The organism is Cellulomonas sp. JH27-2, assembly GCF_014837175.1.
Taxonomy (GTDB): domain Bacteria; phylum Actinomycetota; class Actinomycetes; order Actinomycetales; family Cellulomonadaceae; genus Cellulomonas.
Window position 1 is genome coordinate 1 of the sequence record NZ_JACYFR010000006.1, and the last position, 115343, is coordinate 115343.

Genomic DNA, 115343 nt, shown 5'->3' on the forward strand with positions numbered 1-115343 from the left:
CCGGTCCTCCCACCGGGGCGCCGGCAATTCGCATGCAAGCCACGAAGGCAGTCACGCTAGGAGTCAGACGCCCCGGTGACAGGACCCAACCACCGCTAAGCGGCACCGTCACCCTGACACTGACGTCACGCTACCTCCCCGCTGACGGTGCCCGGGGGTCGGTAGGGACGCGTGGGGATCGAGCGACAGTGCGGGATGCGGCCAGGGGTGGCGCTGGCGTGGCTCGTGGCGGAAGGTGGGAGACGTCAGTTCCGGCCGGCCGACGAGGCCCGCATGCGCCCGTGGCCGCCGGTTGCTCCCGATCCCGGAGGTATCGCCACATGGATCTGCACTGGCTCAAGCCGCTGCTCGGACGTCCGGCCCCGTTCACGACCGTCTTCCTCGACGCGACCCGTGCGGAGTCGGCGGGGGAGGCCGAGGCGGTCGACCGGTGGCGGGCCCTGCGGCGCTCGCTGGAGCGCGACGGGGCGTCGGCGTCGGTGCTCGACGAGATCGCCGAGCTGGTCGCGGTGCCCGCGGGTCGGCGCGGCCCGCAGGGGCGCATCATCGTCGCCGATGCGGACGGCGTCGTCGTCGACCGCGTGCTGTCCGAGCCGCCCACCCACTCGGTGGCCGTGCACGGACCCATCCCGGCCCTGCTCCCGGCGATCCGCTCGGCCGACGAGGAGGTCGACGTGCTCGTCGTCGCCGCGGACCGCACGGGCGCGGACCTCACGCGCAAGACGTGCGGCGCCGGCGCCGGCCAGGCGCAGGTGGAGCACGTCGAGGGTGGGCACGACGACGTGCACAAGTCCCGCGAGGGTGGCCTCGAGCGCCGGAGCCAGACCCGCGCGGAGGACTCGTGGCAGCGCAACGCTGAGCTGGTGGCCGCCGAGGTGGACCGCAAGGTGCGCGACGGCGCGCCCGACCTGGTGCTGCTCACCGGGGACACGCGCGCGGTGGGGTTCGTCCGCGACGCCCTCGGCAAGGATGCGCGCGGGTTGCTCGTCGAGGCGTCCGGGGGAGGCCGCGGGGACGGGGTCAACGTCGCCGCGTTCGAGGAGAAGGTGGCCGACGCCGCCGCGCAGTTCCGGGGCAAGCGCCGTGCCGCGGTGCTGGACCGCTTCGCGACCGCTCAGGGCCGCGGCGACAACGCCGTGACGTCGCTCGACGACGTCATCGAGGTGCTGCGGCGCGGGCAGGTGGCCGAGCTGGTGCTGGACGTCGACGCCCTGTCGGGCAATCTCGCCGAACGTGAGCTCTGGGTGGGGCCCGGGCCGCTCGAGCTGGCGACCAGCTCCGCCGACCTGGCGGCGATCGGCGTCGACGGTGACGGTGACCGGTACACGGCCGACGTCGCGCTGGTCCGCGCGGCGCTGGGGCAGGACGCGGGTGTGACCTTCGCCGACGACGGTGCGGCCGACCTGGTCGACGGCGTCGGTGCTCTGCTGCGCTGGTCGGACGAGTCGACGCCGAGCGAGGCGGTCCCGAGCCAGTCCGCCGACCAGGCCCGCCTGCGCACGGTCGTCTGACCGACGAGTGGGCCCGGTCGTCACCGACGACGCCGACCGATCGTCGGTTGCCTTCGGTGGGTAGTCGACCTCCCGCGAGGTGGTCGGTTGCAACCGACTACCTCGCGGGTAACCCGACTACCGGCTGGCCGATGGTCGTCATATGCAACCAAGGGTTGCGCATCGCGCGAACCGGGCGTAGGTTGATCCGCAACCAAACGTTGCGGAAAGCGAGAGCCTCATGGAGTTCGGCAGCATCGAGCGAGAGATCCACGTCGACGCGTCACCGGAGATCGTCTTCGAGGTCGTCACCTCACCGGAGCACATCCGGGAGTGGTGGAACGGGGCGGAGACCGACGTGTCCGCGACGCCGGGGAACGAGGCCGAGATCGCGTGGGCGCGGGCGACCGCCGACGAGCACGTCCAGCGGCTCACCGTGGTTCGGGCCGACCCGCCGCAGGTCTTCTCCTTCCGGTGGGTGGCTGACGAGTCGGGGTCGCTGCTCGTGACGTTCGAGCTGACCCCGTCCGGGTCGGGCACTCTGCTGCGGATGACCGAGACCGGCTTCCGGGAGAAGGGCTGGGAGGCCGCGGTCCTCGAGGCGGCATACGCGGACCACGTCCGCGGGTGGGACGTCTTCGTGCCGAACATTGCCGAGTACACCCAGCGACTGGTCGCCTCGCGATGAGCGCCGTGCGCGTCGGCGACGCCGACGACGACGACCTGTGGTCGGCGATCGGCGACCCGACCCGCCGACGCATGCTGGACCTGCTCCTGGCCGGCCCGGGCACGGCGACCGCGCTGAGCGAACGCCTGCCGGTCACCCGGCAGGCCGTCGCCAAGCACCTCGCGGTGCTCGACCGGGTCGGTCTCGTGCGCGGCACGCCCGTCGGGCGTGAGCGACGCTACGAGGTGGACCAGGCGCAGCTGGAGCGCGCGGTCGCCCAGCTCGCCGACGTGGGCGCCACGTGGGACGCCCGCCTGCAGCGCATCAAGCGGATCGCCGAGGCGATCGCACGCAAGCACACGACCGACTGACACGAGGGACGAGGGGATCACGATGGTGGACATCCTGCACAGGATCGGCGTCGAGGACGCGACGCCCGACCAGGTCTATGCGGCGCTGACGACGGTCGATGGGCTCGCGGGCTGGTGGACGACCGACACCCGGGAGGTGGACGGCGTGCTGCAGTTCAGGTTCGGCCCTCCGGGCGGCTTCGACATGGCCGTGCTGGAGCAGGTCCCGGGCAAGCTGGTCCGCTGGGAGGTCGTCGACGGGCCGGCCGAGTGGATCGGGACGACGGTGCGGTTCGACCTCACTCAGAGCGACGGATTCACGATCGTGCTGTTCGCGCACGAGGGCTGGGCCGAACCCGTCGAGTTCATGTACCACTGCAGCACCAAGTGGGCGACGTTCCTGGTCAGCCTCAAGCAGCTCGTCGAGACGGGGCGCGGCGCCCCGGCCCCCGACGACCTGCAGATCTCCGACTGGCACTAGGGCCGGGTCGTCACTGCTCCCTCGTGTCCACGTACAGCTCGTCGATGTCGTCGGCGAAGTCCTTGAGCACCAGGGCGCGCTTCACCTTGAGCGACGGGGTCAGGTAGCCGTTGGCTTCGGTGAAGTCGGTGGGCAGCACGCGGATCTTGCGGATGGACTCGGCGCGGGAGACGGCCTCGTTGGCGCGCTCGACGGCTCGATCCAGGGCGGCGAGCACCTCGCGGTCGCGGCCCGCGGCCACGACGTCCATCGCGGGCAGACCGTGGTTGCGCAACCAGCCGGGCAGCATCTCCGCGTCGAGAGTGACGAGCGCGCCGATGAACGGCCGCTGGTCGCCGACCACCACCACCTGGCTGACGATCGGGTGGCCGCGCAGCCGGTCCTCGAGCTCGGCGGGGGCGACGTTCTTGCCGCCGGCCGTGACGATGAGCTCCTTGCTGCGGCCGGTGATGCGCAGGTAGCCGTCGTCGTCGAGCGTCCCGACGTCGCCGGTGTCGAACCACCCGTCGACGAGCGCCTGCGCGGTCGCCTCGGAGTTGTGCCGGTAGCCCCGGAACACGTGCGGGCCCTTGACCCAGATCTCGCCGTCGTCGTCGACTCGCAGCGACGTGCCCGGGAACGCCGGTCCGACGGTGCCGACCTTCGTCAGCCCCGGCCGGTTGACGCTCGTCGGCGCCGTCGTCTCCGTCAGGCCGTAGCCCTCCAGCACCCGCACGCCGATGCCGCGGTAGAAGTGACCCAACCGGTCGCCGAGCGGCGCGCCGCCGGAGACGGCCCAGTCGCACTGGCCGCCCAGCGCGGCGCGTAGCTTGGCGTAGACGAGGCGTGAGGCGAGGGCGTGCTGCGCCTTCAGCGCCGCGCTCGGCCCGGACGGCTCGTCGAGCGCGCGCGAGTACGTGATCGCGACCTTCGCCGCCCACCGGAAGACCCGCAGCTTCGCGCCGGACCCCGCGGTCTGCTCGGCCGAGTTGTAGACCTTCTCGAACACGCGGGGCACCGCGAGCAGGTAGGTGGGCCGGAACGAGCCGAGGTCCGCGACCAGGTGGCGGGCGTCGGGCGCGTGGCCCAGGACGGCGCCGGACGGGACGCACAGGACCTGCAGGAACCGCGCGAACACGTGCGCGAGCGGCATGAACATGAGGGTCCGTGCGCCGGGGACGGCGCACACCTCACCCAGCCCGTCCACGGCGTTGAGGGCGAGCGCGACGAAGTTGCCGTGGGTGAGCTCGACGCCCTTTGGCCGTCCCGTGGTGCCCGACGTGTAGATGACGGTGGCCAGGTCGTCCATGCCGGTCGCCGTGCTGCGGCGGTCTATCTCCGCGTCAGAGACGTCGGTGCCGTCCGCCACGAGCGTGTCGAGCGCGCCGTCGTCGATGAGCAGGACGTCGGCCAGGCCCGGCAGGTCGCCGCGGACGCGGTCGACGACGGCGGCGTGCGCCCCGGTCTCGACGACGAGCAGCCGGAAGCCGGTGTCCGAACCGATCCAGCGCACCTGCTCCGAGGAGTCGGTCTCGTAGATCGGCACGCCCACGGCGCCGGCCGCCCAGATCGCGAAGTCGAGCACGGTCCACTCGAACCGGGTGCGGGACATGATCCCGACCCGGTCGCCGGGGGCGATGCCGCGCGCGACCAGCCCCTTGGCGACGGCCGTCACCTGGTCGACGAACTGCGTCACCGTCACCGGCACCCAGTCGTCCCCGACGTGCCGCTCCGCGAACACCCCGTCGGGGTCGCGGGCCAGCCGCGCGGCCAGGAGACCCGGGATGCTGTCGTCGGGGTCCGTCGTCACGGTGCTCGCCGAGGTGAACTCACGCATGGCTCGACCCTAGCGGCGCGCGCGACACCACCGGGTGAGCCGCGCGTGACGTCAGCCGCGCGTGACGGGTTCGCCCAGCTCGGCGTCGCGCGCGACGACCGCGTCGGTCGGGACCGAGGCGATCTCCAGGAAGCCCGTGGCGCGCCCGGCGGCGCGCACGTCGTCGAGGGCGAGCTCGACGTTCGCGACGAGCGCCGCGGGCACCTCGAGCGTGGCCCGGACGATCTCCGTCTTCATCGAGACCTTGGCCTCCGACTTGACCTTGCGCAGAGCGGCGAGAGCGGCGCCGGCTGCACCCACGATGCCCGCGTCCGTGTCCCCGGCCGCGGCGCGCAGCGGCTCCGCGACGGGCCACGGCGCGCGGTGCACCGAACCCACACGCCACCACGACCAGACCTCCTCGGTCGCGAACGGGATCACGGGCGCGAACAGGCGCAGCAGCGTGTCGAGCGCGATGCCGAGCGCGGCGCGCGCCGAGTCGGCGCCCGCGCCCTCGCCGTACGCGCGGTCCTTGACCAGCTCGAGGTAGTCGTCGCAGAACGTCCAGAAGAACGTCTCGGTGAGCTCGAGAGCACGCGTGTGGTCGTAGGCCTCGAGCGCGGCGGTGGCGCGGTCGACGACGTCGGCCAGGCCGGCCAGCATCGCGCGGTCGAGCGGGACGGACACCAGGGTGGGGTCGAGCTGGACCTCGCCGAACGACAGCGCGAACTTGCTCGCGTTGAGCACCTTGATCGCCAGGCGGCGGCCGATCTTCATCTGTCCGACCTCGAACGCGGCGTCCGTCCCCAGCCGCGCGGAGGCTGCCCAGTACCGGACGGCGTCGGAGCCGTGCTCCTCGAGCAGGCCCATGGGCGTGACGACGTTGCCCTTGGACTTGCTCATCTTCTTGCGGTCGGGGTCCAGGATCCAGCCGCTGATGGCCGCGTCGGACCAGGGCAGGTTCCCGTGCTCGAGGTGCGAGCGGACCACGGTCGAGAAGAGCCAGGTGCGGATGATGTCCTGGCCCTGGGGCCGCAGGTCCATCGGGAACACGCGCTCGAACAGGTCGGGGTCCGTGCGCCAGCCGCCCGCGATCTGCGGCGACAGCGACGACGTGGCCCACGTGTCCATGACGTCCGGGTCGCCGACGAACCCGCCGGGCACGCCGCGCTGGTCGGCGGTGTAGCCGGCCGGGGTCTCCGACGACGGGTCGACGGGGAGCTGGTCCTCCGTCGGCAGGATCGGGTTCTCGTGGTCGGGCTCGCCGTCGGCGTCCAGCGGGTACCAGACCGGGAACGGCACGCCGAAGAACCGCTGCCGGCTGATGAGCCAGTCGCCGTTGAGGCCACCGACCCAGTTCTCGTACCGGACCTGCATGAACTCGGGGTGGAAGCCCAGCTCGGCGCCGCGGGCGAGCAGCGCCTCGCGCAGGGCCTCGTCGCGACCGCCGTTGCGGATGTACCACTGCCGGCTGGTCACGATCTCGAGGGGCTTGTCGCCCTTCTCGTAGAAGTTGGCCTTGCGCTGGGTCTTGGTGGGCTCGCCGTCCAGGTCGCCCGACTCGCGCAGCGCCGCCACGACGAGCTCGCGCGCGGAGAACGTGGTCTTGCCGGCCAGCTCGCCGTACAGCGCGCGCCCGGCGTCGGTGGTCAGCCACTCGGGGACGTCGGACAGCAGGCGGCCGTTGCGTCCGATGACGCCGCGCGTCGGCAGCTGCAGCTCGCGCCACCACTGCACGTCGGTCAGGTCACCGAACGTGCAGCACATGGCGATGCCGGCGCCCTTGTCCATCTCCGCACCGGGGTGGGCCAGGACGGGCAGCTCCACGCCGAACAGCGGCGACGTCACGGTGGTGCCGAACAGGTGCTGGTAGCGCTCGTCGTCCGGGTGCGCGATGAGCGCGACGCAGGCGGGCAGCAGCTCGGGGCGCGTCGTCTCGATGTACACGGGGCCGTCGGCGCCGTGGAAGGCAACCCGGTGGTACGCGCCCGGGTAATCGCGGGCCTCGAGCTCGGCCTGCGCGACGGCCGTCTGGAACGTGACGTCCCACAGCCCGGGCGCCTCGGCCTGGTAGGCCTCGCCGCGCGCGAGGTTGCGCAGGAACGCCTGCTGGGCGACGGCGCGGGAGTCGGCGGAGACGGTCTGGTAGGTCTTCGACCAGTCGACGGACAGGCCCAGGCGTCGCCACAGCGTCTCGAACTGGCGCTCGTCGTCGACCGTCAGGCGCTCGCACAGCTCGACGAAGTTGCGCCGGCTGACCGGCACCTGGTCGCCCGCCTTGGCGCTCTTGCCGTCGCCGCCCTCGAACGGGGGCGTGAAGTCGGGGACGTACGGCAACGAGGGGTCGCAGCGCACACCGAAGTAGTTCTGCACCCGGCGCTCGGTGGGCAGGCCGTTGTCGTCCCAGCCCATCGGGTAGAACACCTCGGCCCCGCGCATGCGGCGGTAGCGCGCCACCACGTCGGTGTGCGTGTAGGAGAAGACGTGCCCGACGTGCAGCGACCCGCTGACCGTGGGCGGCGGGGTGTCGATCGAGTACACCTGCTCGCGGGTCTTGGTGCGGTCGAACCCGTACAGGTCCTGCTCGGTCCACGCGGCGTTCCAGCGCTCCTCGACCCCGTCCAGCGAGACCCGGTCCGGTACCTGGCGCGCGCCGGCGGCGGTCGCGGTGGTCACGGGCTGCGGGTTCTGGTCAGTCATACGCTCATCCTCCCAGATGAGCGCCCGTCCCCGGACATGCGTTCCACGTCCGGCGAACGTTGGTCGACGCATCGGTGAACAGGTGGACCATCGGCGCAGGTGACGTCCCGAGACTGGGAGAGTGGGCCGTGGTGAACACGTCAGACGGATTCCTGCGCTCCTCCCTCGCGCCCGCGCCCCGCACGCTGCTCGACGTCCTGGGCTCCACCGCGGCCGCGCACCCCGACGCGCCCGCGATCGACGACGGCGACACGGTGCTGACCTATGCGGATCTGCTCTCCGCGGTCGCGGCCGGTGCCGCGGGTCTCGCGGCGGCCGGGGTCCGCCGCGGTGACCGGGTGGGCGTGCGCGTCCCGTCGGGCACGGCCGAGCTCTACACCGCGATCCTGTCCGTCCTCGCCGCGGGTGCGGCGTACGTCCCGGTGGACGTCGACGACCCCGACGAGCGTGCGCGCACGGTGTTCCGCGAGGCGCGCGTCACGCGCGTCCTGACCGAGGGGGACCTGGCGACGAAACCTGCCGCCGCTCCGCCGCAGGCGCCGGAGCTGACCGACGACGCGTGGATCATCTTCACGTCGGGCTCGACGGGCACGCCGAAGGGCGTCGCCGTGACGCACCGGTCCGCCGCCGCGTTCGTCGACGCCGAGGCGCGGCTGTTCCTGCAGCACGCTCCGCTGGGCCCGGGGGACCGGGTGCTGGCGGGGCTCTCGGTGGCGTTCGACGCGAGCTGCGAGGAGATGTGGCTCGCGTGGGGCCACGGCGCGTGCCTGGTCCCGGCCCCGCGCGCGCTGGTCCGCACCGGCATGGACCTGGGTCCCTGGCTCGTCGCGCAGGGCATCACCGTCGTCTCGACGGTGCCGACCCTGGCCGGCCTGTGGCGTCCCGACGAGCTGGCCGGGGTCCGGCTGCTCATCTTCGGCGGCGAGGCCTGCCCGCCCGAGCTCGCCGCCCGCCTGACGGGCCCGGACCGCGAGGTCTGGAACACGTACGGGCCCACGGAGGCGACGGTCGTGGCCTGCGCCTCGCTGATGAGCGGCCACGGCCCCGTCCGCATCGGGCACGCGCTCGACGGGTGGGACCTGGCGGTCGTCGGCCCGGACGGCACACCGGTCGCCGAGGGTGAGGCCGGTGAGCTCGTCATCGGGGGCGTGGGGCTGGCGCGCTACCTCGACCCGGCCAAGGACGCCGAGCGCTACGCGGCCGCGCCGGCGCTGGGGTGGGACCGGGCGTACCGCAGCGGGGACATGGTCCGGCTCGAAGCCGCGGGCCTGGTGTTCGTCGGACGCGTCGACGACCAGGTGAAGATCGGCGGACGACGCATCGAGCTGGGCGAGGTCGACGCGGCGCTCGCGTCGCTGCCCGGTGTGTCGGGCGGGGCTGCGGCGGTGCGGCGGACGCCGGCCGGGTCCGCGGTGCTCGTCGGCTACGTCGCCCCGGCCGAGGGGGTCGAGCTCGACCTCGACGCGGCCCGCGCGCAGCTGCGCGAGCGGCTGCCCGCGGCGCTGGTGCCGCTCCTCGCCCAGGTGCCGGCGATGCCGGTGCGGGTGTCCGGCAAGGTGGACCGCGACGCGCTGCCGTGGCCGCTGCCCGGCGTCGAGGCCGCCGGCTCGCAGGCCGCGCTGACCCCGACGCAGGCGTGGGTCGCCCAGCGGTGGACGGCGACGCTCGGCGCGTCCGTCCAGGGGCCCGACGACGACTTCTTCGCCAGCGGAGGCGGCAGCCTGGTCGCCGCCCAGCTGGTCTCGGCGCTGCGCGAGCGGTTCCCCACGGTCACCGTCGCGGACGTCTACGAGAACCCGCGCCTGGCCGACCTGGCCCGACGTGTCGACGAGCTGGACCCGGCCCCGTCGGCCGAGCAGCGCACGGTCCGCCCGACGCCGCGCTCCACCCAGGCGACCCAGGTGCTGCTCGGCATCCCGCTGGCCGCGCTCGTCGGGCTGCGCTGGCTGACGTGGCTCGTCGCGATCGACGCCGTGGTGCGTGCCAGCGGCTGGTTGCCGTGGGTGCCGTCGGTGCCGCACGCGTGGTGGTGGGTGCTGGCCGGCTGGGTGCTGCTCATCAGCCCGCTGGGGCGGATGGGGTCGACGGTCCTCGTCGCGCGGACCGTGCTGCGGCACGTGACGCCGGGACGCTACCTGCGCGGCGGCGCGGTCCACCTCAAGCTGTGGTTCGTGGAGAGCTGGGCCGCGGCGGCCGGTGCCGGCAACCTGTCCTGCTCGCCGTGGAACGCCGTCTACGCGCGGGCGCTCGGCGCCAAGGTCGGCAAGGACGTCGACCTGCACACGCTGCCGCCCGTCACCGGCATGCTCAGCCTGGGCAACGGCTGCTCCGTGGAGCCCGAGGTGGACCTGTCCGGGCACTGGCTGGACGGTGACGTGCTGCGGATCGGGCGGGTGCGCATCGACAAGCGCGCGACGATCGGCACCCGCTCCATCATCGGACCGGGCGTGCGCGTGGGGCAGGGTGCCGAGGTCGCACCCGGTTCCGGCGTGCTGTCGTCGGTGCCTCCCGGCGAGCTGTGGGTCGGGTCTCCGGCCGCGTTCGACGGTCGTGCCCGTGGCCACTGGCCGCACGCCCGGGCACCCCGGGGGCATCGTTGGGTCGCGATCTACGGGTTGAGCGCGGGCGTCCTCGCGGCGCTGCCGGTGCTGGGTGCGCTGTGCGGCCTGTGGGTGGTGGGGCAGGGGACACGCGGTGCCGCGGACCTGTCGGAGGCGGCCGGTCGAGCGCTCGCCTGGGCGCCGCTGGGCGGGGTCGTGATGGTCGTCGTGCTGGCGCTCGCGACCCTGGCCGGCGTGCGCCTGCTGGGCCTGGGGATCCGCGAGGGCTACCACCCGGTGCGCAGCCGCGTCGGCTGGCAGGTGTGGGCGACGCAGCGGCTCATGGACGATGCCCGCACGCTGCTGTTCCCCCTGTACGCCAGCAGCCTGACGCCGGTGTGGCTGCGCGCGCTGGGCGCGGACGTCGGGCGTGACGTCGAGGCGTCGACCGTGCTGCTGCTGCCCGGCATGACGAGCGTCGGCGACGGCGCTTTCCTGGCCGACGACACCCTCATCGGCTCGTACGAGCTGGGGCGCGGCTACCTGCGGATCGAGCGGGCGAGCGTCGGCAAGCGGGCCTTCCTGGGCAACTCCGGGATGATCGCGCCCGGGCGCGCCGTGCCCAAGCGCGGGCTCGTTGCCGTGCTGTCGGCGACGCCGGAGAAGGCGAAGACCGGTACGTCGTGGTTGGGCTCGCCGCCCGTGCGGCTGCGTCGGGACGCGAGCGAGGTCGACGACGAGCGCACGTTCGAGCCGCGGACGCGGCTGCGGGTGGCGCGCTCGCTCGTCGAGGCGTGCCGCATCGTGCCGGTCATGGCCACGTTCGCGCTCGGCATCGGCGTCCTGCTGACCCTCCAGCACGTCGTCGACCGCCACGGCCTGGGCGCCGCGGCCTGGGCGTCGCCGATCGTCGTGCTGGCCGCGGCCGTCGTGGCGTGCGCACTGGCGACGATCATGAAGTGGGTGCTCGTCGGGCGTCTGCGCGCCGGGGAGCACCCGCTGTGGAGCTCGTTCATCTGGCGCAACGAGCTGGCCGACACCTTCCTGGAGTACGTCGCGGTGCCGTGGCTGGGGCCGACGACCGTCGGGTCGCCGGTGCTCAACGCCTGGCTGCGCACGCTCGGCGCGCGGATCGGGCGCGGGGTCTGGTGCGAGACGTACTGGCTCCCGGAGGCCGACCTCGTGCGCCTCGGCGACGGCGCGACCGTCAACCGCGGATGTGTGCTGCAGACCCACCTGTTCCATGATCGGGTGATGAGCATGGACACGGTGACGATCGGGGCGGGTGCCGGCATCGGCCCGCACGGCGTGGTGCTGCCCGCCGCGCAGGTGGGTGACGGTGCGCGCGTGGGGCCGGCGTCGTTGGTGCTGCGTGGCGACCACATCCCGGCCGGCTCGCGCTGGACGGGCAACCCCGTCGCGCCGGTGGCCTCGTGAAGTCGGTCGACGACCCGTACCGCCCCGGACGGGGCCCGGGCGCGCTCGAGATCGCCCGGTACGAGCTGGACCTCGACTACCGCGTGGCGGGCAACCGGCTGGATGCGCGGGCCCGGATCCACGCGACGACCCGTCGTCATGTGGACCGGTTCAGCCTGGACCTGGCCGGCCTGCGGGTGAACCGCGTGCTGCTGGACGGCAAGCGGCCCGAGCGGTGGTCGCACCGGGGCGGTCAGCTGACGGTCAGGCCCGGGGGCGTGCTGCCGGCGGGGACGCCGGTCGTCGTCGAGGTGCAGTACACGGGCAACCCGCGGCCGGTGCGCGGCCCGTTCGGCGAGGTGGGCTGGGAGGAGCTGACCGACGGGGTCATCGTCGCCGGTCAGCCCGACGGGGCGCCGTCGTGGTTCCCGTGCCAGGACGACCCCGCGGACAAGGCCGCGTTCACCATCGCGCTGACCACCGACGCCGGTTACGAGGTGGTCTGCAACGGGACCCTGACGTCGCGCACGGTCCGGTCCAGCCGGGTGCGGTGGGTGTTCGAGCAGCCCGAGCCGACGGCGCCGTACCTCGCGACCGTGCAGATCGGGCGCTACCGGCGCTGGGACGTGGCCGACGAGCCGGTGCGCCAGCAGGCGGCCGTCCCGGACCGGCTGCGCGCGGCCTTCGAGCACGACTTCGCGCGTCAGCCGCAGATGCTCGAGGCGTTCAGCGAGCTGTTCGGGCCGTACCCGTTCGCGCAGTACACGGTGGTGGTGACCGACGACGACCTCGAGATCCCGCTCGAGGCCCAGGGCCTGTCCGTGTTCGGGGCGAACCACGTGGACGGCGAGCGCGTTGCCGAGCGGCTGGTCGCGCACGAGCTGGCGCACCAGTGGTTCGGCAACAGCCTGACCGCCGCGCACTGGCGGGACATCTGGCTGCACGAGGGCTTCGCGTGCTACGCCGAGTGGCTGTGGTCGCAGGCGTCGGGCGGACGGTCGGCGGACAACCAGGCCCGCACAGCGCACACGCGGCTGGCCGGGTTGCGCCAGGACCTGGTGATCGGCGACCCGGGCCGTGAGCACATGTTCGACGACCGCCTCTACAAGCGGGGTGCCCTGACGCTGCACGCGCTGCGTCGGGTGGTGGGGGACGAGACGTTCTTCGACCTCCTGCGCGCCTGGACCGCGGCGCACCGCCACGGCAGCGTGACGACGGCGGGGTTCGTGGCTCTGGCCACGTCAGTCACGGGTCGGGACCTGACGGACCTGTTCGACGCGTGGCTGTTCGCCGCGCCGCTGCCCGAGCTTCCGGGGCCGGTGGGCCTCAGCGCGTGACGCGCTCGACGACCACGGCCGCACCGGTCGGGTAGGCGAGCGCGCCGATCGCGGCCGACTCGAAGGTCAGGTCGCCGACAGCGCGCCGGCCCACCTGCGGCGGTGCGTCGGCGATCCGGCCGTCGGGCGTCAGCACGACGAGGCGCGGGTCGATGCTCAGCCCCCAGCCGCAGGCCTTGAGCACGGCCTCCTTGCGGACCCACGCGCGCAGCCGTCCGGTCGCGTCGTCGGGGGCGAGCGCTGCGGCCTCGTCGCGCGCGAGCGCGACGTCGTCGAAACCCGCGAAGACGGTCTGGGTGAGCGGCTCGGCGTCGACCCCGACGGGTCCCGCCGTGGACGCCGCCGCGACGGCGAGGCCGCGCGTGTGGCTCAGCGACACCGACGCGCCGTCCGTCACGGGCTGCCCGTGCGCGGTGCTGCCGCACGTCAGGCACCGGCGCCCGACGACGACGTCGGCCGGGTCGACGTTCCGCACGCGCGCGACCGCGAGGCGTGCGAGCGCGGCGGCGGACGCACGCTCGTCGTCCTGCGTGGCACGGCGCTGAGCTCGGGTCGGGGCGGCGGGGGCGGGGGTGGTGGGGGACCACAGCACCAGGACGTCAGGGTTCGGCACGGAGCGCATCCTGCCGGTCCCCGGCGGTATCGGGATCTTCGGAACACATGCTGGGCACGGCGGGGTTAGGGTCGCCAGGGGCTGCGCGATCGCGGCCCGACGAGGCGAACGAAGGATGCGTGGCGTGTCTGGTGTGACGGCGAACGGACTGACGGTCGGCTATGCGGCGGCGCTCGAGCAGTTCCACCCCACCGAGGCCGTGGAGCTGTCGGCGTACGCCGAGCAGCACGGCTTCTCGGGCGTGATGGCGGCCGACCACTACCAGCCGTGGGTCCCGGCCCAGGGCCAGGCGTCGTTCGTCTGGAACGTGCTGACCGCGGTGGGCGAGCGGACGGTCGGGGACTTCGGGCCCGGGGTGACCGCACCGACGTTCCGCTGGCACCCCGCCATGGTGGCGCAGGCGTCGGCGACGCTCGCGGCCATGTACCCGGGCCGACACTGGCTGGGGCTCGGCTCGGGGGAGGCGCTCAACGAGCACATCACCGCGCAGTACTGGCCGGAGGCCCCGGAGCGCATCAACCGCATGTTCGAGGCCATCGAGATCATCAAGAAGCTGTTCACGGCGTCGCTCGCGGGCAAGGACGTCAAGCACGCCGGGCAGTTCTACAAGCTGGAGTCCACGCGGCTGTGGACCATGCCGGAGGTCGCCCCGGAGATCCTGGTGGCGACGGCCGGGCCGGTGACCGCCAAGCGAGCGGGTCGGCACGCGGACGGGCTCATCACGGTGGGTGCGCCGCTGGAGAAGATCAGCGGGCTGTTCGCCAAGTTCGACGAGGGTGCACGTGAGGCGGGCAAGGACCCGTCGACCATGCCACGGGCGCTGCAGGTGCACCTGTCCTGGGCACCGACCGACGAAGAGGCGCTGGCCAACGCGATGCACCAGTGGCCCAACGGCGGCATGAAGTTCCCCAAGGGCGACATCCGCACGCCGTTCGAGCTCGAGCAGATGGCCAAGATGGTGCGGCCCGAGGACTTCGAGGGGCGCCTGGTCATCTCGGCGGACCCCGACGTGCACCGCGCCGAGCTGCAGAAGTACGTCGACCTGGGCTTCGACCGCATCTACGTCCACAACGTGGGGCGCAACCAGCGCGAGTGGATCGAGGTCTTCGGCGCCGACGTGCTGCCGAAGCTGGTGCGATGAGTCTCGAGATCTGGGCGCCCGCGGGGCTCGGCGAGGTGCGCGCGGGCGACGACCTCGTCGCGCTCGTCGCGGGGCTCCTGACGTCCGACCCGCGCGGGGTCCGGGACGGTGACGTGCTGGTGCTGACCTCCAAGGTCGTGTCCAAGGCGGAGGGGCGTTCGGTCGCGGCCGACGACCGCGAGCAGGCGATCACGGACGAGACCGTGCGCGTCGTCGCAACGCGTGAGCACCCCGGTGGCGTGACGCGGATCGTCGAGAACCGGCTCGGGCTCGTGATGGCCGCCGCGGGCGTCGACGCGAGCAACACGCCGGTCGGGACCGTGCTGCTGCTGCCGGTGGACCCGGACGCGAGCGCGCGGGCGCTGCGGCGCGGGCTCTTCGACGCGCTCGGCGTCCGGGTCGGCGTGATCGTCTCCGACACCGCGGGGCGGCCGTGGCGGCAGGGGGTCACCGACATCGCGATCGGGGCCGCGGGCGTCGTCGTGCTCGACGACCTGCGCGGTCAGGTTGACTCGTTCGGGCGGCCGCTCGTGATGACCGTGGCCGCCGTGGGCGACGAGGTCGCGGCGGCGGCCGAACTGGTCAAGGGCAAGGCAGCGGGCCTGCCGCTGGCCGTCGTGCGCGGGCTGGACCACCTGGTCTCCGACGAGGACGGGCCGGGAGCGGGCGCGTTGGTGCGGCTCGGTGACGAGGACATGTTCCAGCAGGGCAGCTCGGAGGCGTACGCCCAGGGGTGGAAGGACGCGCTCGAGGGTCGCGCGTGAGCGGGGCGGCTCGGGGGTCCGGGAAGGCGCGCGCCTCGCGCGCGCCGTGGGTCACGCTCGGCGTCGTCGTCACGCTCGCCGCCGCGGTGCTGGCGGTGTGGTTCGCGGGGCCCGGCGGGTCGCCCAGGTCGTCGTCGACCGTGCCGACGAGCCTGACGCCGAGCGCGACGTCAGGCGCCCGGCCCGCTGTGTCGTCGTCGGCCTCCACCGAGCCGACGCCCACGTCGTCGTCCCAGGCCGCCGACCCCTGGGCCGGGTGGACGCTCGCGCAGCAGGTGGGGCAGGTGTTCATGGTCGGCGTGAACGTGAGCGACCCGGCGGCGGTGAGCACGTCGGCGGTGCGCGACGACCACGTCGGCAACGTCTTCCTGCAGGGCCGCACCACGGCCGGTGCGGATGCGGTGCGCTCGCTGGTGCGGTCGTTCACGGATCTCGTCGGACCGCAGACCACGCACGGCACGATCCTGCTGGTCGCGACCGACCAGGAGGGCGGCGAGGTGCAGGTGCTGCGCGGGCCGGGCTTCTCGACGATCCCGTCGGCGCTCGAGCAGTCGAAGCTCGCGCCGTCCGACCTGCAGGCGCGGGCGCTGACCTGGGGCAAGGAGCTGCGCGACGCCGGTGTGAACCTGGACCTGGCGCCGGTGATGGACCTGGTGAACGGCCAGCCGTCCGCCAACCCGCCGATCGGTGCGCTGGACCGGAGCTACGGGTTCACCGCCGGCTCCGTGACGTCGCACGCCGAGGCGTTCTCGGCGGGGCTGAACGCCGCCCGCGTCAGCGTCTCGATCAAGCACTTCCCGGGGTTGGGGCGCGTCACCGCGAACACCGACACGACCGCCGGGGTCACCGACGGCGTCACCACGCGCGACGACGCATCGGTCGACGTGTTCCGCTCCGGCATCGCGGCGGGGGCGCAGTCCGTCATGGTGTCCACGGCCGACTACCGCCGCATCGACCCCGGGGTGCCGGCAGCCTTCTCGTCGACCGTCGTGACGGACATGCTGCGCGGTGACCTGGGCTTCGACGGGCTGGTCGTCACCGACGACCTGTCGGGGGCGAAGCAGGTCGAGGCGTGGTCGCCGGGCGATCGCGCGATCAAGGCGCTGGAGGCGGGCGTCGACCTGGTGCTGGTGTCGAAGGAGCCGACCGTGGCGCACGAGATGGTCTCCGCGGTGGTGGCGAAAGCTCAGGCGGACCCGGCGTTCGCGGCCCGCGTGCGGGACGCGGCGCGGCACGTGCTCGAGGCGAAGGGCTCGTGGCCGCCGTCGTCGTGAGGTCGTCGTGAGGTCGTCGCGCTGAGTGCTGTCAGCCGTACGGCTGCGACGGGTCCTTCCCCTGCGAGGCGAGCTGCGCGGACTGGCCGGTCGCGCCGGGCTGCCCCTGCGGGATGCGCTCGACGATCACGGCGGTGCCGTACGCGCAGACCTCGGAGAAGTTGCCGATGCTTGGCTCGTCGTCAGCCCTTGTTCTTCGCCGCCGCCTTCGCGGCCTTCTTCGTCGCACGCACCTCGGACAGTGACTGCGGGTCGGTGACGTCCGCGATCGACCGGCGCGCACCGTCCTCGCCGTAGGCGCCGGCGGCCTCGCGCCAGCCCGACGGCTCGACGCCGTACTGCTTGCCCAGCAGCGCGACGAAGATGCGCGCCTTCTGCTCGCCGAACCCGGGCAGCGCCTTGAGGCGACGCAGGACGGTGGCACCGTCGGGGTCGTCGTCGGTCCACAGCCGCGTGACGTCGCCGTCGTAGCTATCGACGACCGCCGCGGCCACGGCCTGGATGCGGCCCGCCATCGACCCCGGGAACCGGTGGACGGCCGGCGGCGTCGCGCACAGCGCCGCGAACTCCTGCGGGTTCGCCTCCGCGATGCGGTGCACGTCGAGGCCGCCCATGCGCTCCGCGATCTTCGCCGGGCCGGCGAACGCGGACTCCATCGTCACCTGCTGGTCCAGCAGCATCCCGATCAGCAGAGCGAACGGGTCTTCGGTGAGGAGGGCGTCGGCGGCGTCGTCGCCCGTGAGCCACAGTCGAGGTGCCATGGCCCCATCCTGCCCGACGAACGGGCGGCCGGGCGTGGCCAGGGGCCGACGACGGGTGGTTCGGACCGCTGAACTAGGCTCGTCCCCGTGCTGATCCGGGAACGCGTCGACACCGACCTGCCGCGGCTCGAGGAGATCCTGCACACGACCTACGAGCGGGACGGTTACCCCTTCCGCGCGGAGAGCGTGTCGGCGGGCTGGCTCGTGCGGCACGGCGACCTCGCGTGGGTGCTGGTCGTCGATGGGGTGGTCGTCGGGCACGTCGCCCTCCACCTGTCGGTGGACGGGGGCCCGTCAGGTGAGGGCTCCTCGGGCGACGGCGCCGAGATCGTGCGTTACTTCGTCGCCCCGGAGGCGCGCGGGACGGGCGGCGCGTCGCTCCTCCTGCAGCGTGCGCTCGCCGAGGCCTACGAACGTGCCGGCGACGCGTGGCTCGTGGTCATGCCGCACAACACCCGTGCGGTCGCGGCGTACGCGCGCGCCGGTCTCGTTCCCGACGGTGAGACTTCGTGGACCGACGTCGAGGGCGTCGAGCACCCGCTGCTCCGGTTCAGGGCATCGGGCAGCCGGGCGCCGAGTATCCCAGCGCCAGCCAGACCCCGGCAGGTCGCCGGGGCGACTTCGCGCGACAGCGACTCGGGCGTGTGACGATCGGCGCCGTGAGCGATATGGACCGGTGGGTCGTCGTGGTGCCCGTGAAGGTGGCCTCCGCGGGCAAGACCCGGCTGGCCGGGGCCCTCGACGCGCGGGCGCGGACGGCGCTCGTGCGCGCGATGGCCCTGGACACCGTCGACGCCGCGTCCGCTGCCGGGCGGGTCGCGCGTGTGCTCGTCGTGACCGCGGACCCCGTGCTCGTCGGGGCCGCCGGGCACGGTTTCGGCGTCGTCGCGGAGCCGATGTCGGGAAAGCCGGGGCCAGGTGAGCCGGCTTCGGAAGCCAGCCAGACGCACACGTACAGCTCCGCGCAGCTCAGCCCGCTCAACCGGGCGATCGAGGCGGGGATCGCGGAAGCGCGACGGCTCGTCCCTCGCGCGAGCGTCGCGGTATTGCTCGGAGACGTGCCCGCGTTGCGGCCCTCCGACCTGGATGTGGCGCTGGCGCTTGCCGACGACGTGCCGCGGGGGTTCGTCGCCGACGCCGACGGCTCGGGGACGACGCTGCTGACCGGCGCGCGGGGGGCCGAGCTTTACCCGCGGTTCGGGATGGGGTCTGCCGCAGCCCACGCAGCGAGCGGGCATGGCCGGCTCGACGTGCCGTCGTCGTCGACCCTGCGGCGGGACGTGGACGTGCCCGCCGACCTCGAAGCTGTCGCTGCGCTCGGGCTCGGGCGGCGGACCGCCGCGCTGCTGGACCGGCTGCGAGGCTGACGGCGGCGGTCGGACGGACCTGCGTTCGACCGGGGGTACCGACCTTGGTCTGTGGACAGATCGGACATTTTGTCGGTGGTCGGCCGTACAGTTGTTCGAGTCGAGGTCGTAATTCGAGCACGTCCTGGTTGAGCACGTCCTGATTGAGCAAGGGGGTTGAGGATGTCCGAGCGTCCCGCCGGATTCGTGGAGTCGAGTCGTGTGCCGTCGCGGCCGCGTGAGCGCCCGCACCTGATGTCCGACGTCGCCCCCGGCGAACTTGTGCCTGGCGTCTCCGCCGCTGGTTTGTCCGGCGCCGCTGGTTTGTCCGGCGTCTCCGCCGCTGGTTTGTCCGGCGTCTCCGCCGCGGCGGCCCTGCTTGCCGACTTCGCTCCCGACGACCCGGCTCGGCGTTTGCCCACGTTCCCCGTCGAGGCTCCGACGTCGAGGATCGTCGCGGCGCTGGAGTCCGTCGATCCCGCGTCGCTGTCGCCGATCGACCTGGTGGAATGGGTCGCGGGGTGGCATCAAGTCATGGCGGCGACCACGGCTCAGCAGGCGCGCGGCGTCCACGTCGCCGCCACGCGGCCCGGCCCGATGGGGGACTTCGTCACTGACGAGGTGGCGTGCGCGCTCGTGGTCACGCGGCAGTCGGTGGAGCAGCTCGTCGGACGCGCGGCGGGCCTCGATGCCTCGCCCGAGCTCGCGGAAGCACTCATGCTCGGCCTCGTCGACGCACGCAAGGTGGACGTGATCCTGCTCGGCACTCTCACGCTGCCGGAGTCGTCGCGTCGGTGCGTGATCGCGCAGGCCACGGAGGCAGCGCGGGGTCTGACCGCGCCGCAGCTCCGCCGGCACGTGCGACGGCTCGTCCTGGTCGCGGACCCGGCCAGCGCCGAGCAGCGCGAGAAGGAGGCGCGCAAGGAGCGAGGCGTCGATCTGCGCTGGGGCCACGACTCGATGGCCTGGGTCAGTGCGTACCTTCCTGCAGCAGCCGCGATGAGCGCGATGACGGTGATCGAGGCCCTCGCGGCGGCCGCGGGTGCGCACGACGACCGCACCGTCGACCAGCGCCGCGCGGACGCGTTCGCGGACGTCTTCGGAGCGATCCTCGACGCCGATCAGGCGCCCGACGGCACACCGCTGGCGCGTCGCCACGGACAGCGCGCGAGCATCAACGTGACGGTCGCCGCGACCACGTTGCTCGGGCTCGATGACCTGCCCGGCGACCTCGCGGGCTACGGCCCGATCCCCGCGCACGTCGCGCGGGAGATCGCCCAGGATGCGACGTGGAGCCGGATCCTCACGGAACCTGCGTCCGGCGCGTTCCTCGAGCGGTCCCGCGGCACCTACCGGCCAGGTGCGGACCTGACGCGGACCGTGATCACGCGGGACGTGACGTGCACGTACCCCGGGTGCCGACAGTCAGCGGCTCGCAGCGAGCTCGACCACATCGAACCCTTCAACCACGCAGACCCCCGGGCCGGGGGAGCGACGTCGGAGGACAACCTGCACGCCGTGTGCAAGCACCACCACCAGGCCAAGACCGCCAAGCTCTGGAACGCCCGGCGCGACAAGGCCACGGGGAACACGATCTGGACCAGCCCGCTGGGCATCACCTACGCGCGCTCCCCGATCCCGGTCTACGCCGGTGAGGCGGTCTATGGCCCCCACCGTCCCCAGCGAGCACCGCAGGAACGGCCGCCGTTCTGATCCGCTGAGAGCACTCAGGCAGGCCGCAGACGACCGACGGCGCCCGGCCGCAAGGGGCTTTCTTGATCTGCCGGTTGCTTCCTCGCGCCTCGCTGCCTCCTTTCGGAGCGCTCGCTGGACCGGCCACGTCGCGGCCGACTTCGGTGCGCCCTGGCGCCCTGGCGCCCTGGCGGCTGGCGGCGCAGGGCGCGCGCGTTCGGCTGGGCGTCAGGCCCGGGTGGCGAGGTCCAGCGCGGTCGCCGCGACGTGGGTTGCGGCGGGGACGTCGACCATGAGCGTGTCGGTCGCCGCCGTGCGCCAGCCCTCGTCGCGCAAAGTTGCGGCCGTGGCGGCGTCTGCGTCGTCGACCAGCCAGGCGTCCAGGAGGCCGCCGGAGTCGCGTCGACCGTAGTGGCGGGCGACGGCCTCGGCGCTGGTCTCGACGCCGATCGCGGTCAGGCACGCGTCGGCCATGCCTCGGACGGGGGCGCCGCCGACGATGGGGCTGACGCCCACGACGGACCCGCGGGCCGAGCGGATGGCGTCGCGGACTCCGGGCAGCGTCAGGATCGTGCCGACAGACACGACGGGGTTCGACGGCGGGATGACGACGAGGTCGGCGTCCGTCAGAGCCGCGAGCACGCCGGGTGCGGGGACGGCGTCGTCCAGCCCGACCTGCACGAACCCGAGCGCGGGCAGTGCGGCCCGGTGGCGGACCCACCACTCCTCGAAGTGGATGAGCCCGTCGGCGGTCTGCACGTGGGTCTCGACCTCGTGGTCGGTCGCGGGCAGGAGGCGCACGCCGGGCTTCCATCGCTCGCACAGCCGCTCCGTCACGGCCGACAAGGGCAGGCCCGAGCTCAGCAGCTCCGTGCGGGCCAGGTGGGTGGCCAGGTCCAGGTCGCCGAGCGTGAACCACTCCCAGCCCAGGCCGTAGGCGGCCAGGTCGTCGCTGGTGCGGCGGGTCTCGTCTCGCCGGCCCCAGCCCTGCTCCTCGTGCACGCCGCCGCCGAGGGTGTACATGAGCGTGTCGAGGTCGGGGCACACGCGCACACCGTGCAGCCACATGTCGTCGCCGACGTTCGCGACGACGGTGACGTCGGCCGTCGTCCCGCCCGAGCCGTCCGGCAGGCGAGTGCGCAACGCGGCCTGCAGCCCCCGCGTGAACCGGGCGCCGCCCACGCCGCCGGACAGGACGGTGATCTTCACGGGGTCTCCTTCGAGGTCGGGTCGAGGTCGGGTGCCGGCTCGTGGAACGCGATGACCGGTCGTCCGGTGCGCGGGTGCGTCAGGACCTCGGACTCGACGCCGTACACGTCGCGGACCAGGTCGGCTGTGAGCACGACGCTCGGGTGCCCTGCGGCGACGAGACGCCCCTCGGACAGCACCAGCACGTGCTCGCAGAACGCCGCTGCCAGGTTGAGGTCGTGCAGCGCCGCGACGCTCGTGATGCCCAGGTCGCGGACGAACGCCAGCAACGAGAGCTGCGCGCTGATGTCGAGGTGGTTGGTCGGCTCGTCGAGCAGCAGCAGGCTCGGTTGCTGCGCCAGGGCCCGCGCGACGTGCACGCGCTGGCGCTCGCCGCCGGACAGGGTGGACCACAAGCGGTCGGCGAGGTGCTCGGCGCCAGCCGATCGCAGCGCACGCGCGACGGCGTCCTCGTCGTCGTCGGCGCCCCACAGCGACCGGAACGGGATGCGCCCCAGCGCCACGACCTCGCGGACCGTGAGCGGCACGGTGCTGGAGGACTCCTGCTCGACGAACGCGATGCGACGCGCCCGTTCGCGTCGTGCGAGCGTGTGGACGGGGGAGTCGTCGACGAGAACGGCACCCGCCTCGGGGGTCAGGAGCCCCGCGACCAGCCGCAGGAGCGTCGTCTTGCCCGCCCCGTTGGGTCCGAGCAGGCCCGTGAGCGCCCCGGCCGGCGGGGTCGCGTCGACGCCGTCGACGACCCAGCGGCCACCGAGAGTCGTCCCGGCGCCGACGATGCGGACGTCGACGCCGCCCGCACTGGCCGGGCTCAGCCCCACGACGCCCCCTGACGGCGGCGCAGCAGCACGGCGAACACGGGCACGCCGACGATCGCGGTGACGATGCCGACCGGCAGCTCGCGCGGGTCGAACACCGTGCGCGCGAGCGTGTCCGCCCACACCAGGAAGACGGCGCCGGCCAGCGCCGCGACGGGCAGCAGGCGCCGGTGCGCGGGACCCGTCAGCGCGACGACGGCATGGGGCAGCACCAGCCCGACGAAGCCGATCGCGCCGCTCACGGCGACCATCGCTCCGGTCAGCAGGGCGACGAGCGTCATGAGCACCCACCGTGTCCGGTCGACGTCGATGCCCAGCGCGGCCGCGGCGGTGTCGCCGAACGCGAACGCGTCCAGCCGCACGCCCTGCGTCAGCACGACCGCGCCGACGACGAGCACCGCGACGCCCGCGATCGCGACGGACTGCCACGTCGAGCCGGCCAGCGACCCCAGCAGCCACGACAGGATCTCGCGGTACGAGTCGCCGGTGGCCGTCCAGAAGATCACCAGCGAGGTCAGCGCCGCGCACAGCTGCGAGACCGCCAGCCCTGCGAGCACCGCGCGGCTGGGTGTGAGCGTCCCGCCGGTCCGTGCCAGGGCCAGGGTCGCGACGAGCGCGAGCAGTGCGCCCGCGAAGGCCGCGACCGGCAGCAGCAGCGACACGCCGACGACGAGCACGGCGACCGCACCCAGGGACGCGCCCGACGACAGCCCCAGCAGATAGGGGTCGGCCAGCGGGTTGCGGGTCAGCGACTGCATGACCGCGCCGGCCAGCGCGAGCCCGGCACCGACCGCCGCGGCCGTCAGGACCCGGGGGAGCCGCAGCTCCCACACGATCGCGTCGTGCAGCCGCGGTACTGGCGCGACGTCGAGGCCCAGGTGGCCACCGATGCTCCGCGCGACCTCGCCCGGGCTGAGCCCGGCCGGTCCGATCGCGACCGTGACCAGGATGGTCGCGACCAGCAGGGCCAGGCCGACGACGACGAGGGTGGCCAGCGGGACGCGGCGCGCGGCCCGCGCCGGGTGCGCCACCTCCGCCTGCCGCGCTCCGGTCGTCGTCTGCCGGCTCACTTGTCGAGGTCCGCCAGCTGCTGGTCCAGCGAGACCACGGCCTCGGCGTTGCGCACTCCGGCCTCGGTGGAGGCGAACGGCAGCGTCAGGTACCGCTTCTCCTTGACCGCGGTCAGCTCGCGCGTGGCCGCGTTGGACTCCAGGAGCTTGATCTTGTCGGCCGCCGTGTTCCAGGTCGCGTCGACGAGCACGATGACGTCCGGGTCGTCGGCCACGATCTGCTCCCAGCCCGCGGACGTCCACGTGTCGTGCACCGACGCGAAGATGTTCGTCAGGCCCGCGGCGTCCATGATCATCTGCGGCGACCCGATCCCGGCGCCCACGTACGGGGTGTCGGTGCCGGACGAGTACCAGAGCGCTGTCGTCTTCTGCGCAGGCTTCGTCGCGGTCGCCAGCGACGCCTTCATCCCGTCGACCACCTTCGTCGCGGCGTCCGGCACGCCGAAGATCGAGCCGACCTCGCCGACCTCGCCGTACACGTCGTCGAACGTCAGCGGGTCGGGCTTGTACTCCGGCTCCTTGCACGCGGCCGGCGACACGTACGTGCCGATGCCGAGCTTCGCCAGCCCGGCCCGGTCGCCCGCGCCGTCGGCGGAGAAGTTGGACTCCCAGCCGCCGTAGACGAAGTCGGGGTCGACGGCCAGGAGCGCCTCCTGGCCGGGCACCTGTGGTGAGAGCACGGGGACGTCCTGGGCGGCGTCCGCCCACTCGTCGGGCACCGGACCGTCCGAGAACGCCGTGCCCACCAGGCGGTCCTGCAGGCCGAGCGCCAGCATCATCTCGGTCGCCGTGGACTTGATCGTCACCACCCGCTGCGGCGGGGTCGTGACCTTCACGGTGGTCCCGCAGTTGTCGAGCGTCACGGGTGTGAAGGCGCCCGACGACGAGCCGGCTGACGAGCTCGGCGACGAGCCGCTCGCCGTGCTCGGGCGTCCGGCCGTCGCGTCGGACGAGCACGCGCTCAGTCCGAGCGTGAGCACGACGCTCGTCGCGAGGGCCCAGCGGGCGGTGGCGTCGGTCCTGAAGGAAGGCATGCGGCAGCTCCGGGGGTGAGGGGTGCGGGTCGTTCCGCGTGATCACTCGGCGCACGTCGCGCCGCCGGAGGCCGCCCGAACGTCCGGGCGACGAGCACCGACCACATCCGGCCGGGTTCCGCGTCCCAGGTTAGTCCGCCTACGGTGACGCCATGACCTCCACACCTGACCTGCCCGCGGCACCCGACGCGACCGACGACTCCCGCCCGACCTCTGCTGCCCGTCGCGTCCTGGTCACGGGCGCGTCGTCGGGCATCGGTGCCGCGACCGTCCGGCGGCTGTGCGCGGACGGCTGGGACGTCGTCGCGACGGCCCGCCGCGGGGACCGCCTCGCGGACCTCGCCGGGGAGACGGGCGCCGAGGTCTTCGCGGCCGACGTCACCGACCCGGCCGGTGTCGCCGCGCTCGCGGACCACGTGGAGCAGACCGGTGGCCTCGACGCCCTGGTCAACAACGCCGGTGGAGCGTTCGGCCTCGACCCCGTGGCGACGTCCGACGTCGAGCAGTGGCGGGCGATGTACGAGGTCAACGTGCTGGGGACCTTGCAGGTCACGCAGGCGATGCTCCCGCTGCTGCGGGCGCGCGGGGGCGGCGACGTCGTCGTCGTGACGTCGACCGCGGCCGAGGGGCCCTACGAGGGTGGCGCCGGCTATACCGGCGCCAAGCATGCCGAGCGGATGCTCGCGACGACGCTGCGCTGGGAGATCGTCGACGAGCCCATCCGTGTCATCCAGATCGCGCCCGGGGCGGTGGCGACCGAGGAGTTCTCGCTCGTCCGCTTCGACGGGGACGCCGAGCGTGCGGCCGCGGTCTACGCGGGCTACGAGCCGTTGGTGGCCGACGACATCGCCGACGCGATCTCCTGGACGCTGTCCCGTCCGCCGCACGTGAACGTGGACCTGCTGGTTGTCCGGCCGCGCGCCCAGGCGAGCAACACGAAGACGTCGCGCACGGCCTGAACGGGGCGTCGGCCGGCGCGGCGCTCGACGCTCGGCAAGGTTGCTCGGGTCACCAGTCGGACACGCCGGGTGCGTTGTCGGCGGGCGTGCTTACAGTGACGGACGTGCCACCACCTGCCCCCGCCCCGCGTGCGGGCTCGGGGCGTGCGCCGTCGACGACCGTCGCGTTGCTGCGGCTGCGCGAGTGGGCGCGGCCGGCGCAACGACGGATCGTCGTCGGCGGCCTGACCGCGCTCGGGGCGAGCCTGCTCTCGCTGATGCTGCCGCAGGTGCTGCGGTGGCTCGTGAACGGGCCGCTGCTCACGGACGGGTCGCGCTGGGCGGTCGTCGCGGGCGCCGGGGTCGTCCTCGCGCTCGGGCTGCTCGAGGCGTTCCTCATCTGGTGCCGCCGCGCCCTGATCGCCACGCCCGGCACGGCCGTCGAGCGCGAGATGCGCGTCTCGATGTTCCGCCACCTGCTGGACCTGCCCGTCGAGTTCCACGACCGATGGTCCGGGGGGCAGCTGCTCTCGCGGGCCATGGGCGACCTGGGTGCGATCCGGCGCTGGCTCGTGTTCGGGCTCGTGATGATGCTGGTCAGCGCCGCGACCGTCGTCGCCGGCATCGCCCTGATGCTCGCCACGAGCTGGGAGCTGGGCCTGGTCTACCTCGCCGGCGCGGTGCCGATGGTGTGGCTCAGCTTCCGGTTCCGCGAGGACTACAAGGTGGTCGCCCGCCGCGCCCGCGACCAGGCCGGCGACCTGGCCACCGCGGTCGAGGAGTCCGTGCACGGCATCCGCGTCCTCAAGGCCTTCGGGCGCGGCGACGACGCGCTCGAGGACTTCGCCCGCCAGGCCGAGTCGCTCCGCGTCACCGAGGTGCACAAGGCCCGCACCCTGTCGCGCGTGACGTTCGCGCTCAACGCGATCCCGGAGGCGATCCTGGCCGTCGCGCTCGCGGTCGGGGTCCCGCTCGCGGCGCACGGGCACCTGTCCGTGGGTGCGCTCATCGCGTTCTTCGCCACGGCCACCATCGTCAACCGTCCCGTCGAGCGGCTCGGCCAGTTCCTGGCCATGACGCTCGACGCCCGCGCCGCGACCGACCGCTACGCGCAGGTGCTCGACACGATCGTCGCAGTGCGGGATCCCGAGCAGCCGGTGCCGCTGCCTGCGCCCGGCCCGGCCGGGACGCGCGTGGAGCTGTCCGGTGTCGCCTTCGCGCATCCCGGCGGCGAGCGCGTGCTCGACGGCCTGGACCTGGTGCTCGAGCCCGGGACCACCACGGCCATCGTCGGGCTCACCGGCAGCGGCAAGTCCACGCTCCTGCAGCTGGTGCCGCGCCTGTACGACGTGAGCACGGGTTCGGTCCGCATCGACGGCGTCGACGTGCGCGAGACCACCCGCGCCGAGCTGCGGTCCGCCGTCGCCGTCGCGTTCGAGGACCCGATCCTGTTCTCCTCGACGGTCCGCGACAACGTCCTGATGGGTGTCAGCCGCTCCGACGGCACGCCCGAAGACGAGCTCCTGGCGACCGCCCTCGACGTGGCGAGCGCCGACTTCGTGGCCGACCTCCCGCACGGCGTCGACACGGTGATCGGCGAGGAAGGGCTGAGCCTGTCGGGCGGCCAGCGCCAACGGATCGCGCTGGCGCGCGCCGTCGCCGCACGTCCCCGCGTGCTGCTGCTCGACGACCCGCTGTCCGCGCTCGACGTCAGCACCGAGGCCGCCGTGACCGAGCGGCTGCGGCGGGTGCTGGTCGGCACCACGACGCTCGTCGTCGCGCACCGCCCCTCCACGGTCGCGCTCGCGGACCGCGTCGCCGTGCTCGAAGGTGGCCGCATCACGGGTGTCGGCACGCACACGGACCTGCTCGGGACCCACCCGCACTACCGCTACGTGCTCACCGCGCTGGAGACCGCCGACGAGCGCGAGGACGCCGGGGTGGGCGCATGACAGCGATGCACGATCCGGCTGCGCTCCGGGAACCGACACCGCAGGAGCACGCCGCGGTGCGCCGGCGCTCGCTGGCTCTTCTGCGTTCGCTCGTCGGGCCCGTACGAACGGGTGCCGCGGGCGCGGTGGTCCTGGTGGTGCTCTCCGAGCTCGCGACGGCCGCCGGCCCCGCGCTGGTGGCCTACGGCATCGACCACGCACTGCCCGCCATGGGCGACGGGCGCACGTGGCCGCTCGTCGCGACGGCGGGCGCGTACCTCGTCACCGCGCTGCTGGGCGGTCTGCTGGCCAGCGCCGCCGTGCGTGCGTCGGCCGTGGTCAGCCAGACGATCCTGCTGGACCTGCGGCGCCGGGTGTTCCGCCACACCCAGCGCCTGGACCTGGAGTTCCACGAGCGGTACACCTCGGGCCGGATCATCTCGCGGCAGACCTCTGACCTGGACGCCGTGCGCGAGCTGCTGGACGGCGGCCTGACGACCCTCGGGTCCAGCCTGCTGGCCATGATGTTCACCGTGGTGGGCCTGGCTCTGCTGGACTGGCGCAGCGCCCTGCTGCTTCTCGTGGCGGTGGTCCCGGGCATCGTGCTCACGCGCTGGTTCCAGGTTCGCTCGCAGGCCCAGTACCGCGCCAGCCGCACGTCGGCGGCCCGGCTGGTGGTGAGCTTCGTCGAGGCGATGACGGGGATCCGCGCCGTCCAGGCGTTCCGGCGTGAGCCCGCGACGGCCCGCGCGTACGACGAGCGCGCCGAGGAGTACCGGGCCGTGTCCGCCGAGGCCATCCGCGTCAACGGCGTCTTCGACACCGGGCTCACCGCCATCGCCAACGTCACCGTCGCGGTGGTCCTGCTGGTGGGCGGTCTGCGGGTGCTCGACGGCGGTCTCGAGGTCGGCGTCCTGATCGGCGCCGTCCTCTACGCGCGCCGGTTCCTCAACCCGCTGTCGCAGATCGGCATGTTCTACAACTCGTTCCAGTCGGCCACCGCGGCACTCGAGAAGGTGGCGGGTCTGCTCGCCGAGGAGCCGACGGTGCCCGACCCGGCGCGCCCGGTCCACCTGCCCGCGTCGCGGGGTGACCTGCGGTTCGAGGACGTCTCGTTCGGGTACGGCGGCGGTCCGCTCGTCCTGCCGCACCTGGACCTCCATGTGCCTGCCGGTCAGCAGCTCGCGCTCGTCGGGCGCACCGGCGCCGGCAAGTCCACCGTGGCCAAGCTGCTGGCCCGGTTCTATGACGTACGCGACGGCCGGATCCTCCTGGACGGTGTGGACCTGCGCGACGTCGACCCCACCGACCTGCGCCGCGCCGTGGTGATGGTGACGCAGGAGGCCTACCTCTTCTCCGGCTCCGTGTCCGCGAACATCGCGATCGGGCGGCCCGGTGCGACGCGCGCACAGGTCGAGGAGGCGGCCCGGGCCGTGGGTGTGCACGACCTGATCTCTGCGCTGCCCGACGGGTACGACACGGAGGTGGACAAGCGCGGCGTGCGGCTCAGCGCGGGCCAGCGTCAGCTCGTGTCCTTCGCGCGTGCCGTCCTGGCCGACCCGGCCGTGCTCATCCTCGACGAGGCCACCAGCTCGCTCGACGTGCCCGGCGAGGCGCAGGTCCAGCGGGGCCTCGCGACGCTGCTCGCCGGACGCACCGCCGTCGTCATCGCCCACCGCCTGTCCACCGTGATGAGCTCCGACCGGGTGCTGGTGGTCGAGGGCGGCCGGGTGGTCGAGGACGGCTCACCGGACCAGCTCGTGGCGGCAGGCGGTCGGTTCGCCGCGCTGCACGCCGACTGGCAGGCGTCGCTGGGCGCCGACTGACCGACGCCCGTCAGAGGTGGCGCGCCGCGTACAGGTGGAGCGCGTCGCGGACGAAGGCGGCACCCTGGGAACCGCCGTAGGTGCGTGCGAAGCGGTCGTCGGCCACATAGAGGTCGGCGAGGCCCAGGACGTAGTCCTTGGCGTCGGTCGGGCTGGACGCGCCGTGCGCCGGGGTACCCGGGATCGTGGTCAGCCACGCGACGTGCCGCCGGGCGAGGTCCTGCCCCACCGGGCCCGCGGGATCGCCGCCGCTCGCGCGGGCCCACTCCTCGGCGAGCGCCGCGGTCTGCTGCTTCCAGTCGCGCTGCTCGTCGCGCGACATGGAGCGCCACCACGCGTCGGACGTGTCGTACGCCTGCGCACCCCAGCGCTCCACCACCTCGTCGCGGTGCTGGGTGTGGTCGAACCCGTCGAACATCTGCTCCGTCATGATCGTCCTTCCCTCGGTCCTGCTCTCGATGGTGCGCTCGACCGCGGCGACCTGCCGCGCGAGCCGTCGCTGCTCGGAGCGCAGCCAGTCCAGGTGCCGACGCAGGGCTGCGACATCGTCGTCCTCGGCCGCCAGGGCGTCCCGGATCGCGGTCAGGCCCAGGCCCAGGTCGCGCAGCAGCAGGATGCGCTGCAGGCGGACCAGTGCGTCCTCGTCGTACCAGCGGTAGCCGTTGTCGCCCACGCGGCTGGGGGGCAGCAGGCCGATGGCGTCGTAGTGCCGCAGCGTGCGGCTCGTGACGCCCGAGAGCCGCGCCGTCTCCTGGATCGATGCCTCCATGTCGACCACCGTAGAAGTTGACGCCACGTCAAGGTCAAGAGCAGCGCAATGCCCGCGCAACATCCACGGCCTAGCCTGGCGTCGTGACGGAGACGACGGCCGCGCAGGCTGCGAGCGAGACCACACCTCAGACGCCTGCCCGCGAGGTGCTGACGTACGAGCAGTTCGGCGTCGCGGCGCGCGAGCTGGCGCAGGCGGTGGCCGACTCGGGGTTCGTGCCGGACGTCGTCGTCGCCGTGGCCCGTGGCGGCCTGCCGCTCGGCGGGGCCATCGCCTATGCGCTCGGCACGAAGGCCGTCGGCACGCTCAACGTCGAGTTCTACACGGGCATCGACGAGCGCCTGCCCGACCCCGTGCTGCTCCCGCCGCTGCTGGACACCAACGCCATCACCGGCCTGCGTGCGCTCGTCGTGGACGACGTCGCCGACACGGGGGAGACGCTCGCGCTCGTCGAGAAGCTCATGGGCCGCTACTGCCAGGACGTGCGGACCGTGGTGCTCTATGCCAAGCCGCGCTCGGTCATCGACCCGCACTTCGTGTGGAAGCGGACCGACCGGTGGATCGTCTTCCCGTGGTCGGACCGCGACCCGGTGACGCCGGCGGTCTGACGCGAGGTCACAGGCTCAGCAGGTCGACGACGGCCGGTGCGAGCTGGTCGGTCCGGTCGACGACGCGCACGGCGCCGGCCTCCTCGAGCTCGTCGGGCGCGGCGTAGCCCCAGCGCACGCCCAGGCACGGCACGCCGTGGGCCGCGGCGCCGAGGACGTCGTGCTCCCGGTCGCCGACCATCAGCCGCCGCTCGCCCGGGTCGCGACCAGTCAGCGCGCGCTCGATGACCAGCGCCTTGCTGGACGGGACGTGGTCGAGCGGCGCGCCGAAGATGCCGTCGACGTACGGCGTGATGCCCAGTCGCTCGCAGATGGGCACCGCGTAGATCTCGGGCTTGGACGTCGCGACGACCAGCGCGCAGCCCAGGCGCCGCAGCTCGGCCAGCGCGTCCAGGACGCCGTCGTAGACCGCGTTGTCGTACATGCCGCCGGCGGCGAAGACGGCGCGGTAGCTGGTCACCAGCTCGGCGACCCGGGCCGGCGGGACGCCGTGCGCCAGGAACGACTCCGGCAGCGGCGGCCCGACGAACGAGCGCAGCTCGGTGGGCGTCGGCACCGCGAGGCCGGCCGCGGTGAAGGCGTGCGTCACCGACGCCGAGATGCCGGGGAACGAGTCGGTGAGCGTGCCGTCGAGGTCGAGCAGGACGAGCGCGGCGGGGGAGAAGGTCACGTCCCCATCCTCGCGCGTCCCGCCCGTGCCATCTCCCGTGCATCGTCCCGGGGGAGGCAGGTAGGCTGGCCCGACAGGCGTCGACCCGGCCATCACCGGCGAGCCTCCGGAAGAACGGGCCCGCAGTCCTCGGACCGCGGGCCCCAGTAGAACCGGACGGGGCAGGCCCGTCACAGCCGCAGCAGAGTGGTCGACGCCCCCGGGGGACGCCGGCAAACGAGGTGGTACCGCGGGAGCCCCGATCCGGGGTGATCGTCCTCGTAGCCGCACGCGCACGACGCGAACGACCCAGGAGACCCGCACGGTGACCGAGCCCACCAGGTACCCCCTGCACCACCCCGACGCCCCCGTGGCGCCCTCGCCGGACCTGCCCGCGCTGGAGCGCGACGTCCTGGCGCACTGGGAGGCCGACCAGACGTTCCAGGCGTCGATCGACCAGCGGGACGCGGGGGCCGACGGCGACAACGAGTTCGTGTTCTACGACGGTCCGCCGTTCGCCAACGGCCTGCCGCACTACGGCCACCTGCTCACCGGGTACGCGAAGGACGTCGTCCCGCGCTACCAGACCATGCGTGGTCACCGCGTGGAGCGCCGCTTCGGCTGGGACACGCACGGTCTGCCCGCCGAGCTCGAGGCGCAGCGCACGCTGGGCATCACCGACAAGGCGCAGATCGAGGCGCTCGGCATCGACGCCTTCAACGCCGCGTGCCGCGAGTCGGTGCTGAAGTACACGGGCGAGTGGCGCGAGTACGTCACGCGCCAGGCCCGCTGGGTCGACTTCGACAACGACTACAAGACGCTCGACGTCACCTTCATGGAGTCGGTGATCTGGGCGTTCAAGCAGCTGCACGACAAGGGCCTGGCGTACGAGGGCTACCGCGTGCTGCCCTACTGCTGGGTGGACCAGACGCCGCTGTCCAATCACGAGCTGCGCATGGACGACGACGTGTACGCGTCGCGTCAGGACCCCGCGCTGACGGTCGGCGTGCGCCTCGAGTCCGGGGAGCTGGCGCTGCTCTGGACGACGACGCCGTGGACGCTGCCCAGCAACCTGGCCGTGGCCGTCGGCCCGGACATCGAGTACGTGACCGTCGAGCCCGCGCCGGACTCGCCGTTCGCGCAGGCGCACCCGGGCGAGCGTGTGCTGCTGGCCGGTACGCGACTGGCGGCCTACGCGCGTGAGCTGGGCGAGGCGACGGTGGTCGCGACGACCCGCGGCGCCGACCTGGCCGGACGCCGCTACACGCCGCCGTTCGACTACTTCGTCGGCCGCGAGAACGCGCACCAGATCCTGGTCGCGGACTACGTGACCACCGAGGACGGCTCGGGCCTGGTGCACCTGGCGCCCGCGTTCGGTGAGGACGACATGGCGGCGTGCGACGCGGCCGGCATCGCCCCGCTGGTGCCCGTCGACGCCGAGGCGAAGTTCACGAGCGAGGTGCCCGACTACCAGGGCCTGCAGGTCTTCGAGGCCAACAAGCCGATCATCGCCGACCTCAAGGCGGGCTCCGGCCCGCTCGAGCGCGTCCCGGCCGACCGCCGCGCCGTCGTCGTGCGGCACGAGACGTACGAGCACTCCTACCCGCACTGCTGGCGCTGCCGGAACCCGCTCGTCTACAAGGCCGTGACCAGCTGGTTCGTGCGGGTCACCGAGTTCCGTGACCGGATGGTCGAGCTGAACCAGGAGATCACCTGGGCGCCCGAGCACATCAAGGACGGCCAGTTCGGCAAGTGGCTGTCGGGTGCGCGCGACTGGTCGATCAGCCGCAACCGCTACTGGGGCACGCCCATCCCGGTGTGGGTGTCCGACGACCCGAGCCACCCGCGCGTCGACGTGTACGGGAGCCTGGAGCAGCTCGAGGCCGACTTCGGCCGCCTGCCCGTCAACCACGACGGCGAGACCGACCTGCACCGCCCGTTCATCGACGAGCTGACGCGTCCCAACCCGGACGACCCGTCCGGCGCGAGCACCATGCGCCGCATCCCCGACGTGTTCGACGTCTGGTTCGACTCGGCCTCGATGCCGTTCGCCCAGGTGCACGCGCCGTTCGACAACGGTGACTGGTTCGAGCACCACTTCCCGGGCGACTTCATCGTCGAGTACATCGGCCAGACGCGCGGCTGGTTCTACGTCATGCACGTGCTGGCCACCGCGATCTTCGACCGGCCCGCGTTCCGCAACGTCATGTGCCACGGCATCGTGCTGGGCGACGACGGCCGCAAGGCCAGCAAGTCGCTGCGCAACTTCCCCGACCCCGTGCAGATGTGGGACGTGTACGGCTCCGACGCCGTGCGCTGGTCGCTCATGTCCAGCTCCATCCTGCGCGGCGGCAACCTGGTCGTCACCGAGGAGGGCATCCGCGACGGCGTCCGCCAGGTGCTGCTGCCGCTGTGGTCGACGTACTACTTCTTCACGCTCTACGCGGGAGCGGCGGACGGCGGCAACGGGTACGTCGCGAAGGCGGTCGCGCCCGAGCGGGTAGCCGGCATGGCGCCGATGGACCGCTACGTCCTGGCCCGCACCGACGAGCTCGTCGAGGCCGTCACGGCGCAGATGGACGCCTACGACATCGCCGCGGCGTGCGAGTCCGTGCGCGAGCACCTCGACGTCCTGACCAACTGGTACGTCCGCACGCAGCGCGACCGGTTCTGGGCGGAGGACGACGACGCGTTCGACACGCTGTGGACCGCGCTCGAGAGGCTCACGCGGGTCATGGCGCCGCTCGCGCCGCTCGTGACGGAAGAGGTGTGGCGCGGCCTGACGGGCGGGCGCTCGGTGCACCTGACCGACTGGCCGACGGCCGCGGGAGACGCCGACGCCGACCTGGTGCGCGCGATGGACCAGGTCCGCGCGGTCACGTCGACCGCGCTGGGTCTGCGCAAGGCGCACTCCGTGCGTGTGCGTCAGCCGCTGCCCAGCCTGACGGTCGGGGTCGAGGACCCCGCCTCGCTCGAGCCGTACGCCGCGCTGCTGGCCACCGAGCTCAACGTCAAGCAGGTGCTCCTGGAGTCCGCGGACGCCGCCGAGCGGTTCGGCATCACGCAGCGCCTGGCCGTGAACGCCCGCGCGGCCGGTCCGCGCCTGGGCCGCGGCGTGCAGGCGGTCATCCAGGCCGCGCGCGCCGGGTCGTGGCGCCTGGACGGAGAGACGGTCGTCGCGACGACGGCCGACGGCGAGGTCCCGCTCGAGCCGAGCGAGTACGAGCTGACGACCGTCGTGGCCGGCGGCGAGCAGGGCACCAGCGCGGCGGCCGTGCTTCCCGGTGGGTTCGTCGTCCTGGACCTGACGCTCGACGACGCGCTCCTGGCCGAGGGCTACGCCCGCGACGTGGTCCGGGCCGTGCAGGACGCGCGCAAGGCGGCCGGACTGCAGGTGAGCGACCGCATCCTGCTCTCGCTCGACGTCCCGCGCGAGCAGGTGCCCGCGGTCGAGGAGCACCGCGACTTCATCGCGCGTGAGACGCTCGCGGTGTCGGTCGAGGTGGACGTCTCGCCGACGCCGGAGCTCGCGGTGCGGGTCGAGGCTGTCGAGGCCGGGGGGTACGAGGCGTGAGCGGCGGGGCGGACCACATGCGTGACGAGGCGGCGCGCGAGGCGCGGACGGCGGCCGACGAGGTCTACGCCGCGATCCTGGCGCGTGCGCCCGAGCACGACATCGACCCGACCCTGGAGCGTGTGCGCCAGGTGTGCGAGCTGCTGGGCGACCCGCAGCACGCCTACAAGGTCGTCCACCTGACGGGGACCAACGGCAAGACGTCGACGAGCCGCATGGTCGAGCGCCTGGTCCGTGAGCACGGCCTGCGCACGGGCCGGTTCACGAGCCCGCACCTGACGCGCGTCACGGAGCGGATCGCGATCGACGGTCAGCCGATCAGCGACGAGCGTTTCGTCGAGGTGTGGCAGGACGTCGCGCCCTACGTGCACCTGGTGGACCAGCGCTCGGCCGAGCGCGGCGAGCCGCGGCTGTCGTTCTTCGAGGTGTTCACGGTGATGGCGTTCGCCGCGTTCGCGGACGCCCCGGTGGACGTCGCGATCGTCGAGGTCGGGATGGGCGGCCGGTGGGACTCCACCAACGTCGCCGACGGGGACGTCGCCGTCATCACACCGATCGCGATGGACCACGAGCGCTACCTGGGCGACACGCTGGTCGAGATCGCCTCGGAGAAGTCGGGCATCGTCAAGGACGGCGCGACCCTGGTGCTCGCCGCGCAGACCGAGGACGTCGAGGGCGTCGTGCTGGCGGCGGCGGCCGAGCGCGGCGCGCGCGTGATCCGCGAGGACGTCGAGATCGCGGTGGTCGAGCGCTCGGTCGCGGTGGGCGGCCAGCTGCTGACCCTGCGCGGCACGGGCGGGACGTACACCGACATCTTCCTGCCGCTGCACGGCGAGTTCCAGGCGCACAACGCGCTCCTGGCCCTGACCGCCACGGAGGCGCTGGTGGCCGGGGGAGGCGCGCTGCAGCCCGGCATCGTGGAGGCCGCGTTCGCCGACGTCGACTCGCCCGGGCGGCTCGAGATCGTGCGCACCAGCCCCACGGTGATCGTCGACGGGGCGCACAACCCCGCCGGTGTCGAGGCGATGGTCGCCTCGCTCGACGAGGCGTTCGCGTTCCAGCGCGTCGTCGGCGTGGTCGGCGTGATGGCGGACAAGGACCCCGAGGGCATCCTGTCGATCCTGGAGCCGGTGCTCGACGAGATCGTCGTGACGGCTGCGGGCAACACCCGCGCGATGGCGCCCGACGAGCTCGGCGAGGTCGCGGTCGACGTGTTCGGCGAGGACCGGGTGCACGTCGTCGAGCGCCTCGACGAGGCCGTCGACCTGGCAGCCGGGCTCGCCGAGCGGGACGTCGAGCGCGGGGCAGCCGTGCTGGTCACGGGGTCGATCCTGCTCGTCGCCGAGGCGCGGATCCTGCTGGGGCGCGGCTGACGGACCTCCGTGCACGAATGTGCATGCGTGCCGCACATCTTCGCCTTGACGGCCGTGAGCCGTCGGGCGAAGGTGGGCAGCGGGGGCTGACCGAGTACCACCGGAGCGCGTGACGGAGCCCGACGAGGTGCCCCGTCGAAGGGATGTCGACGTGAAGAAGCTCATCAACGACCCACGTTCCGTCGTCGCCGAGACCCTCGAGGGTTTCGGCGCTGCGCACGCAGACGTCGTCGAGGTCCACAGCGAGCCCGACTTCGTCACCCGCGCGGGAGGAGCGGTGCAGGGCAAGGTCGGGCTCGTCTCCGGCGGCGGCAGCGGGCACGAGCCGCTGCACGCCGGGTTCGTGGGCGTCGGGATGCTCGACGCGGCCGTCCCCGGACCCGTGTTCACGTCGCCGACTCCCGACCAGGTGCTGCCCGCGATCCAGGCGGCCGACGGCGGCAAGGGCGTCCTGCTCATCGTCAAGAACTACACGGGCGACGTGCTGAACTTCGAGACCGCCGCGGAGCTGGCCGACGCCGAGGGCGTCGACGTGCGAACGGTGGTCACGAACGACGACGTCGCCGTCCAGGACTCGCTCTACACGGCGGGCCGCCGCGGTGTGGCGGGCACGGTGTGCGTCGAGAAGATCGCGGGGGCCGCGGCGGAGCGCGGCGACGACCTCGACTCGGTCGCCGCCGTCGCGCAGCGCGTCAACGACAACGTCCGCTCGATGGGCGTCGCGCTCACCGCCTGCACCGTGCCGCACGCGGGCAAGCCGTCGTTCGACCTGCCCGAGGACGAGATCGAGATCGGCATCGGCATCCACGGCGAGCCCGGTCGTCGGCGCATCCCGCTGGCGAGCGCGGACGAGATCACGGAGATGCTCGTGACCCCCGTGGCCGACGATCTGGGCCTCGCGCAGGGGGACCGCGTGCTGCTGTTCGTCAACGGGATGGGTGGCACGCCGTCCTCGGAGCTCTACGTCGTCTATCGTCGGGCGCGCGCACTGCTCGAGGAGCGGGGCGTGGAGGTGACCCGCTCGCTCGTGGGCAATTACGTCACGTCGTTGGAGATGCAGGGCGCGTCGGTGAGCGTGCTGCGACTGGACGACGAGCTCACCGAGCTGTGGGACGCTCCGGTGCACACCACCGCGCTGCGGTGGTGACGTGCGGGCGTGGTTGCTGGTGACGAGACATACGGCCGAGGGAGTGCATGGATGAGCGTGGACGTGGCGTGGGCCGTCGAGTGGGTGCGCCGCAGCGCGCAGACGATCGCGGAGCACCGCGAGGAGCTCATCGAGCTGGACCGTCTGATCGGCGACGGTGACCACGGCGAGAACCTGGACCGCGGCTTCCGGGCCGTGGTCGCCAAGCTCGACGCTCTCGACGAGCCGCCCGCGCAGATCGGCGACGTCCTCAAGCTCGTCGCCACCACGCTGATGTCGACGGTCGGTGGGGCCGCCGGGCCGTTGTACGGGACCGCTTACCTGCGTGCCGCCAAGGCGACCGCGACCGACGAGCTCGACAGCGCCGGCGTCGTCGCGCTCGTCGAGGCCGCGCTCGACGGGATCGTCGCGCGGGGCAAGGCGACGACGGGCGAGAAGACGATGGTCGACGCGTGGTCGCCCGCCGCTGAGGCGGCCGTGCACGCCGCGGACGCGGGCGGGTCCCCGGCGGACGTGCTCGCCGCTGCGGCCCAGGCCGCCGCCGAGGGTGCGCAGGCGACGATCCCGCTCGCGGCCACCAAGGGCCGGGCCAGCTACCTGGGGGAGCGGTCGATGGGCCACCTCGACCCCGGCGCCCGCTCCACCGAGCTGCTGCTCGCCGAGGCCGCCGCGGCGGCGGCGTGAGCGCGCCGGACGCGGACCGGGCGTTCGCCCGGGTCGCGCTCGTGCTCGTCTCGCACTCGAGGGAGCTGGCCGCGGGGACCGTCGAGCTCGCGGGCCAGATGGCGCCCGGCGTGCTGCTGATCGCTGTGGGCGGGACGCCCGACGGTCAGCTCGGCACCGACTTCGACGGCATCGAGCGGGCGTTCGGGCAGGCGACGCAGGACGGTCGCAGTGCCGTGGTCCTGATGGACCTGGGCTCGGCCGTGCTCACGGCGGAGTCGGTGCTGGACCTGGCCGACGAGGACCTCGCCGCCCGGGTCCGGCTCGCGGACGCGCCGTTCGTCGAGGGGGCCGTCGCGGCCGCCGTCACCGCGCACGGCGGCGCGGACCTCGACGCGGTGCTGGCGGCCGCCGAGGGTGCCGGCCGGATGTACGACGGCGACCGGCCGTCGGCCGCGCACGATGCGTCGGCTCCGCCCACGGACGACGGCGTGGTGCGCGAGACCCGCACGCTGCTCAACCCGATGGGGCTGCACGCCCGGCCGGCCGCCGTGATCTCGCGGATGCTGGCCGCCTACGACGCGAAGGTGACCGTGAACGGGGTCAGTGCCGCGAGCGTGCTGGCGCTCATGAAGCTGGGCGCGACGCAGGGCACCGAGCTGCGGATCGAGGGCGAGGGGCCGCAGGCGGCCGAGGCGGTCAGGGTGTTCACGACCGAGGTGGAGCGGGGCTTCGGCGAGATCTGACACGTGACGCTCGCCACGCGAGTTGCAGTCCGTGCAAAGTTGCACCTGATGTAATCTTCAGTGGTGAGTGACGACCTGGGCCTGCGCGAGCGCAAGAAGCGTGCCCGCCGCGAGGCGCTCATCGACGCCACGCACCGGCTCGTCGAGCAGCACGGCCTCGACGCCGTGACGGTCGAGGCCATCTGTGCGGAGGCCGACGTCTCGACCCGGACGTTCTTCAACTACTTCGAGTCGAAGGACGACGCCGTGCTCGGGCACGTGCCGTGGCCCGTGGACTCCCCGGCTGGGACGACGTTCGCCGCCGGCGGCCCGACCGGGCACCTGCTCACCGACCTCCAGCACCTCGTCGGCTCGTTCCTGGACGACCCGCCGGTCGGACGCGAGCGGTTCAACCGCGCGTTCGAGATCGCGACCCGCGAACCGCGGCTGCTCGCCCGCCACCTCGCGTGGTTCGAGCAGCACAAGGGTCAGATCGTCGCGCTCGTCGAGCAGCGCCTCGGTGAGCAGCCCGAGCGAAGCCCCGTCGTGGTCGCGTCCCTGGCCCTCTTCCTCACGCACGCGACGTTCGTGCACTGGGAGGAGTCCGGGGGATCCGGCGAGGGTGACGACCACCTCGCCTTCGTCGTCCACGAGCTCCGCGCGCTCGTCGCGGACTGACCCCCGACCACCCCCGAAGCCCCGCACAGCCCCACAGATCGAGGACAGCATGGCCACCGCAGCACCTGACACCACGGCGAGCGACAAGCCGCTCGTCGTCCTGACTCCCCGCACCGTCTGGCTGATCTTCGGTGCGCTCATGGCGAGCATGTTCCTGTCCTCGCTCGACCAGTCGATCGTCGGCACCGCGATGCCCACGATCGTCGGCGAGCTGAACGGCGTCGCGCACCAGGGCTGGGTGGTGACCGCCTACATCCTGGCGATCGCGATCGTCATGCCGCTGTACGGCAAGTTCGGCGACCTGTGGGGCCGCCGGTACCCGTTCCTCGTGGCCATCGGCCTGTTCACGATCGCCTCGGCCGGAGCCGGCTTCGCGCAGTCGTTCGGTGAGCTCGTGTTCTGGCGCGGCGTCCAGGGCCTCGGCGGCGGTGGCCTGATGATCCTGTCGCAGGCGATCATCGCCGACATCGTGCCGGCCAAGGACCGCGGCAAGTACATGGGCCCGATGGGTGCGCTGTTCGGTATCGCCGCCGTCGTCGGCCCGCTGCTGGGCGGCCTGTTCACGCAGCACGCCGACTGGCGCTGGTGCTTCTGGATCAACATCCCGATCGGCATCGCTGCGTTCGCCACCGCGTGGTTCACCCTCAAGCTGCCCAGCCACCGTTCGGGCAAGAAGATCGACGTCGCGGGCATCTTCTTCATGGTCGTCGGCACGTCCGGCCTGGTGCTGGCCACCTCGTGGGTCTCGTGGTCGGGCAACACCGGCTACGACTGGAGCGACACGGGGCTGCTCGCGCTGGTCGTCGGCACGCTCGTCGCGATCGCCGCGTTCATCGTCGTCGAGCTGCGTGCGAGCGAACCGCTGCTGCCGCTGCGCCTGTTCAAGAACCGCACCTTCACCATCGCGACGGTCATCGGCTTCATCCTCGGCATGGGCATGTTCGCGGCCCTCGCGTTCCTGCCCACGTTCCTGCAGATGTCCACGGGCGCCGGTGTCACCGAGTCCGGCTTCCTCATGCTGCCGATGATGGTCGGCGTCATGGCCACCGCCATCGGTTCCGGCATCGCGATCACCAAGACCGGCCGCTACAAGCTGTACCCCGTCGCGGGTCTGCTCATCACGGCCGCCGGCCTGGCGTGGCTGACCCACATCACCGGCGACATGTCGATGTGGCTGTTCGGCGCCATGATCTTCGTGCTCGGCGCCGGCATGGGCCTGGTCATGCAGACCATCGTCCTGGCCGTGCAGAACGCGGTGGACCCGCACGAGCTCGGCACCGCGACGTCCGCGAACAACTTCTTCCGCGAGATCGGCGCCGCCGTCGGCACGGCCATCTTCAGCACCATCTTCACCACGGCGCTGACCAGCAAGCTCACGGAGGTGTTCGCGGGCGCACCCGCCGGCGCCGCCGACCCGAGTGCCAGCCTGACGCCGGAGTTCGTCCAGACGCTGCCCGAGCCGTACAAGTCCGGCGTCATCGACGCCTTCGCCGACACCCTGGCGCCCTCGTTCTGGTACTTCGTGCCGCTCATCCTGGTCGGCTTCGTCCTGGCGCTGTTCCTGCGCGAGGTCAAGCTGTCCGGCGTCGCCGGCATGGTCGCCCGTGGCGAGGCTGTCGCCGCGGACGGCAGCGCTGTCGACGCCGCGCCGACGACCGACGATCGACTGGTCGTCGACGAGCTGAGCCCGTCGGTCGACGAGGTGCTGCCGCGCCCGCACACGTCGGGCGACGACATCCCCGCGGTTACCCTGGAGCGGTGACCTCCGACGCGCCGGCCGTGCGCCGCAAGCGGCCCGCGAAGCCGCAGTTCGCCCAGACGATGCTCATCCTCGAGGCGTTCTGCGTGTTCTTCGCGACTCTGGTGGCGTACGGCCTGAGCTCGGGCGAGGACCCGTGGATCGACGTCAGCACCGCGGCGGTGTGGTGGATCGGCGGCGGTCTCGCGGTCGCGCTCGTCATCATCTCCGGGATCGTCACCCGGCCGGGCGGTTACACGGCCGGCTGGGTGGCGCAGGCGTGGGTGGCGGGGGCCGCCCTCGTGCTGCCGTCGGTGGCGCGCGGCATGGCCCTCGTCGTGGCGGCGGTGTTCATCGCGCTGTGGGCCGTGTCCCTGCGCCTCGGTGGCCGGATCGACCGGGAGCGGGCGGAGTACGACGCTGCCCACCCCGGCGAGGTCGGGCCCTGATCGCCCTTAGGGTTGGGGCATGAGCGACGCACCCGCCCAGCAGCGCACCCTTGTCCTCGTCAAGCCCGACGGTGTCCGTCGCGGACTGTCCGGCGAGATCCTGCGCCGGATCGAGGCGAAGGGCTACACGCTCGTCGCCGTCGACCTGCGCCAGGCGTCCGACGAGCTCCTGGCCGAGCACTACGCCGAGCACGCCGGCAAGCCGTTCCTGGCGCCGCTGATCGAGTTCATGGGATCCGGCCCCGTGCTGGCCGTCGTCGCCGAGGGGCACCGCGTCATCGAGGGTTTCCGCTCCCTTGCCGGCGCGACAGACCCGACCGTCGCGGCGCCCGGCACCATCCGCGGCGACCTGGGCCGCGACTGGGGGCTCAAGGTCATCCAGAACCTCGTCCACGGCTCGGACTCGCCCGAGTCCGCCGAGCGCGAGATCGCGCTCTGGTTCCCGAACCTCTGACGCGGCGCGCCGAGGTCTCGAGGTGAGCACACCGACGGTCGAGCTACGGCTCATGACCGCACGGGACGTGGACCTGTGGGAGACGGCGCGCGAGTCGCGCGACGGGACCGGGGCGTTCCAGTGGTTCGGCCACACCCCGGTGCACGCCGTGCGGCGCCGCCTCGCCGAGGACGGTCTGCTGACGGCGGACGGCGGGATCCTGTCGGTCTGGCACGACGGTGAGCCCGTCGGGCGTGTCGAGTGGTGGGCGTCGTCGTGGGGTCGCCCCGCGACGTCGTCGTGCTGGACGATCGGCGTCGGGCTGCTCGACGGCCACCGCGGCCGGGGGATCGGCACCGCGGCCCAGACCGCGCTCGTCGCCTACCTGTTCGACCACACGCGCGCCGAGCGGATCCAGGCGTGGACCGACGCGCTCAACGTCGCCGAGCGGCGGGCGCTCGAGCGCAGCGGGTTCGAGCTCGAGGGCATCGTGCGGCGCGGCCAGTGGCGCGAGGGTGCGTGGCACGACCAGGCGCTGTATTCCGTGCTGCGTCCCTAGGTGTCCGTGGGCGTCCGGGTGAACGTCCGCGATCTGCGGCTTCCGGGCGCCTAGGCTGCCCCCGTGCACCTCAAGACGCTCACGCTGCGCGGGTTCAAGTCGTTCGCGTCCGCGACGACCTTGAACTTCGAGCCCGGCGTGACGTGCGTGGTCGGCCCCAACGGCTCGGGCAAGTCCAACGTCGTCGACGCGCTCGCGTGGGTCATGGGGGAACAGGGGGCCAAGTCCCTGCGTGGCGGCAAGATGGAGGACGTCATCTTCGCCGGCACGTCCGGTCGCCCGCCGCTGGGCCGGGCCGAGGTGGCGCTGACCATCGACAACGCCGACGGCGCCCTGCCGATCGAGTACTCCGAGGTCACGATCTCGCGGACGCTGTTCCGCAACGGCGGCTCCGAGTACGCCATCAACGGGCAGGGCTGCCGGCTGCTCGACATCCAGGACCTGCTGTCCGACTCCGGCCTCGGCCGGGAGATGCACGTCATCGTCGGCCAGGGCCAGCTCGACGCCGTGCTGCGGGCGACGCCGGAGGAGCGGCGCGGGTTCATCGAGGAGGCCGCAGGCGTCCTCAAGCACCGCAAGCGCAAGGAGAAGGCGCTGCGCAAGCTCGACGCGATGCAGGCCAACCTCACGCGGCTCGGCGACCTGACCTCGGAGATCCGCCGCCAGCTCGGTCCGCTCGGTCGGCAGGCGGAGGTGGCGCGCAAGGCGGCCGTCGTGCAGACGGACCTGCGCGACGCGCGGGCGCGCCTCCTGGCCGACGACCTGGCCCAGCTGACCGCCGCGCTGGACCAGGAGATCGCCGACGAGACGGCGCTGAACGAGCAGCGCGCGCTGGTCGAGGCGGCGCTGACGCAGACGCGTGCGCGGCTGGTGACGCTCGAGCGCGAGGCGGCGGAGGCGGCGCCGGCGCTCAGCGAGGCCAGCGAGGTCTGGTACCGGCTGTCGTCGCTGCGCGAGCGGCTACGGGGGACGTCGTCGCTGGCCGCGGACCGGGTGCGCCTGCTCGGTGTCGCGGCGCCCGAGCGTTCGGGTGGCTCCGACCCCGACGACCTCGCGGCCCAGGCCGAGCGGGTGCGTGTCGCGGAGGCCGAGCTCGCCGCCGAGGTGGACGTGGCGCGTGCGGGCCTGGAAGGCGCGGTGGGCGCCCGGCAGGAGGCAGAGAGCGCCGCGGCTGCCGCCGAGAAGGAGCTCGCGCTGTCGCTGCGCGGCGCCGCCGACCGGCGCGAGGGCGTGGCGCGGCTGGCGGGGCAGGTCGCGGCACGTCGCAGCCGGGTCGAGGCGACGCAGGCCGAGCTGGGCCGCCTGCGCGAGAGCCTGACCGCGGCGCAGGCCCGCGGCACCGAGGCGACGGCGCAGTTCGCGGCGCTCGAGTCGCAGGTGGCCGGCGTCGAGGAGGGCGAGGAAGGCCTGGACGCGGAGCACGAGGCCGCGATCGAGGCGCTGGAGACCGCGAACGCACGCGTCGTCGAGCTGAACGAGGCGCTGAGCGCCGCCGACCGCGAGCGGGCAGCGCTCGAGTCGCGCGCCGAGACCCTCGAGCTGAGCCTGACCCGCAAGGACGGCGCGGGCGCGCTGCTGTCCGCCGACGGAGTGACCGGCACCATCGGGTCCGTCGCCGCGCTGCTCGCCGTCGACCCGCGCGACGAGGAGGCCATCGTCGCCGCGCTCGGCACGCTGGCCGACGCCGTGGCCGTCGAGTCCGTCGAAGCGGCCGTCGACGCGATCCGGCACCTGCGCACCGAGGATGCCGGGCGGGCGTCGTTGCTGGTCGGAGGTGTGCACGCCTCGTCGGCGACGCGCGAGCGGATCGAGGGCGCCGACTGGGCCGTCGACCTCGTCCACGCGCCCGAACAGATCCGCGGGGCGATCGCGCTCGCGCTGACGGACGTCGTCGTGGTCGACGACCTGGCCCAGGCCCGCGCGATGCTCGCGAACCACCCCGGTCTCGTCGTCGCGACCCGGACCGGCGACGTGCTGTCCCGGCACCGTGCGTCCGGCGGGTCCGCGACCGCGCCCAGCGCGCTGCACCTGCAGTCCGCGCTGGACCAGGCGCGCACCGGTGCTGAGCACGCGGCGGCCACCGCCGAGCGGCTGCGCTTCGAGCTCGTCGGCGCGACCGAGGCGCTGCAGGCGGCCGACGCCGCGCACGAGGCGACCCTCGAACGGCTCAACGAGTCCGACGCCGCGCTCGCGGCCGTCGCCGAGCAGCTGGGGGCTCTGGGCTCGACCGCGCGCTCGGCCCGGGCGGAGGCCGAGCGTGTCGAGGTATCGCTCCAGAACGCGTCGACGACGCTCGAGCAGGACACCGCGGACCTCGCCGAGCTGACGCAGCGACTGGCCGCGGCCGAGGTCGAGCCCGCCGAGAGCGAGGCCGCGATCGCGGAGGGCACCCAGCGCCGCGACCAGCTGGGCGAACAGGCGACCGCCGCGCGCGCGAGAGAGACCGAGGCGCGCCTGACCCTGCGCACGGTGGAGGAGCGGGCCCGGGCGCTGTCCGGCCGCGCCGAGTCGCTCGAGCGGGCGGCCCGGGCCGAGCGTGCGGCTCGCGAGAAGGCGGCCGAGCGTGAGGCGGCGCGTGCGCGTCAGGTCGTCGTGGCACAGGCCGTGCGGTCGGGCGCCGAGCAGGCGCTCGCGCAGCTCGACCGGTCGTTGCGGCGGGCGTCCGACGAGCGCGACGCGGCCGAGGCGGCACGGACCGAGCGTGACCGCGAGGTGGCTGCGACGCGCGCCGACGTCGAGCAGCGGGCCGCGGAGCTGGCGCGGCTCACGGACGCCGCGCACCGCGACGAGGTGGCGCGCACCCAGCAGCGGCTGCGGATCGAGGCGCTGGAGAGCCGGTCCGTCGAGGAGCTCGGGCTGGACCCCGCGGTGCTGGTCGACGAGTTCGGGCCGCACCAGGCCGTGCCGGTCGTCGTCGTCCCCGGGACCGAACCGGACCCCGACGCACCCACGACCATGCCCTACGTGCGCGAGCAGCAGGAGAAGCGCCTGCGCGCCGCCGAGCGCGCGTTGTCCCTGCTGGGACGCGTGAACCCGCTCGCGCTCGAGGAGTTCGCGGCGCTCGAGGAGCGGCACAAGTTCCTCACCGACCAGCTCGCCGACCTCAAGAAGTCCCGCCAGGACCTGCTGGTGATCGTCAAGGAGATCGACGAGCGCGTCGAGCAGGTGTTCGCCGAGGCGTACCGCGACACGGCGGCCGCGTTCGACGTCGTCTTCCCGCGCCTGTTCCCCGGAGGCGAGGGGCGGCTCGTCCTGACGGACCCCGACGACATGCTCACCACGGGCATCGAGGTCGAGGCGCGTCCCGCCGGGAAGAAGGTCAAGCGCCTCTCGCTGCTGTCCGGCGGCGAGCGGTCGCTCACGGCCGTCGCGCTTCTCGTCGCGATCTTCAAGGCCCGGCCCTCGCCGTTCTACGTGATGGACGAGGTCGAGGCGGCGCTCGACGATGCCAACCTCGGCCGGCTGCTGGAGATCTTCCGCGAGCTGCAGGACGACTCTCAGCTCATCGTCGTCACGCACCAGAAGCGCACCATGGAGATCGCCGACGCGCTGTACGGCGTGACCATGCGCGGCGACGGCGTCACCACCGTCATCAGCCAGCGCATGCGCGAGGACGTCGCCGTCTGAGCTGGCTGGCCGGGCCCGTCTGAACTGCGCGTTTCCGGCCTGTGGAGATTGTGTGCTGCCTTCGGGAACGACCTGCACCCCGCGCGCGTCGTCGTCCGACGACCACGCACACTGGACGGGTGGTCGTGACTCTCGGAATCCTCGTCACCCTGGTCCTCGCCGGGGCCGTGCTGCTGGTCGCCAACGCGATGAGCAGCACCGCGAGCGACGGTGAGAGCCCGTGGCGGGCGTTCCGGGCCGGCTGGGCTGCCCGGCGCGAGCCGTCGCCCGCGGTGGACGACGAGCCCGTCGACCTCAAGCTCGTCGAGTTCCTGCGCGTGACGTCCGACGAGGGCGAGGGCTACCTGCACGTCGACGAGCTGAGCGAGGGCCTGCAGCGTGCACGCGACCGCGCCGCCCGCGCGCTGCCGTCGCTGCACCGCTCCTGACGTACGACGACGTCCGGACCCGCTGCGTCGCGGGTCGCCGGATCCGTCCGGCCTGACACACTGTCCCGGTGAACCAGGACACGTGGACCTATCTGCTCGCCGCCGGCATCCCGGCGGCCCTGCTGGTCGCGGTGAGCACCGTGCTGGTGCGTCGCCGGGGCGACAAGGCGGAGGCCGACGAGGCGGCGCCCACGACTGCCGTCGCGGAGGCGCCGAGCGCCGAGGCGGCCGCCGAGCAGGAGTCGGCGCAGGCGCCGGGCTCGGCCACGGCTGTCGACGAGCTGCCTCCGCTTCCGACGGACGAGGAGCTCGACGTCCCGGCCACGCCGGGCGACCTGGACATCCAGCTCGAGAAGCCCGCTCCCGTCGAAGGCCGCTTCGCCCGGCTGCGCGGCCGCCTGGCGCGTTCGGGCTCGCCGCTCGGCACGCGTCTGCTGGCGGTCCTGTCCCGCGACCACCTCACCGAGGACGACTGGGACGAGCTCGAGGAGACGCTGCTGCTCGCCGACGTCGGCGCCGGTCCGACGGGTGACCTCATCGACGCCCTGCGCACGCAGGTCCGCGTCGAGGGCCTCAAGGACCCCGCCGCCGTGCGCGCGGCGCTGCGCGAGCAGCTCATCGCGCTCGTCGACCCGAGCCTGGACCGCTCGCTGAACCTGGCGCCCGGGACCGCGCCGGACGGCACGCCGACGCCGGCCGTGCTGCTCGTCGTGGGCGTCAACGGCACGGGCAAGACGACGACCGTCGGCAAGCTCGCGCGCGTTCTGGTCGCCGAGGACAAGTCGGTGGTGCTCGGCGCCGCCGACACGTTCCGCGCCGCGGCCGCCGACCAGCTCGAGACCTGGGGATCGCGCGTCGGCGTACCGACCGTGCGCTCGGACCGAGACGGCGCCGACCCCGCAGCCGTCGCGTTCGACGCCGTCCGCACGGGCAAGGCCTCGAACGTCGACGTGGTCCTCGTCGACACCGCGGGTCGCCTGCAGAACAAGGCTGGTCTCATGGACGAGCTGGGCAAGATCACGCGCGTCATCACGCGTGAGGCGCCCCTGTCCGAGGTGCTGCTGGTCCTCGACGCGACGACCGGCCAGAACGGCCTCAACCAGGCGCGCGTGTTCGGCGAGGTCGCCGGCGTCACCGGCATCGCGCTGACCAAGCTCGACGGCACTGCCAAGGGCGGCATCGTCGTGGCCGTGCAGCGCGAGCTGGGCGTCCCGGTCAAGCTCGTCGGCCTCGGCGAGGGGCCGGACGACCTGGCACCGTTCGACGCGGCGGACTTCGTCGACGGTCTCCTCGAGTCGTAGGCGGCAGTTCCGCCATCTGGACGTCTGCTCACCTCGAAACGGAACTGTTACGCGCGGGCGCGGCTTGTCACCTCGACGAAACACGTGGCGCGAGCCGACGAAATCCGGATCCTCGACTGTGAGTCCCGACCAGCCACCCCGGGCTGGCGAGGGGAGAGGCACTCTCGATGGACTTCACACTCGACAGCGGCAACACGGCGTTCATGATCCTCGCCGCGTCGCTCGTGCTGCTGATGACGCCTGGGCTGGCGTTCTTCTACGGCGGCATGGTGCGCGGCAAGAGCGTGCTCAACATGATGATGATGAGCTTCGGCGCTCTGGGCCTGGGCGGCGTGCTCTGGGTCCTGTACGGCTACTCCGCGACGTTCTCCGCCGGACACGGCGACGACGTCGCAGGGTTCTTCTCGAACCCGTTCACCTACTTCGGCCTGCAGGGCGCCACGGACGCGGACAGCCTGATGTCCGCGTCGGGTGTGCCGTTCCTCGTGGCCGCCGGCTTCCAGCTGACCTTCGCGGTCATCACGATCGCGCTGATCTCGGGCGCCGTCGCGGACCGCATGAAGTTCAACGCCTGGATGGTCTTCTCCGGGCTCTGGATGACGATCGTCTACGTCCCCATGGCGCACATGGTCTGGGGCGGCGGCAACCTGGGCGCGGACGGCATCACCAAGTCCATCTCGACGCCCATCGACTTCGCCGGTGGCACGGTCGTGCACATCAACGCCGGCACCGCGGGCCTGGTGCTCGCGCTCCTGCTCGGCACGCGCAAGGGCTTCGGCAAGGAGCCGATGCGGCCGCACAACCTGCCGCTCGTCATGCTCGGCGCCGCGCTGCTGTGGTTCGGCTGGTTCGGCTTCAACGCCGGTTCGGAGTTCGCCGCTGACGGCACGGCCGGCCGTGCGTGGCTCAACACGACGGTCGCGACCTGCGTCGCGATGCTCGCCTGGCTCGCGACGGAGAAGCTCCGTGACGGCCACGCGACGTCGCTCGGTGCGGCGTCCGGCGTCGTCGCCGGTCTCGTCGCCATCACGCCCGCCGCCGCAGCCGTGGACAGCTACGGTGCGATCGCCATCGGCGCGGTCGCCGGCATCCTGTGCGCTCTTGCCGTCGGCCTGAAGTACAAGCTCGGCTACGACGACTCGCTCGACGTCGTCGGCGTCCACCTGGTGGGTGGCCTCGCGGGCACGATCCTCATCGGCTTCTTCGCCACGGACAAGAACGGCGGCTGGTACCCCGACGGTGCCAAGAACGGCCTGTTCTACGGGGGTGGCATCGACCAGCTCCTCACGCAGATCATCGTCGCCGCGTGCGCCGTGCTGTTCTCCTTCACGGCCACGTTCGTGATCGGGTGGATCCTGAAGAAGACGATCGGCATCCGGGTGACCGAGGAGGTCGAGGTCGGCGGTATCGACCTCGCCGTGCACGCGGAGTCTGGCTACGAGACGCTGGGCGTCGGTTCCCGCGTCGTGACGGAGGTGAAGTGATGACGAAGCTCGTGACGGCGATCATCCAGCCGCACCGGTTGGACGACGTGAAGTCGGCCCTCGAGGCGGCGGGTGTCCGCGGCCTGACGGTCTCGGAGGCCAGCGGCTACGGCCGGCAGAAGGGCCACACCGAGGTCTACCGCGGTGCCGAGTACACGGTCGACCTGGTGCCGAAGGTCAAGATCGACGTGCTGGTCGGTGACGAGGACACGGCCAGCGTGACGGACGTCCTGGTCAAGGCGGCGCAGACCGGCAAGATCGGTGACGGCAAGGTCTGGGTCACCCCGGTGGAGGACGTGGTTCGCGTCCGCACCGGTGAGCACGGCGACGACGCGCTCTGATCGGATGACGGACGAACGGTCGCCCGTGGGGGGCGCGGCCGGGGAAGCCTCGACGCAGGTCCCGCACCCCTCTCGTGGGGTGCGGGACCTGCGTGTCGAGAGGCTCGACCTGGCCGCTGGGCTCACCGGCACGCAGAGCGACGGAGTGGCGCGACGCGCCGCCATCGTCGAGCTCGTCCACCGCAGGCTCGCGGAGCTGTGGGAGGACGCGACGCAGGGGCAGGACACCACCGGGGTGGCGCTGGGTGCGGTCGGCAGCATCGGCCGCGGCGACGCGAGCCCTGTGAGCGACCTGGACCTGCTGCTGGTGCACGAGGGTCGGGGGCACAGCGCCGACGAGCTCTCGGCGCTGGCGCAGCGCCTGTGGTACCCGATCTGGGACGCCGGCCTGGACCTCGACCACTCGGTGCGCTCGCTCGCGCAGTGCCGCCAGATCGCGTCCAAGGACCTGCCCGCGGCGGTGGGTCTGCTGGACCTGCAGCCGATCGCCGGCGACGCCGTCGTCATCTCGCGCGCCAAGTCCGCGCTGCTGGAGGACTGGCGGGCGGCGGCCCGACGACGACTGCCGGAGCTGCTCGCCTCGACGCGGGAGCGGGCCGAGCGGCACGGCGAGCTGGCCTACCTCATCGAGCCCGAGCTCAAGGAGGCCCGGGGCGGCATCCGCGACGCCGTGGTGCTCTCTGCCCTGAGCGCGTCGTGGCTGACGGACCGGCCGCACGGTGCCGTCGACCGCGCCTATGCGCACCTGCTCGACGTGCGCGACACGACCCAGGTCGTCACGCGTCGGCACACCAACCGGCTGCTGCTGGCGGACCAGGACGAGGTCGCGGCGCTCGTCGGGTTCGACGACCGCGACGACCTGCTGGCCAGCATCGCCGAGGCCGGCCGCGTCATCTCGTACGCCCTCGACACGACAGCTCGCAACGCCCGCCAGGCGCTGCAGCGACCGGCTCGCGGTCCGGTCTTCGTCCGTGGCAGGCGCACACCGCCGCGCCTTCGAGCCATCGCGGAGGGCCTCGTCGAGCACGACGGCGAGATCGTGCTGGCCGTCGACGCCCGGCCGGCCGAGGACCCGCTGCTCGCGCTGCGCGCCGCGGCGACGGCGGCTCGCACGGGCCTCGTCCTCTCGCCCGTGTCCGTCGCCAACCTGACCGCGACGCCACCCCTGCCGGCCCCGTGGCCCAAGGCCGCCCGCTCCTACCTGCTGCAGCTGCTCGGCTCCGGCCACGCGCAGACGCCGATCTGGGAGGCGCTGGACCTCGCGGGCGTCGTGACCACCTGGATCCCCGAGTGGGCGGGCGTGCGCAACCGGCCGCAGCGCTCGCCCGTGCACCGGCACACCGTCGACCGGCACCTGGTCGAGACGGTCGCCAACGCCGCGGGGGAGCGACGTGACCTGGCGCAGGGCGACCTGCTGCTGATCACGGCGCTGCTGCACGACATCGGCAAGCGTGCGGGCGCCGGCGACCACAGCGTCGAGGGCGCGCGGCTCGTCGGGCCCATCGTCGAGCGCATGGGCTTCGGGGAGCAGATGGCGGCCGACGCGTCGCGGCTGGTGCGCGAGCACCTCACGCTCGTCGGGCTCGCGACGTCGTCCGATCCCGACGACCCCGCGACGATCGAGCGCCTGCTCGAGGCCGTGGACCACCGGGCCGACCTGCTGGCGGTGCTGCGCGTGCTGACGGAGGCCGATGCGGTCGCCGCGGGCCCGGCGGCGTGGAGCACGTGGCGGGCGACGTTGTGCGACGAGCTGGTGACGCGAGGCATGGCGGCGCTGGCCGGTCGCTGACGGGCTGACAGGTACGCTGGACCGTCCCTGATCCATCGAGCCGTGAGGACCGTCAGGTGTTCGCCACCCTGTCCGACCGACTGACGTCGACGTTCAAGAACCTGCGCACCAAGGGCAAGCTGTCCGAGGCGGACATCGACGCCACCGTGCGCGAGATCCGCCGCGCCCTGCTGGACGCGGACGTCGCCGTCCCCGTGGTCCGCTCCTTCACCGGCGCCGTGCGCGAGCGCGCGCTGTCGGCCGAGGTCTCGGGTGCGCTGAACCCGGCCCAGCAGGTCGTCAAGATCGTCAACGAGGAGCTCGTCTCCATCCTCGGCGGTCAGACGCGCACGCTGAACATGGCGAAGAACCCGCCCACGGTCATCCTGCTCGCGGGTCTGCAGGGTGCGGGCAAGACGACGCTAGCGGGCAAGCTGGCGCTGCACCTCAAGGGCCAGGGCCACACGCCGCTGCTGGTCGCGGCGGACCTGCAGCGTCCCAACGCCGTCACCCAGCTCCAGGTGGTGGGCGAGCGCGCGGGCGTGCCCGTGTTCGCGCCGCACCCCGGCAACCAGGGCCACGACGACGTCATGCCGGTGGGCGCCGACCCCGTGGGCGTCGCCCGCGCCGGGCTCGAGACCGCTCAGCAGCGCCAGCACGACGTCCTGATCGTCGACACCGCCGGCCGCCTCGGCGTGGACGCCGAGCTCATGCGCCAGGCCGCGGACATCCGCGACGCGGTGAACCCCGACGAGATCCTGTTCGTCATCGACGCGATGATCGGCCAGGACGCCGTCCTCACCGCGCAGGCGTTCGCCGACGGCGTCGGCTTCACCGGTGTCGTGCTCTCGAAGCTCGACGGTGACGCACGCGGTGGTGCCGCGCTGTCCGTCGCGTCGGTCACCGGCCAGCCGATCCTCTACGCGAGCACGGGCGAGAAGCTCACCGACTTCGAGGTCTTCCACCCCGACCGCATGGCATCGCGCATCCTCGACATGGGTGACGTGCTCACGCTCATCGAGCAGGCCGAGAAGAACTTCGACGCCGAGCAGACCGAGCGCATGGCGGGCAAGCTCGCCAAGGGCGAGGACTTCACGTTGTCCGACTTCCTCGAGCAGATGCAGCAGCTCAAGAAGATGGGCTCGATGAAGAAGATGTTCGGGATGCTCCCGGGCATGGGCCAGATGCGCGAGGCTTTGGACAACTTCGACGAGCGTGAGGTCGACCGCATCGAGGCGATCATCCGCTCGATGACCCCGGCCGAGCGCGAGACCCCCAAGCTGATCAACGGCTCGCGCCGCTCGCGCATCGCCGCCGGTTCCGGCACGACGACGACGGACGTCAACCAGCTCCTGCAGCGCTTCGACGGCGCGCAGAAGATGATGAAGCAGATGGCCAAGAGCGGCGGCGTCCCCGGCATGCCCGGCATGGGCAACCTGCCCGGCATGGGCGGCAAGAAGTCGCGCGGCCGTCAGGCGCCGGCCCGCAAGGTCAAGGGCAAGTCGGGCAACCCGGCGCTGCGCGCCCAGCAGGAGCGGGGGCTCGCCACCAAGCCGAGCGCGCCGCAGGGGTCGTCGTTCGGAGCGGCCGCGACCAAGCAGGCGGAGGTCGACCCTTCGACCTTCGAGCTGCCGAAGGGCTTCGACAAGTTCCTCGGCGGACGCTGACGCGATGGCCGTCGGCGGTCCGGCCTTGCACCTGCGCGGCACGGTCGTCCTCGACGACGCCCGCGAGGTCGGCGAGGTCTGGGTCGTGGACGGGCGGTTCACGTTCACGCGCCCGACGATCGAGACGACGACGCTCGAGGGCGTCGTCCTGCCCGGGCTCGTGGACGTCCACTGCCACATCGGGCTGGCGGCGGACGGCAGGGTGCCCGACGACGTCGCGGAGCAGCAGGCGCTCGCCGACCGCGACTCCGGCGTGCTGCTGGTCCGGGACGCGGGGTCGCCCGCGGACACCGGCTGGGTCCACGCGCGCGACGACCTGCCGCGGCTGATCCGTTCGGGCCGTCACCTCGCGCTGCCCAAGCGGTACCTGCGGAACTACGGCCGCGAGCTGGCGTCGCCCGACGACCTGCCGGCGGCCGTCGTCGAAGAGGCGGACCGCGGTGACGGCTGGGTGAAGCTCGTCGCCGACTGGATCGACCGCGACCTGGGCGCCGACGCCGACCTGCGTCCGCTGTGGCCGCGCCAGGTGCTCGCGGACGCCATCACGGCTGCTCACGACGCGGGCGCCCGCGTCACCGCGCACACCTTCGCCACCGAGTCGCTCGACGACCTGCTCGACGCGGGCATCGACTGCCTCGAGCACGCCACGGGCGCCTCCGACGAGCACATCGACCGCATCGCCGCCGCCGGCATCCCGGTCACGGCCACCCTGCTGCAGGTCGCGCAGTTCCCGGCCATCGCTGCACAGGGCGCGCGGTTCGGCCGGTTCGCCGCGCGCATGGCCGCCATGGGGGAGCGGCGCTACGAGCACGTCCGCAACCTGCACGAGGCCGGCGTCCGCGTCCTCGTCGGGACCGACGCGGGCGGCACCATCGGCCACGGCCGCATCGCCGAGGAGGCCGCCGAGATGGCACGGGCCGGGATCCCGGACCGCGACGTGGTCGCCGCCGCGAGCTGGCGCACCCGCGCGTGGCTGGGGGTCCCGTCGATCGAAGAAGGTGCGAGCGCGGACGCCGTCGTCTACGCCGACGACCCCCGCGACGACACCCGGCGACTGCGCAACGCCCGAGCGGTCCTCCTGCGCGGGAGTACGTTCCCTCCGTAGTGCCCCGCGCCGAGGCGTCGCGGCGTGGTACTGATAGGTCCACAGCCACACGCCGTGCGCTGGGCTCCGCGGAGCGCGCACCGACGCCCAGGGGGACGACGATGGCGGACGAACGACGAGCATGGCCCCTGGCACCGCCGATCTCCGCACCGCCCCGACGAGCGCGCAGTCGTGGCGACGTCGCGGCGGCCGCGGTCCTGTGGACCGGCCTCGGCCTCGGGCTCCTGCTGAAGCTGATGTTTGCGGGGTGGGTCATGCTCTGGCTGCTCTGGCTGGCCCCTGTGCTCGTCGGCGTCCCCGTCGCGGGCGCGATCGTGCTGAACGGCGTCCTGCTCCGTGGGTGGCCTCGTGGTCGGTCGTGGTCGGTGGCGCCTGCTCACTACCGGCTGCTGGCCTGGGTACTGGGCGTGGGGTCCTTCCTGGCGGGTGCGGCGATGATCGACGTGGGCGACGGGGACGAGGTTCGTTCCGCATGGGCAGCGGTGCTCGGGCAGGAGCACGCTCCCCAGACGCCCGAGGTGGCGGTCCGCTCGTGGGGGTTCGCCGCACTCGCGGCGGTGGTAGCCGTCGTGTGGTTCGTGATCGACCGTCGCGCCGCGCGCCGCCAGGAGTCGTCCGAGGGGGCGGCGCTCGGCTGACGTCGGGATCGGTGTGGTTGGGAGCGGGCCTCGTCGTCTGGCACAATGGTCGGCTGTACCCGATGCCTGCAGCCCCTCTACCTGCTCGCGTCGTGTCCTTCGCGCCACCGGCGAGCCCAACCCCACGGGCACGCGGCGGCGCAACCACAGCAGACCTCAGGAGAAGACCACACCGTGGCCACCAAGATTCGTCTCAAGCGCCTGGGCAAGATCCGCGCGCCGTACTACCGCATCGTCGTCGCCGACTCGCGCACCAAGCGCGACGGTCGCGTGATCGAGGAGATCGGCAAGTACCACCCCACCGAGGAGCCCTCGTTCATCGAGGTCGACTCCGAGCGTGCGCAGTACTGGCTCGGCGTCGGCGCGCAGCCGACCGAGCAGGTCGCCGTCATCCTCAAGATCACCGGTGACTGGCAGAAGTTCAAGGGCCTGCCGGGCGCCGAGGGCACCCTGCGCACCAAGGCCGACAAGGCCGACCCGAAGGCCGCCATCGAGGCCGCCGCCGCCGACGCCGAGAAGGTCAAGGCCAAGGCGTCGGAGAAGAAGGCTGCCGAGCCCGAGGCCGAGGCGCCCGCCGCCGAGGCCACCGAGGACGAGCAGGCCTGATGCTCGCCGAGGCGCTCGAGCACCTGGTGCGCGGCATCGTCGACCACCCGGACGACGTGCGGGTCAGCTCCTCGTCCCTGCGACGCGGTGAGCTGCTCGAGGTCCGGGTCCACCCCGACGACCTCGGCCGCGTGATCGGCCGGTCCGGTCGGACGGCCAAGGCCCTGCGCACCGTCGTGGGAGCACTGTCCGACGACGGCTCCGTCCGCGTGGACGTCGTCGACACCGACCGTCGCTGACGCACCCGCTGGCACACCCGAGCGCCACACGCACCACACCGACGAAGGCCCGGCCCCTACCCTGGGGTCGGGCCTTCGCCCACGTCACCCGGAGGACACCCCCATGCAGCTCACCGTCGCCGTCGTCGGCCGTGCCCACGGCCTGCGCGGAGAGGTCGCGCTCGACGTGCGCACCGACCAGCCCGAGGACCGCCTCGCGGTCGGCACGGTGCTGCAGACCGAACCGCCCGGCCGCGGGCTGACGGTCGCCGCGAGCCGCATCCAGCAGGGCCGGTGGTACGTGCAGTTCGCCGAGGTCGCCGACCGCACGGCCGCCGAGGCGCTGCGCGGCACGACCATCGTCGCCGAGGCGGACGAGTCCGACGACGAGGACGCCTGGTACCCGCACGAGCTGGCCGGCCTGCGGGCCGAGCACGTCGACGGTCGGGTGCTCGGGGAGATCGTCGGCCTGCAGCACCTGCCCGCCCACGACGTGCTCGTGCTGCGCGAGCCCGGTGGCGCGCGCACGCTCGTACCGTTCGTTCGTGCGATCGTGCCCGTGGTCGACGTCCCGGGCGGCCGCGTGGTGCTCGACCCGCCCGGCGGCCTGCTGGCCTCCGATGCCGAGAACTTGGTGGTCTCCGAGGAGACGCGCGGCGCCGGGGACGACGAGGACTGACGTGCGCATCGACGTCGTCTCGATTTTCCCGGACTACCTGTCGCCCCTGCAGCTGTCGCTGGTCGGCAAGGCTCGCGACGCGGGCCTGCTCGATCTGCGCGTCCACGACCTGCGGGACTGGACGACGGACCGGCACCGCACGGTCGACGACACCCCCGTCGGGGGCGGCGCCGGGATGGTCATGCGGCCCGACGTGTGGGCGAGCGCGCTCGACGACGTCCTGCAGGACGGCGCGCACCTGCTGATCCCGACGCCGTCGGGGGAGCCGCTGACGCAGCGGAACGCGGAGGCGCTCGCGACCGAGTCCCAGCTCGTCGTCGCGTGCGGGCGGTACGAGGGGATCGACGCGCGCGTGGCGGAGCACTACCGCGCTCGTGGTGTGCGCGTCACCGAGTTCTCCATCGGGGACTACGTCCTCAACGGGGGTGAGGTGGCGGCACTCGTCGTCGTCGAGGCCGTCGGACGGCTGCTGCCAGGCGTCGTCGGGAACCCACACTCGCTGGTCGAGGAGTCGCACGGTGCCGCCGGGCTCCTCGAGTACCCCGTCTACACCAAGCCGCCCGCGTGGGCCGGGCTCGAGGTCCCCGAGGTGCTGATGTCGGGCCACCACGCGCGGATCGAGCGCTGGCGGCGCGACCAGGCGCTGGCCCGCACGGCCGCCCGACGTCCCGACATGCTCGCGGCGCTCGACGTCGGCACGCTGGACAAGCACGATCTCGCGACCCTGGCCGACCTCGGCTGGCGCGTCGTGGACGGCGCCCTGACCAGGGACTGATTTCCGTCGCTGCCTGCTGCTGTGGCAGAATTGTCCGCTGGTGCGCGTACGGCCGCGTCTCTGCCACAGGGGAGACGACCACGGCCACCCGGGATCTGCCGGCCCGCACCGGAACCAGACCACCAGGCACCCGTTCCTGCTCGCTCCACGCGAGCGCCGGGCCGCCCATGATGACGCTTCTGACCTGTGGCAGGGCGGGAGAGTGAACACCATGCACACGCTCGACCAGGTCGACGCAGCATCGCTGCGCAACGACATCCCGGACTTCCGCGCCGGCGACACGCTCAAGGTCAACGTCAAGGTCGTCGAGGGCAACCGCTCGCGCGTCCAGGCGTTCCAGGGCGTCGTCATCGCCCGCCAGGGTGAGGGCGTCCGCGAGACCTTCACGGTTCGCAAGGTCAGCTTCCAGGTGGGCGTGGAGCGCACGTTCCCGCTGCACGCTCCGACGCTCGACTCGATCGAGGTCGTCACCCGCGGTGACGTCCGTCGCGCCAAGCTGTACTACCTGCGCAACCTGCGCGGCAAGAAGGCGAAGATCAAGGAGAAGCGCGACTCGGTCCCGGCCAAGAAGGCCTGACCCGCAGCATCTTCAGCACGTCCGACGGGCGGTCACCTCACGGTGGCCGCCCGTCGCCTGTGTCACAGTGTGCCGTCACGGCCAACGACGGCAGCAGCAGGGGGAACACCATGGGCGGGGTCTCGGCGGACGCTGGCGTGCAGCCCGAGCAGGAACGCGCAGGCCGTCAGGCCAAGCACTCGGGCTGGCGTGGCTTCGTGCGGGAGACGGCGATCGTCGTCGTGTGCGCGCTGGTGCTCTCCGTGGTCGTCAAGACGTTCCTGGTGCAGGCGTTCTTCATCCCGAGCGAGTCCATGGAGGACACGCTCGTCTACCAGGACCGGATCCTGGTCAACAAGCTCGCTCCGGGGCCCTTCGACCTGCACCGGGGCGACATCGTCGTCTTCAAGGACCCGGGCGGATGGCTCCTGTCCGAGCAGGAGCAGCCGCAGACCAGGACGACGCGCGCGCTGCACAAGGCGCTGGCGGCCGTCGGGCTGTACCCGAAGGACGCCGGCGAGCACCTGGTCAAGCGGATCATCGGGCTGCCCGGGGACCACGTCGTGTGCGGCGGTGCGGACTCGTCGGTCACGGTGAACGGGACGGCGCTCGACGAGCCGTACCTCGCGCACGACGCCGTCCCGTGCGACGAGCCGTTCGACACGGTCGTGCCCGCCGACCGCCTGTGGGTCATGGGCGACAACCGTGAGCACTCCGCGGACTCTCACGTGCACACGACGGATCCGGGCGGCGGCTCGATCCCGATGGGCGACGTCGTCGGGGTGGCCTTCGTGCTCGTCTGGCCGCTGTCCAACGCGACCGTGCTGCACAACCCGGCGGCGACCTTCGCGGACGTGCCGGACCCGTCCTGAGGAGCACGCCTGGGCGCGGCGTCGCCTGCGTCTCGGACCGCGGTGCGAGTGCGCGGCGAGCCCGTCGGCGTGCGAGAGTGTGCGGGTGACGGACCCGGACAAGCTCGCGCACCATCCCGTCGACGGCGCCGACGGTGCGCCCTCGGTCGACGAGGTCGGTCACGACGGGACGCCGCGGCACGCGGCCGCACCCCGGGGCGAGAAGCAGGGCGGTGCGGGTGCCTTCCTCCGGGAGACCGCGATCATCCTGGTCAGCGCGCTGGTCCTGTCGCTGATCGTCAAGACCTTCCTGGTCCAGGCGTTCTTCATCCCGTCGGGCTCGATGCACGACACGCTCATCGAGAACGACCGCATCCTGGTGAACAAGCTCGCGCCGGGCCCGTTCGACATCCACCGGGGCGACATCGTCGTCTTCAAGGATCCCGACCACTGGCTCGGCGACGAGACGGACGACGAGCCCACGGGCGAGGTCTCCAAGGGTGTCCGCAAGCTGCTGACGTTCGTCGGGCTCTATCCCGAGGACGCCGGGGAGCACCTGGTCAAACGCGTCATCGGGCTGCCGGGGGACCACGTCGCGTGCAAGGGAGCGGGTCAGCCGATCACCGTGAACGGTGTGGCGCTCGACGAGCCGTACCTGGCCGACGGCGCCGAGCCGAGCGAGTTCGCGTTCGACGTCGTCGTGCCCGACGGGAACATGTGGGTGATGGGGGACAACCGCCAGCACTCGGCCGACTCGCGCTGGCACCAGGGCGAGCCGGGCGGCGGCTCGGTGCCGATCGCCGACGTGGTCGGTGTCGCGTTCGTCATCGTCTGGCCCGTCGACCACTGGACGATCCTGCGCAACCCCGGCTCCACGTTCGCGGACGTGCCGGCGGCGTCGTGACCGTGCTGGTCGCCCCGCGTCCCGCACGGGCCGTGCGGAGCGGGCCGCACCTGCGCCACGAGCGCGTGCTGCTGCGGGAGGGCGCCCGCCTCGTCGCCGGGATGGACGAGGTCGGGCGCGGGTCGCTCGCGGGACCCGTGAGCGTGGGGGTGGTCGTCGTCGACGCGTCGACGCGGTCCGCGCCGCGCGGCGTCGCCGACTCGAAGCTGCTCACGCCCGCGGCGCGCGAGGCCCTCCTGCCCGCGCTCGGGCGATGGGGTGTGGCGCGGGCGGTCGGGCACGCGAGCGCGGCCGAGATCGACACCGTCGGCATCATTGCCGCGCTGCGGCTGGCCGGCACGCGCGCGCTGCGGGCCGCCGCGCAGGTGGTCGGACCCGTGGACGTCGTCCTGCTCGACGGCTCCCACAACTGGCTCGCTGCACCCGCGGCCAGCCTGTTCGACGACGACCAGGACGACGACGAGGCTCCGGCGCCGCGCGTGCTGATGCGCGTCAAGGCGGACCGGACGTGCGCGAGCGTCGCCGCCGCGAGCGTGCTCGCCAAGTGCGAGCGGGACGCCCTCATGGTCGACCTCGCGGGCCGGCACGCTGCCTACCGGTGGGAAGAGAACAAGGGGTACGCGTCCCCGGACCATCTCGCGGCGCTCTCCGAGCACGGACCGAGTGTGCTGCACCGCCGGTCGTGGCGCCTGCCGGGGGTGACGCAGACGGGTGGTAGCGAGCAGACCGGCTCGCAGACCGTCCTGCGTGAGGGATGATGAGCGCGTGAGTGCCGAGGACCTGGAGAACTACGAGACCGACATGGAGCTCGCGCTCTACCGCGAGTACCGCGACGTCGTGGGTCTCTTCTCGTACGTGGTGGAGACCGAGCGCCGGTTCTACCTGGCCAACCAGGTGGACCTGCAGGTGCGCTCCGCCGCGGGGGAGGTCTACTTCGAGCTGACGCTCGCCGATGCGTGGGTGTGGGACGTGTACCGCTCCGCGAGGTTCGTGAAGTCCGTGCGCGTCGTGACGTTCAAGGACGTCAACGTCGAGGAGCTCGCGAAGGCGGAGCTGGACCTGGGCAGCGGGGCCGGTTTCTCCCGCTGATCCGGCCTCGGCCCGATCGGGGCCCCGGGGGCGGCGCTGACGTCACGCCGTGACCTGTGGACGCGCGGTCCTCGCCCCGGCCTGTGCATCGCGAGCCCGGCGACCGGCGTCGCCGACGATCCTGGGCGCATGCGAGCCAAGGATGCGGTGGGACGGTACGGCGAGGACGTGGCGGAACGCCACCTCCTGGCCGCGGGATGGCGGGTGCTGGACCGGAACTGGAGGTGCCGGGACGGCGAGCTCGACCTCGTCGGCATGGACGGAGACGAGCTGGTCGTCGTCGAGGTCAAGACCCGACGGTCCGCGGCCTACGGATCTCCCGCGGAGGCCGTGACGCGGCTCAAGCTCGCCCGCGTGCGGCGGCTCGCGGCGCAGTGGCTGGCGGCCCATGACGTCCGCGCCGCATCGGTCCGCGTCGACGTGATCGCCGTCATCCTGCCGCGGAGCGGGGCCGCCGTCGTCGACCACCTCGTGGGGGTGGTCTAGGTGGTGCTCGGCAGGACGCTCGCGGTCTCCCTCGTCGGACTGACCGGGCACCTCGTCGACGTCGAGGCGCACCTGGCGCCCTCGCTGCCGGCGTTCACGCTCGTCGGGCTGCCGGACGCATCGCTCAGCGAGGCGCGCGACCGGGTGCGGGCCGCCGTCACCTCGTCGGGGCTGCCCTGGCCCAACCGGCGCATCACCGTGAACCTCTCGCCCGCGACGCTCCCGAAGTCGGGCTCGTCGTTCGACCTCGCGATCGCCGTCGCGACGCTCGCCGGAGCCGAGCTGCTCACAGCGCCCGCGGGCGTGGTGCACATCGGGGAGCTCGCGCTCGACGGGCGGCTGCGGCCGGTCCGCGGTGTGCTGCCCGCGGTCGCCGCAGCCGTCGCGGCCGGGCGCCCACGCGTCGTCGTGCCCGTCGCCAACCTCGCCGAGGCGCAGCTGGTGCCCGGCGCGCTGGCCGTCGGGGCGTCGTCGCTCGCGCAGGTCGCCGCGCGCTACGGCGCCGAGGTCGACGTGCCCGACACGACCGATCCCGTGGTGGTCGAGCACCAGCGCGCGGTCGCGCCCGTCCTCGACCTCGCCGACGTGGTCGGACAGGCCGAGGCCCGCCAGTGCCTCGAGGTCGCCGCGGCCGGAGGTCACCACCTGCTGATGGTCGGGCCGCCGGGAACCGGCAAGACGATGCTCGCCGCTCGCCTGCCCGGCCTGCTGCCCGACCTCGTGGAGGCGGACGCGGTCGAGGTCACGGCGGTGCACTCGGTGGCCGGCACCTTCGACCCCGGCGACGGGCTGCTCGTGCGACCACCGTTCGAGGACCCCCACCACACTGCGACGCCTGCGAGCGTGGTGGGCGGCGGCTCGGGCATCCCGCGCCCCGGTGCCGCCTCCCGTGCGCACCGCGGGGTCCTCTTCCTGGACGAGGCGCCCGAATTCTCGACCGCCGTCCTGCAGACGTTGCGGCAGCCGCTCGAGCACGGCGAGCTGGTCCTGCACCGCGCCCAGGGTGCGGCCCGCTATCCGGCGCGCTTCCAGCTCGTGCTGGCCGCCAACCCGTGCCCGTGCGGCAAGGCCGTCGGCAAGGGGCTGGACTGCACGTGCCGCAGCGAGCAGCGTCGGCGCTACTTCGGGAAGCTGAGCGGGCCGCTGCTGGACCGCGTCGACCTGCAGGTGGAGCTGGTGCCCGCGCGTGCCGGCGACGAGGCGGGCGACGCGACGTCGGTGGTGGCCGGCCGCGTACGCGTGGCGCGCGGGGCGGCCGCCGACCGGTTGAGGGGCACGCCGTGGCGCACGGGAGCGGAGGTCCCGGGCGGTTGGCTGCGCGAGCGGCTCGGCGCGGACGGCTCGCTGCTGCACGACCTCGACCGCGCCCTCGATCGCGGCACGCTCAGCCTGCGCGGTGTGGACCGTGTCCTGCGCGTCGCGTGGACGTTGGCGGACCTGGACGGTCGAGCGGCGCCTACCCGCGGCGACATCGGCAACGCCCTGCTGCTGCGGACCCGGGGTCAGGGCGCATGAGCGCGTACCTCCCGTCGGCGGCCGAGGTGCCGTGCGCTGTCGACGCCGAGGAGCGGACCGCGCGTGCGGCGTGGAGCGCCCTGGCCGAACCCGGGGATCCGGTCGCCGGCGCTCTGGTCGCCTCGCTCGGTGCGGTCGACGCGTGGCGGTTGGTGACGCTCGCGGTGGACCAGGGCCTGCCGGCGGCGTGGGCGCGTGTCGTGCGCGGCGGTGACGGCGTGCTCGTGGACGGTAGGGCGGCCGGCGCCGACGCGGTCGGAGGACAGCGGCTCTCGCGGGCTGTCGCGCGGTGGGCGGCCAGGCGCGCGACGCTGGACGTGGCGCGGGATCTCGCGGCGATCGAGCAGGTCGGCGGCGTGTTCGTGGTCCCGGGTGATCCCGGCTGGCCGTCCATGCTCGACGACCTCGGCCACACGGCCCCGTTCGGGCTGTGGGTCCGCGGGGAGAGCGGACTGGCGGCGAGCCTCGACCGCTCGGTCGCGATCGTCGGCTCACGCGCGTCGACCGCGTATGGCGAGCGGGTGGCGGTCGACCTGGCGGCGGGTGCCGTCGACTCCGGGTGCGCGGTCGTCTCGGGCGGCGCGTACGGGATCGACGCGGCTGCCCACCGGGGTGCCGTGGCGCGGGGAGGACCCACGCTCGTGCTGCTTGCCGGCGGCGTCGACCGGGCCTATCCGGCAGGCAACGCGCGCCTCTTCGAGGCAGTGGTCGAGGGCGGCGGCGCGCTGGCGTCGGAGGTCCCGGTCGGCGCGGTCCCCACCCGCAGCCGGTTCCTGCAGCGTAACCGGCTCATCGCGGCAGGTGCGCGCGCGACGGTGGTGGTCGAGGCGGCCTGGCGGTCGGGCGCCATGAGCACGGCCCACCACGCCGTCGGCCTGCTGCGACCCGTCGGGGCCGTGCCCGGGCCGGTCACGTCGGTCGCCTCGGCCGGGTGTCACCGCCTGCTGCGGGAAGGCGCGGCCGTGTGCGTCACGGATGCGGCGGAGGTGCTCGAGCTCGTCGGCCGGTCGGGCGCTGACGTCGTCCCCGAGGGCGACGGCGCACGCCGGGCCACCGACCACCTGGACCCGCTGGCGGCGCGAGTCCGCGATGCTCTGGGCCGTCGGCGCGGGACCGACGTGGCGGGCGTCGCCTCGGCGGCCGCGGTGACGCTCGAGGAGGCGCGCGGTGCGCTCGGCCTGCTCGAGCTCGACGGCCTCGCGCGGCTCGGCCCGGGTGGGTGGGTGATGGTGGACGGTCACGTGTGACGGGCAACGAACCAGCGGACGGGTGACGCCTCGCCCGCTCGGGCGAGATCCGGTCGACACGCCCGGGCGCTTTGCGGCCTTTCGGCGTGTCGGGGCGTGTCTGACGCGTCACTGCAGCCATCCTGAGTGGGGCGATGGGGCTCCCGTGTCCCGACAACTGAGAGCGCAACCGGGTGAAATAAATCGCCCAAGTCGCCCTTTGTTCGTCGCCGATTCGGACATTCTCGGGTCAACCGGTCGGCATTAGCCCGGGTAGGTGAATCCTGTGCTTGTCCTGGGAGTGTGTTACCCGCCACGGTAAGGCCATGACAGTGACGGAGATCATGGAGGAGGCGCCCGAACGGGCTGCCCTGCTCGATGACTTCTGCGCGCACCTGGGGGCACAGCGCGGGCTGTCCCAGAACACGTCACGTGCTTATCGCTCCGACGTCGACAGCCTTCTGTCCTTCGCGGTCCGGCACGGCGCCGGTCACCTCGACCAGATCGACCTGCGGACCCTGCGGGCCTGGCTAGCGTCGCAGTCCGCTGCACACCGCAGCCGGGCGACGCTGGCTCGCCGGGGCGCTGCGGCGCGCACGTTCCTCGCGTGGGCCACGCGCACCGGACGCATCGAGTCCGACCCCTCCGTCCGGCTCGGCACGGCCCGCGTGCCGGCCTTGCTGCCCACGGTCCTGCGCGGTGAGGCCGTCATCCAGCTCCTCGAAGCGGCCCGGACCCGTGCCGCGGACGGCGGACCGCTCGCAGTACGCGACTGGGCGATGCTCGAGCTGCTCTACGCCACCGGCGTCCGCGTCAGCGAGCTCGCCGGCATCGACGTGCTCCAGGCCGACCTCGACGAGCGGATCGTGCGCGTCGTCGGCAAGGGCGACAAGGAGCGCGTGGTCCCGTTCGGTCGTCCGGCGCGCGACGCCGTCGCTGCCTGGCTGCGGGTGCGCGACGAGCTCGTCACCCCTGCCTCGGCCGACGCGCTCTTCCTCGGGGCCCGCGGTGGCCGCGTCGACCCTCGTCAGGTGCGCGAGGTCGTCCACGCGGCGACCGCCGCGGCCGGCGTCGACGACCTGGCCCCCCACGGGCTGCGGCACACGGCCGCGACCCACCTGCTCGAGGGCGGATCGGACCTGCGCAGCGTGCAGGAGATCCTCGGCCACTCGAGCCTCGCGACCACCCAGCGGTACACCCACATCTCGGCCGAGCGCCTCCGCTCGGCCTACGCACTCGCCCACCCCCGCGCCTGACCTGCACCCTCGGAGCCGAAGATGACGACGACGATGACGACCGACGCCGCAGCCACCTGGCTGACGCACGTGGGCCCCGATGCCGCACCTGCCGGCGTCGTGCCCCAGCCCCGCGGCGCCGTCGCGGCGGACGCGCCGACCGAGGTGGCCGCGCCCGTCGTGCCCGACGTCCCCACCCAGCGGACCCCGGTCTCCGACGAGGTCGTGGCGGCCGTCGCGCTGCTGTGGGTCGAGTTCAAGCAGAAGGCGTGCCGGACGTCGCGCGAGAAGCTGATCCTGCACTACGCGCCCCTGGTCGCGGCCGTCGCCGGCCGCGTGGGCATGCGCCTGCCGAGCACGGTCGAGCACGCGGACCTGGTGTCGTACGGCATGTTCGGTCTGATCGACGCGATCGAGAAGTACGAGACCGACCGGGCCGTGAAGTTCGAGTCCTACGCAAGTGCGCGGATCCGTGGCGCCATCATCGACGAGCTGCGCGCGATGGACTGGGTGCCCCGCTCGGTGCGCACCAAGGCGCGCACCGTGGACCGTGCCTACGCCGAGCTCGAGGCGACGCTGCACCGCGCGCCCACGGAGGCGGAGATCGCCCGTCACCTGCAGATCCCGCTCGCGGAGCTGCGCGGCGTCTACTCCCAGCTCTCGTCGGTGAACATCGCGGCGCTCGACGAGCTGCTGGGCGGCGGTGAGGACCGCGCCGGTGGCGTGAGCCTCGTCGACACCCTCGGCGACGAGCGCACGCAGGACCCCGCCGGCAGCCTCGAGGACGCCGAGACCTCCTTCCTGCTGGCGCGCGCCATCGAGCAGCTCGGCGAGCGCGAGCGCATGGTCGTCGTCATGTACTACTACGAGGGCATGACGCTCGCCGAGATCGGCCGCGTCCTCGGGGTGACGGAGTCGCGCATCTCGCAGATGCACACCGCGGCGATGCTGCGCCTGCGCGGACGCCTGACGGCCGCCGGGGTCTGAGCCACCTCATCTCCAGGGCGCCTCGAAGCGCGCGTCACGGCATCGGTAGGAGCACGATCGGGCCTGCCATGCCGACCAGGGCGAGCGGGTCGACGTAGGCCGGCGGGTCGCTCGAGCCGACCCGTACGCCCCAGTGGATGCACGTCTGCGGGCAGTGACCGCCGTGCGGTGAGACCGTCCCGACGACCTCGCCCAGGCTGACGTGGTCACCGCGGACGACGTCGGGGGCGACCGGCTCCAGCGTGGAGCGCCGTCCGTCTGCGTGCGTGATGGTGACCAGCGGTCGGCCGGCGACGCGCCCCGCGAACGACACGGTCCCGTCGCCCGGCGCCAGGACGTCGCCGTTGGGAACGGCGGCCAGGTCCACGCCGCGGTGGCCGGCCGCCCAGGGCTGCGGTGGGGGCTCGAACCCGCGCAGCACGGTCACGCGTCCGCTCAGCGGCAATGCGTAACCGGTCGACGCGCGAGCCGGGTCGGACGACGGTGCCGCCGTTGCGAGCGCCGGCGACGCGAGACCCCCGACCAGCACGACGAGCGCCGTGGTCCGCCAGGCCCGCTGCCACGGCGCGAGCGCGAGTCCCTGGCGCGGGCTGCCGCGGTGAGAGGTCACGTCCTGTCGTCCGTTGCGTGTCATGGCACCAGGTTCGCGATCTGGGGTGAGCGTGCGCTCGGCCCCGGCTGTTCCTGTGGGCGGATGTGCCGCCGGGCGTGGGCTGTGGTCACCTCGCTGGTCGGGGCATCGGCTGCTGTCGGCTAGACTCGTGGGTGCGACCGGTCCGTGCCGGTCGACTTCGCGTGTCATCAACCCGTTCCTCACCCGCCTCGGCGGGTGCTCGGCGCGGGGGTCGTCACCGCAGTGGTCCGGACCCTCGGGTGCGGCGCGGCCGACGACATGGCACCAGGGGCACCGACGGACGTCGGGGCCGACAACCCAGAACCGCGGTCCCGCTCGTCGGGGCCGCCCATGACGCGTGCGCCGCGAGGTGCGCGCCGGAAGGACGTGCCATGGCCGTCGTGACCATGCGCCAGCTGCTCGAGAGCGGTGTCCACTTCGGGCACCAGACCCGCCGCTGGAACCCCAAGATGAAGCGCTTCATCTTCACCGAGCGCAACGGCATCTACATCGTCGACCTGCAGCAGTCGCTGTCGTACATCGACCGCGCCTACGACTTCGTCAGCCAGACCGTCGCGCACGGTGGCTCGATCCTGTTCGTCGGCACCAAGAAGCAGGCGCAGGAGCCCGTCGCCGAGCAGGCCGCTCGCGTGGGCATGCCCTACGTCAACCAGCGCTGGCTCGGCGGCATGCTGACCAACTTCGGCACCGTCCACAAGCGTCTGCAGCGCCTCAAGGAGCTCGAGCAGATCGACTTCGACGACGTCGCGTCCTCGCCGCTGACCAAGAAGGAGCTTCTCGTCCTTCGTCGTGAGAAGGACAAGCTCGCCAAGACGCTCGGTGGCATCCGCGACATGGCCAAGGTCCCCTCGGCCGTGTGGATCGTCGACACCAACAAGGAGCACCTGGCCGTCAACGAGGCCCGCAAGCTCGGGATCCCCGTCGTCGCCATCCTCGACACCAACTGCGACCCCGACGTCGTCGACTACCCGATCCCGGGCAACGACGACGCCATCCGCGCCGTCCAGCTGCTGACCCGCGTGATCGCGGACGCCGCCGCCGACGGCCTGCTCAAGCGCCACTCCGGCGGCAAGAGCGCTGCCGAGGGCACGGCCACCGAGGCCGAGCCGCTCGCCGAGTGGGAGCGCGAGCTCCTGGCCGGCGCCGAGGCCGACCTGCAGCAGGGCGAGTCCGCCGCTGCTCCGGCCGCCGTCCAGGCCGAGGCGCCCACGGCTGCCGACGTCGTCGCGAGCGACGCCCCCGCCGAGGAGGCCGCTGCTGCTGCCGAGGCGACGGACGCCGCCCCGGCCGCTGCCGAGGAGACCGCCGCCGAGGGCGACGCCGACTCCAAGTGACCTGGTCGGGTGCCGGCGGACCTGCACAGGTCGCCGGCACCCGGCACGTCACGGACCCGGTCGCCACGGGCGCCGGGCCAGCATCAACCCCACGACTCACCAGGAACGGGAACCACTGATGGCGAACTACTCGCTCGCAGACATCAAGGCGCTGCGCGAGAAGACCGGTGCAGGCATGCTCGACGTCAAGAAGGCGCTCGAGGAGGCGGAGGGCGACGCCGACAAGGCGCTCGAGATCATCCGTGTCAAGGGCCTCAAGGGCGTCGGCAAGCGTGAGGGCCGCTCGGCCTCGGACGGCCTCGTCGCCGCCCACGTCGCCCCGACGGCGGACGGCGAGGGCCAGTCCGGCGTGCTCATCGAGATCAACTCCGAGACGGACTTCGTCGCCAAGAGCGAGAACTTCATCTCGCTCGCGGAGCGCGTGCTGAACGCGGCGGTCGCCACGGGCGCCCGCGACGCGGACGCGCTGGTCGGTTCCGAGTACGAGGGCACCACCGTCCAGAACATCGTCGACGAGACGGCCGCCACCCTGGGTGAGCGCGTCGTGGTGCGCCGTCTGGCCCGCGTGGCCGGCGAGCACGTCGAGGTCTACCTGCACAAGGTCAACAAGGACCTGCCCCCGCAGGTCGGCGTCCTGGTGGCGACCGACGCGGCCGGCGCGGCCGTGGCCCGCGACATCGCGACGCACATCGCCGCATTCTCGCCGACGTACCTGACGCGCGACGAGGTCCCCGCCGAGACGGTGGAGAACGAGCGCAAGATCGCCGAGGAGACGGCGCGCAACGAGGGCAAGCCCGAGGCCGCGCTCCCGAAGATCGTCGAGGGCCGCCTGACGGGCTTCTTCAAGGACACCGTGCTGCTCGACCAGCCGTTCGCGAAGGACAACAAGAAGTCGGTCGGCCAGGTCCTGACCGAGGCCGGCGGCACGCTGACGGGCTTCGTCCGTTACCGCGTGGGAGCCTGACACCATCCAGCATCACCCGGTGGCCCCGACCCGTTCGGGTCGGGGCCACCGGCGCAGACAGGACCCACACCAGGAGGAACGCGTGAGCCAGCAGCCCGGCACGGACGAGGGCGCGCGACGCGTCCTGCTCAAGCTCTCCGGCGAGACGTTCGGCGGGGGCGCGGTGGGTCTGGCGACCGACGTCGTGCGCCGCGTGGCCGCCGAGATCGCCGTCGCCGTCCGCGAGGGCGTGCAGGTCGCGATCGTCGTGGGCGGCGGCAACTTCTTCCGTGGGGCCGAGCTGTCTGCCAGCGGTCTGGACCGGGCCCGCGCGGACTACATGGGGATGCTCGGCACCGTCATGAACTGCCTGGCGCTGCAGGACTTCCTCGAGCAGGCCGGCGTGAGCACGCGTGTGCAGACCGCCATCGCGATGGGGCAGGTGGCCGAGCCCTACATCCCGCTGCGTGCGATCCGGCACCTCGAGAAGGGGCGCGTCGTGATCTTCGGCGCGGGTGCGGGCATGCCCTACTTCTCGACGGACACGGTCAGCGTGCAGCGCGCCCTGGAGACCCACTGCCAGGAGGTCCTGATGGGCAAGAACGGCGTGGACGCGGTCTACACCGCGGACCCCCGCAAGGACCCGGACGCCCAGCGCCTCGAGCACCTGACCTACACCGACGCGCTCGTCGGCGACCTGGCGGTCATGGACGCGACCGCGCTGTCGCTGTGCCGGGACAACGACGTGGTGATGCGCGTGTTCGGGCTCGAGGAGGAAGGGAACGTCACTCGTGCCCTGCGGGGTGAGAAGATCGGGACGCTGGTCACCGCGAACTGATCGACCTGCACCACCCACACCTGACCAGCCCAGACACTGACGAGCGGAGCGAGCCGTGATCGACGAGACCCTCTTCGAGGCCGAAGAGAAGATGGACAAGGCCGTGGAGGTCGCGAAGGACGACTTCGCGACGATCCGGACGGGCCGCGCCAACGCCGCGATGTTCTCCAAGATCTTCGTCGACTACTACGGCAGCCCGACGCCCCTGCAGCAGCTCGCCTCGTTCAACGTCACCGAGGCCCGCACCATCCTGATCTCGCCCTTCGACAAGTCGGCCAGCGCCGGCATCGAGAAGGCGCTGCGCGACTCCGACCTGGGCGTGAACCCGACGAACGACGGCAACGTCATTCGTGTGGTGCTGCCCGCCCTGACGCAGGAGCGCCGCAAGGACTTCGTCAAGCTCGCCAAGACCAAGGCGGAGGACGCGCGCATCTCGGTGCGCAACGTGCGCCGCCGTGCCAAGGAGGAGCTCGACCGCATCGTCAAGGACGGCGAGGCAGGGGAGGACGAGGTGTCGCGCGCCGAGAAGGAGCTCGAGGCCCTGACCAAGAAGCACGTCGACACGATCGACGGCCTGCTCACGGCCAAGGAGAGCGAGCTGCTCGAGGTCTGATGACAGAGCTCGCCGCACCTCGCACGTCCCGATCGGGTCGCGACCTCCCGGTCGCGATCGCGGTCGGCCTCGGCATCCTCGTGGTCGTCGTCGCCTCCCTGTTCATCGTCAAGGAGGTCTTCGCCGGGCTCGCCGTGCTGGTGGTCTGCGCGGCGCTGTGGGAGCTGGCCCAGGCGTTCACGCGCCGTGGCATCCACCTGCCGCTCCTGCCGCTGCTCGTCGGCGCGGTCGGGATCATGGTCTCGTCGTACACGGCCGGGGCGGAGGCGCTCTTCGTCGCCTTCATGCTCACCGTCGGCGGTGTCGTCATCTGGCGCGTGCTCGACGGGAGCGGTCAGCGTGCCCTGCTCGACGCGACGGCGGGCACGTTCGCCGCCGCGTACCTGCCGTTCCTCGGCGGGTTCGTCATGCTCATGCTCGCGCAGCCCGACGGGCCCGCGCGGGTGCTGCTGTTCATCTTGCTGTGCGTGGCCAACGACACCGGTGGCTACGTCGTCGGCGTCCTCGTCGGGCGCCATCCGCTGGCGCCTTCCGTCAGCCCCAAGAAGTCGTGGGAGGGCCTCGCCGGCTCGATCGTGCTGGCGTGCGTCGTCGGCGTGGTGGGCGTGCAGCTCGCGTTCGACGGGGAACCGCTCGTCGGCGTCGTCCTGGGCCTGACGACCGTCGTGACCGCGACGTTCGGCGACCTGTGCGAGTCGATGCTCAAGCGCGACCTGGAGCTCAAGGACATGGGCTCGCTCGTACCCGGGCACGGCGGCATCCTCGACCGCCTCGACTCCCTGCTCCTGACGGCGCCCGCCGTCTACCTCGTCCTGACGGCGCTCCAGCCCGCCTGACCCGATCCGTACCAGAAGGGGGTGCCCATGACCGGGACACCCGTCCGCCTCGACCTCTCCTCCCCGTCGAGGGGCCCGCGTGGCAAGCCGCCGCGCCACTTCGTCGACCTCACGCCCGCCGAGCGTGTGAGCGCGGTGACCGACCTGGGGGAGAAGGCGTTCCGGGCCAAGCAGCTCGCGACGCACTACTTCACGCACCTGAGCTCGGACCCGTCCACCATGACGGACCTGCCCAAGGCGTCGCGCGACAAGCTGACCGAGAGCCTGTTCCCGCCGCTGCTGACCGAGGCGCGGACGATGACGGCCGACGGCGGCACGACCGTCAAGACGCTCTGGCACCTGTTCGACGGCGCCAAGGTCGAGTCCGTGCTGATGCGCTACAAGAACCGCACCACGCTCTGCATCTCCAGCCAGGCCGGGTGCGGGCTGGCGTGCGCGTTCTGCGCCACGGGCCAGATGGGTCTCACCCGCAACCTGTCCACGGCGGAGATCGTCGAGCAGGTCCGTGAGGCGGCCCGCGCACTCGGCGCGGGAGAGATCCCGGGTGGGCCCGCGCGCCTGACGAACGTCGTGTTCATGGGTATGGGCGAGCCTCTGGCCAACTACAAGTCGATCATGGGGACCGTCCGCGCCCTGGTGGCACCGACCCCCGACGGACTCGGCATGTCCGCGCGCAACGTGACCGTCAGCACCGTCGGCATGGTCCCGGCCATGCGCAAGCTGGCCGACGAGGGCATCCCGGTGACTCTCGCCCTGTCGCTGCACGCCCCGGACGACGAGCTGCGCAGCGAGCTCGTCCCCGTCAACACGCGCTGGAACGTCGACGAGGCCATCGACGCGGCGTACCACTACTTCGAGGTCACCGGTCGGCGCGTCTCGATCGAGTACGCCCTCATCCGGGACATCAACGACCACGCCTGGCGCGCGGACCTGCTCGGCGAGAAGCTCAACGCCCGCGGCAAGGGCTGGGTGCACTGCAACCCGATCCCGCTCAACCCGGTGCCGGGCTCGAAGTGGACGGCGAGCGATCCGCGGGTCGAGGACGAGTTCGTGGCACGCTTGCGTGCGCACGGCATCCCGACCACCATCCGGGACACCCGTGGCAGCGAGATCGACGGAGCCTGCGGCCAGCTCGCGGCGGAGGAGGACGAGTGAGCGACGGGATGTTCCGGACGGTGTCCGGCTTCAAGACCGGGTACGACCCGAACGAGGTCGACGACTTCTTCGACCACGCGCGCACGGTCTACGAGAAGGGCCCGGCGGGCGCCCTGGCCGCGAAGGACGTGCGCGGCGTGGCGTTCGACGTGGTGCGCGGCGGCTACGTGACATCCGCGGTCGACGCGGCGCTCGACCGCCTCGAGGCGGCCTTCGTGGCGCGGTCGCGCGCGGAGTTCGTCGCCGAGAACGGTCAGCAGGCGTGGCTGACCAGCCTGGGAGAGCAGGCCCGCACGCTGTACGGCCGCCTGGGGCGTCCCGACGGGGACCGGTTCGCGCCGCCCGAGGGACGCGACCAGGGCTACGAGCCGGCCGACGTCGACGCGTTGTGCCACCGGCTCGTCGCCTACTTCGACAAGGGTGCGCCGCTGTCCGCCGGCGAGATCCGCGGCGCGACGTTCCGGTCCCGCAAGGGGCACAACGCGTACGGCGAGCCCGCCGTGGACGCCTTCTTCGCCCGCGCGGTCGAGGTCCTGCTGGGCGTCGAGTGACGTCCCGGACGGTCGCGCTGCTCGGCTCGACGGGTTCGATCGGCACCCAGGCCGTCGACGTCGTCACGCGCAACCCGGACAGGTTCGACGTGGTCGGCCTGAGCGCGGGTGGCTCCGACGTGGAGCTGCTGCTGAGCCAGGCGATCGCGCTGGACGTCGCGATCGTCGCGGTGGCCGACCCGGCCGCCGAGGCCGCCGTCCGTGCCGGCCTGGCCGGACGGGACGTCGAGGTCCTGGTGGGGCCTGACGCGTCGACGCTCCTGGCCGGCCGCGGGGCCGACGTCGTGCTCAACGGCGTGACCGGTTCTGTCGGCCTGGGACCCACCCTCGCCGCGCTCGAGGCGGGCAGCACGCTCGCGCTGGCCAACAAGGAGTCGCTCGTCGTGGGCGGCGCGCTGGTGCAGGCCGCGCGCCGGCGTGCCGACCAGATCGTTCCCGTCGACTCCGAGCACTCGGCCATCGCACAGGCGCTGCGCGGCGGTGCGCGCGACGAGGTGCGGCGGCTGATCCTGACGGCGTCGGGCGGTCCCTTTCGCGGTCGCAGCCTCGACGAGGTCAAGGCGGTCACCCCGCAGCAGGCGCTCGCGCACCCCACGTGGTCGATGGGCCCCGTGGTCACCATCAACTCGGCGACGCTGATGAACAAGGGGCTCGAGCTCATCGAGGCCCACCTGCTGTTCGACGTGCCGATCGACGACATCACGGTGGTCGTCCACCCGCAGTCGGTGGTGCACTCCATGGTCGAGTTCGTCGACGGCTCGACGATCGCGCAGGCCTCGCCTCCGGACATGCGCCTGCCGATCGCGCTCGGGCTCTCGTGGCCGGACCGCGTCGCCGACGTCTCGCCGTCGTGCGACTGGACGCAGGCGGCGACGTGGACGTTCGAACCGCTCGACGAGGAGGTCTTCGGGGCGGTCCGACTGGCCCGCCAGGCCGCTGCCGTGTCCGCGACCCACCCGGCCGTGTACAACGCGGCCAACGAGGAGTGCGTCGCGGCGTTCCTCGCCGGCCGGATCGGCTTCCTCGACATCGTCTCCACCGTCGAGCGCGTGCTCGAGGAGCACACCGGGACGGCCGAGCTCACCCTGGGATCGGTGCTCGGCGCCGAGACGTGGGCGCGAGCGCGCGCGAACGAGATCCTCGCGCAGCGCTGACGCCGAGCGGTCGTCTCAGACGACCGGGAACCGCTCGAGCACCTGACGTGCGGTGCGTGGCGTGCGGTCGAGCGACTCCGCGGAGTCCGCCCACGCGGCAGCCCGCAGCGCCAGCGCGACCTGGGCCGGTGCGCTCCGACCCCATGCCGGCGCACCCGGTCCGACCCATGCGAGCCTCGTCAGGTCGGAGCGGTCGCCCGTGACGAGGTCGGCGATCGTCCGACCGGCGAGGTTCGCCGCCGCGATCTCGGCGCCGCCGAACGAGGGGACGGAGCCGATGCCGGACGCCTCGTCGAACGTGACGTGCGGCAGGCCATCGCGCGTCACGCCGTTCGTGCCGGACCAGGTCAGCTCGCGGGTACCTGCGGCGGGCGGGAACATCGCGACGAGCGCGGCGCGCAGCGTGTCGGGGCGGGTGCCGGTCGCGGTGAGCACGAGGCGGTCGTCGTCGGTGCGTCGGGCGCAGACCGCGAGGTGTGCGAGGTCGGCCACCAGGACGCCCGGCGCCAGTCCGATCCGGTCCCAGGCCGCGGCGTCGAGCGCGTCGGTCGCGAGCCCGAGGGTGGGCACGGCCGCGAGGGACGGGCTGCCCGCGGCGGCGTCCGTCTCAGCCGCGACGACGATGCGCGGGGCACGCACGATGCCGCGGTCGGTGACGACCGCCCGCGGCGAGACGCGCACCGGCGCGGTCTGCTCCGCGAACCGCACACCTCGGCCTCGCAGGACCCCGACCAGACCAGCGAGCAGGCGGGCCGGGTCGAGGACAGCGGAGTCCGCGGTCCAGGCACCGGCCAGGACACCCGGGGACGCGACGTGCTCGGCCACCTCGGCGGGGTCCAGCAGCCGCCACTCGTCGCCCCAGGCACGCCCCTCGTCGACCAGCGTCGTCAGGCGTTCGACCTGCGCGGCGTTGCGGGCCACGCGCACCTCGCCGCCGAAGCGGAAGCCGCACTCGACCTCCTCCAGGCCCAGCACGCCGCCCACCTCGACGACCGCGTCGCGCAGCGCGGCGCGCAGGTCGCGTGCGCCGTCGTCGCCGTACGCGGCCACGAGCCGGTCGACGGGGGCCCGCAGATCGGGTGTGCAGGCGCCGACGCCGTCGAGTGCCGCGCCCGTGCCCGCGACGCCTGCGTCGACGACGAGCACGTCGAGCGCGGCGTCGGCCTCCAGCAGGTAGTAGGCGGTCCAGAGCCCCGACAGGCCGGCGCCCACGACGACGACGTCCGCGGTCGTGTCACCGTCCAGCGGCTCCCCGGGCCGGGGGGAGGGGGAGGGGGACCACACCGACGTCATGCACGGACCGTATCCGGTACGGGCCACCGGCGGGGCGATCCCGACCGGCGGGTCAGGTCGCGGCGCACGGGTGGCGTCCAGTGCATTCCCAGACTTCCGGGGGAAGATGTCCGGGCGCACGCCACCCGTGCGTCTTTCACGTGTGCGGAGGGGTCGATGGCCTACCTGGTCGCTGTGCTGATCGTCGTCGTGGTGCTGCTCTTCTCGATCGGGCTCCACGAGATCGGCCACATGGTCCCGGCGAAGCGCTTCGGCGTGCGGGTGAGCCAGTACATGGTGGGCTTCGGCCCCACGCTGTGGTCGAAGACCAAGGGGGAGACGGAGTACGGGCTCAAGGCGATCCCGCTGGGCGGCTACGTCCGGCTCGTCGGCATGTACGCGCCGGCCGAGGCGGTCGGCAACCCGAAGTCCGACACGTGGTTCCGTCGGTTGTCGGGTGACGCGCGTGACGCCTCGGCGGCCGAGATCCACCCCGGCGAGGACGCGCGGGCCTTCTACCACCTGTCCACGCCCAAGAAGCTCGTGGTCATGCTGGGTGGGCCGGTCATGAACCTGGTCATCGCGTTCGTGCTGCTGGGCGTCGTCGCCGTGGGCTTCGGCACGCCGACGACGACGACCACGCTCGAGACCGTCTCCGCGTGCGTGATCCCGGCCGACGCCGACGCCACGCGGGAGTGCGAGGCGACGGACGCGGCGGCGCCGGGTGCGGCGGCCGGGCTGGAGCCGGGTGACACGGTCGTCAGCTACGACGGCGTCCCGGTGACGTCCTGGGCCCAGCTCACGAAGGCGATCCGGGCGAGCGGCGACGTCGCCACCCCGATCGTGGTGGAGCGCGACGGGCAGCAGGTCGACCTGACCGTCACGCCGGTCGTCGCCGAGCGTCCCGTGTTCGACGACGACGGCCAGGCCGTCCTCGACTCGTCGGGCCGACAGAAGACGGCGCAGGTCGGGTTCCTGGGCGTCTCACCGGCGGAGCAGATGGAACGGCAGTCGCCGCTGGCCGTGCCCGGGATCGTCGCCGACACGACGTGGCAGACGATGCGCGTCGTGGGCACGCTGCCCGCGCGCGTCGTCGACCTGGTGCAGACCACGGTCGGCCACGAGGAGCGGGACACCAACAGCATCGTGGGTGTCGTCGGGATCGGGCGCTTCGCGGGGGAGATCGCGTCCGCCCACGACGTCAGCGAGGGGATCAAGGTCTCGGCGATCCTGCAGCTGCTCGCGGCCCTGAACATCGCGCTGTTCGTCTTCAACCTGATCCCGCTGCCTCCGCTCGACGGCGGGCACGTGGCCGCGGCGCTGTGGGAGGGGGGCCGTCGGCAGGTCGCGCGCCTGCGTGGCCTGCCGCGCCCTGGGCCGTCGGACTCGGCGCGGCTCGTCCCGCTCGCGTACGGGGTGTTCGTGCTGCTGGGTGCCGTCGGACTCCTGCTCGTCTACGCGGACGTGTTCAACCCCATCGCGATCTGAGCGTGGCTAGGCTCGGAGCATGTCCGAGCTGTCGGAGTACCTGGAGTCGCTGACCGGGGCCCGCCGGGAGGCGATCGCCCACGTCTACGCCCGCGCCCGCGTGCTCGTGCCGGATGCCGAGGACGGCGTCGGGTACGGCATGCCGGCCCTGCGCTACCGCGGCAAGCCGCTGCTGTCGGTCATGTCGGCCAAGGGCCACATCGGGTTGTACCCGTTCAGCCCGCCGGCGTTGGACACGGTGCGCGACGAGCTGGTCGACTTCTCCACGGCCAAGGGGACGGTGCGCTTCGCCGACGACCGTCCGCTCCCGGACGACGTCCTCGACCGGCTGATCCTGGCCCGCCGCGACGAGATCGACCGCGCCTGAGCGCGACGCGGGCGGGGCCGGGTGACGATGCGTGGGGATCTCGTGTGCACTGCGCCCGCACGGCCCGGACCGGCCACCGAGGTGCCGGCGACGGTGCGATGATGGCGGTGTGAGCATCCCCATCAGCCTCGGTATGCCGGAGGCGCCTCCCCTCGTCCTGGCCCCGCGTCGCACCACCCGCAAGATCAAGGTGGGCAAGGTCGAGGTGGGCGGTGACGCCCCCGTCAGCGTCCAGTCCATGTGCACGACGAAGACGACGGACATCAACTCGACGCTGCAGCAGATCGCCGAGCTGACGGCCGCCGGCTGTGACATCGTGCGTGTCGCCGTCCCCACCGAGGACGACGCGGACGCGCTGCCCGCCATCGCGCGCAAGTCGCAGATCCCCGTCATCGCGGACATCCACTTCCAGCCCAAGTACGTCTTCAAGGCGATCGACGCCGGCTGCGCCGCGGTCCGCGTCAACCCGGGCAACATCCGCAAGTTCGACGACCAGGTGGGCGCGATCGCCCGCGCCGCGGCCGACGCCGGGGTGAGCCTGCGGATCGGCGTCAACGCCGGCTCGCTCGACCCGCGGCTGCTCGCCAAGTACGGCAAGGCGACCCCCGAGGCGCTCGTCGAGTCGGCCGTGTGGGAGGCGTCGCTGTTCGAGGAGCACGACTTCCACGACTTCAAGATCTCGGTCAAGCACAACGACCCGGTGGTGATGGTCCGGGCGTACGAGCTGCTCTCGGAGCGAGGCGACTGGCCGCTGCACCTGGGCGTCACCGAGGCCGGTCCCGCGTTCCAGGGGACCATCAAATCGGCGACCGCGTTCGGCGCCCTGCTCAGCAAGGGCATCGGCGACACGATCCGCGTCTCGCTGTCCGCGCCTCCCGTCGAGGAGGTCAAGGTCGGCATCCAGATCCTGCAGTCGCTGAACCTGCGCCCGCGCAAGCTCGAGATCGTCTCCTGCCCGTCCTGTGGCCGCGCCCAGGTGGACGTCTACACGCTCGCGGAGCGCGTCACGGCCGGCCTGGAGGGCATGGAGGTGCCGCTGCGCGTCGCCGTCATGGGCTGCGTCGTCAACGGGCCGGGCGAGGCCCGCGAGGCGGACCTCGGTGTCGCGTCGGGCAACGGCAAGGGGCAGATCTTCGTCAAGGGTGAAGTCATCAAGACGGTCCCCGAGGCGATGATCGTCGAGACGCTCATCGAGGAGGCCATGCGCCTCGCCGAGGAGATGGACCCGGTGGAGGCGGGCGACGGCGCGCCCGTCGTCACGGTCGGCTGACGTCCGTGCCCCGAGCGTCGCACTGCCGGGGGGTGTGACCTGGTGCACACTTCTTCCATGGTGGGTCTGCGGCGGGCTACGACGCTCGACGGGCGGACCGGGGGGCGCGTCCTGTCGGACGACGACCTGCCGGCTGCCCTCGCCGTGTGCGCGAAGGATCCCGTGGGCTCCGTCCTGGCGACCGCGCGGCTCGAGCAGGCGCAGTACATCGGCGTCCGACGCGCGGGCGGCGAGCTGTGGGGCTACGAGCTCGACGGCCGCCTCGAGGGGATCTGCTGGGCGGGGGCCAACATCGTGCCGGTCGTGCCCGACGACGGGACGGTCGACGTCGAGCGTGCGGCGGAGGCATTCGCGTCGATGGCTCGTCGCCAGGGACGGCGGTGCTCGTCGCTCGTCGGGCCCGCCGATGCGGTGCTCGCGATGTGGCGCCGGTTGCGGCCCGCCTGGCCCGGCGTCCGCGAGGTGCGCGACGACCAGCCGTCGATGGTGATCGACACGGCGCCCGCGGTGGCGGCCGACCCGCAGGTTCGGCGCTCGCGACTTGACGAGCTGGACGAGGTCCTGCCGGCGTGCGTGCGCATGTTCACCGAGGAGGTCGGGTATTCGCCCGCGAGCGGGCCCGGTGGTCCCTACGAGACGCGCGTGCGCACGCTCGTCAACCAGGGGCGTTCGTTCGTCAAGATGTCCGACTCGTCGGGCGTCGTGTTCAAGGCCGAGCTCGGCGCGGTCGCCGGCGGGGTCGCGCAGGTGCAGGGCGTGTGGGTGGCCCCCGAGCACCGCGGTCGTGGTCTGTCGGAGGAGGGGATGGCCGCCGTCGTGCAGCTCACGCTCGCCGACGTCGCGCCCGTCGTGTCCCTGTACGTCAACGCCTATAACGTGCGCGCGCTGGCGGCGTACCGCCGGGTGGGTTTCCGCCAGGTCGGGTCGTACGCGACGGTGCTGTTCTGAGCCTGACACCCGCGTGACCGGCAGTTACGGTGACCGGATGGCAACCGTGCGGCAGTTCCAGGTGACCTTCGACTGCGCCGACCCCGAGCGCGTCGCCCGGTTCTGGTGCGAGATCCTCGGGTACGAGCTGCACCCCTCGGGCGTCGCGGCGACGGACCCCACGGGTGTCGGCCCGCGGCTCAACTTCCAGCGCGTGCCCGAGCCGAAGATCGTCAAGAACCGCGTGCACCTGTGCGTCCGGGTGGGCACGGGGCTCGTCGGCGACGAGCGCCTCGCCGCGCTGCAGGGCGAGCAGGCCCGGCTCGAGCCGCTCGGCGCCACGCACGTGCGCACGATGCTCGCCGACGACGAGGAGGAGTCCTGCATCGTCATGCAGGACATCGAGGGCAACGAGTTCTGCCTGGACTGACGTCGCCCGTCACCGCAGCAGGCGTGACATCCGCCGGTCGGCGAGCGGCTTGCCGCCGGTCTGGCACGTCGGGCAGTACTGCAACGACGAGTCCGCGAACGAGACCTCGTGCACGGTGTCGCCGCACGGCGTGCCGTCCCAGCCGGGGCACGGCTGACCCGTCCGGCCGTGCACGCGCATGGCCTGACGTTTGGTGTCCTTGAGCTCGGCGGCGGGTTTGCCGCTCGCCGCCTCGACCGCCCCCGTGAGCACGTCGTGGATCGCCGTGTACAGGGTGCCCCGGCGTTCGTCGTCGAGCGAGCGCGTCTGCGCGTACGGCGACGTACGGGCGACCAGCAGGATCTCGTCGGAGTAGGCGTTGCCGATGCCCGCGATCGTGCCCTGGTCACGCAGCAGGCCCTTGATCTGCTGGTTCCTGGCCGTGAGCAGCTCGGCGAAGCGTTCGGGCGTGAACTCGTCGGACAGGGGCTCGACGCCCAGCGTGGCGATCTGCGGGACGTCCTGGGCGTCTTCCACCACGTGCACGGCCAGCCGTTTGCGCGTGCCGGCCTCGGTGAGGTCGAACCCGCTGTCGTCGTCCAGCCGCACCCGCAGCGCGATGGGTGACTTGCCCGGCCGCACGGGCGTCGTCGGCAGCTTCTCCGACCACCGCACCCATCCCGCACGGGACAGGTGCCAGACGAGGTGCAGCGGCTCACCCGTGCTCGTCGCGACCATGAGGTCCAACCACTTGCCGTGCCGCGTCACGTCCACGACGGTGCCGCCGACGAGCGCGTCCGGCGCGGGGCGGAACGTCTTCAGCGCGCTGATCGCGCCGACGCTGACCGCCGTCACGACGCGACCATCCGCGCGCTCGCGCAGGAACCTCGCGAGCGCCTCGACCTCGGGAAGCTCGGGCACGCGCCCATCGTGGCCCACGCCGCCCACATCGCGCATGCCCGGCGCTGTCGCAGCGCCGCGGGGTGCGGAAATGCGGACGGGCGAGGCCCCCGGACGAACTAGGCTTCCGCCCATGCTGCTTCGCATGTCCACGCTCTTCGTCCGCACGCTGCGGGAGGACCCGGCCGACGCCGAGGTCGCCAGCCACCGCCTGCTGGTCCGCGCCGGCTACATCCGCCGGGCGGCGCCCGGGATCTACACCTGGCTTCCACTGGGTCTGCGGGTCCTCGCGAAGGTCGAGGCCGTGGTGCGGGAGGAGATGACAGCTGCGGGTGCGCAGGAGGTGCACTTCCCGGCGCTGCTGCCCAAGGAGCCGTACGAGGCGACCGGGCGCTGGTCGGAGTACGGGCCCAACATCTTCCGGCTCAAGGACCGCAAGGGCGGTGACTACCTGCTCGCGCCGACGCACGAGGAGATGTTCACGCTGCTGGTCAAGGACCTGTACTCGTCGTACAAGGACCTGCCGCTGACACTCTTCCAGGTGCAGACCAAGTACCGCGACGAGGCGCGTCCACGGGCGGGCCTCATGCGCGGGCGCGAGTTCGTCATGAAGGACGCGTACTCGTTCGACGTCGACGACGCCGGGCTCGAGGTCAGCTACCAGGCGCAGCGCGACGCCTACGAGCGGATCTTCACGCGGCTCGGCCTCGAGTACGTGATCTGCGCCGCGACGTCCGGCGCCATGGGCGGCTCGCGCTCGGAGGAGTTCCTGGCGCCGATGGCGATCGGCGAGGACACGTTCGTGCGCTCCGCCGGCGGCTACGCGGCCAACGTCGAGGCCGTCACGACGGTCGTGCCCGACGACGTGCCGTACGACGACGCCCCGCAGGCGCACGTCGAGGACACGCCGGGCACGCCCACGATCGACTCGCTCGTCGCGCACGCCAACGTCGCGTTCCCGCGTCCGGACCGTGCGTGGACCGCCGCCGACACGCTCAAGAACGTCGTCGTCGCCCTCGTCCAGCCGTCGGGGGAGCGCGAGCTCCTCGTCGTCGGCCTGCCGGGCGACCGCGAGGTGGACATGAAGCGGCTCGAGGCCGCCGTGGCCCCGGCCGAGGTGGAGACCGCCGGCGACGCCGACTTCGCGGCGCACCCTGAGCTGGTCCGCGGGTACATCGGCCCGTCGGTGCTGGGGCCGAACGGACCCGAGGGTTCGGTGCGCTACCTGCTCGACCCGCGCGTGGTCAGCGGGACGCGCTGGATCACGGGCGCCGACGAGACCGGGCGGCACGTCGTCGACCTCGTCGCCGGCCGCGACTTCACCGCCGACGGCACGGTCGAGGCCGCCGAGGTGCGCGCGGGCGACGAGGCGCCCGACGGCTCGGGCCCGCTCGAGCTCGCGCGCGGCATCGAGATCGGCCACATCTTCGCGCTCGGCCGCAAGTACGCGGCCGCGCTGGGCCTGACGGTCCTCGACCAGAACGGCAAGGCCCAGGTCGTCACCATGGGTTCCTACGGCGTCGGGGTCACGCGCGTGCTCGCTGCGCTCGCGGAAGTCAACCACGACGACAAGGGCCTGGCCTGGCCGGCGAACGTCGCGCCCGCCCACGTCCACGTCGTGGCCACCGGCAAGGACGAGGCGGTGTTCGCGGCGGCCGAGTCGATCGCGGAGACGCTGTCCTCGCGCGGCATCGAGGTCCTCTACGACGACCGCCCCAAGGTGTCGCCCGGCGTGAAGTTCGCCGACGCCGAGCTCCTGGGCGTGCCGCTCGTGGTCGTCGTCGGGCGCGGCCTGGCCGAGGGGGTCGTCGAGGTCCGTCCTCGCGTGGGAGGCACGGCCGAGCAGGTCGCCGTCGCCGAGGCGGCCGACCGCGTCGCCGAGCTCGTGGACGAGCTGGTCTGAGCGACCCGTACGGAGGGGCGTCAGCCCTTCGTCGCGCGCTCTGGAAGGCCGGGGAAGGCGACGGGGGCAGCGCCCCAGGTGCGTGCTGCCGCCGTGGCCGTGCGCAGGCCGTCGACGAACGGCCCGCGCGCGCCCGGCGCGGTCCGGGCGACGAGCGTCGCGTCGGTCGCGGCGATCGCCGACTCGAGCGAGCGGGCCAGCTTGCGGGCGTTCTTCGCCTGGTCCAGGTCGCCCGGCAGCGTGTACGACGCCCGCCGGGGGTCCTGGGCTGTCTCCGCCGTCCCGGCGGCGACAGCCCAGCGCTGCGCCTCGTCGCGGTGTGCCGCGGCGGCGTCGCGTGCCTTCGTGCGCGTGGAGCCGGACTGCTGGGCGGCGACGACCTCGTAGGCGAAGCCGGCCTGGTCGTGCGCGAGCACCAGGGCGCCCAGGTCGTCGGCGGACGTCGCAGCGGCGGCCTGCGTCTGCTCGGGTGACGGCGTCGGCTCGGGTGCCGGGCTGTCGGTGGGCCCGGGTGCCTTCGTCGGCTCGACGACGACCTCGAGATCGGGGACCTTCGCGTCCGTGGCGCTCGCGAGGCGCCGCGTCAGCTGGTCGCGCGCCGTCGCGATCGACGCGACGAGCCGGGCGAGGTCGGCGTCCTGCACGGCGTCGGCGTCGGCGAGCGCGGTCCGGGTGGTCTCGGCGAGCTCGGTCAGCACCTGGGCCGCTGTCGCGCTCACAGCGGTCGGCGTTGCCGTCGGGGACGGTGTGAGGCCCGAGTCGTAGACGGGACCCAGCTGCTCGGCGTGCTGCGTCGAGAAGTCCGCGACGTCCTCGAGCACCTCGGCGACGCCTGCGGCCGGCTTCGCGGCCATCGCCGCGGTCGCCACCGCGGCCAGCTGGTCCGCGTCGCTCAGCGTCCGGGCGCGCACCTGCTCGACGGAGCCGGGCGACGGCTCGGCCAGAGGTGGCGTCTCCAGACGCACGGAGCACGCCCCCGCGGCACCCAGGACCATCGCCGCCCCGACGAGCGCCGCCGTGATCCTCGCCACGCGCACCGACGTGCGTGCGGGCCGCGACAGGCGGTCGTCACGCGGGAACCGGGGGGTGCGGGCAGTCGTCATCGCCCGCGATCCTGCCACGCGCGGGCGCATCGCCCCGGCGGGCACGCGCAGACTCGTTAGGCTGGACCGACAACATCACAGGGTCGCGCACGACCCGCGGGACCAGACGGGAGGCCGACCATGGCCGATGCCGCTGCCGCCGGACGTGTCCGCGAGGTGCTCGCCCCCGTGGTCGAGGCCCTGGGGCTGGTCCTCGAGGACGTCGAGGTGCACCGGGCCGGTGCGCGCTCGACGGTCGACGTCGCGCTCGACGTGCCCGAGGACGACGAGACCGACCTGGACCTCGACCGGGTGGCCGACGCGACGCGCGCCATCTCGGACGCGTTGGACGCGCGTGACGTGATCGCGGGCCACTACACGCTCGAGGTCGGCAGCCGTGGGCTGTCCCGGCCGCTGACCGAACGGCGCCACTTCGCTCGGGCCGTCGGACGCACCGTGACCGTGCGCCTCGTGGACGGCGGTGCAATCGGCGGTCGGCTGGTGGACGTGGACCGCGACGACGACGCGATCGTCGTCGTCCCCGTGACGCCAGGACTGAAGGGACGACGCCCCAAGGAGGGCGAGCCCGTGCGGATCACGCTCACGGACGTGCGCGACGCGCGGGTCGAGGTGGACCTGACGGGGCTGGGCCCCGTGGACGACGAGGCCGGCGCGAGCGCCGGACAGGAGAGCTGACATGGACATCGACATGCAGGCGCTGCGGCTGCTGGAGCGTGAGCGCGAGATCAGCCTGGACGTGCTGGTCTCCGCGATCGAGCAGGCGCTGCTGTCCGCTTACCACCGCACGCCGTACGCGCACCAGCGGGCGCGCGTGGAGGTGGACCGCAAGAGCGGCCACGTCACGGTGTGGGCGCGCGAGCCGCAGGGCGTCGACGAGGACGGCGCGCCCGTCGGCGTCGAGGAGCCGGAGTTCGACGACACGCCCGACGGCTTCGGGCGGATCGCGACCGCCACGGCCCGGCAGGTCATCGTGCAGCGGCTGCGCGACGCCGAGGACGACCAGGTGCTCGGCCAGTTCCGCGGCAAGGAGGGTGAGGTCCTGGGCGGCGTCATCCAGCAGGGCCGCGACCCGCGCACCGTCCTGGTGGACGTCGGGGGCACCGAGGCCGTCCTGCCCGCGCACGAGCAGGTCCCCGGCGAGCAGTACGTGCACGGCGAGCGCATCCGGGGCTACGTGCTCGAGGTGGCGCGCGGCATGCGCGGTCCGCAGGTGACCCTCTCCCGTTCGCACCCCGGCCTGGTCCGCAAGCTGTTCGCCCTCGAGGTGCCCGAGGTCGCCGACGGCACCGTCGAGATCACGGCGATGGCGCGCGAGGCCGGCCACCGCACCAAGATGGCCGTCCGCTCGACCGTTGCCGGCGTCAACGCCAAGGGCGCTTGCATCGGCCCGATGGGTGGTCGCGTGCGGGCCGTCATGGCGGAGCTGCAGGGGGAGAAGATCGACATCGTCGACCACTCCGACGACCCGGCGGAGATGATCGCGCACGCGCTGTCCCCGGCGCGGGTCCTGTCGGCCACCGTCGTCGACGCCGAGGCCCGTGCCGCGCGCGTCGTCGTGCCCGACTACCAGCTCTCGCTCGCCATCGGCAAGGAGGGCCAGAACGCGCGGCTCGCGGCCAAGCTGACCGGCTGGCGCATCGACATCCGGTCCGACGCCGAGGGAGGCGACGGTGCTGGTGTGGGCGGCGCGACAGCCGACCCGGGTCACGCCGAGTGACGCGAAGCGGTAGACTGCCAACGGCTGGGGACGCGTCCCGGCTCCCCTCGGACGACGAACAACCGCTCAGCGGTCCCGTTCGCACGTGCGTGGGTTGCCGTTCCGTCGGTCCCCGATCTGCCCTGCTGAGGGTGGTCGTCGTCCATGACCAGCTGGTCGTCGACGTCGGACGCTCGATGCCGGGCAGGGGTGCGTGGCTGCACCCCGACCCTGGATGTCTCGATCTCGCGGTCCGTCGGCGCGCGTTCGGGCGGGCCCTGCGCCACGCAGGCCCCCTGGACACCGCAGTCGTCGCAGATCATTTCGAGCACGGACAGGGGTAGTACGACGCCGGGCGAGGTCCGGCGTCGACCGTCGACATGGGAAGCGGGTCTGGAAGCCGATGGCTACCCGATGAGCACGCACCGATGAGTACCCAGCGATGAGTACCTCGCACTAACGACGGTCCGACCCTGTCCGGGCGGACCGAGACAGGGAGAGATGTGGCCAAGGTCCGCGTCTACGAGCTCGCGAAAGAGCTCGGGGTTGACAGCAAGAAGATCATGACGACCCTCACCGAGATGGGTGAGTTCGTCCGTTCGGCGTCCTCGACGATCGAGCCGCCGGTCGTGCGCAAGCTGCGCGACACGTTCCCCGCGGGCGGTGGCGACGCCGCGCCCGCAGCTCCCCCCAAGGCAGCCCCCAAGGCTCCGCGCCCCACGCCGGCCCCCGCTGCCCCCACGGCGGCGACGCCGGCCCCGGCCCCTGCTGCACCTGCGGCGACCCCGGCCCCTGCTGCGCCGGCTCCCGCCGCCGCGGCTGCCCCGGCCGCCCCGGCCCCGGCTGCGCCCGCAGCACGTCCGGCCGCCCAGGCGCCGGCCGCGGCCGCCCGTCCGGGTGCGCCGCGTCCCGCTGCGCGTCCCGGCAACAACCCGTTCGCGCCCTCGCAGGGCATGCCCCGCCAGGGCGAGCGCGGCGGTGCCGGTGCCAACCGTTCCGGCGGTCCGCGTCCGGGCAACAACCCGTTCGCGTCGTCGCAGGGCATGCCCCGCCCGGGTGAGCGTCGCAACGCCAACCCGGAGCAGGCTGCACCCGCGGCCCAGTCGGGCGAGCGTCCCGGCGGCCCCCGTCCCGGCGGTCCCCGTCCGGGTGGGCCCCGTCCCAGCCCCGGCATGATGCCCGGCCGCACCACCAGCGGTGTCGGCCGCCCCGGCGAGCGTCCCGCTCCCGGCGGTCGTGGCGGCCAGGGGGGTGCCCGCGGTGGTTACGCGGGTCGTCCCGGTGGCGGCGGTCCCGGTGGCGCTCCCGGCGCCGGTGGCGGCGGTTTCGCCGGTCGTCCCGGTGGCGGCGGTGGTCGTCCCGGCGGTGCCGGTCGTGGCTCCACGCAGGGTGCGTTCGGTCGCGCCGGTGGTCGACCCGTCCGCGGACGGAAGTCGAAGCGCGCGAAGCGTCAGGAGTTCGAGCAGATGCAGGCGCCGTCGCTCGGCGGCGTGCAGGTCCCGCGCGGCAACGGCTCGACCGTCGTCCGCCTGCGTCAGGGCTCGTCGCTGAACGACTTCGCCGACAAGATCGACGCCAACCCCGCGTCGCTGGTGACCGTGCTGTTCCACCTCGGTGAGATGGCCACGGCGACGCAGTCGCTCGACGAGGACACGTTCGGCACGCTGGCCCAGGAGCTGGGCTACGTCATCGAGATGGTCTCGGCCGAGGAGGAGGACCGCGAGCTGCTCGGGGCCTTCGACATCGACCTGGACGCCGAGCTCGAGGCCGAGGGCGACGACGAGCTGGAGGCCCGTCCTCCGGTCGTCACCGTCATGGGTCACGTCGACCACGGAAAGACCAAGCTCCTCGACGCGATCCGTTCCACGGACGTCGTCGCGGGCGAGGCCGGCGGCATCACCCAGCACATCGGTGCCTACCAGGTCACCAAGGTGCACGAGGGCAACGACCGTCCCATCACCTTCATCGACACCCCGGGCCACGAGGCGTTCACGGCCATGCGTGCCCGTGGTGCGCAGGTCACGGACATCGCGATCCTCGTGGTCGCGGCCGACGACGGCGTGATGCCTCAGACGATCGAGGCGCTCAACCACGCGCAGGCGGCCAACGTGCCGATCGTCGTCGCGGTCAACAAGGTGGACAAGGAGGGGGCCAACCCCGACAAGATCCGCCAGCAGCTCACGGAGTACAACCTGGTGGCCGAGGAGTACGGCGGCGACACCATGTTCGTCAACGTGTCCGCCAAGCAGAACAAGGGCATCGACGAGCTCCTCGAGGCGGTCCTGCTGACCGCCGACGCGGCGCTCGACCTGCGGGCCAACCCCGACAAGGACGCCCGCGGTGTCGCGATCGAGGCCAACCTCGACAAGGGCCGCGGCGCCACGGCGACCGTCCTGGTCCAGTCGGGCACGCTGCGCGTCGGCGACGCGATCGTCGCCGGCACGGCCTACGGCCGGGTCCGTGCGATGTTCGACGAGCACGGCGAGACCGTCACCGAGGCGGGCCCGTCCCGTCCGGTCCAGGTGCTCGGCCTCGCATCGGTGCCCAGCGCCGGCGACACGCTGCTCGTCGCCACCGAGGAGCGCACGGCCCGTCAGATCGCCGAGAAGCGTGAGGCCGCCGAGCGTGCCGCCCTCCTGGCCAAGCGCCGCAAGCGCGTCAGCCTCGAGGACTTCACGCAGGCGCTCGCCCAGGGCAAGGTCGAGACCCTCAACCTGGTCCTCAAGGGCGACGTCTCGGGTGCCGTCGAGGCCCTCGAGGACGCGCTGCTCAAGATCGACGTGGGCGACGAGGTCGACCTGCGCGTCATCCACCGCGGTGTCGGTGCGATCACGCAGAACGACGTCAACCTGGCGACGGTCGACTCGGCCATCATCATCGGGTTCAACGTCAAGTACGCCGAGCGCGTCGAGGCGCTGGCCGACCGCGAGGGCGTCGACGTGCGCTTCTACTCGGTCATCTACCAGGCCATCGACGACGTCGAGGCGGCCCTCAAGGGCATGCTCAAGCCCGAGTACGAGGAGGCCCAGCTGGGCACCGCGGAGATCCGCGAGGTCTTCCGGTCCTCCAAGTTCGGCAACATCGCCGGCTCGATCGTCCGGTCGGGCGAGATCCGTCGCAACACCAAGGCGCGCGTCCTGCGTGGCGGCAAGGTCATCGGGGACAACCTGACGATCGAGACGCTCAAGCGGTTCAAGGACGACGCGACCGAGGTCCGCGAGGGCTACGAGTGCGGTATCGGTCTCGGGTCGTTCAACGACCTGCAGGTCGAGGACATCATCGAGACCTGGGAGATGCGCGAGAAGCCTCGCGCTTAGTCTTCCGGTCAGGGATGGTGTCGGTCCGCCGCCTACCGGCGGGCCTGGCGGCCCGCTGCCAGGCCCACCACGGCGGCGGACCGACACCATCCCTTCCCTCGCTTCGCTCGCTCGGGTTCTCTCTTGTTGGCTGGAAGGAAGTAGGCCTCATGGCTGACAGTGCTCGTGCTCGGAAGCTGTCCGAGCGGATTCAGCAGGTCGTCGCGCAGATGCTCGACACCCGCATCAAGGACCCGCGGCTGGGGTTCGTCACGGTCACCGACGTGCGCGTCACCGGCGACCTGCAGCACGCCGACATCTTCTACACCGTGTTCGGGGACGACGAGGCGCGGGCCGAGAGCGCCAAGGCGCTCGAGTCGGCCAAGGGGATCATTCGGTCCGAGGTCGGCAAGCAGACGGGCATCCGTCTGACGCCGACTCTCGCGTTCCACCTCGACGCGGTGCCGGAGACGGCCGCGCACCTGGACGCCGCGCTCGTCGAGGCCGCGCGCCGTGACAAGGAGGTGGCCGCGCTCGCCGCCGCCGCTCAGTTCGCCGGCGACGCGGACCCGTACAAGCGCGCCGACGAGGACGAGGACGACGAGGCCTGATTCGTCGGTGCGGTCCGCCGCACCTCACTGTTCGTGAACGCAGCGATGGTCGCAGCGAACGTGCCCCTGGAGGGCGCGCCCGCTGCGACCATCGCTGCATCCACCGGGGTCAGGCGGCGGGTGCAGCACCCGCCGCGCGGCCCGTCGCGCGCGGCATGAACGCCGCGACGATCGCGCCGGCTCCCACGATCGCTGCGCCGACGAGCGCCGCGGGGGCCAGACCGTCGGCGTAGCCGGCCGGAGTCAGGGTCCCACCGGTGGCGGTGAAGACCGCGACCAGCACCGCGACGCCGACGGCGCCGCCCATCTCGCGCAGGGTGGAGTTCACCGAGCTGGCCGTGCCGTGGTCGTCGGGCGCCATGTCCGCCAGGACGGCGGTCGCCGATGGGGCGAACGTCAGGCCCATGCCGATCCCGGCGAGCGCCAGGCCGGGGACGAGGTCGACGTAGGTGCTGACGCCACCGGCGACGGCGAGCCCCTGCCATGCCAGGCCCGCCGACTGCAGGGCGAGCCCTGCCGTCAGGAGAGGGCGCACACCCAGGCGCGGCGCGAGCATGCCGGCGATCGGCGCCACGATCATCGGGGCGGCAGTCCATGGCAGCGTGCGGATGCCGGCCTGGAGCGGGCTGTAGCCCAGCGCGATCTGCAGGTACTGCGAGAGGACGAACACCGTGCCGAACACGCCCGCCGAGAACAGGAACGCGCTCGCGTTCGTGACGGCGAACGAGCGCACGCGGAACAGGCGCAGGGGCACGAGCGGGTGGTCGGTCCGGGACTCGCGCACCAGGAACGCGGCGACGAGCGCGGCCCCGAGGACGAGCCCGCCGGCGACGGGGGTGGACGTCCAGCCGTCGTCGTTGCCGTGGATGACGGCCCACACGATCGCGACGACGCCCGCCGCGGCGAGCGCCAGCCCCAGGAGGTCGAGGCGCTGGCGCCGACCGAACGACTCGGGCAGCGCGTACCGGACCAGCGGGATCGCGACGAGCGCCACGGGCACGTTGAGCCAGAAGATGGCCTCCCACGAGATCCCCTGCACCACCGCGCCGCCGATGACGGGTCCGAGCGCGACGCCGAGGCCGGACACGCCGCCCCAGACGCCGATCGCCATGGCCCGCCGTGCCGGCGGTACAGCGGCGGCGAGCAGGGTCAGCGACAGCGGCATGATCGCCGCGGCACCGGCCCCCTGGACGGCGCGGGCGGCGATGAGGGCTCCTGCGCTCGTGGCGAGCGCGGAGGCGATGGACGCGAGCGCGAAAACCGTGATGCCGCCGACGAAGACGCGTCGCCGGCCCCAGCGGTCGCCGAGGGTGGCGGCCGCGATCATGAGCGACGCGAAGCTCAGCGTGTAGGCGTTGACCATCCACTGCAGCTGCTCGAGCGACGCCGGCAGCTCCGTGTGCAGGACCGGGAGCGCAGTGGTCATCACCAGGTTGTCGAGGGTCGCCATGAACATCGGCAGGGACGCGGCGACGAGGGCGATGGCGGTCCCAGCGCGGCGCGGCGTCCTGGATCGGGGGATCGGTGAGCGACGTTCGGCACGCTCGGCGGTGGCGGTCATCTCTGCTCCCTGCGTGAGGTTGTTGGCATTGAGTGATTACTAACAAGAACGACCGTAGGCATCGGCTGATAACCTTGTCAACATGTCCGAGCGAACTTCTCTGACGGCCGACACGGACGGCGACGTCGCGGCGACCGACCGACCCTCGTCGGGACGGATGTCGGGCGCCGAACGGCGCGACCAGATCCTCGGCGCGGCCCGGCGCGTCTTCGCCGAGGGCGGGTACGCGGCCAGCACCGACGACATCGCGCGGGCCGCGGGAGTGTCCCAGCCCTACGTCGTGCGGCTGTTCGGCTCCAAGCGTGACCTGTTCCTCGCGGCCTACCGGCAGGCGACGCAGGAGATCATCGAGGCGCTCGCCGCAGTCCCGGCTGGTCCGGACGCCGCGGAGCGGATGGGAGACGCCTACGTCTCCCTGGTCGCGGACCGGGACCTGCTCCGACTCGTCATGCACGGCTTCGTGGCGGCGGCCGACCCGGAGGTGGGACGCGCCGCGCGGCACTGCCTCGGTGAGTCGTTCCGGCTGTTCCGTGAGCGGGCGGGCGGGGACGACGAGGAGGCGGTGCGCTTCGTCTCCACGGGCATGCTGATCAACGTGATGCTGGCCGCCGACGCGCCCGCGCACCGGGGGCAGGACGCCGGCATGGACGCCCTCATGGCCTGCACGATCGAGGTCTCCGACCGCCGGCGGGACGCGTGACCCAGCCCGAGCGGCAGCAGCCCGCGCGCAGGCCTACGGCTCCCGACGGGCTCGTGATCGTCGACAAGCCGCAGGGGTGGACGAGCCACGACGTCGTGGCACGCATGCGACGCCTGGCGGGGACCCGCAAGGTGGGCCATGCGGGCACCTTGGACCCGATGGCGACAGGCGTCCTGGTGGTGGGCATCGGCCGCGCGACGCGCCTGCTCACGTACGTCGTCGGCGCGGACAAGGAGTACCTGGCAACAGTGCGCCTGGGCGTCACCACGACGACCGAGGACGCCGAGGGGGAGACGCTCGCGGTCACCGACGCGTCGCGCCTGGCCCACGACGACGTCGTCGCGGCGGCCGTCCCGCTCACCGGCGACGTCCAGCAGGTCCCGTCGGCGGTCTCGGCGATCAAGGTCGACGGGCAGCGGGCGTACGCGCGTGTCCGGGCGGGGGAGCAGGTCGAGCTCGCCGCGCGCCCAGTGACGATCTCGACGATTGAGGTCGGCGACTTGCGGGCCGCCGAGGTCGACGGCACCGGGGTGGTCGACGTCGACGTCCGCGTCGTCTGCTCGTCGGGCACCTACGTGCGCGCGATCGCGCGGGACCTGGGCGACGCCCTCGGGGTCGGGGGGCACCTGACCGCGCTACGGCGCACGCGCGTCGGCGGCTACACGCTCTCGCAGGCGCGCACCATCGACGACCTCGCGCAGACGTCCGACGACGTCCCGCTCGACGTGCTCGGCCTGGCCGACGCGGCTCGCGCCACGTTCCCGGTGCGCGAGCTGACCGAGGCCGAGGCGCGGGCTCTGTCGTACGGCCAGGCGATCGACGCCGACGACGCGGCGGTCGCGTCGTCCGGCGCCACGACGGCCGCGATCGGACCCGACGGCACGCTCGTCGCGCTGGTGGAGGCGCGGGCGGGCCGGGTCAGGCCGGCGCTGGTGTTCGCGCCGGCCTGACGGCTGGCCCTGAACCGGCGCAGGTCAGACGCCGACCAACGCCGCGACGGCTGCGGCCGTGGCCGCGGGATCCGGTGCATGGTCGCGGCCGGGGACCGTGGCGAGCCGTGCGCCCGGGATGGCGGCCGTGAGCGCGTCGGCGGACGCCGTGATGACGGGCCACGTGTCGTCGGCACGTAGCACGAGCGTCGGGACGCTGACCTCCGCGAACTGCGCGGCCTCCTGGTAGGCGTCCGTCACGGCCCAGTCGTAGACGAGGCTCGGCGCCACGGCCTCGAGCGCGGGCCACCACGGCTGGTCGCGTTGCCCGGCGACGGCCCGCGGCGGCAGCCCGATCACCCGGGTCTGGTAGAGCTCGACGGCGTCGCCGTGGCGGCCGGCAGCGACGAGCGCGTCGAGCTCGGGGCCGATGGTCGCGTCCCGTGCTGGCGCCCCGGGCACGACGACGGGCGCCTCCAGCACCACGAGCGAGGCGACGGGGACGTCCGCCAGCGCTGCGGCGAGCGCCAGGATGCCTCCTGACGAGTACCCGAGCAGGGTGACAGGGCCTTCGACGGCCGCGACGAGCGCCCGGACGTCGCCGATCTCGCGCTCCACCGCGCCCGCCAGGCCGCCGGTCTGATCGCCGCTCTCGCCGCGCGCACGCCGGTCGACGACGATGCCCCGCAGACCGTGCTCGGCGAGCGACTGCGCCAGCGGCACCAGCCGACCCCGGTCGTTCATCGCGCCCGGCAGAAGCAGCACGGCAGGCCCCGAGCCGACCTCCTCGAACGCGAGCCTCGTCCCGTCGTGCGTCGTGACCGTCCCCATGTCCCGCCTCCTGTGCCGCCCGCGCTCCCGCGGTAGTGGTCACGCTAGCCGGACGCGAGCCTGTCGTCAGTCGTCGACCTCGGCGAGCGGCCATCCGGCAGCGGCGAGCACCGCACTGACGCGCGCGACGTCGCCGGGCAGCGCCTCCTGCTCCAGGATCGCCTCGATCTCCTGCGCGACGGCGCCCTCGGTGGCACCGCCGCCCGGGTGGCTGAGCACGATGCGGTCCGCCACCTCGATGACCTCGTCGTGCGTGAGCTTGCGCTTGAGCAGGGCGAGGACGGCGACGTAGTCGTGCTCGGGGACGCCGCTGGGGTAGCCGGCGCGGAGCCAGTCGGTGACGCGCCGGATGGCGCCGTCGCGGGCCATCACTTGCCACCCAGAGCGAGGCGCAGCACGCCGGCGACGACCGCCGCGACGCAGATGCCGAAGCAGATCACCGCGCCGGTGACGTGCAGGGTGCGCGAGCCGCCTTCGCTGGGGGCGAGTGAGCGCACACCCAACGCGAAGATCGCCGGGATGCCGGCACCGAGCACCAGGCTGATGACCAGCACCTTGGAGAGCGCGGCCACGTCGATGTACTTGTCCATGCCCAGGCTCCTCAGGCGGTGGGGACGGGCTGCGCGGCGCGCTCGGGCTCCGCCCACTCGTCGTTGACGTTGTTGTGGTCCACGGACTCACGGCGGGACCGGATGACGAGGGCGCCGCTCGCGGCGACGAGGAGCGCGAGCACGATGATGGTGCCGAGCGCGCCGTCGATGAGGTGCTGGATGCCCTCGGCGGCCGCGCCGACCGCGGCGGCGGCCGGCAGCGTGATGAGCCAGGCGACAGCCATGCGGCGGGCCACGGACCAGCGCACCGGGGTACGGCGTCCCACCCCCGAGCCGAGGATCGAGCCGCTCGCCACGTGGGTCGTCGACAGCGGGTAGCCGAAGTGGCTGGAGATGAGGATGACGGCGGCCGACGAGGTCTCGGCGGCGAGGCCCTGCGGGGGCTGGATGTCGACCAGGCCCTTGCCGAGCGTGCGGATGACGCGCCACCCCCCGATGTAGGTACCGAGGCCGATGGCCAGGGCGCAGCCGATGATGACCCAGACGGGCACACCGGCGTCGGCGGGCAGCTCACCCCCTGCGATGAGCGCCAGGAGGATGATGCCCATCGTCTTCTGCGCGTCGTTGGTGCCGTGCGCCAGCGAGACCAGGGATGCGGAGCCGATCTGGCCCCAGCGGAACTCCTGTGACGTCTCCTTCGCGCCCACGCTGCGTGTGATGCGGTAGACGAGCCACGTGCCGACCATGGCGATGACGCCGGCGGCGAACGGGGCGATCAGGGCGGGGATGATCACCTTGGAGATCACGCCCGACCAGATGACGCCGCTGGTGCCCGCGGCGACGAGCACCGAGCCGATGAGGCCACCGATGATCGCGTGCGACGAGGACGACGGCAGTCCGAAGTACCAGGTCACGAGGTTCCAGATGATGCCTCCGCAGAGTCCGGCGAAGACGACCGACATCGTGACGGCGTCCTGTTCGACGATGCCCTTGGCGATCGTCGCGGCGACGGCGAGCGACAGGAAGGCGCCGACCACGTTGAGCACGGCGGACAGGAGCACGGCGACCTTGGGTCGCAGCGCCTTGGTGGCGATCGACGTCGCCATGGCGTTGGCGGTGTCGTGGAAGCCGTTGGTGAAGTCGAAGGCGAGCGCCGTGACGACCACGATCACGAGAAGAGGGGTTCCGTCCACGACGACGACGGTCCCGCGCCGCCATGACCGGTGCAAGGCCGGGCGGCAGTGTTCACGTCCGGTTCGCCTGGATGTCACCTTTGCGCGACAAGGGTTCCTTTTGTCCGGTGCCGCTGCTACGTTGCCCGGACAACCGAGAGCTCGCCTCTTGCCGTCCCGGCAGATGAGAGCGCTTCCATACCCCCAGGAGACAACGTGGTTTCCTTTCTTCCCCGCCGCCGTCACGCGGCGTCGCTGGGCGCGGCCGCCGCCGCGTCGATCACGGCCCTCGCCCTCGCTCTCGCGCCGTCCGCCGGCGCCAACCCGATCGACACGGTCCACGACTTCTCCGACGGTGCGCAGGGGTGGTTCAGCTACGGCGGGACCTCGTCGTCCTCGGTCCAGGACGGGGAGTTCTGCGTCGTCGTGCCGGCAGGCACCACCAACCCGTGGGACGTCGCGGCGCAGCACGACGACGTCACGATGGAGGCGGGCACGCAGTACACGGTGTCCTTCACCGCGCACGCCACCGCGGACGTGAACGTCAATCTCCGGGCGGGGATCGGGTACCCGGACGACGTGTCGTCGTCCGTTGCGCTCACGTCGACGCCGAAGGACTACTCCTTCTCGTGGTCGCCGGAGTTCAGCGGGAAGGGCAACACGTCCTTCCAGCTCGGCGGGCAGAGCGCCGACTACACGTTCTGCCTCGACGACTTCCAGATCGCGGGCGCCACCGAGCTGCTGGGCACGACGACGTTCGCGGGTGACACGCTGCCCGACGGCTGGTCGCTCCCCGCCGGCTGGGCGATCACCTCGGAGGCCGGCGACGACCACCTGTGCTTCGCGGTCCCTGCGTCGGCGGGCCAGTACGACGGCCTCGTCTACAACGGCGTCCCGGTCGAGGCCGACGGCAACTACGAGCTCTCCTTCACGGCGAGCGCGAGCAACAGCGCGACCGTCCGCGCGCTCGTCGGCGAGAACGGCGGCTCCTACCGCACGGCCTACGTCGCCAACCCGGACCTGACGCCGGACCTGAAGCCGTACTCGTACGGGTTCACCAGCTCGCTGACGTTCCCCGCCGACGAGGACCCGGTGGGTCAGGTGGCCATCCAGCTGGGCGCGCGCGGCGACTACACCTTCTGCCTCACCCAGGTGTCGCTGAAGAAGACGGCCACACCGCCGCCGCCGTACCAGCCCGACACGCGCAGCCGCGTCCGGGTCAACCAGGTCGGCTACCTGCCGGAGGGCCCCAAGCAGGCCACCCTGGTCACGGACGCGACCGACCCCGTGGCGTGGGAGCTGCACGACGGCAACGGCGCGACCGTCGCGCACGGGGACGCCACCCCGCGCGGCACGGACCCGACCTCGGGCCTGAACGTGCAGGTCATCGACTTCGGTGACGTCACGGCGACGGGGACGGGCTTCACGCTCGTGGCCGACGGTCAGACGAGCGACCCGTTCGCGATCGACGCGGACATCTACCAGCAGCTGCGGTACGACGCGCTCAACTACTTCTACCCGGTGCGCTCCGGCATCGCGGTGGACGTGCCCGACGACCGCTACGACCGGCCGGCCGGCCACGTGAGCGGACCCGACGGGGCGGTCAACAAGGGCGACCTGGACGTCGCCTGCCTCACCGCGGCGGAGGACGGCGCGAGCTGGTCGTACGGCACGTGGACGTGCCCGGAGGGCTACGCGCGTGACGTCGTCGGCGGCTGGTACGACGCCGGCGACCACGGCAAGTACGTCGTCAACGGTGGCATCGCCGTCTCGCAGCTGCTCAGCACCTACGAGCGCTCGCTGCACGCGAAGAGCGCGACGAAGGGTGCGCTCGCGGACGGCACCATGGACGTGCCGGCCGACGAGAGCGGCAACGGTGTCCCCGACGTGCTGGACGAGGCGCGCTGGGAGCTGCAGTTCTTCCTGGAGATGCAGGTGCCCGACGGGTCCGGCATGACGGTCTCCGCCACGGACGACCGCTCGCTCGACGGTCTCGTGCACCACAAGATCCACGACGTCGGCTGGACCGGCCTGGGCCTGCTCCCGTCGGCCGACCCGCAGCAGCGACGCCTCGCGCGCCCGTCGACGGCGGCCACGCTCAACCTCGCCGCGACGGCCGCGCAGGGCGCTCGCCTGTTCCAGAAGTACGACCCGGCGTTCGCGAAGAAGCTCCTGGCAGCGAGCAAGGAGGCGTACGCGGCGGCGAAGCGGGTCCCGGACCTGTACGCGCCAGCCTCTGCGGGCAACAACGGTGGCGGTCCGTACGACGACAGCGACGTGTCCGACGAGTTCTACTGGGCGGCCGCCGAGCTGTACCTGACCACGGGCGCCTCGTCGTACCGCAAGGACGTGGCGGCGTCCGAGCACCGCGACGACGACAGCTGGAGCCCGACGGGCTTCAGCTGGGGGAGCGTGGCGGCGCTGGGCCGCCTCGACCTGGCCACGTTGCCCAACACGTTCCGGGTGCAGGCCACGAAGAGCGTGGTCGCCGGGGCCGAGAAGTATCTGGCGCTGCAGCAGGAGCAGCCGTTCGGCACCGCGTACCCCGGCAACAAGGGGCAGTACGACTGGGGGTCGAGCTCGGCGGTGGTGAACAACCAGGTGGTGCTCGCCACGGCGTTCGACCTGACCGGGGACACCCGGTTCAGCCAGGCCGTCCTGGAGTCCATGGACTACCTGCTGGGCCGCAACGCCATGAACAACTCCTACGTCACCGGGTACGGCACGCAGTACTCGAGCCACCAGCACTCGCGCTGGCTGGTCCCGGCGATCGTCGGCTCGTTGGCCGGTGGCCCGAACTCGGTCCGCGGCACGTGGGACCCCGTGATGAACAGCCTGTTCCCGAGCACCAACCCCTGCACCCCGCAGATGTGCTACGTCGACAGCATCGAGGCGTACTCGGTCAACGAGGTCGCGGTCAACTGGAACTCGGCCCTGTCGTGGATCGCGTCGTTCGTCGCCGACCAGCACGCGGGTGCGCGCGCCGTGGCGCCGGTCGTGACCACGCAGCCCGCGTCGGTGACGGTGGACCTCGGCAAGAAGGCGACCTTCACGGCGGCGGCCTCCGGGCAGCCGGCGCCCTCGGTGCAGTGGCAGTCCCAGGCGCCCGGGAAGACGGCGTGGACCGACGTACCGAAGGCGCACGGCACGACGCTGAAGGTGACCGCGACCGCGGCCGTCGACGGCACCGCCTACCGCGCCGTGTTCACCAACGCGTCCGGCACCGCGACGTCCTCGCCCGCGACGCTCACGGTGCGTCGCGGGGCGCCGACGATCACCACGCAGCCCGCGAGCGTGACGGTGCGCGGCGGCTCGCTGGTGTACCTCTCGGTCGACTGGACCGCGTACCCGGCGGGGAAGGTGCAGTGGTACGCCAAGGCCGGCGGCTCGTGGGTCAAGGTCCCGCTCGCGACCGGCAAGGTGCTGCCCGTCTGGGCGCTCAGCATCCTGCCGCAGGACTACCGGGCGGTCGTGACGAACGCGGAGGGATCGGTGACGAGCGCCACGGCGCACCTCACGATCCGCCGCTGAGCGGTGCGCCGACGAGGCCCCGGACCGGACCGGTCCGAGGCCTCGTCGGGCGTGCGGGTACGCACCAGGGGGCTCGGGGTGGCAGGCTTGCCCGTCGGGCCCCGTGCGCGGGCCGGATCGGGTGACCGGTCGTGGGAGCCGATCGTCGGACAGGAGCGGGCGTGCAGCTGTGGCGTGATCTCGCCGAGGTGCCGGAGGGCTTCGGCCCGTCGGTGGTGACCATCGGCAATTTCGACGGTGTCCACCGGGGCCACGTCGGGGTGCTGCAGCGCATGTGCTCGGACGCACGGCACGCGGGCGCGAGCGCCGTCGCCGTGACGTTCACGCCGCACCCGCAGCAGGTGCACCGGCCCGAGTCGGCACCCCCGCGCCTGACGGGCGACGCCGACCGGCTCGAGCTCCTGGAGGCGACCGGCCTGGACGCCGTCCTGCTGCTCGACTACACCCTCGAGTTCGCCCGCCAGACGCCCGAGCAGTTCGTGCGGCGCTACCTGGTCGACGGGCTGGGTGCGCGCGTGGTCGTCGTCGGGCGGGACGTGCGGTTCGGCTGGAACAACAGCGGCGACCTCTCGACGATGGTCGAGCTGGGGCGCGAGCACGGCTTCACGGTCGAGGTCATCGAGGACGTGCGCCCCGCCGAGTCGGCCGACCCCGGGAGCGCCGAGGACCACGCCGCAGACCCGTTGCGTCGCCGGTGGTCGTCGACGTGGGTGCGCGAGCTGCTGGAGGCGGGTGACGTGGTGCAGGCCGCTCGCGTGCTCGGCCGCCCGCACCGGCTGCGCGGCGAGGTGGTGCACGGCGACGCGCGCGGGCGCGAGCTGGGCTTCCCGACCGCCAACCTGGCGCAGGACGCCGACGGCATGGTCCCGGCCGACGGCGTGTACGCGGGCTGGCTGCGTCGCGCCGACGGGTCCGTGCTCCCGTCAGCCGTCTCGATCGGCACCAACCCCACGTTCGACGGCGTCCAGCGCCGGGTCGAGGCGTACGTGCTGGACCGCACCGACCTGGACCTGTACGGCGAGACCGTGGTCCTCGAGCTCGTCGAGCGACTGCGTCCCACCCTGAAGTTCGACGGCATGGACGCCCTGATCGTGCAGATGCACGCGGACGTCGACCGCGTGCGCGAGGTGCTGAGCACCGGCGGGTGAGCGCCGCGAGGTAGAGACGCCGACCGCTCGAGGGCCTGCGGTCGACCGTGACGAGCGGAGGCCCTCGACCCGCCTGCTGTCGCGGGACGTGCCGAGGGCCTTCGCCGGCTCGTCGTCAGGACGTGGCGCAGGCGAGCGCGATGCCCGACGGTGCGTTGCCGTTCCCGACGAACCCGTACGTCGTCGATCCCTTGGCGGGCAGCGAGCCGTTGTACGGGGCGTTGCGCACGGAGACGTTCGACCCGCTCGTCGTCGCCGTGCCGTTCCAGAGGCTCTGGATGCTCTGACCGGACGGGAAGGCCCACGACGTGGCCCACCCGTTGATCGACGACGAGCCCGCGTTGGTGACGGTGACTGTGGCCTGGAAGCCGCCCTGCCACTGGCTGTCGACCTTGAGCGCGGCCGTGCAGCCGTTGCCCGACGGGGGAGTCGTGGGCTGCTGGGTCGGGGTGGTCGTCGGCGTCGGTGTGGGTGTCGTGGGCGGCTGCGTCGGCTGCGTGCCGTTCGTCGTCACCGAGAAGTTCGTCACCGCCAGGCCGGCGCCGCCGATCCACGGCTCGAACCCGGCCTGGATGCTGGTCAGCCACCAGCTCGTCGAGCCGTAGCCGCGGGCCACGACGTCGTCCCAGAAGCTCTTGACGGCAAAGCTCGCCGACGACGTCGGCTGCTGGCGGACGTAGGAGATGACGTTCCAGCCCGACGTGCCGAACCACACGTCCCAGGTCGCCCCGGCGATGCTGGCCGTGCCCACCTTCGAGCCGATCGGCTGGATCGACCCCGTGTGGTTGAGCCACACCATCAGCTCGGCGCCGTCGTTCTGGCCCGTCTTCGCGTTGGGCTGGGACTTGTTGAACCAGATGTCGTACGACGCGTCGTACGTTCCCGAGCCCGGGTACGTCATCGACACGCTCGTCGAGATTCCGGCGAAGGCCGAGCTGGACGTCTGGACGCCGTTCGGCGACAGGATGTCACCGCTCGGCGAGCAGTTGCCGTAGTGGCAGCCGTAGTACACCGACGGGTAGGACTTCGGTGCCCCGCTGGTCGACGACGTGCCGTCGGCCTGGTCGACCGTGAACCCGCTGCTCGTGGGTGTGATGCACTGCGTCGCGCTCGTGCCCCAGCGGTTGTTCTGGACGACGTAGCGACCCCCCTGGATCGTCGTGCTGCCGTACTGCTCGCAGATCTGCCCGGCCGCGGTGGCCGGCTGCGAGGTCAGCGCGAGACCGGCTGCCGCCAGCAGGCTCGCGGCGGCGGTCGCCGCGAGCGCCCGCAGCGCCCTCATGAGCACACCGCCCCGGCCAGCTTGACGCCCGTCGTCGGCAGCGCCGAGCTGGGGCCGTTCGCGACGAACCCGAGCTCGACCGACGCACCTGCGGCCAGCGACGTCGCCCACGTCGGTGCGCGGGCGGTGACCGTCGTGCCGCTCTGCGTGTAGGTCGCGTTCCAGCCGCTCTGGACGGTGTCGCCCGACGGCAGGGAGAACGTCGCCGACCACGGGTTGACCGCGGAGCTGCTCGTGTTCTTGACCGTGATCGACGCCTGGAAGCCGCCCGACCATGAGTTCGTCACCTTCACCGTCGCCGTGCACGCACCCGGGGTGGTGGTCGGCGTCGTGGTCGGCGACTGCGTGGGCGTCGGGGTGGGCGTGGGTGTGGTCGTCGGCGACTGCGTGGGCGTGGGCGTCGTCGTCGGGGTGGGCGTCGGCGTCGTCCCTCGCTTGACCGGCGGGACCAGGGCCGGCTGCAGGATGGCCTGCTTGTTCTGGTTCACCGTCACCCAGTCGTCCTGCACGATGCCGCCCGTGTCACCCGAGTCGGGGTTCCACGACCAGTACGTGAACGAGATGCCGTTCGTCTGCATGTACGAGACCAGCTTGGTCATCCACTGCACGTCCCGCGGGTCGCGCAGCGTGCTGCCGAACTCGCCGACGAGGACGGGGGCGATGTTCTGCTTGGCGATGTACCCGAAGAAGTGGTCCCAGACGGCCGGCAGGTTGTTCGGGAAGTCCGGGTGCTTGGTCGTGTCGAACCAGTCCTGGTGGTCGTAGACCGAGATGCCGTAGTCGTGCGCCGAGTAGACGAGCCGGTTGGGTGTGCTCAGGACCACCGGGTGCGCGGCGACACCGGAGAGGTTGCCTCCCCACCAGCCGCAGTCCATCGGGTCGTCGGGGATGTTGTCCCAGGCGTTGGCCGTCGCGCCGGACGGGCAGCTCACGCCCTCGACGACGATGAGCCAGCTCGAGTTCGTGGCGAGGATCGCGTTGCCGATGCGCTGAGCGGCGAGCTGCCAGTCACGCGCCGGGTCCCCGCAGCCCCAGCACGACCCGGTGCCGTTGGGTGCGGTGCCCTCGGCGTGGGGCTCGTTGAACAGGTCGGCGCCGACCACGGTGGGGTTGTTGGCGTACCGCGCCGCGAGCATCTTCCAGTCGGCGATCTCGCTCGCCTCCGAGACGGTCGAGGTGTACCAGAGGGGAGTCTGCCCCGCGGCGCTGGGGCGGTGGCGGTCGAGGATGATGCGCATGCCGAGCTGGCCGGCGTAGTCGACGACCTTGTCGAGGACCTGGAGCGGGGACAGGCCGTCGAGGTCGGGGTTCGAGTAGCTGTTGATGCTCGTCGCCTTGGCGCCGTCACGCAGCGAGTCGCCCGTGAACGGCACCCGGATGGTGTTGTAGCCGAGCGCGGCCATGTGGTCCATCTGCGACTTCCACGTCGCCGAGGCCCACAGGCCGTGGAACGTGTGGTTGTCGGTCTCCATCCCGAACCAGTTGAGGCCCGTCAGGCGCACGGTCGCGCCGGTGGCGTCGACGATCTGGCTCCCGTTGGTGTGCAGGTAGCCGGTTCCGGTCCCTGCCGCGGTAACCGCGGTCGCGGACGAGCCGGCGAGCGCGACGAGTCCGGTGGCCGCGAGGGCCAGCGACACCATCGTCGCGAGGAGACGGGCCACGGGGCCGCGTCCGGTGCTTGTCATGGATGCTCCGATCGAAGGGCGTGCACGCGCACGACGGTGGCGTGACGACATTGATGAGCCGAGGCGTCGAGCGGCGTGGGAGCGCTCTCGTCGTCGAGAACGCCGGAACCACGGGGCACGGCGGGACGGAGTGGATCACCGCCATGCAATCACCGGCGCGACGGGACAGGACACCACCTAAACGATGAAGTTCCCGAACTGCCCCGGGATCCGACCCGAAAGTTGCGTCCCCTCGAGCCGACCGGCTCCGAAGGCGGGCGGGGCTAGGCGCGACGGCGGGCTGGTAGCATGGGGACGCCGTCTGAACGGCCGCGGACAGAGAGAGCCCGGGTGGACAAGCCCCGGAGCACCGCGCAACGAACCAACCTGGAGAACTGTGCCCCTCGACAACGCCATCAAGGCGACCATCATGACCGAGTACGCCACGCACGAGGGCGACACCGGTTCCCCCGAGGTCCAGATCGCTGTTCTGACGCAGCGCATCAAGGACCTGACCGAGCACCTCAAGGAGCACAAGCACGACCACCACAGCCGCCGCGGTCTGCTGCTGCTCGTCGGTCGTCGTCGTCGCCTCCTCGGCTACCTGCAGAAGGTCGACATCAACCGCTACCGCGCGCTGATCGAGCGTCTCGGTCTGCGCCGCTGAACCCCCGGACCAGCCCGGACCCTGCGAAGGGGTCCGGGCTGGTCTGATGTTTGCCCCGGAGTCACCTGGCTCCGGCACGCTTGACCTGCACCACCAGCTACACCAGCACGATCCACCGCGTCGGCCCGCTCGTCCGGTCCTCGGTAGTGGCTTCCGGAACCTCGCGTTCCGGGGACCACGGTCGAAGACCGTCGAGGCCGGCCGGCGCCTTCGAGAACAAGGAGGGCACCCGTGGAGGGTCCCGAGATCCAGTTCGCCGAGGCCGTCATCGACAATGGCCGCTTCGGTACCCGCACCGTCCGATTCGAGACGGGCCGCCTCGCCAAGCAGGCCGCCGGCGCAGCCGCCGCCTACCTGGACGGCGAGACGATGCTGCTGTCGGCCACGACGGCCGGCAAGCACCCCAAGGACCAGTTCGACTTCTTCCCGCTGACGATCGACGTCGAGGAGCGGCAGTACGCCGCGGGCAAGATCCCCGGCTCGTTCTTCCGCCGCGAGGGCCGTCCCTCGACCGAGGCGATCCTGGCCTGCCGCCTGATCGACCGTCCGCTGCGCCCGCTGTTCGTCAAGGGCCTGCGCAACGAGGTCCAGGTGGTCATCACCGTCCTGGCCATCCACCCCGACGACGCGTACGACGTGCTCGCCATCAACGCCGCGTCCATCTCGACGCAGATCTCCGGCCTGCCGTTCTCCGGCCCGGTCGGCGGCGTGCGCATCGCGCTGATCGACGGCCAGTGGGTCGCGTTCCCGCGCTACTCCGAGCGTGAGCGGGCGACGTTCGACATGGTCGTCGCCGGTCGTGTGGTCGGTGACGACGTGGCGATCGCGATGATCGAGGCCGAGGCCCCCGAGAAGTCGTGGAACCTCATCCAGGAGGGCGCCGTGGCACCCACCGAGGAGATCGTGGCCCAGGGCCTCGAGGCCGCCAAGCCGTTCATCAAGGTGCTCGTCGAGGCCCAGCAGGAGCTGGCGTCGAAGTCCGCCAAGGAGACGCAGGCGTTCCCGACGTTCCCCGACTACCAGGACGACGCCTACGCCGCCGTCGAGGCCGCCTCGACCGCGTCGCTCGGCGAGGCCCTGAGCATCGCGGACAAGCAGACCCGCGAGAACCGCCTCGACGAGATCAAGGGTGAGGTCGTCTCCTCGCTCTCGGTTCAGTTCGAGGGTCGCGAGAAGGAGCTGTCGGCCGCGTACCGGTCGGTCCAGAAGAAGCTCATCCGCCAGCGCATCCTCACGGACGGCTTCCGGATCGACGGCCGTGGCCTGCGGGACATCCGCACGCTGTCGGCCGAGGTCGAGGTCCTGCCCCGCGTGCACGGCTCGGCGATCTTCGAGCGTGGCGAGACCCAGATCATGGGTGTCACGACGCTGAACATGCTGCGCATGGAGCAGCAGCTCGACACGCTCTCCCCGGAGACGCGCAAGCGCTACATGCACAACTACAACTTCCCGCCGTACTCGACCGGTGAGACGGGCCGCGTGGGCTCGCCCAAGCGCCGCGAGATCGGTCACGGCGCGCTGGCGGAGCGGGCGCTCATGCCCGTCCTGCCCAGCCGCGAGGAGTTCCCCTACGCGATCCGTCAGGTGTCCGAGGCTCTCGGCTCCAACGGCTCGACGTCGATGGGTTCGGTCTGCGCGAGCACGCTCTCGCTGCTCAACGCCGGTGTGCCGCTGCGCGCGCCGGTCGCCGGCATCGCGATGGGCCTCGTGTCCGACACGGTCGACGGCGAGACGAAGTACGCCGCGCTGACCGACATCCTCGGTGCCGAGGACGCGTTCGGCGACATGGACTTCAAGGTCGCCGGTACCCGTGAGTTCGTCACGGCCATCCAGCTCGACACCAAGCTCGAGGGCATCCCCGCCTCGGTGCTCGGCGGCGCGCTGACCCAGGCCAAGGAGGCGCGCCTCGCGATCCTCGACGTCATCGCCGAGGCGATCGACGTCCCGGACGAGATGAGCCCCTTCGCTCCCCGCGTCATCACGGTGAAGGTCCCCGTCGACAAGATCGGCGAGGTCATCGGCCCGAAGGGCAAGATGATCAACCAGATCCAGGAGGAGACCGGCGCCGACATCTCGATCGAGGACGACGGCACGGTCTACATCGGCGCCACCGACGGTCCGTCGGCGGAGGCCGCGCGGGCGGCGATCAACGCGATCGCCAACCCGCACATGCCCGAGATCGGGGAGCGCTTCGTCGGCACGGTCGTCAAGACCACGACGTTCGGTGCGTTCATCTCCCTGAGCCCGGGCAAGGACGGTCTGCTGCACATCTCGCAGATCCGTCGCCTCGTGGGTGGCAAGCGCGTCGAGAACGTCGAGGACGTCCTGTCCATCGGGCAGAAGGTCCAGGTCGAGATCGGCGAGATCGACCCGCGCGGCAAGCTGTCGCTGCACGCGGTCGTTGAAGAGGACGCAGCGGACGAGGCGCCTGAGTCTGCGCCGGCCGACGCCTGACGTGCCGCTGGATCTCCCGCTGGTCGGCCCCGGCACTGCCGGGGCCGACCAGTCCGCCGAGCAGGACGGCGGCGCCGTCGTGCGTCGTTCCGTCCTGCCCGGCGGGGTCCGTGTCCTGACCGAGCACATGCCCGGTCTGCGTTCGGCGACGGTCGGCGCCTGGGTGGGCGTCGGGTCGCGCGACGAGGAGTCGGGCCACCACGGCTCGACGCACTTCCTCGAGCACCTGCTGTTCAAGGGCACCGCTCGCCGTTCCGCGATGGACATCGCGGAGGCGTTCGACGCCGTCGGTGGCGAGGCCAACGCCGCCACCGGCAAGGAGCACACGTGCTACTACGCACGCGTGCTCGACACCGACCTGCCGATGGCCGTCGACGTCATCGCCGACATGGTCACGTCCGCGCGCCTGGACACCGACGAGCTCGAGACCGAGCGCGGCGTGATCCTCGAAGAGCTCGCGATGAACGACGACGACCCGAGCGACGTCGCGCACGAGCAGTTCGCCGCCCTCGTGCTGGGCGCCCACCCGCTGGGCCGCCCCATCGGCGGCACCCCCGACACGATCCGCGCGGTCCCGCGCGAGGCCGTGTGGGAGCACTACCGCTGGCACTACCAGCCCGAGACCCTCGTCGTGAGCGCCGCCGGCGGCGTCGACCACGACGCCCTGGTCACCCAGGTCGCCGACGCGCTCTCCGCGGGCGGCTGGGACCTCGCCGGCGGGACGCCGCGCGGGCGCCGCGTGCCCGCGCTCGGCGTGCCGGCCGGCACCGACGGCATCCCGGCGCAGGGCGTCGAGAAGACGATCCGACGCCACACCGAGCAGGCGAACGTCATCGTCGGCGGCACCTCGCTGACCGCGACCGACCCGCGACGCTTCACGCTCTCGGTCCTCAACGCCGTCCTGGGCGGCGGCATGTCGTCGCGCCTGTTCCAGGAGATCCGCGAGAAGCGCGGCCTGGCCTACTCCACCTACTCGTTCTCCTCGGGGCACTCCGACACTGGTGTGTTCGGCCTCTACGCCGGCTGCACGCCGGCGCGCGTCGACGAGGTGCTCGAGCTCATGGTTGCCGAGCTGGAGCGCATCGCGGACACCCCCATCACACAGGCTGAGCTGGACCGTTCGATCGGCCAGCTGGCCGGCGGCCTGGTGCTCGGCATGGAGGACAGCGGCTCGCGCATGAGCCGGCTCGGCAAGGCCGAGCTGGTGCACGGTGAGCTGCTGAGCCTGGACGAGTCGCTCGAGCTGGTGCGCGCGGTGACTGCCGCGGACGTGCAGGAGCTCGCCGCGGACCTGGCCTCGCGCCCCCGCTCCGTGATCCGCGTGGGGCCTTTCGGGGACTGAGGTCACCGGTCGCTCCCGTCCGGTCCTGCCACGCGCGCTCGATGCGGGGCAGGATGGTGCCATGGCCGTGGACCAGGTGCCCTACGCGCGGTACGACGTCGTCGTGCCGGGGCTCGTCGAGCACGCGTGGGTGACGCGCCGGGGAGAGCCGCACCGAGAGATCCTGTTGCCCGATGGTCGTGGGCTCCTGCTGCTCGTCGTCGACGGGTCCGCGACGACGATCGACGCGACGTCCGGTGCCGAGCGCGCCGATGCGAGCGGGGTGCGCGGGCTCATGACGCGCCCGGCCGTGCGGGTCGCCGACGGCGGCGGTGCGCGCCTCGGCCTGCAGCTGCACCCTCTCGCTCTGGCGACCCTGGGCTCATCGCCGCTGGTCGACGCGTGGGCTCCCGCGCAGGTGCTGGTGGGGGAGAGCGCGGTGGACGATGCCACGGCGGCGCTGCGAGCGGCCGACGACGACGGCGCCGTGCGGATCCTCGTCGACGCGCTCGTCGCCCGCGTGGCTGCACGATCCGTCGCACACGACCCCGAGCGCGAACGGTTCGCCGAGGTCGTCGCGCGGGTCGACGCGCTGCACGGTGCGGTGACCGTGGCCGAGCTCGCGCGGTTCGTCGGGGTGACGGTGAGCGACGTGTTCCGCTGGTCGCAGCGCTACCTCGGCGTCGTGCCGGCCGACTACCTCGCGGCCGTGCGGTTCTCGGTGTTCGTGCGGCGCGCGGTGGGCCCGGGCATCGTCGACCCGGAGTCCGTGCTGTCCGCCCTGCGCTGGTACGCCGGGGCCGGCTTCCCGCCGCGGGAGGTCGAGCGCACCGCGGGGCTGAGCGTCGACGAGCTGCGCCGGGTCGAGGAGAGGGTCGCGTCGTGGGTGGGGGCGCGCACCGTCTAGGGTCGTCTTCCGTGAGCGAGCGCATCAAGGTGGCCGTCCTCGGGGCGGCGGGCCGTATGGGATCCACCGTCGTCGCAGCCGTGCAAGGGGCCGACGACCTCGAGCTCGTCGCGACACTGGACGCGGGAGACGACCTGTCCGCCGCGGCGGCCGCAGACGTCGCCGTCGACTTCACGGTCCCGGCCGTGACCCACGGCAACGTGCACGCGCTGATTGACGCGGGCGTGCACGTGGTTGTCGGGACGACCGGCTGGGACGACGCCGCAAAGGCGCGCGTGCGGGACCACCTCGCGGACCGGCCCGGCGTCGGGGTGCTGATCGCGCCCAACTTCGCGCTCGGCGCGGTGTTCGCGATGGCGTTCGCGGCGCGTGCCGCGGCGTGGTTCGAGTCCGTCGAGGTCGTCGAGCTGCACCACCCGGACAAGGTGGACGCGCCGTCGGGCACCGCGACGCACACGGCCGCGGCCATCGCCGCCGCCCGGGCCGCGGCGGGCGTCGCCACCAGCCCCGACGCGACCACGCAGGAGCTCGCCGGCGCGCGCGGAGCGGACGTCGACGGCGTGCGCGTGCACGCGGTGCGGCTGCGGGGGCTGGTCGCGCACGAGGAGATCCTGCTCGGTAACGCGGGCGAGCAGCTGACGATCCGGCACGACTCGTTCGACCGGATCAGCTTCATGCCCGGCGTGCTACTCGGGGTCCGTCAGGTCGGTTCGCGACCCGGCCTCACCGTGGGGCTCGAGCACCTGCTCGACCTGGGCTGAGGGGCGGCTGATGGCGACCTCGTCGCGCGTGCGCCGCACCGGCCTGGCCGGTGCGATCGTCCTGACCGCGCTGCTCGGACTCTACGTCTGGCTCGTCGCGAGCCGGTCCGTCGCGCTGATCGGCACCGGCAAGGTGGTCGGCGTCGTGCTGGGCTGCGCGTTCCTGGTGCTGCCGCTGGTCGTCATCTGGCTGATCGTGCGCGAGTGGGTGCTGGCGATCGACGTGCAGCGCATGGCCGACGAGCTGGCGGAGGCCGATGAGCTGCCCGTCGACGACCTGCCGCGCTCACCGGGCGGCCGGATCGACCGCTCCGTGGCGCGCGAGCAGTTCGACGCAGCGCGGGACGTCGCCGACGCCGCCCCCGACGACTGGCGGTCCTGGTACCACCTCGCGTTCGCCTATGACGCGGCGGGGGACCGGCGACGCGCGCGCGAGTCGCTGCGCCACGCGCGCCGGCTGTACCGCGGGAAGGCGACCGCCTAGATCTCGGCCCACCACCGGTGCTCGGTCACGACGCGGTGGCTGCCGTCGGGCTGCGTGCCGGACGCGACCTCCCGCGCGGTGTCGTCGGGACCGAGACCGGCGCCGCGCAGGAACTGTGCGCGCGCGTCGTCGCCGTCCAGGACCCAGGTGTGGACCTGGTCGGCGCCCTGCTCGCGCAGCAGGTCCACGGCCGCGGCCAGCAGCCGGGACCCGTGGCCGCCGCGCTGCGCGTGCGGTGCCACCTCGAGGGCCAGGATCACGCCGCCCGGCGCCGTGCCCAGCGCCGCGTCGTGCGGCGCCGGGACCGGCGCGATGGCCGCGAAGCCGACGACCGTGGGCCCGTCGCACGCCACCAGCACGCGGTGGCCGGCGGGCGCCGCGGTGATGGCGGCCGCCCACTGGGTCCGCACCGCATCCTCGTCGAGCAGGGCGAGCACGTCGTCGCCCAGCACCTCGCGGTGCTCGTCGCGCCAGGCCGTGAGCTGGACGTGGGCGATGGCGGACTCGTCGCCGGGGACGGCGGGGCGGACGGAGACGTCGGCGTGGTCGCTGAACAGGGGCACTAGGCGACGGTAGCCGGGATCGGCGCCGGTGCGTCGTCGGGCGCCACGACGGGCTGCGCCTTGGGCGGGTGCTTGGCCGAGACCTTGTCGATCCACGCGAGCGCGATCGCGGAGACGATGAACGTCAGGTGGATGAGCGTCTGCCACATCAGGGCCTCGCCGCCGTGCGGCTGCTCCACGGTGTGCTCCGCCTCGATGAAGCTGCGCAGCAGGTGGATCGAGGAGATGCCGATGATCGACATCGCGAGCTTCGTCTTGAGCACATTGGCGTTGACGTGCGAGAGCCACTCGGGCTGGTCGGGGTGGTTGTCCAGGCGGATGCGGGAGACGAACGTCTCGTAGCCGCCCACGATCACCATGATCAGCAGGTTGGCGATCATCACGACGTCGACGAGGCCCAGGACGGCGATGATGATGTCGCCCTCGTCCATGCCGTGGCCGGAGAACACCCCGTGCGCCAGGTGCCACAGCTCCTTCATGAACTGCCACACGTAGACGGCCTGCGCGACGATCAGGCCCAGGTACAGCGGGACCTGCAGCCAGCGGGACAGGAAGATCAGCGAGCCGATGGTCGAGCCGCGCGTCGGGGTGGGCTTGATGGTCGGGGCGGAAGAGGCCATGGGAGGTCCTTCGGTGGCGGGAGGCCGGCGGCCTCGTCGTCGGGGGCGCAGACGCCTCCGGCGCCCACGTCGTGCGCCTGCCCAACGCCCGACGTGGCGAGAACGTGCCCGTCAGGCCATGCCCAGCGCGCGCAGGCCCGCGGCGGTCGCGGCGGCCAGGACGACGACGACGATGAACGGGGCCCGCAGCACGAGGGCGACCGCGGCGACGGCGAGCGCGGGCAGGCGGGCGTCGGCGACGAGCTCCTTGCCGGTCGTCGCCGCCTGGACGGCGACCAGCGCGGACAGCAGCGCGACGGTCACGAGCGCCGCGGTCCGGGCCACGCGCGGCTTGGCGAGCCAGTGCTCGGGCACCAGGTGGCCGACGACCTTGAGCGCGTACACGACGGCGCTCGCCCCGATCACGGCGAGCCAGGTGGCGGTGGGGCTCACGGCACGTCCCCCGTGTGCTCGGACGTGGTCGGCTCGTCGGGGGACAGGGGAGCGAGCATACCGACGAGGATCGCGACGGCCGCCGCGACCAGCACCGGCACACCGGCGGGAGTGAAGGGCGTCAGCGCGAGCGCGACGAGGACGGCGCCGCCGGCGACGAGCCGCGCGACGGTGCCCGTCGGCCCCGAGATGCGCGGCCAGACGAGGGCGAGGAACGCTGCTGCTGCCGCGGCGTCGAGGCCGTAGCGCCGCGGGTCGCCGAGCGCGTCACCGAGGACGGCGCCCAGCAGCGTGAACGCGTTCCAGAGCACGAAGACGCCGGCGCCGGTCCACCAGAAGCCGGTGCGCGCGTCGTCGAGCGACGTCTGCGCGGTGGCGACGGCCGTCGACTCGTCGATCGTCAGCTGGGCCGCCAGCAGGCGACGTCCGCCGTGCACACCCAGCAGCGGTGCCACCTGCGGGCCGTACAGCCCGTTGCGCGCACCGAGCAGCCCGGCCGTCGCGATCGCGGCACCCGCGGCACCGCCCGCCCCCAGCACGCCGATGAACGCGAACTGCGACCCGCCGGAGAACATCAGCAGCGACAGCGCCATCGTCTGGGCGGTGCTCAGCCCGGCCACCACGGACAGCGCGCCGAACGACACGCCGTACAACCCGGTGGCGAGTGCCACGGAGATCGAGGTGCGCACCACCGCGCGCCGCCCGTCGAACCTCACGCGCCCACCCTACGTCCCGGCATCGGCGACTCTGACGCCTACGATGACGCCCATGGGTGTGCCGACTCCGTACGAAGACCTGCTGCGCCTGGTGCTCGAGACCGGCACCCCCAAGGCCGACCGGACCGGGACCGGCACGCGCAGCGTGTTCGGGCACCAGATGCGGTTCGACCTGCGCGAGGGCTTCCCGCTGGTCACGACCAAGCGCGTGCACCTGAAGTCGATCGCGTACGAGCTGCTGTGGTTCCTGCGCGGCGACTCGAACGTCGGCTGGCTGCGGGAGCACGGCGTCTCGATCTGGGACGAGTGGGCCGACGAGCGCGGTGAGCTCGGTCCCGTCTACGGCGTCCAGTGGCGGTCGTGGCCGACGCCCGATGGCGGCCACATCGACCAGATCAGAGAGCTCATGGCCAACCTGCGTCGTGACCCGGACTCGCGCCGGCACATCGTCTCGGCGTGGAATGTCGCCGACATCCCGTCCATGGCGCTCGCGCCGTGCCACGCGTTCTTCCAGTTCTACGTGGCCGACGGGCGGCTGTCGTGCCAGCTCTACCAGCGCTCGGCGGACCTGTTCCTCGGTGTGCCGTTCAACATCGCCTCGTACGCGCTGCTCACGCACATGGTGGCCCAGCAGCTCGACCTCGAGGTCGGGGACTTCGTGTGGACCGGTGGCGACTGCCACATCTACGACAACCACGTGGACCAGGTCCGCGAGCAGCTGAGCCGCGAGGCGTTCGCCCCGCCCACGTTGCGCCTGCGCAAGGCGGACTCGATCTTCGACTACGCGTTCGAGGACATCGAGGTGCTGGACTACCAGCATCATCCGGCCATCAAGGCGCCGGTGGCGGTGTGAGCCTCGCCCTGATCTGGGCACAGTCGCCGGACGGCGTGATCGGCGTCGACAACGCGCTGCCGTGGCGGGTGCCGGAGGACTCCGCGCACTTCCGTGCTCTCACGAGCGGGCACCCCGTGGTGATGGGACGTGCAACCTGGGAATCGTTGCCCGAGCGGTTCCGGCCGCTGCCGGGGCGCGACAACATCGTCCTGACGCGGACGGCCGGCTACGAAGCGCCTGGGGCGCTCGTCGTCGGGTCGCTCGACGCGGCGCTCGCCCTGGTGGGGGAGCGGGACGCGTGGGTGATGGGCGGCGGGGCGGTCTACGAGCAGGCGCTGCCGCTGGCCGACCGGGTCGAGATCACCGTGGTCGACCTGGACGTCGACGGGGACACCTGGGCGCCGACGCTCGACGACGCGTGGGAGCGGGTCGCGTGCGAGCCGGCTGACGGCTGGTCGACGTCGTCCGCGGGCGACGTCGCGTACCGCTTCGAGTCCTGGCGGCGTCGCGCGGGTTGACGACGGCGGTCGACGGGCCGTCCGTTGCCTGATCGCGCGTGCCGCAGCGGCCGACGCGGCGGTACCGTGTGCCCATGCCGAGCGTCACGTCGTCCACCCGCCCGTTCGGGGCGGTGCTCACCGCGATGGTCACCCCCATGACGTCCGACGGGGCCGTCGACCTGGCCGCCGCTGCCGCGCTCGCGCGGCACCTGGTCGACGACGGGCACGACGGGCTCGTGCTCAACGGCACGACGGGCGAGGCGCCGACCACCCACGCTCCGGAGAAGGCCGAGCTCGTCGCCGCGGTCGTCGAGGCCGTCGGTGACCGTGCGTACGTCGTCGCCGGCGCCGGTTCCAACGACACCGCCCACGCGGTCCGCATGGCCGAGCAGGCCGCGGAGGCCGGTGCGCACGGGCTCCTCGTCGTGAGCCCCTACTACTCGCGGCCGTCGCAGCCCGGCGTCGTCGCGCACATCAGCGCCGTGGCGGACGCGACGGACCTGCCCGTCATGCTCTACGACGTCCCCGGCCGTGCCGGGGTGCGGATGGCGCCCCAGACGATCGACGCGCTGGCTGCGCACGATCGCGTCGTCGCCATGAAGGACGCGACCGGGGACGTGTTCGCCGCGTCCGCTGCCGCGCAGCGCACGGGCCTGGCCTGGTACTGCGGCGACGACGGGCTCTTCCTGCCGTTCCTGGCCCACGGCGGTGCCGGCGTCGTCGGGGTCGCGTCGCACGTCGTCGGCGCGCAGTTCGCTGCGCTGGTGCGTGCCTGGGACGCCGGTGACCACGCCGAGGCCCTGCGCCTGTTCCGTTCCGCCACGCCCGCCATCGAGGCCATCAACGGCGCCGGCTTCCAGGCCGTGTACGCCAAGGCCGCGCTCGAGACCCTCGGGCTGCTGGCGAACCGTGCCGTCCGCCTTCCCTACGTTCCGGCGCCCGACGAGGCCGTCGACGACATCCGCGCAGGACTGCGCGCCGCAGGGCTGCTCGACGCAGCCCTCGCCTGACACCCAGGAGATCCATGAGCCACCCGCATCCCGAGCTCAACCCGCCCCCGCCGCTCGCGGCCGGTGCCCTGCGCATCGTCGCCCTCGGCGGTCTCGGTGAGGTCGGACGCAACATGGCCGTGCTCGAGTACGACGGGCGCCTGCTCGTCATCGACTGCGGCGTGCTGTTCCCCGAGGACCACCAGCCCGGCGTCGACCTGATCCTGCCGGACTTCGAGTACATCAAGGACCGGCTGCAGGACATCGACGCGATCGTCCTGACGCACGGCCACGAGGACCACATCGGTGCCGTGCCGTACCTGCTGCGGCTGCGCGGGGACATCCCGCTGGTCGGCTCGCAACTGACGCTCGCGTTCGTCGAGGCCAAGCTCAAGGAGCACCGCATCAACCCCCTGACCCTGGTGGTCAAGGAGGGGCAGACCGAGCGGCTCGGCGCGTTCTCGTGCGAGTTCGTCGCCGTCAACCACTCGATCCCCGACGCCCTGGCGGTCGCCGTCACCACCGGCGCGGGCACCGTGCTGCACACGGGCGACTTCAAGATGGACCAGCTCCCGCTCGACGGGCGCATCACGGACCTGCGGGCGTTCGCGCGGCTCGGCGAGGCCGGCGTCGACCTGTTCATGGTCGACTCCACCAACGCGGAGGTGCCCGGCTTCGTGGCGCAGGAGCGCGGCATCGGCCCCGTGCTGGACAACGTCTTCGCCGAGTCGTCCAAGCGGATCATCGTCGCGTCGTTCTCGTCGCACGTGCACCGCGTGCAGCAGGTGCTGGACGCCGCGCACGCGCACGGCCGCCGCGTCGCACTCGTCGGACGCTCGATGGTCCGGAACATGGCCATCGCCGCCGACCTGGGCTACCTGAAGGTGCCCGACGGCGTGCTGATCGACATCAAGAAGATCGACGACCTGCCGGACGACGAGATCGTGCTCATGTGCACGGGCTCGCAGGGCGAGCCGATGGCCGCGCTGTCCCGGATGGCCAACAACGACCACCGCGTCTCGGTCGGGTTCGGCGACACCGTGATCCTGGCGTCGTCGCTCATCCCCGGGAACGAGAACGCCGTCTTCCGGATCATCAACGGACTGACCCGGCTGGGTGCCCGCGTGGTCCACTCCGGCAACGCCAAGGTCCACGTGTCCGGGCACGCATCCGCCGGTGAGCTGCTCTACTGCTACAACATCCTCAAGCCGCGCAACGTCATGCCCGTGCACGGCGAGGTCCGCCACCTGGTCGCGAACGCCGCGCTCGCGGTGCAGACCGGCGTGCCGGCCGACCGCGTGGTGCTGGCCGAGGACGGCGTGGTCGTGGACCTCGTCGACGGCCGAGCGTCCGTCGTGGGCGCAGTCCCGTGCGGCTACGT

At 72.7% G+C, this 115343-nt stretch carries 107 protein-coding genes (1 of these 107 running past the window's edge); 82 read left to right on the top strand and 25 right to left on the bottom strand.

Translation table 11 applies throughout. The features are described from left to right. The first annotated feature begins 320 nt into the window (after positions 1–320). The 4 genes from IC607_RS16005 (at position 321) to IC607_RS16020 (ending at position 2988) form a co-directional block, all read left to right on the top strand. Complete coding sequence (locus IC607_RS16005; RefSeq protein WP_191788428.1) at positions 321–1511, top strand: hypothetical protein; 1191 nt, start codon at positions 321–323, stop codon at positions 1509–1511. Positions 1512–1731: 220 nt separating this feature from the next. Beyond that, the gene (locus IC607_RS16010) at positions 1732–2178 is read left to right on the top strand and encodes an SRPBCC domain-containing protein (protein WP_191788429.1); all 447 of its coding nucleotides are present in this window, start codon (positions 1732–1734) and stop codon (positions 2176–2178) included. Beyond that, positions 2175–2528: a metalloregulator ArsR/SmtB family transcription factor gene (locus IC607_RS16015; protein ID WP_191788430.1), complete on the top strand. Its 354-nt coding sequence runs from the start codon at positions 2175–2177 to the stop codon at positions 2526–2528. The genes IC607_RS16010 and IC607_RS16015 overlap by 4 nt, the downstream gene beginning before the upstream one ends. Positions 2529–2550: 22 nt before the next feature. Continuing rightward, positions 2551–2988 carry an SRPBCC domain-containing protein gene (locus IC607_RS16020; protein WP_191788431.1) on the top strand — a complete coding sequence of 146 codons (438 nt, stop codon included), beginning with the start codon at positions 2551–2553 and terminating at the stop codon, positions 2986–2988. Between the two features lie 10 nt (positions 2989–2998). Here IC607_RS16020 and IC607_RS16025 read toward each other — a convergent pair whose 3' ends face one another. Continuing rightward, complete coding sequence (locus IC607_RS16025) at positions 2999–4804, bottom strand: long-chain fatty acid--CoA ligase (RefSeq protein WP_191788432.1); 1806 nt, start codon at positions 4802–4804, stop codon at positions 2999–3001. Between the two features lie 51 nt (positions 4805–4855). After that, positions 4856–7483, bottom strand: a complete 2628-nt coding sequence (valS, locus tag IC607_RS16030; protein WP_191788433.1) for a valine--tRNA ligase — start codon at positions 7481–7483, stop codon at positions 4856–4858. A gap of 131 nt (positions 7484–7614) precedes the next feature. Between valS and IC607_RS16035 the strand changes: the two genes are divergently transcribed. Both IC607_RS16035 and IC607_RS16040 read left to right on the top strand, forming a co-directional pair. Next, positions 7615–11460, top strand: a complete 3846-nt coding sequence (locus IC607_RS16035; protein ID WP_370526319.1) for a Pls/PosA family non-ribosomal peptide synthetase — start codon at positions 7615–7617, stop codon at positions 11458–11460. Further along, a complete protein-coding gene (locus IC607_RS16040) occupies positions 11457–12776 on the top strand; it encodes a M1 family metallopeptidase (RefSeq protein WP_370526320.1) in 1320 nt (439 codons plus the stop codon). The genes IC607_RS16035 and IC607_RS16040 overlap by 4 nt, the downstream gene beginning before the upstream one ends. Here the strand turns inward: IC607_RS16040 and IC607_RS16045 are convergent. Next, positions 12766–13389: a 4'-phosphopantetheinyl transferase superfamily protein gene (locus IC607_RS16045; protein WP_191788434.1), complete on the bottom strand. Its 624-nt coding sequence runs from the start codon at positions 13387–13389 to the stop codon at positions 12766–12768. The genes IC607_RS16040 and IC607_RS16045 overlap by 11 nt on opposite strands. A 115-nt stretch (positions 13390–13504) precedes the next feature. Between IC607_RS16045 and IC607_RS16050 the strand changes: the two genes are divergently transcribed. Genes IC607_RS16050 through IC607_RS16060 form a run of 3 tightly spaced genes read left to right on the top strand, consistent with a single transcriptional unit; the run spans position 13505 to position 16568 of the window. Continuing rightward, complete coding sequence (locus IC607_RS16050) at positions 13505–14530, top strand: TIGR03557 family F420-dependent LLM class oxidoreductase (protein WP_191788435.1); 1026 nt, start codon at positions 13505–13507, stop codon at positions 14528–14530. After that, entirely contained in the window at positions 14527–15294 is a 768-nt protein-coding gene (locus tag IC607_RS16055) for a coenzyme F420-0:L-glutamate ligase (protein WP_191788436.1), read from the top strand. Before IC607_RS16050 ends, IC607_RS16055 begins: the two co-directional genes overlap by 4 nt. Continuing rightward, positions 15291–16568, top strand: coding sequence for a glycoside hydrolase family 3 N-terminal domain-containing protein (locus IC607_RS16060; protein WP_370526323.1), 1278 nt, complete (start codon positions 15291–15293; stop codon positions 16566–16568). The genes IC607_RS16055 and IC607_RS16060 overlap by 4 nt, the downstream gene beginning before the upstream one ends. Positions 16569–16750: 182 nt before the next feature. Here IC607_RS16060 and IC607_RS16065 read toward each other — a convergent pair whose 3' ends face one another. Continuing rightward, positions 16751–17329, bottom strand: coding sequence for an HhH-GPD-type base excision DNA repair protein (locus tag IC607_RS16065; RefSeq protein WP_191788437.1), 579 nt, complete (start codon positions 17327–17329; stop codon positions 16751–16753). Positions 17330–17416: 87 nt separating this feature from the next. On the opposite strand from IC607_RS16065, the gene IC607_RS16070 reads away from it, so the two are divergent. The 3 genes from IC607_RS16070 (at position 17417) to IC607_RS16080 (ending at position 20388) form a co-directional block, all read left to right on the top strand. Beyond that, positions 17417–17977: a GNAT family N-acetyltransferase gene (locus tag IC607_RS16070; RefSeq protein WP_191788438.1), complete on the top strand. Its 561-nt coding sequence runs from the start codon at positions 17417–17419 to the stop codon at positions 17975–17977. A 20-nt stretch (positions 17978–17997) separates the two neighbouring features. Further along, complete coding sequence (gene cofC, locus IC607_RS16075) at positions 17998–18696, top strand: 2-phospho-L-lactate guanylyltransferase (RefSeq protein ID WP_191788628.1); 699 nt, start codon at positions 17998–18000, stop codon at positions 18694–18696. A gap of 162 nt (positions 18697–18858) precedes the next feature. Beyond that, complete coding sequence (locus IC607_RS16080; protein WP_191788439.1) at positions 18859–20388, top strand: HNH endonuclease signature motif containing protein; 1530 nt, start codon at positions 18859–18861, stop codon at positions 20386–20388. A gap of 207 nt (positions 20389–20595) precedes the next feature. Here the strand turns inward: IC607_RS16080 and cofD are convergent, their stop codons facing one another. The 4 genes from cofD to IC607_RS16100 are packed head-to-tail and all read right to left on the bottom strand — an operon-like array spanning position 20596 to position 24498. Continuing rightward, the gene (gene cofD / locus IC607_RS16085) at positions 20596–21576 is read right to left on the bottom strand and encodes a 2-phospho-L-lactate transferase (protein ID WP_191788440.1); all 981 of its coding nucleotides are present in this window, start codon (positions 21574–21576) and stop codon (positions 20596–20598) included. Further along, positions 21573–22391, bottom strand: a complete 819-nt coding sequence (locus tag IC607_RS16090; protein WP_191788629.1) for a putative F420-0 ABC transporter ATP-binding protein — start codon at positions 22389–22391, stop codon at positions 21573–21575. Before IC607_RS16090 ends, cofD begins: the two co-directional genes overlap by 4 nt. Continuing rightward, positions 22388–23464, bottom strand: a complete 1077-nt coding sequence (locus tag IC607_RS16095; RefSeq protein WP_191788441.1) for a putative F420-0 ABC transporter permease subunit — start codon at positions 23462–23464, stop codon at positions 22388–22390. Before IC607_RS16095 ends, IC607_RS16090 begins: the two co-directional genes overlap by 4 nt. Next, positions 23461–24498, bottom strand: a complete 1038-nt coding sequence (locus IC607_RS16100) for a putative F420-0 ABC transporter substrate-binding protein (RefSeq protein WP_191788442.1) — start codon at positions 24496–24498, stop codon at positions 23461–23463. Before IC607_RS16100 ends, IC607_RS16095 begins: the two co-directional genes overlap by 4 nt. Before the next feature lie 152 nt (positions 24499–24650). On the opposite strand from IC607_RS16100, the gene IC607_RS16105 reads away from it, so the two are divergent. From IC607_RS16105 to IC607_RS16115, 3 genes are all read left to right on the top strand, one after another. After that, entirely contained in the window at positions 24651–25457 is an 807-nt protein-coding gene (locus tag IC607_RS16105) for an SDR family oxidoreductase (protein WP_191788443.1), read from the top strand. A 104-nt stretch (positions 25458–25561) separates the two neighbouring features. After that, positions 25562–27388 carry an ABC transporter ATP-binding protein gene (locus tag IC607_RS16110; RefSeq protein WP_370526324.1) on the top strand — a complete coding sequence of 609 codons (1827 nt, stop codon included), beginning with the start codon at positions 25562–25564 and terminating at the stop codon, positions 27386–27388. Next, positions 27385–29193 (top strand): ABC transporter ATP-binding protein, encoded by a 1809-nt coding sequence (locus tag IC607_RS16115; protein ID WP_191788444.1) that lies wholly within the window; start codon positions 27385–27387, stop codon positions 29191–29193. The genes IC607_RS16110 and IC607_RS16115 overlap by 4 nt, the downstream gene beginning before the upstream one ends. A 10-nt stretch (positions 29194–29203) precedes the next feature. On the opposite strand, the gene IC607_RS16120 is transcribed toward IC607_RS16115, so the two are convergent. After that, on the bottom strand, positions 29204–29962 hold the full coding sequence (locus IC607_RS16120; protein ID WP_191788445.1) for a MerR family transcriptional regulator: 759 nt from the start codon (positions 29960–29962) through the stop codon (positions 29204–29206). 83 nt (positions 29963–30045) lie between these two features. Between IC607_RS16120 and IC607_RS16125 the strand changes: the two genes are divergently transcribed. Beyond that, positions 30046–30570 carry a phosphoribosyltransferase gene (locus tag IC607_RS16125; RefSeq protein ID WP_191788446.1) on the top strand — a complete coding sequence of 175 codons (525 nt, stop codon included), beginning with the start codon at positions 30046–30048 and terminating at the stop codon, positions 30568–30570. A 7-nt stretch (positions 30571–30577) separates the two neighbouring features. Here IC607_RS16125 and IC607_RS16130 read toward each other — a convergent pair whose 3' ends face one another. Further along, entirely contained in the window at positions 30578–31240 is a 663-nt protein-coding gene (locus IC607_RS16130; RefSeq protein ID WP_370526325.1) for an HAD hydrolase-like protein, read from the bottom strand. 304 nt (positions 31241–31544) lie between these two features. On the opposite strand from IC607_RS16130, the gene ileS reads away from it, so the two are divergent. The 33 genes from ileS (at position 31545) to IC607_RS16295 (ending at position 66044) form a co-directional block, all read left to right on the top strand. Next, on the top strand, positions 31545–34793 hold the full coding sequence (ileS, locus tag IC607_RS16135; protein ID WP_191788448.1) for an isoleucine--tRNA ligase: 3249 nt from the start codon (positions 31545–31547) through the stop codon (positions 34791–34793). Between the two features lie 17 nt (positions 34794–34810). After that, complete coding sequence (locus tag IC607_RS16140) at positions 34811–36166, top strand: folylpolyglutamate synthase/dihydrofolate synthase family protein (protein ID WP_191788449.1); 1356 nt, start codon at positions 34811–34813, stop codon at positions 36164–36166. A gap of 151 nt (positions 36167–36317) precedes the next feature. After that, positions 36318–37313: a dihydroxyacetone kinase subunit DhaK gene (gene dhaK / locus IC607_RS16145; RefSeq protein WP_191788450.1), complete on the top strand. Its 996-nt coding sequence runs from the start codon at positions 36318–36320 to the stop codon at positions 37311–37313. Between the two features lie 51 nt (positions 37314–37364). Next, positions 37365–37997 (top strand): dihydroxyacetone kinase subunit DhaL, encoded by a 633-nt coding sequence (gene dhaL / locus IC607_RS16150; RefSeq protein WP_191788451.1) that lies wholly within the window; start codon positions 37365–37367, stop codon positions 37995–37997. After that, complete coding sequence (dhaM, locus tag IC607_RS16155) at positions 37994–38722, top strand: dihydroxyacetone kinase phosphoryl donor subunit DhaM (protein ID WP_370526327.1); 729 nt, start codon at positions 37994–37996, stop codon at positions 38720–38722. The genes dhaL and dhaM overlap by 4 nt, the downstream gene beginning before the upstream one ends. 63 nt (positions 38723–38785) lie before the next feature. Further along, positions 38786–39379: a TetR/AcrR family transcriptional regulator gene (locus IC607_RS17955; RefSeq protein ID WP_370526328.1), complete on the top strand. Its 594-nt coding sequence runs from the start codon at positions 38786–38788 to the stop codon at positions 39377–39379. A 37-nt stretch (positions 39380–39416) separates the two neighbouring features. Beyond that, positions 39417–41141, top strand: a complete 1725-nt coding sequence (locus IC607_RS16165) for an MDR family MFS transporter (RefSeq protein WP_370526359.1) — start codon at positions 39417–39419, stop codon at positions 41139–41141. Next, positions 41138–41566 carry a DUF4233 domain-containing protein gene (locus tag IC607_RS16170; protein WP_370526329.1) on the top strand — a complete coding sequence of 143 codons (429 nt, stop codon included), beginning with the start codon at positions 41138–41140 and terminating at the stop codon, positions 41564–41566. The genes IC607_RS16165 and IC607_RS16170 overlap by 4 nt, the downstream gene beginning before the upstream one ends. A 19-nt stretch (positions 41567–41585) precedes the next feature. Beyond that, positions 41586–42020, top strand: coding sequence for a nucleoside-diphosphate kinase (gene ndk / locus IC607_RS16175; RefSeq protein WP_191788453.1), 435 nt, complete (start codon positions 41586–41588; stop codon positions 42018–42020). Between the two features lie 22 nt (positions 42021–42042). Next, a complete protein-coding gene (locus tag IC607_RS16180) occupies positions 42043–42558 on the top strand; it encodes a GNAT family N-acetyltransferase (RefSeq protein ID WP_370526330.1) in 516 nt (171 codons plus the stop codon). 63 nt (positions 42559–42621) lie between these two features. Then, the gene (gene smc / locus IC607_RS16185) at positions 42622–46185 is read left to right on the top strand and encodes a chromosome segregation protein SMC (RefSeq protein ID WP_191788454.1); all 3564 of its coding nucleotides are present in this window, start codon (positions 42622–42624) and stop codon (positions 46183–46185) included. Positions 46186–46310: 125 nt separating this feature from the next. Then, a complete protein-coding gene (locus tag IC607_RS16190) occupies positions 46311–46613 on the top strand; it encodes a hypothetical protein (protein ID WP_370526331.1) in 303 nt (100 codons plus the stop codon). Positions 46614–46681: 68 nt separating this feature from the next. Beyond that, the gene (gene ftsY, locus IC607_RS16195) at positions 46682–47914 is read left to right on the top strand and encodes a signal recognition particle-docking protein FtsY (RefSeq protein WP_191788456.1); all 1233 of its coding nucleotides are present in this window, start codon (positions 46682–46684) and stop codon (positions 47912–47914) included. Positions 47915–48081: 167 nt separating this feature from the next. Continuing rightward, positions 48082–49398: an ammonium transporter gene (locus IC607_RS16200; RefSeq protein WP_191788457.1), complete on the top strand. Its 1317-nt coding sequence runs from the start codon at positions 48082–48084 to the stop codon at positions 49396–49398. Beyond that, positions 49398–49739 (top strand): P-II family nitrogen regulator, encoded by a 342-nt coding sequence (locus tag IC607_RS16205; protein WP_191788458.1) that lies wholly within the window; start codon positions 49398–49400, stop codon positions 49737–49739. The genes IC607_RS16200 and IC607_RS16205 overlap by 1 nt, the downstream gene beginning before the upstream one ends. A gap of 4 nt (positions 49740–49743) precedes the next feature. Next, on the top strand, positions 49744–51528 hold the full coding sequence (locus IC607_RS16210) for a [protein-PII] uridylyltransferase (RefSeq protein ID WP_191788459.1): 1785 nt from the start codon (positions 49744–49746) through the stop codon (positions 51526–51528). A 56-nt stretch (positions 51529–51584) separates the two neighbouring features. Next, a complete protein-coding gene (gene ffh / locus IC607_RS16215) occupies positions 51585–53174 on the top strand; it encodes a signal recognition particle protein (protein ID WP_191788460.1) in 1590 nt (529 codons plus the stop codon). Positions 53175–53178: 4 nt separating this feature from the next. Next, positions 53179–54279 (top strand): amidohydrolase family protein, encoded by a 1101-nt coding sequence (locus IC607_RS16220; RefSeq protein WP_191788461.1) that lies wholly within the window; start codon positions 53179–53181, stop codon positions 54277–54279. A gap of 101 nt (positions 54280–54380) precedes the next feature. Next, positions 54381–54917, top strand: a complete 537-nt coding sequence (locus IC607_RS16225; protein ID WP_191788462.1) for a hypothetical protein — start codon at positions 54381–54383, stop codon at positions 54915–54917. 174 nt (positions 54918–55091) lie between these two features. Next, entirely contained in the window at positions 55092–55523 is a 432-nt protein-coding gene (gene rpsP / locus IC607_RS16230; protein ID WP_191788463.1) for a 30S ribosomal protein S16, read from the top strand. Further along, positions 55523–55762, top strand: a complete 240-nt coding sequence (locus tag IC607_RS16235) for an RNA-binding protein (protein WP_191788464.1) — start codon at positions 55523–55525, stop codon at positions 55760–55762. The genes rpsP and IC607_RS16235 overlap by 1 nt, the downstream gene beginning before the upstream one ends. A 103-nt stretch (positions 55763–55865) precedes the next feature. Next, positions 55866–56420 (top strand): ribosome maturation factor RimM, encoded by a 555-nt coding sequence (gene rimM, locus IC607_RS16240; protein WP_191788465.1) that lies wholly within the window; start codon positions 55866–55868, stop codon positions 56418–56420. A gap of 1 nt (position 56421) precedes the next feature. After that, entirely contained in the window at positions 56422–57195 is a 774-nt protein-coding gene (gene trmD / locus IC607_RS16245) for a tRNA (guanosine(37)-N1)-methyltransferase TrmD (RefSeq protein ID WP_191788466.1), read from the top strand. 211 nt (positions 57196–57406) lie between these two features. Then, complete coding sequence (gene rplS / locus IC607_RS16250) at positions 57407–57772, top strand: 50S ribosomal protein L19 (protein WP_191788467.1); 366 nt, start codon at positions 57407–57409, stop codon at positions 57770–57772. Between the two features lie 110 nt (positions 57773–57882). Continuing rightward, positions 57883–58623, top strand: a complete 741-nt coding sequence (gene lepB, locus IC607_RS16255) for a signal peptidase I (protein WP_191788468.1) — start codon at positions 57883–57885, stop codon at positions 58621–58623. 85 nt (positions 58624–58708) lie between these two features. Continuing rightward, on the top strand, positions 58709–59506 hold the full coding sequence (gene lepB, locus IC607_RS16260; RefSeq protein WP_370526332.1) for a signal peptidase I: 798 nt from the start codon (positions 58709–58711) through the stop codon (positions 59504–59506). Continuing rightward, on the top strand, positions 59503–60264 hold the full coding sequence (locus IC607_RS16265; RefSeq protein ID WP_370526333.1) for a ribonuclease HII: 762 nt from the start codon (positions 59503–59505) through the stop codon (positions 60262–60264). Before lepB (IC607_RS16260) ends, IC607_RS16265 begins: the two co-directional genes overlap by 4 nt. Before the next feature lie 7 nt (positions 60265–60271). Continuing rightward, positions 60272–60595 (top strand): DUF2469 domain-containing protein, encoded by a 324-nt coding sequence (locus IC607_RS16270; RefSeq protein WP_191788470.1) that lies wholly within the window; start codon positions 60272–60274, stop codon positions 60593–60595. A 129-nt stretch (positions 60596–60724) separates the two neighbouring features. Continuing rightward, the gene (locus tag IC607_RS16275; protein ID WP_191788471.1) at positions 60725–61081 is read left to right on the top strand and encodes a YraN family protein; all 357 of its coding nucleotides are present in this window, start codon (positions 60725–60727) and stop codon (positions 61079–61081) included. Then, positions 61082–62596 (top strand): YifB family Mg chelatase-like AAA ATPase, encoded by a 1515-nt coding sequence (locus IC607_RS16280; protein ID WP_191788472.1) that lies wholly within the window; start codon positions 61082–61084, stop codon positions 62594–62596. Next, entirely contained in the window at positions 62593–63843 is a 1251-nt protein-coding gene (dprA, locus tag IC607_RS16285; protein ID WP_191788473.1) for a DNA-processing protein DprA, read from the top strand. The genes IC607_RS16280 and dprA overlap by 4 nt, the downstream gene beginning before the upstream one ends. Positions 63844–64148: 305 nt before the next feature. Beyond that, a complete protein-coding gene (locus tag IC607_RS16290; RefSeq protein WP_191788474.1) occupies positions 64149–65078 on the top strand; it encodes a tyrosine recombinase XerC in 930 nt (309 codons plus the stop codon). A 21-nt stretch (positions 65079–65099) separates the two neighbouring features. Further along, entirely contained in the window at positions 65100–66044 is a 945-nt protein-coding gene (locus IC607_RS16295; RefSeq protein WP_225225224.1) for a FliA/WhiG family RNA polymerase sigma factor, read from the top strand. A gap of 34 nt (positions 66045–66078) precedes the next feature. On the opposite strand, the gene IC607_RS16300 is transcribed toward IC607_RS16295, so the two are convergent. After that, positions 66079–66654 carry a murein hydrolase activator EnvC gene (locus IC607_RS16300; protein ID WP_370526334.1) on the bottom strand — a complete coding sequence of 192 codons (576 nt, stop codon included), beginning with the start codon at positions 66652–66654 and terminating at the stop codon, positions 66079–66081. Between the two features lie 395 nt (positions 66655–67049). On the opposite strand from IC607_RS16300, the gene rpsB reads away from it, so the two are divergent. The 8 genes from rpsB (at position 67050) to dxr (ending at position 74102) form a co-directional block, all read left to right on the top strand. Further along, positions 67050–68012, top strand: coding sequence for a 30S ribosomal protein S2 (gene rpsB / locus IC607_RS16305; RefSeq protein ID WP_191788476.1), 963 nt, complete (start codon positions 67050–67052; stop codon positions 68010–68012). A gap of 118 nt (positions 68013–68130) precedes the next feature. Beyond that, positions 68131–68976, top strand: a complete 846-nt coding sequence (gene tsf, locus IC607_RS16310) for a translation elongation factor Ts (protein WP_191788477.1) — start codon at positions 68131–68133, stop codon at positions 68974–68976. An 82-nt stretch (positions 68977–69058) separates the two neighbouring features. Then, positions 69059–69793 carry a UMP kinase gene (gene pyrH, locus IC607_RS16315; RefSeq protein WP_191788478.1) on the top strand — a complete coding sequence of 245 codons (735 nt, stop codon included), beginning with the start codon at positions 69059–69061 and terminating at the stop codon, positions 69791–69793. 55 nt (positions 69794–69848) lie between these two features. Next, positions 69849–70406, top strand: coding sequence for a ribosome recycling factor (gene frr / locus IC607_RS16320; RefSeq protein WP_191788479.1), 558 nt, complete (start codon positions 69849–69851; stop codon positions 70404–70406). Then, the gene (locus IC607_RS16325) at positions 70406–71242 is read left to right on the top strand and encodes a phosphatidate cytidylyltransferase (RefSeq protein WP_191788480.1); all 837 of its coding nucleotides are present in this window, start codon (positions 70406–70408) and stop codon (positions 71240–71242) included. Before frr ends, IC607_RS16325 begins: the two co-directional genes overlap by 1 nt. Positions 71243–71269: 27 nt before the next feature. Then, entirely contained in the window at positions 71270–72397 is a 1128-nt protein-coding gene (gene rlmN, locus IC607_RS16330) for a 23S rRNA (adenine(2503)-C(2))-methyltransferase RlmN (RefSeq protein ID WP_191788481.1), read from the top strand. Next, the gene (locus tag IC607_RS16335; RefSeq protein WP_191788482.1) at positions 72394–72948 is read left to right on the top strand and encodes a DivIVA domain-containing protein; all 555 of its coding nucleotides are present in this window, start codon (positions 72394–72396) and stop codon (positions 72946–72948) included. The genes rlmN and IC607_RS16335 overlap by 4 nt, the downstream gene beginning before the upstream one ends. Beyond that, the gene (gene dxr / locus IC607_RS16340; protein ID WP_191788483.1) at positions 72945–74102 is read left to right on the top strand and encodes a 1-deoxy-D-xylulose-5-phosphate reductoisomerase; all 1158 of its coding nucleotides are present in this window, start codon (positions 72945–72947) and stop codon (positions 74100–74102) included. Before IC607_RS16335 ends, dxr begins: the two co-directional genes overlap by 4 nt. A gap of 15 nt (positions 74103–74117) precedes the next feature. Here the strand turns inward: dxr and IC607_RS16345 are convergent, their stop codons facing one another. Further along, positions 74118–75395, bottom strand: coding sequence for an FAD-binding oxidoreductase (locus tag IC607_RS16345; protein WP_191788484.1), 1278 nt, complete (start codon positions 75393–75395; stop codon positions 74118–74120). 156 nt (positions 75396–75551) lie between these two features. On the opposite strand from IC607_RS16345, the gene IC607_RS16350 reads away from it, so the two are divergent. The 5 genes from IC607_RS16350 to IC607_RS16370 all read left to right on the top strand — a co-directional run bounded on the left by IC607_RS16350 (position 75552) and on the right by IC607_RS16370 (position 79856). Beyond that, on the top strand, positions 75552–76862 hold the full coding sequence (locus tag IC607_RS16350; RefSeq protein ID WP_191788485.1) for an RIP metalloprotease: 1311 nt from the start codon (positions 75552–75554) through the stop codon (positions 76860–76862). A gap of 19 nt (positions 76863–76881) precedes the next feature. Then, positions 76882–77229, top strand: coding sequence for an iron chaperone (locus IC607_RS16355; RefSeq protein WP_191788486.1), 348 nt, complete (start codon positions 76882–76884; stop codon positions 77227–77229). A 133-nt stretch (positions 77230–77362) separates the two neighbouring features. Beyond that, complete coding sequence (gene ispG, locus IC607_RS16360) at positions 77363–78499, top strand: flavodoxin-dependent (E)-4-hydroxy-3-methylbut-2-enyl-diphosphate synthase (protein ID WP_191788636.1); 1137 nt, start codon at positions 77363–77365, stop codon at positions 78497–78499. A gap of 57 nt (positions 78500–78556) precedes the next feature. Continuing rightward, positions 78557–79447 (top strand): DUF4081 domain-containing GNAT family N-acetyltransferase, encoded by an 891-nt coding sequence (locus tag IC607_RS16365; protein ID WP_191788487.1) that lies wholly within the window; start codon positions 78557–78559, stop codon positions 79445–79447. 37 nt (positions 79448–79484) lie between these two features. Beyond that, positions 79485–79856, top strand: a complete 372-nt coding sequence (locus IC607_RS16370) for a VOC family protein (RefSeq protein ID WP_191788488.1) — start codon at positions 79485–79487, stop codon at positions 79854–79856. A gap of 9 nt (positions 79857–79865) precedes the next feature. On the opposite strand, the gene IC607_RS16375 is transcribed toward IC607_RS16370, so the two are convergent. Then, entirely contained in the window at positions 79866–80756 is an 891-nt protein-coding gene (locus tag IC607_RS16375; RefSeq protein WP_191788489.1) for an Fpg/Nei family DNA glycosylase, read from the bottom strand. A 112-nt stretch (positions 80757–80868) separates the two neighbouring features. On the opposite strand from IC607_RS16375, the gene IC607_RS16380 reads away from it, so the two are divergent. Next, on the top strand, positions 80869–82638 hold the full coding sequence (locus tag IC607_RS16380; RefSeq protein ID WP_191788490.1) for a proline--tRNA ligase: 1770 nt from the start codon (positions 80869–80871) through the stop codon (positions 82636–82638). A 20-nt stretch (positions 82639–82658) separates the two neighbouring features. Here IC607_RS16380 and IC607_RS16385 read toward each other — a convergent pair whose 3' ends face one another. Then, positions 82659–83741 carry a DUF4439 domain-containing protein gene (locus IC607_RS16385; protein ID WP_191788491.1) on the bottom strand — a complete coding sequence of 361 codons (1083 nt, stop codon included), beginning with the start codon at positions 83739–83741 and terminating at the stop codon, positions 82659–82661. A gap of 120 nt (positions 83742–83861) precedes the next feature. Here IC607_RS16385 and IC607_RS16390 point away from each other — a divergent pair, with 120 nt between their 5' ends. From IC607_RS16390 to rbfA, 5 genes are all read left to right on the top strand, one after another. Beyond that, the gene (locus IC607_RS16390; protein ID WP_191788492.1) at positions 83862–84416 is read left to right on the top strand and encodes a ribosome maturation factor RimP; all 555 of its coding nucleotides are present in this window, start codon (positions 83862–83864) and stop codon (positions 84414–84416) included. 1 nt (position 84417) lies between these two features. Beyond that, a complete protein-coding gene (gene nusA, locus IC607_RS16395) occupies positions 84418–85458 on the top strand; it encodes a transcription termination factor NusA (protein WP_191788493.1) in 1041 nt (346 codons plus the stop codon). 131 nt (positions 85459–85589) lie between these two features. Continuing rightward, positions 85590–85781, top strand: coding sequence for a YlxR family protein (locus tag IC607_RS17675; RefSeq protein ID WP_370526335.1), 192 nt, complete (start codon positions 85590–85592; stop codon positions 85779–85781). Positions 85782–85940: 159 nt separating this feature from the next. Further along, complete coding sequence (gene infB, locus IC607_RS16405; RefSeq protein ID WP_191788495.1) at positions 85941–88754, top strand: translation initiation factor IF-2; 2814 nt, start codon at positions 85941–85943, stop codon at positions 88752–88754. Positions 88755–88903: 149 nt separating this feature from the next. Further along, positions 88904–89344, top strand: coding sequence for a 30S ribosome-binding factor RbfA (rbfA, locus tag IC607_RS16410; protein WP_191788496.1), 441 nt, complete (start codon positions 88904–88906; stop codon positions 89342–89344). 109 nt (positions 89345–89453) lie between these two features. Here rbfA and IC607_RS16415 read toward each other — a convergent pair whose 3' ends face one another. Next, positions 89454–90905, bottom strand: a complete 1452-nt coding sequence (locus tag IC607_RS16415; RefSeq protein WP_191788497.1) for an MFS transporter — start codon at positions 90903–90905, stop codon at positions 89454–89456. Between the two features lie 82 nt (positions 90906–90987). Between IC607_RS16415 and IC607_RS16420 the strand changes: the two genes are divergently transcribed. Together IC607_RS16420 and truB are read left to right on the top strand one after the other, a co-directional pair. Continuing rightward, the gene (locus tag IC607_RS16420) at positions 90988–91605 is read left to right on the top strand and encodes a TetR/AcrR family transcriptional regulator (RefSeq protein ID WP_225225225.1); all 618 of its coding nucleotides are present in this window, start codon (positions 90988–90990) and stop codon (positions 91603–91605) included. Continuing rightward, positions 91602–92555 carry a tRNA pseudouridine(55) synthase TruB gene (gene truB, locus IC607_RS16425; RefSeq protein WP_191788498.1) on the top strand — a complete coding sequence of 318 codons (954 nt, stop codon included), beginning with the start codon at positions 91602–91604 and terminating at the stop codon, positions 92553–92555. The genes IC607_RS16420 and truB overlap by 4 nt, the downstream gene beginning before the upstream one ends. Positions 92556–92579: 24 nt before the next feature. Here truB and IC607_RS16430 read toward each other — a convergent pair whose 3' ends face one another. The 4 genes from IC607_RS16430 to IC607_RS16445 all read right to left on the bottom strand — a co-directional run bounded on the left by IC607_RS16430 (position 92580) and on the right by IC607_RS16445 (position 95109). Next, positions 92580–93365, bottom strand: a complete 786-nt coding sequence (locus IC607_RS16430) for an alpha/beta fold hydrolase (protein ID WP_191788499.1) — start codon at positions 93363–93365, stop codon at positions 92580–92582. A 66-nt stretch (positions 93366–93431) separates the two neighbouring features. Then, positions 93432–93734, bottom strand: coding sequence for a DUF3349 domain-containing protein (locus IC607_RS16435; RefSeq protein ID WP_191788500.1), 303 nt, complete (start codon positions 93732–93734; stop codon positions 93432–93434). After that, a complete protein-coding gene (locus tag IC607_RS16440) occupies positions 93734–93955 on the bottom strand; it encodes a hypothetical protein (protein ID WP_191788501.1) in 222 nt (73 codons plus the stop codon). The genes IC607_RS16435 and IC607_RS16440 overlap by 1 nt, the downstream gene beginning before the upstream one ends. Positions 93956–93966: 11 nt before the next feature. Continuing rightward, positions 93967–95109: an inorganic phosphate transporter gene (locus tag IC607_RS16445; protein WP_191788502.1), complete on the bottom strand. Its 1143-nt coding sequence runs from the start codon at positions 95107–95109 to the stop codon at positions 93967–93969. 195 nt (positions 95110–95304) lie between these two features. On the opposite strand from IC607_RS16445, the gene IC607_RS16450 reads away from it, so the two are divergent. Continuing rightward, complete coding sequence (locus IC607_RS16450) at positions 95305–98619, top strand: glycoside hydrolase family 9 protein (RefSeq protein ID WP_370526336.1); 3315 nt, start codon at positions 95305–95307, stop codon at positions 98617–98619. Between the two features lie 161 nt (positions 98620–98780). Then, positions 98781–99767 (top strand): bifunctional riboflavin kinase/FAD synthetase, encoded by a 987-nt coding sequence (locus IC607_RS16455; RefSeq protein WP_191788503.1) that lies wholly within the window; start codon positions 98781–98783, stop codon positions 99765–99767. Between the two features lie 115 nt (positions 99768–99882). Here IC607_RS16455 and IC607_RS16460 read toward each other — a convergent pair whose 3' ends face one another. Then, positions 99883–101049, bottom strand: a complete 1167-nt coding sequence (locus IC607_RS16460) for a cellulose binding domain-containing protein (RefSeq protein WP_191788504.1) — start codon at positions 101047–101049, stop codon at positions 99883–99885. Next, positions 101046–102734 (bottom strand): cellulase family glycosylhydrolase, encoded by a 1689-nt coding sequence (locus IC607_RS16465; RefSeq protein WP_225225226.1) that lies wholly within the window; start codon positions 102732–102734, stop codon positions 101046–101048. The genes IC607_RS16460 and IC607_RS16465 overlap by 4 nt, the downstream gene beginning before the upstream one ends. Before the next feature lie 376 nt (positions 102735–103110). Between IC607_RS16465 and rpsO the strand changes: the two genes are divergently transcribed. The 6 genes from rpsO (at position 103111) to IC607_RS16495 (ending at position 109307) form a co-directional block, all read left to right on the top strand. Beyond that, on the top strand, positions 103111–103380 hold the full coding sequence (gene rpsO, locus IC607_RS16470) for a 30S ribosomal protein S15 (protein WP_118766485.1): 270 nt from the start codon (positions 103111–103113) through the stop codon (positions 103378–103380). A gap of 231 nt (positions 103381–103611) precedes the next feature. Next, positions 103612–105834: a polyribonucleotide nucleotidyltransferase gene (locus tag IC607_RS16475; protein ID WP_191788505.1), complete on the top strand. Its 2223-nt coding sequence runs from the start codon at positions 103612–103614 to the stop codon at positions 105832–105834. 1 nt (position 105835) lies between these two features. After that, entirely contained in the window at positions 105836–107176 is a 1341-nt protein-coding gene (locus IC607_RS16480) for a pitrilysin family protein (RefSeq protein WP_191788506.1), read from the top strand. Positions 107177–107237: 61 nt separating this feature from the next. Beyond that, positions 107238–108062: a hypothetical protein gene (locus IC607_RS16485; protein WP_191788507.1), complete on the top strand. Its 825-nt coding sequence runs from the start codon at positions 107238–107240 to the stop codon at positions 108060–108062. Positions 108063–108073: 11 nt separating this feature from the next. Beyond that, complete coding sequence (gene dapB / locus IC607_RS16490) at positions 108074–108823, top strand: 4-hydroxy-tetrahydrodipicolinate reductase (RefSeq protein WP_191788508.1); 750 nt, start codon at positions 108074–108076, stop codon at positions 108821–108823. 10 nt (positions 108824–108833) lie between these two features. After that, positions 108834–109307, top strand: a complete 474-nt coding sequence (locus IC607_RS16495) for a hypothetical protein (RefSeq protein WP_191788509.1) — start codon at positions 108834–108836, stop codon at positions 109305–109307. Here IC607_RS16495 and IC607_RS16500 read toward each other — a convergent pair. From IC607_RS16500 to IC607_RS16515, 4 genes are all read right to left on the bottom strand, one after another. After that, a complete protein-coding gene (locus IC607_RS16500) occupies positions 109304–109870 on the bottom strand; it encodes a GNAT family N-acetyltransferase (protein ID WP_191788510.1) in 567 nt (188 codons plus the stop codon). The two genes, IC607_RS16495 and IC607_RS16500, sit on opposite strands and share 4 nt — an antisense overlap. Beyond that, positions 109870–110490, bottom strand: a complete 621-nt coding sequence (locus tag IC607_RS16505) for a TIGR00645 family protein (protein WP_191788511.1) — start codon at positions 110488–110490, stop codon at positions 109870–109872. The genes IC607_RS16500 and IC607_RS16505 overlap by 1 nt, the downstream gene beginning before the upstream one ends. Before the next feature lie 111 nt (positions 110491–110601). Next, positions 110602–110922 (bottom strand): AzlD domain-containing protein, encoded by a 321-nt coding sequence (locus IC607_RS16510; protein ID WP_191788512.1) that lies wholly within the window; start codon positions 110920–110922, stop codon positions 110602–110604. Then, positions 110919–111638, bottom strand: a complete 720-nt coding sequence (locus IC607_RS16515) for an AzlC family ABC transporter permease (protein WP_191788513.1) — start codon at positions 111636–111638, stop codon at positions 110919–110921. Before IC607_RS16515 ends, IC607_RS16510 begins: the two co-directional genes overlap by 4 nt. Positions 111639–111690: 52 nt before the next feature. Here IC607_RS16515 and IC607_RS16520 point away from each other — a divergent pair, with 52 nt between their 5' ends. The 4 genes from IC607_RS16520 to IC607_RS16535 all read left to right on the top strand — a co-directional run. Then, complete coding sequence (locus IC607_RS16520; RefSeq protein ID WP_191788514.1) at positions 111691–112491, top strand: thymidylate synthase; 801 nt, start codon at positions 111691–111693, stop codon at positions 112489–112491. Beyond that, positions 112488–112991: a dihydrofolate reductase gene (locus tag IC607_RS16525; protein WP_191788515.1), complete on the top strand. Its 504-nt coding sequence runs from the start codon at positions 112488–112490 to the stop codon at positions 112989–112991. The genes IC607_RS16520 and IC607_RS16525 overlap by 4 nt, the downstream gene beginning before the upstream one ends. Before the next feature lie 74 nt (positions 112992–113065). After that, positions 113066–113983, top strand: coding sequence for a 4-hydroxy-tetrahydrodipicolinate synthase (gene dapA / locus IC607_RS16530; protein ID WP_191788516.1), 918 nt, complete (start codon positions 113066–113068; stop codon positions 113981–113983). A 14-nt stretch (positions 113984–113997) separates the two neighbouring features. Then, on the top strand, positions 113998–115343 hold the 5' portion of the coding sequence (locus IC607_RS16535) for a ribonuclease J (protein ID WP_191788517.1). The gene runs 340 nt beyond the window's last position; only the first 1346 of its 1686 coding nucleotides appear in the window; the start codon lies at positions 113998–114000; the stop codon falls past the right edge of the window.

Coding starts and splice junctions, on each gene's coding strand:
- IC607_RS16005 (WP_191788428.1), top strand. CDS start 321: ATGGATCTGCACTGGCTCAAGCCGCTGCTCGGACGTCCGGCCCCGTTC.
- IC607_RS16010 (WP_191788429.1), top strand. CDS start 1,732: ATGGAGTTCGGCAGCATCGAGCGAGAGATCCACGTCGACGCGTCACCG.
- IC607_RS16015 (WP_191788430.1), top strand. CDS start 2,175: ATGAGCGCCGTGCGCGTCGGCGACGCCGACGACGACGACCTGTGGTCG.
- IC607_RS16020 (WP_191788431.1), top strand. CDS start 2,551: ATGGTGGACATCCTGCACAGGATCGGCGTCGAGGACGCGACGCCCGAC.
- IC607_RS16025 (WP_191788432.1), bottom strand. CDS start 4,804: ATGCGTGAGTTCACCTCGGCGAGCACCGTGACGACGGACCCCGACGAC.
- valS (WP_191788433.1), bottom strand. CDS start 7,483: ATGACTGACCAGAACCCGCAGCCCGTGACCACCGCGACCGCCGCCGGC.
- IC607_RS16050 (WP_191788435.1), top strand. CDS start 13,505: ATGCGTGGCGTGTCTGGTGTGACGGCGAACGGACTGACGGTCGGCTAT.
- IC607_RS16055 (WP_191788436.1), top strand. CDS start 14,527: ATGAGTCTCGAGATCTGGGCGCCCGCGGGGCTCGGCGAGGTGCGCGCG.
- IC607_RS16065 (WP_191788437.1), bottom strand. CDS start 17,329: ATGGCACCTCGACTGTGGCTCACGGGCGACGACGCCGCCGACGCCCTC.
- cofC (WP_191788628.1), top strand. CDS start 17,998: ATGGACCGGTGGGTCGTCGTGGTGCCCGTGAAGGTGGCCTCCGCGGGC.
- IC607_RS16080 (WP_191788439.1), top strand. CDS start 18,859: ATGTCCGAGCGTCCCGCCGGATTCGTGGAGTCGAGTCGTGTGCCGTCG.
- IC607_RS16100 (WP_191788442.1), bottom strand. CDS start 24,498: ATGCCTTCCTTCAGGACCGACGCCACCGCCCGCTGGGCCCTCGCGACG.
- IC607_RS16105 (WP_191788443.1), top strand. CDS start 24,651: ATGACCTCCACACCTGACCTGCCCGCGGCACCCGACGCGACCGACGAC.
- IC607_RS16115 (WP_191788444.1), top strand. CDS start 27,385: ATGACAGCGATGCACGATCCGGCTGCGCTCCGGGAACCGACACCGCAG.
- IC607_RS16120 (WP_191788445.1), bottom strand. CDS start 29,962: ATGGAGGCATCGATCCAGGAGACGGCGCGGCTCTCGGGCGTCACGAGC.
- IC607_RS16140 (WP_191788449.1), top strand. CDS start 34,811: ATGCGTGACGAGGCGGCGCGCGAGGCGCGGACGGCGGCCGACGAGGTC.
- dhaL (WP_191788451.1), top strand. CDS start 37,365: ATGAGCGTGGACGTGGCGTGGGCCGTCGAGTGGGTGCGCCGCAGCGCG.
- ndk (WP_191788453.1), top strand. CDS start 41,586: ATGAGCGACGCACCCGCCCAGCAGCGCACCCTTGTCCTCGTCAAGCCC.
- IC607_RS16200 (WP_191788457.1), top strand. CDS start 48,082: ATGGACTTCACACTCGACAGCGGCAACACGGCGTTCATGATCCTCGCC.
- IC607_RS16205 (WP_191788458.1), top strand. CDS start 49,398: ATGACGAAGCTCGTGACGGCGATCATCCAGCCGCACCGGTTGGACGAC.
- IC607_RS16210 (WP_191788459.1), top strand. CDS start 49,744: ATGACGGACGAACGGTCGCCCGTGGGGGGCGCGGCCGGGGAAGCCTCG.
- IC607_RS16220 (WP_191788461.1), top strand. CDS start 53,179: ATGGCCGTCGGCGGTCCGGCCTTGCACCTGCGCGGCACGGTCGTCCTC.
- IC607_RS16225 (WP_191788462.1), top strand. CDS start 54,381: ATGGCGGACGAACGACGAGCATGGCCCCTGGCACCGCCGATCTCCGCA.
- IC607_RS16235 (WP_191788464.1), top strand. CDS start 55,523: ATGCTCGCCGAGGCGCTCGAGCACCTGGTGCGCGGCATCGTCGACCAC.
- rimM (WP_191788465.1), top strand. CDS start 55,866: ATGCAGCTCACCGTCGCCGTCGTCGGCCGTGCCCACGGCCTGCGCGGA.
- rplS (WP_191788467.1), top strand. CDS start 57,407: ATGCACACGCTCGACCAGGTCGACGCAGCATCGCTGCGCAACGACATC.
- lepB (WP_191788468.1), top strand. CDS start 57,883: ATGGGCGGGGTCTCGGCGGACGCTGGCGTGCAGCCCGAGCAGGAACGC.
- IC607_RS16275 (WP_191788471.1), top strand. CDS start 60,725: ATGCGAGCCAAGGATGCGGTGGGACGGTACGGCGAGGACGTGGCGGAA.
- dprA (WP_191788473.1), top strand. CDS start 62,593: ATGAGCGCGTACCTCCCGTCGGCGGCCGAGGTGCCGTGCGCTGTCGAC.
- IC607_RS16290 (WP_191788474.1), top strand. CDS start 64,149: ATGACAGTGACGGAGATCATGGAGGAGGCGCCCGAACGGGCTGCCCTG.
- IC607_RS16295 (WP_225225224.1), top strand. CDS start 65,100: ATGACGACGACGATGACGACCGACGCCGCAGCCACCTGGCTGACGCAC.
- rpsB (WP_191788476.1), top strand. CDS start 67,050: ATGGCCGTCGTGACCATGCGCCAGCTGCTCGAGAGCGGTGTCCACTTC.
- tsf (WP_191788477.1), top strand. CDS start 68,131: ATGGCGAACTACTCGCTCGCAGACATCAAGGCGCTGCGCGAGAAGACC.
- IC607_RS16325 (WP_191788480.1), top strand. CDS start 70,406: ATGACAGAGCTCGCCGCACCTCGCACGTCCCGATCGGGTCGCGACCTC.
- rlmN (WP_191788481.1), top strand. CDS start 71,270: ATGACCGGGACACCCGTCCGCCTCGACCTCTCCTCCCCGTCGAGGGGC.
- IC607_RS16345 (WP_191788484.1), bottom strand. CDS start 75,395: ATGACGTCGGTGTGGTCCCCCTCCCCCTCCCCCCGGCCCGGGGAGCCG.
- IC607_RS16350 (WP_191788485.1), top strand. CDS start 75,552: ATGGCCTACCTGGTCGCTGTGCTGATCGTCGTCGTGGTGCTGCTCTTC.
- IC607_RS16355 (WP_191788486.1), top strand. CDS start 76,882: ATGTCCGAGCTGTCGGAGTACCTGGAGTCGCTGACCGGGGCCCGCCGG.
- ispG (WP_191788636.1), top strand. CDS start 77,363: ATGCCGGAGGCGCCTCCCCTCGTCCTGGCCCCGCGTCGCACCACCCGC.
- IC607_RS16365 (WP_191788487.1), top strand. CDS start 78,557: ATGGTGGGTCTGCGGCGGGCTACGACGCTCGACGGGCGGACCGGGGGG.
- IC607_RS16370 (WP_191788488.1), top strand. CDS start 79,485: ATGGCAACCGTGCGGCAGTTCCAGGTGACCTTCGACTGCGCCGACCCC.
- IC607_RS16380 (WP_191788490.1), top strand. CDS start 80,869: ATGCTGCTTCGCATGTCCACGCTCTTCGTCCGCACGCTGCGGGAGGAC.
- IC607_RS16385 (WP_191788491.1), bottom strand. CDS start 83,741: ATGACGACTGCCCGCACCCCCCGGTTCCCGCGTGACGACCGCCTGTCG.
- IC607_RS16390 (WP_191788492.1), top strand. CDS start 83,862: ATGGCCGATGCCGCTGCCGCCGGACGTGTCCGCGAGGTGCTCGCCCCC.
- nusA (WP_191788493.1), top strand. CDS start 84,418: ATGGACATCGACATGCAGGCGCTGCGGCTGCTGGAGCGTGAGCGCGAG.
- rbfA (WP_191788496.1), top strand. CDS start 88,904: ATGGCTGACAGTGCTCGTGCTCGGAAGCTGTCCGAGCGGATTCAGCAG.
- IC607_RS16415 (WP_191788497.1), bottom strand. CDS start 90,905: ATGACCGCCACCGCCGAGCGTGCCGAACGTCGCTCACCGATCCCCCGA.
- IC607_RS16420 (WP_225225225.1), top strand. CDS start 90,988: ATGTCCGAGCGAACTTCTCTGACGGCCGACACGGACGGCGACGTCGCG.
- IC607_RS16430 (WP_191788499.1), bottom strand. CDS start 93,365: ATGGGGACGGTCACGACGCACGACGGGACGAGGCTCGCGTTCGAGGAG.
- IC607_RS16435 (WP_191788500.1), bottom strand. CDS start 93,734: ATGGCCCGCGACGGCGCCATCCGGCGCGTCACCGACTGGCTCCGCGCC.
- IC607_RS16440 (WP_191788501.1), bottom strand. CDS start 93,955: ATGGACAAGTACATCGACGTGGCCGCGCTCTCCAAGGTGCTGGTCATC.
- IC607_RS16460 (WP_191788504.1), bottom strand. CDS start 101,049: ATGAGGGCGCTGCGGGCGCTCGCGGCGACCGCCGCCGCGAGCCTGCTG.
- IC607_RS16465 (WP_225225226.1), bottom strand. CDS start 102,734: ATGACAAGCACCGGACGCGGCCCCGTGGCCCGTCTCCTCGCGACGATG.
- IC607_RS16485 (WP_191788507.1), top strand. CDS start 107,238: ATGGCCGTGGACCAGGTGCCCTACGCGCGGTACGACGTCGTCGTGCCG.
- IC607_RS16495 (WP_191788509.1), top strand. CDS start 108,834: ATGGCGACCTCGTCGCGCGTGCGCCGCACCGGCCTGGCCGGTGCGATC.
- IC607_RS16505 (WP_191788511.1), bottom strand. CDS start 110,490: ATGGCCTCTTCCGCCCCGACCATCAAGCCCACCCCGACGCGCGGCTCG.
- IC607_RS16520 (WP_191788514.1), top strand. CDS start 111,691: ATGGGTGTGCCGACTCCGTACGAAGACCTGCTGCGCCTGGTGCTCGAG.
- dapA (WP_191788516.1), top strand. CDS start 113,066: ATGCCGAGCGTCACGTCGTCCACCCGCCCGTTCGGGGCGGTGCTCACC.